Source organism: Desulfomonilia bacterium (genome assembly GCA_036567785.1).
Taxonomy (GTDB): domain Bacteria; phylum Desulfobacterota; class Desulfomonilia; order UBA1062; family UBA1062; genus DATCTV01.
This window is the reverse complement of sequence record DATCTV010000030.1, coordinates 57,672-140,794: the sequence shown is the minus strand read 5'-3', so window position 1 is coordinate 140,794 and position 83,123 is coordinate 57,672. Positions and strand designations below refer to the sequence as shown.

Sequence of the window (83,123 nt, the reverse complement as noted above, 5' to 3'; positions counted from 1 at the left end):
CGCATCCTTCATCATGGTGCACATCTACCTCGGCACAATAGGGAACCCGGGAACGGTACAGGCAATGATCACGGGCTGGGTAACCAAGGCCTGGGCCAACACCCACTGCCCCCGCTGGCTTGAGGAATACGAAAAGAAATCCGAAGTGAAATAGACTTTATAAATCAACAAATAACAAAAGGCCGCCAAATGGCGGCCTTTTGTTTTCTCTTTTTCATTATGTAATAATTCACATACTTTATCAACTAATTGAAATCTCATTAGAAATTATGATTCAATATTTCTCTTGATAAATTTTCCGGCTTATGTCTCCTGAAATATTTAACTCAAAAATACCTAATAACAAAGAGGGGGTTAAGGTATGCCAGGAAAGAAGGGTTGTAATAGGAATATCAAAGAGCAATACGAAAAGCTCATGGAACAGTGCAGTGCGCACATGGAGGAAATGGACGCAGCCCTCCCGCCTGCAAGATTTAACCTCACCGAAGAGCTGAAGGAACGAGGCGTATCCAGAAGAGATTTCATGAAATGGACCACCGCGATGACAGCAGCACTTATGCTGCCTCCCATGTTCAAGCCGATGGTGGCCAAAGCAGCTGAAAATATCAGCAGGCTTCCGGTTGTCTGGCTGCATTTTGCCGAATGCACGGGATGTTCTGAGGCCTTCCTGAGAACATCATACCCGAATGTCGACTCCATCCTGCTCGATACAATCGACCTGGTGTACCATGAGACACTGATGGCCGCCGCAGGTCATCAGGCTGAAAAATGTCTCGAAGATTGTGTTAATAATCTGAAGGGCCAGTATGTCTGTGTAGTCGAGGGGTCGATCCCCGTAGGCCACAACGGCGATTTCATGAGACTGGGGCCCAAGGGAAGAACTGGCAAAGAAATAGCAAAGGAAGTATGCGGAAATGCGCTTGCAACAATATGCATAGGAAGCTGTTCTTCATTCGGCGGAATTCCGGCTGCAGACCCGAACCCCACCGATGCAAAGGGCATAAGCTCGGTGATAAGCAAGACAACGGTCAATATTGCAGGCTGTCCGCCCAATCCGGTAAATTTTGTAGGGACACTGCTTCATCTTCTGCTGTTCAAGGGACTGCCTCCTTGCGACTCCCTGGGCAGACCTTTGTTCGGATACGGCAAGCGGATACATGACTTCTGTGAGAGAAGGCCTCACTATGATGCCGGCGAGTACGTACAGGAATGGGGTGACCAGGGTCAGTTAAATGGATGGTGCCTGTACAAAGTCGGATGCAAAGGCCCTTACACATATGCAAATTGCGCAAAGGCAAGATTCAATGACGGTATGAGCTGGCCGGTAATGGCAGGCCACGGCTGCATAGGCTGCACCGAACCCGCTTTCTGGGACAGAATGGCGCCATTTGAGAAGCCTCTGGCGGAAAAGCCAATCGGCCTGGGCGGTGTTGAGGCACCGGTTGACCTGATCGGTGCCGGTCTTCTTGGTGCAACGGTTGTCGGTGTTGCGGCACATGCAGGCATAACGCTGGCAAAGAATCACGGGCAGCCGAAAAATGCGGCTGAAGACAAAAAAGAAGAGCATTCTGCTCACTGACGGATAGCGGAAACCGGAGGATAAATCATGGCAAGAATAATTGTTGATCCGATTACCAGGATTGAAGGCCACCTTCGCATCGAATGCGAGGTTGAAAATAATGTTATCAAAGACGCATGGAGCAGCATCACGCTGTGGCGAGGCATCGAACAGATACTCAAAGGTCGTGACCCGAGAGATGCCGGACTCATTGTACAGAGATTCTGCGGAGTCTGTACATATGTCCATTACGAGGCAAGCATCAAGGCCTGCGAAGACGCATTCAAGATAAAACCGCCTAAAAACGCACGCATCATAAGGAACCTTATTCACGGTGCCCAGTATCTGACAGACCACATCATGCATTTCTATCACCTTCACGGGCTCGACTGGGTCGATATAACAAAATGCCTGTCTGCGGACCCCAAGAAAGCGGTCGAAATGGCTCGCGCCTACAGCGATGATCCATACAACTGTTCCGTAACGCACTATGAAGCGGTGCAGAAGAGACTCAAGAAATTTGTAGAATCCGGCAGGCTCGGGCCTTTTGCAAATGCATACTGGGGCAACGCATCCTATAAACTGCCGCCTGAGGCAAACCTCATTATCACATCACACTACCTTGACGCCCTTCAGGTTTCAAAGCTGGGAGCTCAGATGATGGCGATATTCGGCGGCAAAAACCCGCACCCGCAGACACTCGTGGTTGGCGGCGTAACATGCGGAGCAGACCTTGATGCAAACCGCATCGCTGCATACAGATACAGGCTTTATGAACTTAATAATTTTGTCAAGACCGCATACATCCCCGACCTGCTTCTTGCTGCAACATACTACAAGGACGAAGGCGCAGCCGGAATCGGCGCAGGCGTAAAGAATTATCTTGCTTACGGCGGGTTCCCGCTTGACGACGGCGAGAATGAACTTCTCTTCCCGAGGGGTCTGGTAAAGGCTGCCGACATATCCCATCCGATGGAGCTGGACGAGAGCAAGATTACAGAAGAAGTCACCCATTCCTGGTATAAGGGTGAAGGAGGACACCCCTATGTTGAAACAACCGAGCCCGATTATACCGGCTATAAGAACGGAAATCTTGACAATGAAGGCAAATACTCATGGTGCAAAGCGCCGCGTTTCGACAACGATCCATACGAAGTCGGTCCGCTTGCGAGAATGGTCGTCGCATACGCCCAGGGGCATAAGGAAATCAAACCGCTTATCGACAACACATTGAATACCGCAGGTATTCCTGTGGCCGCCCTCTTCTCGACCCTGGGCAGGACAGCTGCAAGGGGAATCGAGACCGTATATATCGGAGACAAGATCGACGGCTGGGTCAATGAACTTATTGCAAATCTTGCATCAGGCGATACAACGACCTGGACACGCTGCGATGTCCCGAAGGAAGGCGAAGGTCGCGGACTTACAGAACCTCCTCGAGGGGCTCTCGGCCACTGGATCAAGATCGAAGGCCACAAGATAGCAAACTACCAGGCTATCGTTCCTTCCACATGGAACTGTTCTCCCAGGGCGAAAGACAGCAAACGCGGACCGTACGAGGAATCACTCATCGGAACCAAACTGTCCAATATCGAGCAGCCGCTGGAAATACTGCGCACGATACATTCATTCGATCCATGCATGGCATGCGCCGTCCACCTGATCGACACCGATACGAACGAAGTTAGGGTAATCAAGGTAGCATAAGGGAGAAGACCATGGATACGAGAGTAGCGGTTAAAGAATGGTCGCTGTCTATGAGGGCCAACCACTGGCTGATGGCATTGTCCATCTTCATACTGATCCCGACAGGGTTCTATATTGCAGATCCGTTCTCGGTGGGCGCCGGCGAAACGATAGACAAGTTCCTCATGGGCCATGTGCGCTATGTGCATATCCTTTTCGGCATAATCCTGAGCTTTACGCTTATATGGCGCCTTTACATGATGTTCTTTTCGCGCTTTCATGCGGACTGGAAGGATTTTCTGGCCTGGACCGACTGGCCCAACTTCTGGAAGCAGATAAAGTTCTACGCCTTTATCTCCGAGGAAAAGCCCGGACACAAATACCTTTACGGGCCGCTTCAGTCTCTTGCGTACGGCGGGCTCATCGTCATGTGGCTGATAATAGTCATCACGGGACTCGCCCTTATGGGCAACAACTATTCTGTAAGCTTCACTTCAATATTCAAGCCGCTTGCGGGATGGATGGGAGGCCTGGCGACCGTGAGATATGTACATCACATATTCACATGGCTCTTTCTTCTTTTCATACCTGTACATATCTATATGGCGTTCTGGTATGATGCAGTCATCAAGGAAGGCACACTATCATCGATGGTAGGCGGAAGACTTTACAAGAAAGATGAGCATTGATTCTGAATAGAGCTTCTATAGACTGAAGATAAAGGAGGGATTGAATCCCTCCTTTATTTGTTATCAGGATAATATGGAAAACAGACGCATCACAATTCTGGGACTGGGAAACATCCTTCTGTCTGATGAGGGATTCGGGGTTCATTTCGTCAGATACATTGAGCAAAAATATATTTTTCCTGAAAATGTCGAACTGATAGACGGTGGTGTTATGGGATATGTCCTGCTCGACATATTCGACCGGAGCGACATAATGATAGTGATCGACTGCATTAAACTCGGCGATAAACCCGGTTCCATATTCAGATTCACGCATGAGGAATTTCTCACAAAGATACCACCCCCCACATCAGCTCATGAAGTTAAATTCTCAGATGTGCTCATAAAGGCTGAGATGATGGGCGATCTGCCCGAAATCGTCTTTCTCTGCATAATCCCTAAGGAGTTCAAGGACATGGAACTTGAGATGACAGATGAATTGAAGAACCGCCTGCCAGTGATGGAAGGTCTTCTTTTGAAGGAGCTTGAAAGGTTCGGCGTAAAACCGGAGACGAGACATGCATGAGATGTCTCTTGTTCAGTCGATAATAGAAATTATAAACGAATATGCGAAAAAGGAGAATTTCAAGAAGGTCGAGAGCATAAGTCTGTCGTTCGGCAAGGCATCGACCGTGGTGCCCGCAGCGCTTGAATTCGCCTTCGAGGTCCTCTCCGAAGGCACAGTCGCTCAGGGGGCCAGACTCGAGTTTGACATAAAACCCGTGGTCATATATTGCCTGAGCTGTGAAAAGGATTTCAAGATGGATTCCTATGAAGCGGCTTGTCCTCAATGCAAAGGCGGTGAAATCATGCTGACCGGCGGAACCGAAGAATTAAAACTTATAGAAATGGAAGTAGTGTAGGAGAAGCAATTATGTGTATCGCATTTCCCGGCAAGGTCATCTCAATTAATGAAGACAACTTCGCGACGATAGATATAGGAGGGACAAGGCGCGAGGTAAGCCTGGACCTTATGGACGAACCTGTAAACCTTGGCGACTACCTCATCTCGCACGCGGGTTACGCAATGCACAAGGTTGATGAGGCCTCGGCCAGGGAAAGTCTGGAAGTCCTTAAAGAGATAATGGAAAATGAAACATATTGACGAATACCGGGACCCGGCACTCGCGAGAGCGCTTATCGAAAAGATCAAAAAGCTGGCCTTTCGTACAAGCAGGACAATAACGATCATGGAAGTCTGCGGCAGCCATACCCAGGCTATCGGCAGGTATGGAATAAGAAAGCTCCTGCCGGAAAACGTCAGGCTGATTTCCGGTCCCGGATGTCCGGTATGCGTAACGGCTATTTCGGACGTAGACAGGGCGATCTGGTTTGCTTCACAGAAGAATGTCATATTCACGACATTCGGAGATATGATGAGAGTGCCCGGTACGGAAGGTGCAAGCCTGCAGAAACTCCGTGCCGAGGGTTCGGATATAAGAGTCGTCTCATCCACCCTTGATTGCCTGAACATTGCCAATGATAATTCCGGGAAAGAAGTCATTTTCATGGGAATAGGATTCGAGACGACTTCCCCTACCGTTGCATCAATGATTATCCGCGCAAAAGATAAAGGCATCAGAAATTTAAGCGTGATGTCTGTCCACAAGATAATACCGCCTGCCATGATGGCCCTGGCAAAAGATCCTGCACTTAATATAGACGGTTTCATGTGCCCGGGACATGTAAGCATGGTACTGGGCGCCGAGGCATACAGATTCATAGCAGAATCAGGTAGGCCCGCCGTAATAACAGGGTTTGAGCCCGTTGACATACTCGAAGGCGTGTTATTGATCCTTGAGCAGATCACTGAAAACAGGCCCGATGTGACCATTCAGTACAAGAGGGGCATAAACCCGGAAGGTAATCATAAAGCAAGGGAATTTATTGATGCCGTCTTTGAAACAGGTGATTCGGAATGGCGCGGACTTGGAATTATCAGTGCGAGCGGTCTTTTCATAAAGAATTCTCTGCGCTCATTTGATACATTAAGCCGCTTCGATATTCCCGCTATCAGGTCGCAGGAAATCAAAGGCTGCTCATGCGGTGACATACTCAAAGGCATAAAAACACCCGATGAATGCCCGCTTTTCGCAAAGACATGCACACCGGTCAATCCACTTGGGCCCTGCATGGTTTCAGCCGAGGGAACATGTTCGTCATACTACAAATATCATTAATGGAGGTCGTCCTATGAAAATATCCGTAGTCAGAAATGTCCTTGATGCAAACGAACGCATTGCACAGGAAAACAGGAAACTGTTCGACGAAAAAAGGATATTCGTTATAAACCTCATGAGCGGACCGGGAGCCGGCAAGACAAGCCTTGTAGAAAAAACCATCCTCGCCCTGAAAGACAGGTACCGTATAGCGGTAATAGAAGGAGACATCCAGGACACGCATGACGCCGACAGGGTGGCGGCGCTTGGCGTTCCCGCTGTCCAGATCAATACGGGAACGGCATGCCATCTCGACGGCAACATGATAAGGGATGCGTTTCCGGGTCTCGACATGGACAAAATAGACCTCCTCATCGTGGAGAATGTGGGCAATCTGGTTTGTCCGGCAGAGTTCAAGATGGGCGAGAATTTCAAGGCAATGCTTTTAAGCACGCCGGAAGGTGCGGACAAGCCTTCAAAGTATCCATTGATGTTTCAGGAATCAAAGGCACTTATAATCAATAAAATGGATCTGATGCCGTATGTCAGTTTCGACCTCGAAAGGGCCAGGAGGGATGCCCTCGGCCTGAACAATGGACTTAAAATCTTCGAAGTATCCTGCAAAACAGGCGATGGACTTCATACATGGTTTGAGTGGTTGAACGAACAGATTGAAACATTCAGGAAAAATGCATGAAATCAAAAGGGTGAGATTCAACTTTTCCGGCATTGTCCAGGGGGTCGGATTCAGGCCGTTTATTTACAGGATTGCCGTTCGCAGCGGTCTTGCCGGCTTTGTCCAGAACCGGACAGATGGTGTAATTGCCGAGGTTGAGGGTGTTCAGACTTCCATTGTATCTTTCAAGGAAGCGGTTCGGCATGAGCTGCCGCCCCTGGCGCATATCACCTTACTTGAAGAAAGGGAAGTAGCTCCTGTCGGCGAAAATGATTTCAGGATTATAGCAAGCGATCATTCAGGCGAAACAAATGTCCACATAACCCCTGATATAGCCACATGCGGGGCATGTCTGAACGAGCTCTTTGATCCTGTTGACAGACGGTTTAATTATCCTTTTATCAACTGCACCGATTGCGGGCCTAGACTGACAATCATAAAGGACATCCCGTATGACAGGGAAAACACTTCAATGGCATGTTTCGAACTCTGTCCCGAATGCCGGAAAGAATATGAGAATCCGGCCAACCGGAGATTCCATGCGGAACCTAATGCATGCCCTGTCTGCGGACCCCGGCTTAAACTGTTTGATTCTAACGGTATTGAAATAATGGCTGACCCTCTCAGCAGGACAGCTGAACTTTTGAAGGAAGGCTGGATTGCAGCCATAAAAGGTATCGGAGGATTTCATCTGTGTGTCGATGCGGAAAATGATAAGGCTGTAGAAAGGCTCAGGAGCCGCAAATACCGTGAGGAAAAGCCGCTTGCAATAATGGTGAAGGATATTGTTGCCGCTAAACTGTATGCCAAAATAAGCAGTGAGGAAGAAAACCTGCTTGTTTCTCATCAGAGACCGATAGTGCTGCTTGAAAAGAAACCATCCCTGCTCTCTTCAATGGTTGCGCCCGGCCTCTCAAACCTCGGCATCATGCTTCCCTATTCTCCGCTTCATCATCTTCTTTTTGCTGAAGGCTTCAATGCGCTTGTCATGACCAGTGCTAACCAGACAGATGAACCGATCTGTACGGGAAACAGGGAGGCCATTGAGCGTCTGAAAGGGATCGCCGATTACTTCCTGATCCACAACCGCGATATCCTCGTGCGCTGTGATGACTCGATCTCTTTCATAGCTGCAGGAACTCCACGCATTATGAGGCGTTCACGTGGTTATGCACCAACACCAGTCATGCTGAACAGTGACTATCCGGGCGTTCTGGCGATGGGACCTCATCTGAAGGCAACGGTATGCATTCTGAAAGGGAATGCCGCTTATCTGAGCCCTCATATCGGTGATATGGAAACACCTGTGGCAAGGGATTTTTATCATGAAAACCTTGAATTCATGCAGGAGATGACCGAATGCAGGCCTGACATAATCGCCTGCGATCTGCATCCCGGCTACTATTCCACCAGAATTGCCGAATCAATGGGCAAGCCTGCTTACAAAGTTCAGCATCATCATGCGCATATTGTAAGCTCAATGGCTGAAAACGGTCTTTCCGGTAAGGTAATAGGCATTGCATTTGACGGGACCGGATACGGGACAGATAAAACAGTTTGGGGTGGCGAATTCCTGATTGCGGACGAAAAAGATTTCATCCGCGCCGGCCATCTGAACCTGTTCACACTTCCTGGCGGGGAAAAGGCAATCCGTGAGCCTTGGCGCATTGCGGTCAGCCTTTTAAGAAACGCATTCGGAAAGAAATGGCGGTCATATGCGGATAAGCTGGGGCTGATCCAGGATGAGACCTCCACAATACAGATTGAGAAAGCCATGAACATAGGGCTCAACAATCCGGCCACATCAAGCATGGGAAGGCTTTTCGACGGCATTTCGGCACTTACAGGTTTAAAGCGCTTTGTAAGTTTCGAAGGTCAGGCTGCAATGGAACTGGAGTCGGTCTCATATAATGGTTCAACCTATCCATATGAATATGAACTTGATATTAAAGATGACATGATAATTCTTCAGACAAATCCGATGATCAGGCAGATCGTTTCAGATATAATACATGGTGCAGTTCCTGCAGATATCGGAGGTCGATTCCATTCGTCAATTATCATGGGAACTGCCGATGTTGCATGCAGACTGAGGGAAAAATACAATTTAAACAGGGTCGCATTGAGCGGCGGATGTTTCCAGAACAGACTTCTCCTTGAAGGCGCCATAAAATTCCTTGAGAAAAGCGGCTTCGATGTATATCATCACAGGCTTGTTCCGACAAACGATGGTGGAATATCGCTTGGTCAGGCAGTATCCGCCGCCGTCCGCCACCGGGACTTACCACAAGAAAAAATCTTTCGGGAAAGGAAAAAAGAATGAGACATGAAAAGATTCTCCTGGAACATGGAAGCGGAGGACTTCTCAGCAATGGACTAATCAACGATAAATTTCTCCCTTTGTTCAAAAATACATTTCTGGAAAGATTGGAGGATGGTGCAATTTTCGATGTCAGGGAAACCAAACTCTGCTTTTCCACCGATTCATATGTTGTCCAGCCCGTATTCTTTCCTGGCGGCAATATTGGTTCTCTGGCTGTCCACGGGACAGTGAACGACATCTCGATGTGCGGCGGGAAGCCGCTGTATCTGAGTACTGGGTTTATCATTGAAGAAGGGTTTTTGATGAAAGACCTCGAAACAATCATCGCCTCGATGGCGGGAGCAGCGGAAAAGTCCGGAGTTATTATCGTCACCGGGGATACAAAGGTTGTCCCCAAAGGAACTGCTGACGGAATATTCATAAACACATCCGGGATCGGAATGGTTACATATAAAAGCCCGATAGGGATAAAAAGCATAAGACCGGGCGACTGCGTAATCATAAACGGCACCATCGGCGATCATGGAACTGCAATCCTGAGTGTACGTGAAGGGATAGATATTGGAGAAGGAGTACTCTCGGATTCATCACCCCTTAACAGCATTGTCGAAGAGATACTTGAGGCCTGTCCTGATGTACATTGCATGCGTGATGCAACGCGGGGCGGGCTTGGAGCCATCCTTGCGGAGATTGCCCAGCAATCAGGATTTACCGTAACAATTGATGAATCATTGATACCTGTCAGGGAACAGGTGAGAGGCGCCTGTGAAATTCTCGGGCTGGATGCTCTCTACCTGGCCAATGAAGGCAAATTTGTCATATTTTGCCCTCAAACATCAGCAGGAGTTGTGCTTGATATTATGAGAGCAAATCCTCTCGGCACGCATGCCGCACTGATAGGAACTGTTAACGAATCATCAGGGAGGGGAAGACTCATCCTCAAAACAGCAATCGGAGGATCTCGTGAAATAGACCTCCCGACTGGAGAGCTTGTACCAAGAATATGTTGAACGCTTTGAAATCAATAATTATTTTATTGACAATACCTTTCCATAAATTATAAGGAACAAATTAATAATGTGAATTATTACTATTACAGGGGCAAATAATAATTTTATTTAATGGAGGGTTCTAACTATGAGGAAAATCTTAATCGTCATGGCGGTCTTTTTCTTTGTCTTTACAGGCAGTTCTTTCGGAGCACCTATAACCTTGACAAACGTAGCCACATTCAATTCAACAGGGATTGTAAGCTCTGGTGATGGAACGGCATCTCTTACCGGTTATGGCAGAGGTTCGGTAAACCTTCTGGACGGATCCGGTGACTATGTTAAATGGACACAGGCTTTCACATTTAATCCATCACCGGATAACAGCACTATTAATGGCAAACTCTCAATAAGACTGCGTGATGACAGCAACAGCTGGCTGGACGGACCGGAATTTGCCCTGGGCTGGACAAATAACGGCACATGGGCAATCGGGGAAGTTGATACCGGCACATATAATTACAATGTCAGTCTTCAGAACGGTGCTCTGACAGTTACACTTGCCTCTCTTGGCGGGGATTTTTACATAGACTCCTCAACACTTACAATCAATTACAGTTCTGCATCACCTGTACCTGAACCCGCATCATTGGTGCTGATAGGTCTGGGTATGCTTTCGGTAGGTTTCTTTGCCAGGAAAAGAAACAGATCACATAATTAGAAACATACTTAAGAATAAATAAAGGGAATGGTTTTCTCAAATGAAAACCGTTCCCTTTTTACTTTCAATTATCGTAAGTCTTCTCAACTGCATATATCAGAAAATCCAACTGTTCTATCATTACATGGTTTCCTGAGAACAGCCCGGGGTATGAATTGCCCTTCATATCAGGTGATAATGACGATCTGGTCAGGAACTTTTTTTAACAGGAAGTTTCGGTAATCCTTGAATCAATACATCAGAGCAGTCAGGATGTAGTCCGCAATCAGTATGCTCACAGAAGAGATAACCACGGAATAAGTTGTCGCCCGGCCTACTCCCTCGGCACCACCTGTTGTCGAATAACCCTTGTAGCTCCCGACAGTTGCAATGATCAGGCCGAAGAATGTCGCCTTGAACATTCCTGTAAATATGTCTTTGTAATGAACATATTCCGTTATACGGTACCAGAACATGCTCTCATTTATACCCAGAATTTTCACCCCGACAATCCATGACCCGACCATGCCCACAGCATCATAAACAAGTGTCAGCATGGGCATGACGAGGAGCGCTGCAATTATCCGCGGAATAACAATATACTGAAAAGGATTGACTCCCATTACGGTAAGGGCATCGATTTGCTCAGTGACTCTCATGGTGCCGATCTCGGCCGTCATTGCCGAGCCTGCCCTGGCCGTAACCATAAGCGCAGCAAGGACAGGACCAAGTTCTCTAGTGACACTGAGCGTAGCTGTAGACCCGACAAGCGCCTCGGCACCGAATTGCCTGAATCCGTAATGCATCTGAAGCGCTGTTACCATACCTGTAAAAATGCCCGTAAGCAGGATAACGGTAGTCGACTTCACTCCAATAAATTCCATCTGTTTGAAAAGCTGCTGAAAGAAAAAGGGCCTCCTGAAAAGCCATTTGATAATACTGGACAGGAAGATACCAATCTCGCCTACCTGTTCGACAAAAGATATTGCAATGCGGCCCAGATATTCAAGAAACTTCATCAAACCCTGCTCTTTACCCTGCTGATTGCATCAATCCAGCCGTCATACATCTTTGTCCGCGACTCTTCATTTATTCTCGGATAAAAAACCTTATCCGATTTTCTGAGATTTTTTATCTCTTCACTCGAAGGCCAGAAGCCTGTTGCCATCCCGGCAAGAAATGCTGCACCCATTCCGGTCGACTCGATATATGATGAACGGTCTATCGGACAGCCCAGCGTATCAGCCTGGAACTGCATGAGGAAATTATTTTTGCACGCACCTCCATCAACCCTGAGCTCAGTGAATTTCTCACCTGTCACGCACTCGAATGCACCTATAAGATCCTTGACCTGGAAGGCGATGCCTTCAAGCGCAGCCCTGATGATATGCGCCCGCGTAGTTCCCCTTGTTATACCCAGAATACCACCTCTCGCATACATGTCCCAGTATGGCGCTCCAAGGCCTGCAAAGGCGGGAACAAAGTATACACCGTCCGTGTCTTTCACGCTCTCGGCAATAGCCTGCGATTCCGCCGCAGATGACACAAGTCCCAGCCCGTCCCTCAGCCACTGCATTACCGCGCCTCCGATAAAGATGGACCCTTCCATTGCATAGCAGGGCTTTCCTTCACCGTCACAGGCAAGTGTCAGTATCAGCCCGCTTTCAGGTTCCACCTTTTTACTGCCGATATTCAAAAGCATGAAGCAGCCGGTGCCGTAAGTATTCTTAGCCTGGCCTTCAGAAAAACATCCCTGACCGAAAAGTGCCGCCTGCTGGTCGCCGGCTATTCCTGCAACCGGTATCGCGGCGCCTGTCACATTCGGATCGCTTTCACCGACAATCTCGGATGACGAAACAACCTTGGGAAGAAGCGATGAGGGAATATCCAGATGCTCAAGCAATTCATCATCCCACTTTTTTTCATGGATATTATACATTAGGGTTCGTGAAGCATTTGTATAATCCGTCACATGAACTCTTCCCCCGGTAAGTTTGGCAATAATCCAAGTATCTATGGTTCCGAATGCAAGTTCTCCTGCCTCAGCCCTGCTCCTTATTTCGGGATGTTCATCCAGAAGCCATTTCACCTTTGTCCCGGAAAAATATGCATCAAGTACAAGACCTGTCTTCTTCTGAAAAACCGGCTCAAGCCCTTTTCCCTTCATTTCATCGCAAATGCCCGCGCTTCTGCGGCACTGCCAGACGATGGCGTTATGTACGGGTTTCAGAGTTTTTCTATCCCAGATAACCGAGGTTTCTCTCTGATTCGTAATCCCAATCCCTAAAATATTCGCTGCCGTTATGTCTGCATCCTTAAATGCCTGGTTCATGACCTGAACCGTCGAATCCCATATTATCTCTGCATTGTGCTCTACCCATCCGGGCTTCGGGTAGATCTGGGGAAATTCGGTATAGGCGCTTGAAACTATCGTGCCTTTTTTGTCAACTATCATCACCCTTGTACCTGTTGTCCCCTGGTCAATAGCCATGATGAACTTACGCATTGATACCTCCTGAGCTGTTTTTCTTAAGCATTATAAAAGGTTTGATATCCTTAAACACTTCAGCAAGGGGAAGGCCGATGACATTCGTGAAAGATCCGTCAATTCTGTCCACAAAGGCCGCCCCTATTCCCTGAAGACCGTATGCTCCCGCCTTATCCATGGGTTCACCCGTAGAAACATACCATATAATATCATCTTCCCTCATATCGGCAAAGTGAACTGTTGAACTTACAACCCTGGTCACCTCATCATCTCCACTGGGAAATAGTATCGTGTAGGCTGTAAACACGGTGTGCCGCCTGCCGCTCAAACGCCTGAGGTACGAGCATGCATCATCGCTGTTTTTCGGCTTGCCTAGAATTTCACCATCTATAACAACTATGGTATCGGCTGCAATTATAAGAGAATCCTTGAACTCCTTTCTTACCGCCAGGGCCTTTTCCCTGCTGATGCGGGAACAGAAGGCTTCAGGCGGTTCTTCATCACGTACGTGCTCATGTATATCCGGGATAACGATATCGAATTCAATCCCCAGATATTTGAGCAACTCCTTCCTCCTGGGTGAAGCTGATGCAAGGATTATCCGCATGTCTGGTACCTTAAGGAAATAACAATCCCATGTCAACGAGCCTGACATATATTTATGGTATGAACTTTTTTCTCATGCTAAAACTTATTATCAGTCAGATCCACGGAGGTGGTTTAATGCAGGATAAAACATCCAGTATGAGAGATGATGCTCTGAAAATATTCAAGACTGCTGTTGCTGCGGTTGATCCCGAAAATGCAGTAAAATCTTTTCTGACCTTAAACAATAACATGCTGAGCGCAGGTGATAAAAAGTACGACCTGAATGATTATGTCAGAATTGTCGTTGTCGGTGCAGGGAAGGCATCTGCCCCAATGGCGAAGGCGGTTGAAGCCATTCTGGGAGAACGGATAAGCAAAGGAACAGTCGTAATTAAATACGGCCACGGAATGCAGCTTGATAAAATCGAACTTATAGAAGCCGGTCATCCTGTGCCTGATGAGAACGGAATAGCCGGGGCTCAGAAGATTGCGGGTCTTCTTCAAGACTGCAATGAAAATGACCTCGTCATCTCGCTTATATCAGGCGGAGGATCAGCCCTTCTGCCAATGCCCGTCCAGGGAATATCGCTCGCGGAGAAAAAAAAAGTAACCGATGAACTGCTCAAATGCGGCGCGGATATCCATGAGATAAATACTGTAAGAAAGCACCTTTCCTCCTCGAAAGGGGGTGGGCTTGCCAGAATCGCATATCCTGCAACCGTAATAAATCTCATGCTCTCCGATGTCATAGGTGACGACATGGATGTAATCGCATCAGGCCCTTTTGTACCTGACAGGTCTTCATTCAATGATGCAATGGGGATTATCAATAAATATGGGCTCCGGGACAGACTCCCCGTAAGTGTAATTGATATGCTCAAGGCCGGTTCTGAAGGCAGTATCCCGGAAACGCCCAAAGAATGTGATCCCATCTTTGATAAAATAACGAATATAATTGTCGGCAGCAATCTTATGGCCTGCACGGCAGCAAAGGAAGAGGCTTCATCGATGGGCTACCATACAATGCTCCTTTCTTCAGCCATTGACGGCGATACGACAGAAATTGCGCAGGCACATATCACCATAGCGCGCCAGATACTCTTTTCAGGCAATCCGGCAAGTCTTCCCGCATGCATAATCAGCGGCGGAGAAACTACGGTAAAAATAAAGGGAAGCGGCAAGGGAGGCCGAAACCAGGAATTCGCCCTCGTATCCGCAAAGGAAATTGCGGGTATGGATAAGAAAATCGTTGTGCTAAGCGGCGGAACAGACGGCTCGGACGGACCTACCGATGCGGCCGGAGGTATTGTCGATACAGGAACGGCTTCACGCGGAAAGGCAAAGGGGCTCAATATCGATAATTACCTTGCCTCCAATGATTCTTACAATTTTCTCAAAGAAACAGGCGACCTGCTTGTAACCGGACCGACCCGAACAAACGTAATGGATGTAAGAATTCTGCTTATCGACAATTAACTAAATTTATTTTCCCAGCATCAATTGCAGTATCTCAAGTGCTGCATACTTTGCATCCGGCCCGACTTCGAGACGAGGGCCCACGCATGAGGGGCAGCCGTTTTCACATGGGCATACGTTAATGAGAGTGCGGGCATGCGCAAGTATGTCCTCGTGCATCTCGAATAAGAGCTCTGAAAAGCCTATGCCCCCGGGGTATGCGTCAAAAATGAATATCGTGGGGTCGAAAAGACCTAACGGCGTTTCCGCACCCTGAGTTGCAGCGAGCCTGTCCCTGCCGCCTTTGATGTACCACTGGCCGGTCTTGTCACCTATGGCCCTGTCTATGTCACGTACATCGGACATGATCCAGATGGCCGCAATTTGATGCAGACAGTAGCTAAGCCCCATCAGGCCGTCAAGGATCTGCCCGCGCGTAATCTCCAGGGTGTCGAGCCCCTTCCAGGGAATGGTGAACCAGTAGCTGGTCGTATGCATATCGTTCTGCGGCAGGTTCACGTCACCAAAGCCGACGTTTTCACCGGTATAGAATTTTATTTTTTTGAAGCCGGCGACCTTCCTCACAACCTCGACCTCGCCGTGCCCCACTGTTATTACTCCGCTTTTTTTGTTTGAAAATTCATCCAGCACGCTGACATTCGTCCAGGTCATGGCATCCGTATAATAGTCGGAATCCACCTGATGGACATAGGCTTTGCGCCTCTCGACATCAAATTTATCCACATGATACTGCCTCGATTCCAGCATATAGATCGCGCCCTCATGAACCGAAGTAAATGCGCTGTCGAAATCCACCTCGGCAATGATCCTGCTTGAGCCGGTAACTGTTTCATCGACGATAACGACATTGTCCGGATTGACGGTACGCAGGCTGACATCATCCGCGGGATAACTGTCTGCTGAAAAATGCCATTGTTCGCCCGCCTTGTGGAGAACACCCTTTTCGGCAAGATAGTCGAGAATCTCCTTTATATTTTCGCCCCCGAAGCTTTCACCTTCCATAAACGGCAACTCGAACGCCGCACATTTTATATGATGGAGCAATATCAGGAGGTTGTCGGGATTTATCCGGCAGTGCTCGGGCGGGCTGCCGAAAAGGAAATCAGGATTTTCCATTATGAACTGATCGACAGGCATGCTTTTCCCCACAAGTACGGCTAGACATGAATCCTTCTTGCGGCCAGCCCGGCCAGCCTGCTGCCAGAGACTTGCAATCGAGCCGGGGTACCCTGTCATTATGCATGCCTCCAGATTTCCGATGTCAATACCAAGCTCAAGTGCATTCGTACTGACAACACCCATTACCTCTTTATCCCTGAGGCCTCTTTCGATCTCGCGCCTTGTCTCGGGCAGATAGCCGCCCCGATATCCTGAAATGAACCGGCTGTCATCCGGAAGCCTGCCGGGTGCAAATGCATCCTTCAGATATTTCGTCAGGACCTCGACATTGAGTCTTGATGTAGCAAAAATAATCGTCTGTATGCCGTTATCGACAAGGCTTTTTGCGATTTCACGCGCAGGCACCATGGCGCTTTGCCTGATGCCGAGTTCCCGGTTCACTACCGGTGGATTATAAAGGATAACAGTCCTTTCCCCCCGCGGCGCTCCGCTTTTGTCGATAAGTTCGGTCTCCCGGCCGAGTATGGCCTCGGAATGCTCCCTGGGGTTGGCCACGGTTGCCGAACAGCAGATAAAAACAGGATTGCTCCCGTAAAAATTGCATATCCGCTTTAGTCTTCTGAAGACGTTTGCAAGGTGGCTGCCGAATATCCCGCGGTAGATATGGAGTTCATCGACCACTATGTACTTAAGGTTGGCGAAAAGTTTCTGCCATTTTGTATGGTGCGGCAGAATGCCTGTATGCATCATATCAGGGTTTGTAATCACTATGTGGCCCTGTCTGCGTATAGCCTGCCGGGCGTCATCGGGCGTGTCACCGTCATAGGTGAACGTCTTGATGTTCATATCGAGCTCTGTAATCAGACTGTGAACTTCCTGCATCTGGTCCTGTGCAAGGGCCTTTGTCGGGAACATATAAAGGGCCCTGGTTTCGGGCATTTCAATAATGCTCTGGAGTACCGGGATGTTGTAGCACAGGGTCTTTCCGCTTGCCGTGGGAGTGACAAGGACGACATCTCTGCCCTTTCTTACCAGATCGACTGCATCCGCTTGATGGCTGTAGAGTTTTTTTATCCCCCGGGCCTCGAGAACATTTTTTATTCTTTTATCCACCCACTCAGGAAAAGTGGAGAAGCTGCCCGATGAAGCATCAAGCCTCTTTAAGGCGGTGACGTTTTCCATGAACCGCCTGTCGTTTTCAGCCCTTATTATCCATTCCTTCAAAGTTAGCTGCGCCATATCTTCCCCGCCGTCCGGTCTGACCAAAGCTGAATTAATCCACTCAGCCAAGCTTACAGCCCTCAAATAAAACTGTAAAGAATTTATGAGATATTACCTCCCGTACCCACAATTTCAATATTAACTGTTTAATAATTCATTCTCAGAACCGATAAGTATCCTATGCTCATACAGCAGGACCCGTATCTTTTTTTAAGGTTCGGCGTTGCGCTTCTCATAGGCATCCTCATAGGCATGCAGCGTGAATTCTCTTTCAGCAGGGGAGACGAAAGGGAACACACAGCCGGGATCAGGACTTTTGCTCTGATTTCTCTTTGCGGCTGCGCCTCGGCGTTCATATCGGACATTACCCGTTCCATCCTGCCGCTTGTCACCATGATAGGCATATTCGGGATCATCTTCGCAGTAACGCAATATGCTGACACCGTTAATGAAAGATCCGGTATTACTGGTGAAGTATCAGCGCTTATCGCACTTATCTGCGGCATCATGTGCAATTACGGCCAGATTGCCATAGCGGGTGCATTGGGGGTAATGACTACGCTCCTCTTATCCATGAAACCCGAGCTGCACGGCATTGTAAAACAAATGTCCAGGGAAGACCTTTTTGCAACGCTCAAGTTCGCGGTCATAACCGCAATCATCCTGCCGATACTTCCTAACAGGAGCTTCGGCCCGGAGCCTTTCAGCCAGATAAATCCTTTCAATATATGGCTTCTGGTCATTCTGATTTCAGGCATAAGCTTCGTTGGATACATACTCATAAAGGTCATAGGCCCGTCAAAGGGCATGGGCCTTACCGGTCTCCTGGGCGGACTGGCGTCATCTACGGCGCTTACTCTTTCATGCACCCAGCAGAGCCGGCAGGCTCAAACCCTGGCAAAGAACTTTGCCCTTGCAATAACAATTGCATGGACCGTCATGTTCGGCAGGATCATCGTAATAGTGGGAGTATTGAATATGCCCCTGGCCCGGAGGATCATCCTGCCGATGCTCATACCGGTCGCAGTGGGACTGATCTATTGCCTCTGGCTTTATAAAAAGGCCGGACATACGGACAATGCGGCCGAAGTCTCTTTTGCCAACCCGTTCGAGCTGTGGCCAGCAATAAGCTTTGCAATACTGGTTTCCATTATTCTGGTCATATCGAAATTCGCACAGATGAACTGGGGCAGCAGCGGTGTGCTCGTATCCAGCGTGTTGGCAGGCATTGCCGATGTTGACGCCATATCGATCACACTTGCAAAGATGAATTCAGGCCAGGGTGCACTGGATACAACAAATGCTGCAACCGGAATTATCCTGGCTGCAGCCACAAACACCGCGGTCAAGGGGCTGATGGTTATATTCATGGGCAGCGCAGGGCTTAGACGCTATATCCTGCCCGCCGCAATAACAATGACTGGCATAGCACTCACAACAATCCTGTTTATCTGATAATATTCCTGTTCACACTCCAGGATAATTTTCCCGGCTGTTGACATAACTCAGCGTTCGACCTACGCTATTTTAGGAATGAGCACGATAGACAGACTTAAAAGGCTTACAGGCGAAGGTCCGAAATCAAGGCCCGGAACTGATGCGAGTAAACCCGGCATTGAAGAGTTAAGGCGAAAGATCGACGCCATTATGGCAAGGGGCACCAGGATTCAACCAAGGCCGCAGACCCGCCCCTTGAAAGCTTCAATTCCGATTGAGACTGCCCTTTCAGGTGAAGTGGTAAAAAACGACTACGGCGAGTTCTTTTTTTCAAGAAACAGATTCAGGGCGGATTCGAGGCACGGCGGCAAACTTATCAGAGAATGCCTTAAAATCGACATGCATGCAGCCTCCATGCTTGCGCGCCATTCTGCAATTGCAGGTTGCAGCCCTCATGATGCGCTTTTTTTCGATACCGAGACAACAGGACTTGCAGGAGGTACCGGGACGCTCCCCTTTTTGATAGGTCTGGGATTTTTCGAGGGCAATGACTTCATTACATGCCAGCTCTTTGCCAGGGATTTTTCCGACGAAAAGGCCATGCTCGCATTTTTGAACGAAACAGCAGCCGAAAAGAAATTCCTGGTCTCGTTCAATGGCAGGGCCTTTGATATGAACCTGCTCTCGGCTCGCTTTATATTGAACCGTCTTGAAGACTCGATGAAGGCCATGCCGCACCTTGACCTTCTTAATCCATCGCGAAGGCTTTATTCGCACCGCACATCAAATTGCAGACTTGTCACACTTGAAGACGAGGTGCTAGGTTTCAGGAGAATAAGCGATGTCCCGGGTTCGGAAATACCTCAGCGTTATTTCGACTGGTTGAAAACCCGAAACCCATCGCTCATGGAAGATGTCTTCGAGCACAACCGTTTAGATATCGTATCAATGGCGACGCTGCTCAGCCATCTGACTGAAGTGGTATCAGGTGGCTGCATCGATAAAGCCCACCCCGGAGACATCCTGGCTGCGGCAAAACTTCATAATGATCAGGGAAACCATGAACTGATGCGTCATATGGTTGAATCGATAATCGGAATTGATGATCTCTCATATGCAATGGAAGCAAAGAAGATGCTCTCGCTCATCCATAAAAGATCCGGTCAATGGCATGAGGCTGTCCGTTTATGGGAGGATATTGTATCTTCAGACAGCGGGGATGTATTCGCACTGGCCGAACTAGCGAAATTCTGTGAACACAGGAGCCATGATATCGGACGCGCACTTGCTATCGTTGAACAGGTGTTAAGATATGACCTGATAACCGAAGATGAAAGGGGCTCTTTTGAACACCGCCGCAAACGGCTGGTTTCTAAAAATGCCTGCTCGGACAGGGATGTGTTATGCTCGAAGAATACCTGATCAAAGAGGCCAGGGATGTATTTGAAAAAAACCTCGTTAACTTCCGGGGTCTCACTTTTCACCAGCCCGCACTAGGCGCCTACCAGTCGTTTTTCGCGTGGGATTCCGGATGGCATGCAATTGCACTTTCAGTAATCGCACCTGAACTCGCCGTAAGAGAGCTGGAGGCGGTTTTCTCTTTCCAGATGGAAAGCGGACTTATCCCGCATGAGGTCAGGATCGAAGGCCTTGGAAAAAGTGAATCCATTTTCAGGAAGATGCTCATCAGATCAGTCTCAAGCCAGTTCGACAGCATGGGACGGAGCATGTTCATTGACCCGCCTTCATATCTCATTGCGGCGGAGATTGTTTATAACAGAACCGGGGATGAAAGAATACTGAAGTTGCTTCCTTCTATGCTGAAATGCCTTGAATACCTGATAAGGGAGAGAGACCTGCTGGGAGACAGCCTTGTGTGCATAATCCATCCCTGGGAATCGGGAACCGATGCGGCCCCCTATTTCGATAAAGCCTGCGGTGTTGATGTGAGAAGGCCGACATGGTTTCTGCGATATATGTACGCCTATCTGAAACAGCTAGAAGAAATAGTCCGGCTCGACTGGGATGGGAAAAAGGCCCTTGAAAAAGGGGCATTCGTTTTTCAGGATGCAGGCCTGAACGGTCTGGTTGCGGCAGGGGCATCGGCGGTTTCCAGGCTCTTCTCAATCGCAGGGAATGAAACGGATGCTCAAAAGTGCAAAGAAGTTGCTGATGCGGTGATTAATGCCTGTGAAAGTCTGCTGTGGGATGAAAGAAAGGGATTCTATTATCCAAGACGCCTCACGCCAAAACCAGTAAAAGTTTTCAGGTCATGCCTTAACGGCATCATGCCTCTGCTTTCCGGTTTGGTGCCAAGAGAGCGGGCAGAAAGGGTTATGAACGAATACATAAATTCAACCGGGCATTTCGCCTGTGATTACGGAGTACGGTTTAACTCTGCAAAAGAAGAGGACCTCAGATGGTTCAGAGATTCCATGCTCTGGCGTGGGCCCTGCATCTGGATAAGCATGAACTGGGCTGCGGCGGAAGCCGCGTCGATTTACGGGAGAAAGGACATCGCTTCATTGATAACCGCAAAGACTGCAAGGCTTATTACCGGAAATGGATTTCACGAATTCTATGATCCCGAAACAGGTAGAGGCAAAGGGGCTGACATGTTCACATGGCCGGCCCTTATCCTAGACATGATCGATCGCCACGGTATTTCATAGATGAAAAAGACTATACAGAAAAAATCCTGCATGTTGGACCTGCCATACTGCGGACATTTTGCAGGCTCCGAAGAAAGCGTGTTCATAGCCGTGCCTGAGAAGACGAAATATGAAATGGAGATAAATACCCTTAACGATCTGCTCAGGGCAAAGGGGCTTAAAAACTATATTATGCCCGAACTTTCGGATCAAAATAAAATATCGTTTTGTGAACGTGTATGCTCGAAGATCATCTCATCCCGTTTCTGTCTCGTATTTACTGAAAGGAATCTAGCACGATCTACGGATGTACACCTTTCGTACGGAATAATGCTCGCTTTTGATAAGATCGTTGTTCCTCTTGAAAAGGCCATTCATGATATAGAAAAGTTTGCGCCGCTGCCTGCAATATTATACTATCCTGATAATTTTCGCTCAATCGCACAGTCAATTATTGAAGAAGCATTATTTAAGACATCTTCGAAGGGACTGCTTGGAGTGCTCTACAGCGATGAAGAGCTGCAGCAGTATTTTCTGAGCTGCAATCTCAAACCGCTGCCCATTGAAAATCAGGTTACAAGGGAATTTTACAGGATAGCTTATCCCGCCGATTTTCTTATACTTGAAGGAACCGCCTTTGTGTTCTTCGGGGCCTTTGAATCACTGGGACATGAAGAAGCAGCAGCAAGAATACGTCTGCTTATAAAAGGTCTGATGAAAATGAAGTCACGCTTTGAAACTGTTTATAAAAACACGCTCCCGTTTGAAAGCATTGAATTCATATACAGGGTATTTTCAAACATAAGAATTGAGGTGCTTGTTTCCCGCAGTATTGATATTCCGAAATTATTATCCGAAACATCTGATGCTACAATCCCGGTCAAACTCATAAACAGAGATGCCATTAGAAAATAATAAAAAGGCGCCCGGTAAATGCCGGGCGCCTTGTATGCTCTGTTGCGTGCAGATAAGCTACTGAACTACAACATCAAGTTTAGCAACCAGACAGTTGTTGATTAGTTCCGTATCCGATATGCCGATTGCAATCGACTGACCAAAAAGGTCAATTGTCGGAATATCAAAGTTAACAAGCTTCTGAAGGAGCATGTCCAGAACCTTCACTGTAAGCTTGCCTCCGATTTCAGGCAACAATGCCGAATTAGTCAGGTTTGTATACAGGTAGTTGATCGTGAAGCTGCTGTTAGGAACATTAAGAAGAGCCTGAACATGCTTCCCGTCTTCGGAAAGCTTCAGCTGCAGGTCAAGGTCGACATCGACACACATCCTCGCCGCATAAGGATAAGGCAGCACCGTTCCCTTATAGTAAAGTTCAAAATACAGATCCTTGACTATGACCCTGCCGACCTGGGTAATGCCGTCAGGCAGAACTTCAGTTCCGGAGAAATCGAATATAGGCGGAGTAAGCAGCGTCGCTTTAGCAATAATAGTTTTACCTGAGACAAGCTTGCCAAGCAGATCCTTTACTGAGGACGTGAGGTCGAGATTCTTTAGCAGACCGAGCTGGATCAGGTCAAAGGACGCTTCATTCATCAGATCGTCCGAAATCGCCATTGCGATATTTTCATTGGATGTCATGGTTATAGCAGGCTGAGTATTGGGAAGAGTTGTGTAGAAAACCGTTAAATCCTGTACCAACGGTATTGTATCTTCTGCCAGTTTGGCAGACAGGCCAAGATCAATAACCATCTGATCGGCGGTAGGCGTTGTGAATATGGTGCTCATCATTGGCCAGCCACTTATGTTAAGTCCAAGAAGATCGAATGAAATGTCATTTACCCCGACAAGTTCCATTTCAATGGCCAGCTTTTTCAGTACCGTATTCTTGACAATATCAAGGATAAAGTTAATGAGTTCATCTTCCAGTTCTATCTTACCAAATTCTATGGTTGGATTACCAAGATCGATATTTGCACGGCTTAAATCAAGCTTTGCAACTATCTTGTTATTGGAATTTACCCCAAGTCCCAGCTTGACGTTGGATATGTTAACCAGGTTTGTATAAACCGTAAAGTGGATCCTTGTCTCAATACCAAGAGGATATGTCCTGTAGTGCCCCTGGACAAACAAGGCCTTCGCACTGCCGCCCCTTGGATTTACCCAGCTTTCAGGCGTAATCAGTATGCCGGCTGCAATCTGGTTGGTCGGCAGTATATCGGTTGATATGGAAATCTTGCCCAGATTTATATATCCCTTGTCCTGAGGTTCGCTGTAAGCCTGCGACAGCTGTATCCAGCCGTTCATCCCATCATCGAAAGGTATCCTTGCTGTCGGGATAATAGGCGACATTGATGCAAACGGGCTTTCAGGATTCAGTGATCCGTATATGGCATTATCCCATCCATAGATCAGATCATTCTTCCATGTGTTCATGAAGTTGCTTGCGAATTTTTCAACCTGATCAAGCAATGAATCCGTCAATACCAGCCTCATTGCGTTGTCTATCACCCCGACTGACCCCGGTTCTGAGGCCTGCCCGAGGGAATATGAAGCCCTTTCAATATTTGCAATACCTTTCTTGTCAATTACCGTAAATTCACATGTAGTAAATATTTCCGCCTGATTCATTTTAAGCTCATATGAAAAAAGACCGGTGGTTTTATTAAATGCAATCACCTTGCCCTGCGCCTTGAGGGTCTGTATCTCACTGTCTCCGGCTGTTACCCTTCCGGTGATTATGATGGCAGGCGTCCCTGCTTCAAACACCATGCCTTTTGCCGGACTTGTGATTTTTATTGTTGCCGGTTTGTAATCAGTGCCGACACACATGCCAAGAAAGCCTGATGACATGAAAAATAATGTCAAGCCAATCACCAAATACAATGCATGTCTTCTCCTCAACATCATTACCTCCTATAAATTATTAATAATTTTTTCAGGTTTGAACGTTGGTTTTCTTCGGACACAGAATTACCCTGCCTCATGATTACATTCACATCCCAATAAACATTAAACATCAATTAAAGCCTCCAACAAATAAATCGTAATTTAAACCAAATTGTTTTATAACTATTTTAAATATATATAATATATATTTTACTATACTTCAAACATAATATGATAATAATAATTGCAGCATATCAAAAAGCAATATTTTTAAAAAAATTATCCGGATCGGACATCAATAATGTAACAACATGATATCAGGTCATTTTTGCTGATTATTCACAGCGACAGGTACTATTGTCTATAAATGGCATAATTCTTCTGATAATTTGACGATTAAGATAAGATCGAGCTATTTGACTATGTCAGCTTTTAAAGATATTAAATTTTTATTTATCAGGAAAAAATATTATCCGGGGAATAAAAATGAGAAGCAGATTCAGAGTTATATCACCATATGCGGCAATTGCAGTAATAATTTCGGTTTTGATAATTCCATTTTCTTACTCTCAGGCAAGCAATACTGACAAGAGCACCTGTCCTTCAATAATAGAAAAGGGCGCAATAAACAGCTCCTCCGCCAACGATAAGGTCCTGTCTGCCGGTCACCAGCTGGAAGGGGTCATAAGCACATTAAGTCAGGGCGCATCAAAGTATGCGGGAGAATTTATTCCTTCAGAAACAATCCTTGGCATATCAATTCTCGAAATCATCATACGGATCATTATTTTTATATTAATTGTTATTGGGGAAAGAACCGTCAGTTTTACCCTCGGCAGACAGACAAAAAATATTTTTTCAAGCAGCAGATTCCATACAGCATCAAAGATTGCCCTTGCCGCAAGAAGACCCGTCAGTCTCTTTATTATTTTTTTCGGGGCTTACGGCTGTCTTCATCCGCTGCTTCAATATAACAAATCAATTTATCATATTGCAGGAGTGACGGCCGGAATAGTGACTGCTTTTATAATTTTCTGGTTTCTTTACAGGATGGTTGATGTCTTCGAATCCTACTTGCGGGCTGTGGCTGACAAAACAGAAAGCGAACTTGATGATATGCTGGTACCGTTTCTCGGCAAAATTTTTAAGATCCTGGTCGTAATATTCGGCACCATGACTGTTATACACTCTTCAACAGGAATGAATCTTGGACCGATGCTCGCCTCTCTCGGAATCGGAGGCATTGCAATAGCTCTTGCGGCAAAGGATTCTATCGCCAATTTCCTTGGATCTCTCACAATTCTTTTTGACAAGCCTTTTACCGTCGGAGACAGGATAATAATAGACGGACACACGGGTGTTGTTGAAAATGTAGGATTCAGGAGCACGCGAATCAGAACGGCAATCGGTTACCTGGTGTCCATACCCAATGAGAAGGTCGTCAACACCACACTGGTAAATGCCGGCAAAAGCCCTTTTTATAAATGGGATGCCAATGTCACTATGTCACCGGATACAACTCCTGAAAAAATCTCCCAGGCCATCGATTCAATAAGAGAACTGTTCTCAAACCATGAGGCCATGAAACCGGAAACACCGGCTTCAATCATATTCTCGGGCATCAAAGATAAAGGCCTCCTGATACAGATATCAGCCTACTACTATTCCCGGGACTCGAAAGCATTCAATGAATGGATATCCAGAATGTGGTCTGAAATACTAAAAAGGCTTAAGGAACTTGATATAAAGATCTGAAAGACAGCTTACATCACTGATGCCTCATGAACCCGAAATACCAGCCGATCATGGGCGGGCCCCATAAGAGATAAATCAACACCCCTATTGACAGGAAAGGTCCGAATGGAATGGCTGCCTTCATATTCTTTCGATTAATGAAAACCCAGGCAATGCCTATGACGGAACCAATCAAAGATGCAGCAAAAAGTGTAAACACCACACCCTGCCATCCCGTAAATACTCCTATCATGGCAAGCAGTTTCACATCTCCGCCACCCATACCCTGCTTTTTTGTCAGGAAATAATAGCCGTATATTATTATAAGCAGAATCCCTCCACCTATTGCCATACCGATAAGAGAATCCTTATAGCTTACGGGCAGCCAGTTTACGCAGATAAGCCCGACAACAATACCGCCCAGAGAAATCCTGTCCGGTATTATCTGAAAATCAAGGTCGATATAGGTGACAACAATCAGCGCGCATGCAAAGGCATAATAAATAAAAAACTGAGGAGTAAGTCCGTACTTGTGAAAAAAGACTATCGAAATAACACCGGTCAGCAACTCGACAACAGGGTATCTGACTGAGATCCTCTGCCCGCATTTCCTGCATTTCCCGAGCAGGATAATCCAGCTTAAAACTGGTATATTGTCGTACGCCCTTATGGGAGTATCACAGCCCGGACATTTGGAACCCGGCCATACTATCGAAAGGTTTCTAGGTATGCGGTAAATGCATACATTGAGGAAACTCCCGATAAAGAGCCCGAAAATCGCTGCTATTACATAATACGCAGCTTCGATATTCAAGGCATCAACCCTTCAATACGCTGAAAACGTTTTCTCATGAGCGTTTCAGTATCAACATCCTTCAGTTCCGATATATACCGTCGGATAGCCTTTCCAGTTTCATTTATTACAGATTCGGGATCGTTATGGGCTCCGCCCAGAGGTTCCATGACCATATAATCTATGAGTCCCTGAGCATACAGATCACGGCCCGTGCCTTTAAGTATTTCTGCCGCTTCTTCCTTTGTTGTCTCATCACCCCTCTTGATCGATGCAAACCCCTCAGGTGATATGGCACTGTAAAATGCGTTCTCCAGCATAATCATCCTGTCCCCGAATCCCAATGCCAGAGCACCTCCTGATCCCGCTTCCCCGATTATGCATGCGATAACGGGTGTCCTGACACTGGATATGGCATTTATGCATGTCGAGATGCTGTATGCCTGGCCTCTGTCTTCTGCTACAGGGTCCGGATAAGCACCCGGCGTATCTACGAAAGTGATTACCGGTCTTGAAAATTTTTCAGCAAGCTTCATAAGCCTTGCCGCCTTGTTGTTCCCTGATGGAGAAGCCATGCCGAAATGATGTTCAAGATAATTCTTATGTCCTGTTGTGTGTTTCTTGTGCCCGATTATGACAACCGGCTTTTTATCAAGGAATGCCAGCCCTCCGGTTATCGCAGGATCGTCGCCGAGGGCCCTGTCTCCATGAAGTTCCATGAAACTGTCGAATATGCCGGAAATGAATTCACAGACACCCGGTCTTGCAGGATGTCTTGCTATTTCAATGCATTCCCAGCGGGTAATCTCCGAATAAAGGTCTTTTCTCAGGTCATTGGCCAGCTTCCTGGCCTCTGCGCTTGACTTTTTCGCCTTATCGTCAACGTCTTTTTCCGCCCTTATCAAACTCGCTTCATATTCCTTAAGCGCTTTATCAAGGTCTGCGAATTTTCCGCTTTTCTTCACTGTATCTCCACTCTCGACGGCCCCAGTATGCTCTGAATCCTGTCAATAAAAGCCCTGATCGGTGCTACGGTATATTCCTTTCCTGCATCGATCATTACCACCGCCCCGTTTGACTTTATCTGAAAGCTGACCGGACAGCTGCCTTTGAAGTCAAGTATGCTGTTTTTGACAGCCTTGATATCCTGCTGTTTGTCCATATCGGACAGCTTCACAACTACACGGCTTGCAAAAACAGAATCCGCCTGATCAACAGGATAGACCTCTTCAGCTTTCAGGTCAACTTTGACGGATGTCCCTTCCTCGCTGTCATCTTCACTTCGGTCGACAGTTGCCTTTATTACGACAGGCCCTTCGCCTGTTATAGCCTGGTGAAACTCGGCATAGCATTTGGGGAAAAAGATCACAGGCACGGTACCGTGCAAATCCTCAAGCAGTCCCCTTGCCATCGGGTCGCCTTTTTTTGTCCTTGTTATATTAAGGTTCTGAATGATCCCTGCTATTATGGTCTTGCCTGTTACCTCGGAAAGCGTAAGTGTATTGGCTGTCGAATAACGTTCTATGATTTCCGAAAAAGAATTCAGAGGATGCCCGGATATATAAAATCCCAGGGCATCCTTTTCCTGCTTGAGTCTTTCGTTATCAGGCCAATCCGGTATATCCGGCAATTTCAGCTGCTCTTCAGTCTCATTTTCATCGATCAGATCGAAAAGTGAGCCCTGCATATCATCTTTTTGCCTGGCCATTCTTTGAGCATCTTCAATCAGTGCATCTAGGGATTCAAAAACAGCCCTTCTGTTTGCATGAAGACTGTCAAAGGCGCCTGATTTCAATAGCGATTCAAGCACCCTGCGGTTCACGCCTGAGAGACTGTTCCTCTTGATGAAGTCCCGGACATCCTTGAATGCCCCTTTCTGACGCTCTTCAATGATTATATCCACGGCTTTGTGACCGACACCCTTTACACCACCCAGACCGAAAAGGATGCCCTCTTCCGTTGTAACGAATTCCCATGCGCTTTTATTGATGTCCGGAGGAAGGATTTTCACACCTTTGCTCCGGCATTCGGCTATATGCTGCACGACTTTGTCAGTGTTGTTCAGGTCCAGCGTAAAGTTCGCCGCCATGAACTCCTTGAAGAAATGACATTTCAGATAAGCGGTCTGATAGGCTACCAGGGCATAGGCTGCGGCGTGTGATTTATTGAATCCGTAGTTGGCAAATTCTTCCATTCTGGAGAACATTTTTTTTGCTATGTCTTCAGGAACCCCGTTTTTCTTCGCCCCTTCAACGAAGTCGTGTTGCTGTTTTGCCATTTCCTCGGGCTTCTTCTTTCCCATCGCCCTCCTGAGCAGATCCGCTTTGCCCAGAGAATAGCCTGCCACCACCTGGGCTATCTGCATGACCTGTTCCTGATAGACCATGATCCCGTAAGTTTCCTTGAGTATCTGCTCGGTAAGCGGGTGGAGATATTCCACCTTTTCTTTCCCATGCTTTTTGCGGGCGTATTCGGGGATGAAATCCATAGGGCCTGGACGGTAAAGGGCCACCGCTGCGATAATATCTTCGAAGACCGTCGGCTTCAGTTGTGAAAGCATCTGTCTCATGCCTGAAGATTCAAGCTGGAACACGCTTGCAGTATCACCTTCACTTATGAGTCTGTAAGTCGCCTTGTCATCGAGAGGTATTTTTTCTATTTCCAGTTCGACTCCGCGGGAGTGCAGAATATCAAGGGTCTTGTGTATTACGGTAAGAGTCTTCAAGCCCAGCATATCGAACTTGACCAGTCCGACCCTTTCAAGGACTTTCATGTCATACTGGCTTATGGGCATTCCTTTTTTATCGATATAGACAGGAACATGGACCGTGATGGGAGAGCTGTCCGAGATTACGACGCCGCCTGCATGAACCGAGGCATGGCGTGACAGTCCTTCAAGCGCCCTGCCTACCTCTATCACCCTGGCCACCTGCGGGTCTTTTGAAATAAGCTCTTTGAGTTTAGGCTCCTCGTTAACAGCCTTTTCAAGTGTTATCTTGGGGTCATTCGGGACCAGTTTGGCAATTGCATCCGCTTCGGAGAAACTGATGCCCATCACCCTGGCAACATCTTTAATGACCGCCTTGGCCTTCAGGTTTCCGTATGTCGTTATCTGGGCCACATAATCCTTGCCGTATCTGTTCTTTACGTATTCTATAACTTCATCGCGCCTGTCCTGGCAAAAATCGACATCGATATCAGGCATGCTCTTGCGCTCGGGATTCAAAAAACGCTCGAAAAGAAGGTTCCACCGTATTGGATCAATGTCTGTTATTCCAAGGCCGTAGGCCACTAACGAGCCTGCTGCGCTCCCTCTGCCGGGACCTACCGGTATGCCTTTGGATTTTGCATAATTTATGTAATCGGCGACAATAAGAAAGTATCCAGAAAAACCCATGTCCCTTATAACACCAAGCTCCATTTCAAGTCTTGAACTGTAATTTTCCGGGATTTCACCCATTCTTCTTTTAAGGCCTTCCCTGGCCTGCTGTGTTACCATATCTTCCAGCGACCTGCCGGGTTCAGCCGGAAATACCGGAAAATAGTAAACGTTCTTAGGAATCTCCACATTGCAGCGTGATGCTATTTCGGATGTCATGCTGACGGCTTCGGGAATATACGAAAAGGCTTCGGCCATTTCTTCAGGGCTTTTGAGGTAGAAATGATCTGACCCCAGCTTCATGCGGTCGTTGTCCTGCATCGTAGCCTGTGTCTGTATGCACAACAGAACCTCATGTGCACTCGCATCGTTTCTGTTCAGATAGTGGCAGTCGTTAGTTGCTGCGACAGGCAGCGAATATCTTTTTGCCAGATCGATCACCATGGGATTTATCTGCGACTGGTCGGCAAGGCCATTCTCCTGGATCTCGAGATAAAATCTACCGTCAAAAGTCTTCGCATAGAACTCGAGAGCCTCAATAGCCCTGTCCCGGTTCCCCCTAAGAAGCCAGTAAGGTATCTCTCCTTTAAGACAGGCGGAAAGGGCAATAAGCCCGCCGTTCAGTTCGGAAAGGAGGTTTTTGTCGACCCTGGGTTTATAGTAAAATCCTTTTTCATGGGCCAGAGACACCAGTTTCATGAGGTTCGTATATCCCTGGTTGTTCATAGCCAGGAGCAAAAGGTGGTAGTTTGTCGGGAAACCCTTCAGTGCCTCCTTGACCTCCATTGAATCAGGTGCGACATAAACCTCACAGCCGATTATTGGTTTGAGACCTTCGGCGACAGCCTTGTCGTAAAACTCCACTGCCCCGTACATAACCCCGTGATCCGTTATGGCAACAGCCTTCTGGCCGAATTCCCTGGTCTTTCTGATAAGATCGCCCACCCTGATGGCGCCGTCAAGAAGGCTGTACTGCGTATGGCAGTGTAGATGAACGAAACTGTTTTCTGCTCCCATTATCCTGCCTGAATTTACTAAAACCGGTTGCTTTTCCGGCCTTTTTATGATTCCAGCTTGTAGTTTGGCGCTTCTTTCACGATTATGACATCATGAACATGAGATTCCTTCAGGCCTGCCGCCGTAATTTTGATCATCTTCGCGTTCGTCTGAAGCTCCGGCACGGTCCTGCAGCCCGTATAGCCCATTCCTGCACGGAGACCGCCTATAAGCTGATATACATTATCGGATATCTTTCCCCTGTACGACACACGGCCGACTATACCTTCGGGTACGAACTTCTCTGCATCGCATATGTCACCCTGCTGGTAGCGGTCTTTCGAGCCATGCTTCATAGCCTCCAGCGAACCCATGCCCCGGTATGATTTATAAGTACGGCCCTGATAGATAATCAGCTCGCCCGGCGCCTCTTCGGTGCCGGCGAACAGGGAGCCTATCATTATGGTCGAGGCACCGGCGGCAATGGCCTTTGTAAGATCCCCAGAAAATTTGATGCCTCCGTCGGCAACAACCGGAACACCGAATTCACCAGCCGCCTTCGAGCAGTTCATTATCGCGGTTATCTGCGGCATGCCTACGCCCGCCACAACCCTTGTAGTACAGATGGAACCGGGCCCGACCCCCACCTTTACACCGTCCGCACCGGCTTTGATGAGGTCAACGGTCGCCTCGGCAGTAACAATATTTCCTGCAAGAACCTGGGATTTGGGATAAATGGATTTTATCGCCTTTACCGTTTCCAGAACAGCCTGAGAATGGCCGTGAGCGGTATCGACCACTATTACGTCGACACCCGCCTTCATCAGCGCATGTACCCTGGGTTCATCGTTTGGAAATACCCCGACTGCAGCCCCGACCATGAGCCTTCCCCTGCTGTCTTTTGCCGCATCAGGGAACTGTTCTGCCTTTTCAATATCCTTGATGGTAATGAGACCTTTGAGCCTGTATTCATCATCAACCACGGGCAATTTTTCAATTTTATACTTATGTAGAAGCTTGCTTGCCTCTGCCAGTGTTATCTCACCTTTTATGGTGATAAGATTTTCTTTTGTCATCGCCTCGCTGACCGAGCGGTTCAGGTCGGTTTCGAATTTCAGGTCCCGGTTTGTCAGGATTCCCACTAGTTTGCCTTCGACGGTTATCGGTACACCTGAGATGTGGTAATGCTTCATGAGCTCTAGAGCTTCCCACAATTTTCTGTCAGGCGTCATCGTTATGGGATCGACTATCATACCGCTTTCTGATTTTTTCACCTTGTCGACTTCAACCGCCTGTGCTTCCGGTGACATGTTTTTATGAATTATTCCTATGCCCCCTTCCCTGGCCATCGCTATGGCCGTGTTTGCCTCAGTAACGGAATCCATTGCAGCGCTTACGAGAGGTATGTTAAGCCTAATCCCTCTTGTCAGCCAGGTGCTCGTATCCACGCTGGCAGGCGTTACGCTGGATCTTGCGGGAATCAGCAGAACGTCATCAAAAGTCAGTGCTTCTTCTATCATATAGTCCTCACTAATAATCCTGGATTATCGGTCATTTAATATTGAATTACTCTCTTTCCCCGGTTGCTGTCTAAGCCACTTTTTCCAGACACCGCCGGCTCATCACTGTCAGTTTTATTAATACATGCTGTAAGACAGCCTGATGTTTCTCCCTTTAACCATTTCGCCTATCGATGAAGAATTGCCAGGCATACTGCCGTCCAGCAGACGCCCCAAAGATTCGAACAGGCCTTTTTCCTCTTTCGGCCTTATTATCCTCGGTTTACCTGTAATCCCGGCCTTTGTTTTAGCCAGATCGATAGCGTCCTGAAGCCCCCCCATCCTGTCCACCAGCCTCAGATTCATGGCCTGCCTGCCTGTATAGATTCTTCCGTCCGCATAGGACCTGACCTTTTCTGCCGTAATCTTACGCGATTTTGAAACCGCTTCCACGAACTGGTCTTGAACGTCATTCACAACAGCCAGAAAATATTCCTTTTCCTCCGGCGACATCGGTCTGAAAGGAGAGCCGGCATCCTTCATTTTGCCGGATGTAACACTTCCCGCTTTTATTCCGAGCTTAGTCAGCCCCGAACTGATGTCTATAAACTCCATTATTACGCCAATTGAACCGGTCATTGTCCCCGGCATCGCAAAAATCGTATCGCATGCACAGGCGATATAATAGGCTCCCGATGCACCGAGTGCGGACATGGATGCGATCACCGGCTTTTTCCTTTTTAGTTTGAGTATCTCCTCATATACTTCCTGCGAAGGACCAACCACACCTCCCGGGCTGTTGATACGTACGATTACGGCCTTTACGGCATCATCCTCTTCAAACATCTTCAGCCTCTCAAGATACACCTCAGATCCCAGGATAGTTCCATCAACTTCAAGGATTCCTATTGCCGGTTTCATTTCGCGGGCATAACTGTAGCCTATCCAGCATGCAGCAACAGCTATAAACACCACTAGAATTGCTATCTTTGCTCTTTTTTTCATGGTTTGTATTTTTGACCTCTTATGCGCAGCCACCGCTGGTACAGGCCGTCATAACTTTGCATCTCTTCGTCGCTTCCTCATCTCGTCACTGCGGCATACGCTAAATGTATACCTCATTCCTCGATTTCGTCGCTCCTCGATCTGCTTTGTTCTTACGCCCTGCCCTTTAACCGTAAACATAAAATACATATGTTACCGGTTAAAAGCAGTGAACCTTTGCCAATGTATAGACAAGTTGTTTTATTTTGTCCAGAGGTTAAGAGTGTTGTTTTTCATATTTTATCTGTACTGTATTTTGAATTCGGTGATAGATCAAACGCCCATGGAATTTACCTTACCATGAAAATATGGAATGAAAATCCCTATTTTAATGATAGATGATTTTTATTTTTCAGGACCAGTGCATTACCAGCAAAAAAGATTTATGACTTTACGAGTGTTCTGATCCCTGCTTTGCACGTCTTCACGCACACCCCGCAACCCATGCATTTATCGATATCGGTAACAGGTTTTTTATCAGACAATGACGCGGCATCAAACATGCAGCGCTTAATGCATATCCCGCAGGCCGTGCATTTGTGAGGATCGGATATTTGAACGATATAGCCGGACGTTCTGACCATAGGGATACCATATTTCCTGAACAGAATTACCGGTATACAGCTCTGACCGTCACAGTTGCACAGCACATAGCCTTTCTTGCCCGTGGGCCTCGATGTGGTCATTATCTGGTGCACCAGCCCCAGGTCCTCGCACTGTCTTAATTTATCGATTATCTCCTTCCTGAGTTTGAAATCCTTGTGATAATTTTCGTCCGACAAATCCTCCATGCCTTCCACAAAAGTGAAGCCCATGCATGTATCTCGCGGTATATCGGGGTCGTCAGGTATGATATGCGCCTTACAGGTGCACGGGCTAAGGCTTGTGACACGTGCGCGTTTTACCAGATTGATAACATCGTCGCATGGCAATATTTTTGGTCTGCCTTCGAGCGAATCGAGTGAAGGTACGACAATCCCGGTAAAATATGTACAGAACCATATGAAAAGTCTTTTCAGATAAGGTCCTATAAAAGGCCTTTTTGTAGCTTCACCCCAGGCAAGGAAGAATTCAAGCGAACGCACTTCAAGGTACTGGCCGAAGTATCCTCCCAGCAGGGAATCAAATAAATAGAGTGCGCTCTTCAATGGATTTTTCACACCCTACCCCTCTTAATCTCCCTTTTCAGCTTCCTGAGCCAGTGGCCACATGAATTTATCAGCCACATGCGGTTGAGCCCTGCGAATTCAGGATGTTTTGCCGTGAAGTGTTCGACATGCGGGTCTTCGCATGTTTTGAGTCTGTCAAAATCTTCAATGACGGCATAAAGCTTCTCTTTTGAAAAATTCCTGTAAAGAACGGATGATTCGAACTTCCTTCTCTGCCTCAATTCCCATTCCAAAGCTACACAGGTGAAGAAAAGACAGATGAGGAAAAACACAAAGGTGTGAAATATGCTTACCTTTTTTTCTTCCGACAATTCTTTCATGGCTAATTGTAAAAAGAAGGGCGTTAAATGCGCCCTTCTTTCAATTTTTAAGAATTCATTTCGTATTCGCCGTTCAGAGAGAGTACATGCTCCTGCCAGACTTTATTGTACTGCTCCATATCAGGCACCGCCTTTATCAACATGATCTGTTTGCAGAACTCACGCTGAGCGTCGTTCGTGCTGTGGTTGCCGTAAATCTGCAGCCCGAAACCTGCAAAGTCCCGCACCATGAAATCGAATATCTGATTTATGATGTCTGAAGGCATATTGTCATATTTCGCCTGCTCGAGGATAAGCTGTCCGTACACGACTATCGAGAACATCTCTCCCAGGGGAAGAGTGAATGACGGATCCATCTCCTGCAGTTTGTCTGGATGGGCCTTTTCTAGCATCTCCTTGAATATGCTTATCTGCCTGATGAATGCCTCCACATTCGGCAGGTTTTCGAATGCCTTGAATACCGGTGCAAAGTCGTGGAACTTCACTTTCCCAAGGCCTTTAGCCGGCCCCTGATTGAATACGAACATATCGTCCCTTAATGCAAATTCCGGCTTCACTTCAGCATATTCCTGAGGACTGAAAAAGTAGTTTTCCATGAACTTGCGGATAAGCTGGACATTCACATGAACGGTCCCCTCAAGCTTGGAAGGCCCACGGATGTCTGTTGCGGCCATTGAAAAGAACATGTCCTTTTCAAAACCCTTGGCGGCGATTACATCCCATAAGAGATTCAGTACCTCTTCCGCCTGCAGTGTTACCTTCATCTTGCTTGTGGGATTGTAAAGAAGATATCGTCGATCGTTGTCAGCAGCATTCCTGAAATAGTCGGTTGCACGGCGCTGATACATTTTCATGCCGATGAGCCTCAGCCATGCGTCCATGAAGTTCTTTTTTACATGCGGCATGTCGGTCACCTTCATGCCGTACAGAATGCGGTTCGCGGCATGAGTTATGGCCTCATAAAAACAGTGTTCCACAACGCCGATTGAAGCCGGGCCGATATTGAATTTGCCTATGTTTACGGTATTCAGAGCGGCATCCCACGCCTCTGGTCCGCGCTCAAGTATATCATCTTCGGTTATCGGATAATCGTGAAGGGCGAAATTCGATACGTATTCCTGATGTGAGATAACGTTTTTCTTCAGCTCATACGCCTTGTTCTTGTAATTGGTAACAAAAAATACATAGTCGTCAGTCCCGTCTTTCACCTTGCCCATGGTGGAAACCATCTCGGCCTCGTTGCCGTTGCCGATATAGTATTTCTCGCCGTTTGCCAGCCATGTCCCATCTCCTTTGGGCGTCAGCGCAGCTTCAGTCGAATAGATATCGGCGCCGTGAGTCCTTTCGGAAAGGCCGAATGCAAAAATCGCTCCTTCCTTCAGAAGTTTTGCAGCTTTTTGTTTCGCCTTTTCATTTTTGCTCATCCATATGGGCCCCAGACCGAGAATGGTAACCTGGAAGCAATACCAGTATCCCAGACCGTAGAAGGCCAGGAGTTCACTGTATTCCCCGTTTCTGGCAGAATCCCATCTGCAGTCCAGATCGCCGCCGCTGTACTCACTCGGAGTAAGCAGCTTGGCGAATATCTGCTCTTTACCGATAAAGTCGACAAATTCACGGTACCAGATCTTCTTGTTGAAATCTTCGGTAAGCCTTGTCTTTCCCATTGTCTCAAAAAAATTAACGGTCTTTTCGACTAATTTTCGTGATCCTTCATCTTTCATCAGGCTGACAAATTTTTTCGGCTGAATAAGATAATTCATGGTCACCTCCGTTATTTATTTCAGGTTATGAGCTGTATCAAACTAGCATATTGATATGACCGAATCAATTAAAGTCCTTGAGCGCATGGATTCTGTTTATGGTTGACGGCTTATGAAAAAGGCACAAAACCGTTTTTGATGTTAATCACGGTTTTGTGCCAGTACCGTCTGTAATATAAAATAAATTTGAATCAGAACGTGATCTGTGCGGGTTCATTCTCTCCCAGATCTCTGAGCTTCTTTTTAGCATAAGGCGTAATTTCATGAAGAGGAAATGTCGAAACAACAGTTCTGAGCAGATCAACGGCCTTTTTCTTATCGTTTGTATTTGAAAGGATGATTTCCGCCGCCTGAATGTACGCCTTGGGGGCAGCATCATCTTTCGGATTTGAGTCTGCATACCTTTCAAGGAGCCTTGCGGCTTCGCCGGGCTTGTTCTGTGAAACAAGGGAACTGGCTATCTTCATGGCCACATCCTTACCGGGTGTAAAGTTCCTGTTTATATAGACACATTCAAGATATACATCGACAAGCTTATCAATTCTGTCATTGATATAAAGATGATTCAGATAAACCGGGGCATAGGATATAAGCTCGTCTTTCTGTTTCAGCATTTTTTGAAGATTGTATAAACGCTCTGCGATCTCTGAACTGTCATGCAAACTTTTGATATTATCACTTAGCAGTCCTGCAGCTTCCTCGATTCGACCCTCCTTGATGAGCTGATTCACATTGTTATAAAGTGCACGGACAGAAGGCTTAAGTCTGACGGCTTCTATCTGCTGGCTAAGTTTCCTGCTGAATGCAGTTTCGAATTCAAGCTTATCATGATGACGGTAAATCAAGTAGCCGATCATATGATAAATGACTAGTGTTAAATAATTTGACAGCATTACACTAAGAAAAACGAATCTGTTTTCCGGAACAAATTGAAATACATGCATGGACATGTATGATATTCCTCCGACAAGACAGACTACAAACAGGCACATAAATATATAAGGCATGCCTATTTTCAGAGGTATCCTTACAACAGGAACAAGGCTTAATGTCTTGATCAGGCTGTTATTTAAAACCAGAGAAATAATCAGTGCCGGAATCAGAAACCCCATCAACATGAAATAAACCGTTGCCTGAACAATTCCCGAATGCCTGTAAATGAAATAACCTATAAAACCCAGCGGATACAGAAGCAGAATCTGTTTGAACAGCATACCCAGCTCCCCGTATTCCGGCTCGGACTGGAGATCAGGCGGGATCATATTGCCGCGTAATGTTTCGTTGAGGGCTGAAATGGAATACTTAAGCCATATAGACCACAAGATCACAGCTGCGGCAATACCGTACGGGGAAAGCATGAAAGACATGAAGCTGAGTATTGACAGGAACAGCATTAAAATAAAAGGGGTTGGCTTGATCGGATATGCCAGAACCTGAGGCAGCCTTTTTATAATCGGTTCTATTCTCGGCAAACCAAATTTGTTTTCAAGTGGATAGCCGCAATTCTGACAAAAACGGAGATCTTTTGTCGATGAATACCCTCCGGCTTTCTTCCTGGATGAACATTCTTCACAATGCATTATCCTGCAGGCCGGACAAAACCACTTTGCTTCCTCTTTTGGATGATAAGTACAAGTAATCTTCATAATAATTCCCGGTTTATCATTCTGTGCTTTATTTCTCAATCTGCAAAATTCCTGATAATTCAAATAAATAAATCAAGCAATGATAATGCCAAGAGGCATATGTCATCTAACATTGCAGTATATTTAACTAAAGTTAAATAATTGATTAATAAATATTTCCTGATTGGGTAAATGACTGAGATGAAAATGGAATATAATTTCCTTTAATATTGTTTTGGAAATAGATTCAAAACACTGTAAAGCTTATTAACAGGTTCTCACATAAAAGGGAGGGAAAGTGGATAAAGCACGATCCGGAAATCCTTTCATGGAAGATATTTCAAAAGCAGGCCGACCTGCCGGTCTGACATTTATTCTGCTTATGATAATCTGTCTGTTTGTCTTCTGCCAGCAGACGCTTGATGCGCCGAATCTGACACAGATAGGCACAGGCTTCGGACTGGCCGGTCCTGCTATTGATGAAATTATCGGCGGAAAATCATTCATGTGGCAGATGGTTGTCATATCCGTCTCGCTTATTCTGTTCGGCTATCTTTCGGACATGACAAACAGGAAAATGCTTCTTGGCATATCCCTTCTTCTTGCGGGTGTTTCATATCTCTTTGCCTCCTTTGCCAGGACTCCGGAACAATTTATTATATTTCGTTCGCTTGGTGGCATAGGTATCGGCGGATTTGTGCCTGTAATGTTCTCGATAATAGGCGACATGTTCTCATCAAAGAGCAGGGCCGCCGCATCGGGAATATTTGTGGCAATAGTCAACATAGGCTACGGCAATGGTTTCATTCTGGGCGGGGCCATCGGAAGCGAAACCGCCTTCGGCTGGAGGGTTTCATTTCAGGTGCAGAGCATTATCCTTATACTGCTCAGCTGCCTTTTTGTTCTGGCGGGAAAACTCCCTGCCAGGGGTTTTGCCGATACCAGGGATGCAACGGGTTCAGACATCACAGAATATAAAGGCCGGATAAAATTCTCCGATTTAAAGACAATATTATCCATCCCCACGAATCTGATATTCATAATATCCTGCATAATCGCCACAATGCCGATGGGATATATCCAGCGGTTCATGGTCGACTACTATTCAACTGATGCAGGCCTCGGGACAGGCGCAGCAACACTGATACTGCTTATCGTTCTGTCGGGAAGCCTCATCGGAGACCTCATAGGAGGATTTTTCGGCGACATCCTGCATATTAAAAATCCCGGATATCCGGCGTATCTAAGCGCGTTCGCCCTGTTTGCAGGATGTATCCTGTTCCTGGTTTTCTTTGCATTTGACATGCGCGGCTCAACTGTCCTTTTTCTTGCAATCCCGATAGCCATCGGGTTTATCGCATCGTCATTTGTTGAAATCCCGACACCCGTCTCAAAAGCCATGATGCTCGACGTGAACCTGCCTGAAAACCGCGGGACAATCTCCGCCCTGATCCAGATAACAGCTCAGATCGGATTCGGACTTGGCGCTCTTATCGGGGTATTCGGTGATGACCTTGCAGTCATGCTCGGGCTAACTCCGACGAGACTTTTCAACTTCAGACTTGCCGTTCTCATTTTGATACCTGTGGGACTTTCCTGGATACTTGTCGCATATACGATAAAAAGAGATGAAAAAAAGGCGAAGGAGCTGATGCAGAAAAGGATTGAACAGGAGCTTGCAGATTGAAAAAAGGCAATATGCCGTTAACAGCTGGCAGCGGAATATTCGGCGAGTGGTTCGAAGACGAAACCGGTCTTCCTGCATACAGATACAAGATGCGCCATGATGATCCGCGTGCACTCTGGGACCCGGTCATTAAAAACAAATCAACCCTGCACTGGCATCAGATCGGTAACGATCGCATTACGGCAAACGCTTACAACCTTGGCATGGTAAAGGTCTTCTACGGTGAAACCGGGCAGCTATGGCTTAACGATTACAGCCCTCAAGAAAATGCACACTGCGGAGGGTTCGGCTGGCTGATATCTGAAGACAAGGTACTTATAGACAGGGATGACTGCATTCCTGAAGGCTCCGGATGGGAGAGAATATTCGGGTCCGGATATTTTCAGAAGACACTTGAATATTGTGGGCTTGCATTGGAAAGAAGGGTTTTCGCCCCGGCAGGCGATGAACCTTGCCTGATATCAGAAGTTAAGATTAAGAACAGGACAAATAAACTCAAAGACTTTCATCTCATAGAATACTGGGATATCAACATCACGAGAATAACAAAATTTATCCTCAACAGGTTTTTGAACAGGAAAACCCGGATACATCCGAGACTTAGCCTGAGTAGTGAAGGCAGGATCCTTTCAGCATGGCCTGACGGCAAAAAGGGCAAACTCCCTGACAAGCCATGTTATATAGACCCGGAATATCCGGGAATTTTCCTTGCAAGCCTTGACGATAAACCCTGCGAATGGATTACAAGACCTGATTTATTGTTCTGTGATTCCCTGCCTGTAAAAAACCCAGGCTTCCTCACTTCCGCCTCCCGCCTTAATCCATCCGGTTCGACACCAGTGGCTGATACCTGTCTTGCGGCCGTGATAAAAGCCGGAATAGAAGCAGGTGAAGAAAAGATTTTCAGATTCGCCTACGGTTATGCAAAAGCAAGAGAGCCGGAAGACATAGTGTCATCAGTCATCAGAAATGGCGCCCAACTGTGGCGGAATACCGCTTCATTCTGGAAAGAGCGCGCACCTTCATTCAAGACCGGAAAAGAGGAACTAAACCTGGGCCGCGAACTTGTCTGGAACAATTATTATTTCAATTCGTCTTCACAGTATGATGCCTATTATCAGAGGCATTATGTTCCGCAGGCCGGCAATTATCTTTATGACTCAGGCCTGAACGGGGCATCGCGAGATTTTTTTGAAAACATCATCACGCTCACTTATTACAGACCACAATCTGCAAGGGAAATGCTGGAATTCATGCTGAGAAGCCAGAAGACCGACGGCACCTTTTTTTACAGCATTGACGGGTTCGGCAAAAGAAACCGTCTATTCTACAGGCCTTCGGACCTCGGACTGTGGTTTTTATGGGCATTGAGCGAATATATTTTCGTAACCCGGGATTTCGGATTTCTTGAAGCGCCCCTCCCCTACTACCCTCTGAACAAGTACAGAACCGAGTCTGTGTGGGAGCATGCAAAAAAATCCTTTGCCCATCTCGTAACTAAAATCGGAACCGGCAGGAACGGCCATCTGAAAATAAGGCTGTCCGACTGGAACGACGAAATGACATGGCTTACAGCGGCCGACAGCGCTCTGGATATTGTCCTGACGATCCTGAAAGGAGAATCGGTCCTCAACACTGCAATGGCATGCTTTATATTGCCCATGTTTGAGGATCTTGCAGAATATGCAGGGGATAAAGAAACAGAAAAAGCCTGTGCCGGTATTTTGTCCCGAATGAAAACAGCGCTTAACAGTGCCTGGCAGAAAGATCATCTTATCCGTTCATATTCCGGCCTTGGCAAGCCGTTTGGAAAGGAAGAGACCTGGCTGGAGCCTATGGTCTGGACGCTGCTCGCCCGAGGGAGCCTTGAAGGTGGAAAAGAGGACACAGCAGTAAAAACAATAAAGGAAAAGCTTCTCACTCAAGCAGGAATCAAGATATCAGACACCGGCAGGGAATCGATGACAACGAGAAAGGGAGAGCAGGAATCAGGCGGGATGTGGCCTGCGATAAACGCCCCTGCCGCCATTGCCCTGTCCGGTTTTGACAAAGACCTTGCATGGGAAGTCTTCAAGAAAAACACCCTTTGCTCGCATGCGGAACTCTATCCGGATAAATGGTACGGTATATGGAGCGGACCGGACGCCTTCAACGGCCCCGATTCAGTCCGGCCGGGCGAAACCTGGTACCAGAAGAACCCGGTCTTTTCCCTCGGCGCCCAGTCATATCCCGTGCAGAATATCCATGCCCACGGCCAGATGATGTATGCGCTGGCAAAGCTTGCCGGATTGGCTGCAGGTATTGACGGCTGGACAATTTCACCAAGGATACCGCATGAAACTTATTCTTTTTCATGCAGCCTCTTCGGCATCGATGTATCGCCTGAAAAGATATCGGGCTATGTCTGTCTGCCTGTCAGCACCTCTTTGATACTGAATGTTGAATTGCCGGAAAACCTGACCGGAAAGAAGATTCTTGCAGATGGCAGACAGGTTCAATACAAAAATACAGGCAATATGCTTGAGTTATATTTGAATGCGCAAAAAGGAGAAAAGGTTGTCTGGAGTATCTTGACAAAATAGAACAGGCGGCCCGGAATTGCCGGAGCCGCCTGTTTTTCCATGACGTTCAATAACGATTTTATCAGCTTTTCTGCCAGCCTTTAAGCAGGTCGCCAAGATTTGTTGCAACCTTGTCAGGCGCCTTGCTTGTCTCCTGAAGAGACTTTCTGGTCTGGGCATCGTCAAGCGCCTTTATCGAAAGGCCTATCTTCTTGTTCTCAGGGCTGACCCTTAAAACGACAGCCTCAACTTCCTGCCCGACTTTCAGCACCTCGGCCAGTGATTCTATCTTGTCGCGGCTGACTTCTGAAATATGGATCATACCCTCGATTCCCTGGGCGATTTCAACAAACGCACCGAAATCGGTTATGCTTGTTATCTTGCCCTTGATTATGCTGCCGGCAGGATGATCGTTTGCTATCTGCGTCCACGGATCAGGTTCAAGCTGCTTGATACCCAGTGAGAATTTTTCCGAATCCTGGTCAATGGTCAGAACTTTAGCCTTTAAGACATCTCCCTTTTTAAACATGTCCTTCGGGCTCTTCACCTTCGGGTCCCATGATATGTCGCTGACATGTATAAGGCCGTCAATATCGATGTTCTCATCAATGCTCACAAATATGCCGAAATCGGTTACATTCTTAACCTTCGCATCGACTACGGCACCTTCAATGTAATTCTGGCTAAGAAGATCCCACGGATTAGGTGTCGTCTGCTTGAGACCCAGGGATATGCGCCTTTCCTTCTGGTCAACGCCCAGTATCTGGACCTCAACCTCTTCATCTTCCTTTAGCACTGAAGACGGGTGCCTTATCTTCTTCGACCAGAACATCTCAGAAATATGGACAAGCCCTTCAACGCCTTCCTCCAGTTCGACGAATGCACCATAGTTGGTCAGTGAAGTAACCTTGCCGCTTACCTTCTTTCCGATGGGATAGCGGTATTCGATACCCTCCCACGGGTCTGTTGAAAGCTGTTTTATTCCAAGAGATATCTTCTCGGTCTCAGGGTCGAAATCGATTATTTTCACATCAATAACCTGGCCTGAAGCAACCTTTTCCTTGGGGTCTTTCAGCTTTCCCCATGACATGTCGGTTATATGCAGAAGTCCGTCTATGCCGCCGATATCTACGAATGCGCCGTATGCAAGAATATTCTTGACCGTGCCTTTGACGACATCGCCCTTGTTTATTGTTTCCAGAAGAACCTTTTTCTTTGCAGCCCTCTCGCTCTCAAGAACATCCCGGTGGCTGACCACAACATTGTTCTTTTTGCGGTTGTATTTGATTACGGTAACATCAATTTTTGTTCCGATCAGTTTTTCAAGGTCCGCCTCTGTCGGCTGGGAAAGTGATGCATGGGAACTTGGAAGAAATGCCTGGACCCCGATGTCGACCATCAGGCCGCCTTTTATCCTGTTCAGCACCCTGCCTGAAATGGTCGTCTTGTCCTGATATGCCTTTATTATGTCGTCCCAGACCTTGAGTGATCTTGCTCTCTCCTTGCTCAGTCTGATATTTTTCCCCAGGCTCAATACCAGTACTTCAACCTCATCCCCGATGGATACGTTAATGTTGCCGTTTTCATCAAGAAATTCCTTTAAAGGAGCGCTCCCCTCCATTTTACGTCCGACATCTATCATTATGTTCTCGGCATCGATCTGAACAACCGTGCCGGTTATCACAGCCCCGATTGAAAGCGATTTGCCGAAAGTCTCGCCGTAGAGTGCTTCGTAATTGGTCTGATCCGTTTCCTGAGCCGCTTTTTCTTCCGTGATTTCGGTCACGTTTTCCTGATTTGCTTTGATCTCATCCATGTTTGACATCCTCCGTCCCTGTCCGATTAAGTTGGTGTCCTATACAATAGGGCCTTTTAAAAAACAAGCACTCTTTTAGCCGGATACGGTCAGATACTTCACCTGGAAACAGGGTCAGAAGTGCGATCGTTCCGGTGGTTCAGAGCCATATCAGGTATTAAAACTTATAGATCTCTCTTATGCGCTTCGGACAACAAATGAAATCTCGTTCCCGGCCTTGCCCGAAGTACTGGTTTATAGATATTTAAAATAATATTATAAGCAGTACACCTATCTTGACATGCGCAGCTTTATAAGAAAGATAGAAGGGCAGGAGGCCTAGGATGAACAAGGTCTGGAACAGAAAAGCGGCTCAACTCGAAGATGTCCGATATTATAAAAACGAAGCTATAATATTCGTGCATAAGAATCCCATAGCCAGCTTCATAATGAGCAACATCGCCGTATGGCCCTTTTTCAGCACGCTTATGGCGTTAAGAGATTATACGCGCTTTTCGAGGAAGAAGGTGCTTGATTTCGTTTCCGAAAACAATCTCGATGAAACGGAGTTCGAGAAGCCTGCAAGTGAATATTCCTCTTTCAGCGAGTTCTTTGACCGCAGGCTCAAACCGCAGGCAAGGCCTGTATGCCAGCAAAACGATACCATCGTCTCCCCTGCCGATGGAGCCCTTACAATATTCCCCAATATATCCGGCATCCCTGCATTTGCCATAAAGGGCCAGAAATTCACGCTTGCTTCCCTGTTAAGGGATGAACAGCTTGCCGGTGAATACAGCAACGGGTCGCTCGCCGTGATTTATCTTTCGCCTACCGATTATCACAGATATCATTTTCCCTGTGATTGCACGATGGAGAAAATCTGGACTCTGGGCGCTAAACTTTTTTCGGTGAATCCCATTGCAATGGAGCACGGCTACAGGCCCTTCGATGTCAATGTGAGAGACATCAGCATCCTGAGCAATGAAAAGACCGGGCAATTTCTGATGATCGAGGTAGGTGCGCTTTATGTAGGCCGCATGGTCCGCACCAGTCCCGGCCCGGGGAAAAAGGCCAGAGGTGAAGAAAAGGGCTATTTCGGCCTCGGCGGTTCGACAATAGTCCTGGTATTTAAAAAAGGCGCTGTTAAATTTGATGAAGACATCATCGAGATGTCTTCATATGACATCCCTTCCAGGGTGAGGATGGGAGAAAGGATCGCTGTAGTATAGAGTATAGAGGGACGTTCTTCGGTTATTTGGTTAAATATAAATATTCTGGCTACAATTACTGTTGTCCTTGCCGGTGCAATCCCGTTGATGCCATACAATACATAATGTTCTTCCATATTTGTGCAATACCAATATCAAAGCCCCAATTTAGAGATACTTCAATAGAATTTCCATTTTTTTCAATAGGAAGCTCTTTGATAATTATCTGTACAATTTTATTAATTTCCGTTTCAGGTTCAATAGGTTCTTTATTTAGAAAAACATTGACTTTAATACTTGGTTTTTCATTATTTCCATCATTACTATATATAATTGATTCAACAGATATTGAAGACAATATTACATTTTTATTGTTTGAAGATATTTCTTTTGAAATTACATTTATTTTATCAGTTGAAATATTATTATTAACATTGTTTTGTATAAAAAATGAATAAAAAACAATAATTATTATTAACAGTATGCTCATAATATAATGAATATTAGATATTGGCTTTTGACAATCCATCTTTGGGGCCGAATTCATATTCTCAACAACAAATGTTCTTGTCAATAAATCATGATAACTTTGTCTTGTATTTTTATTGAAAATATAAAGATATAAATTTGCAGCACAAATTCCTTCTCCTAAAATTGTAAAAACAATTTCTTTAAATGATATTGGTATAAATGTTGTGGATAGAAATGTCGAAGTTGCAACAGAAAACGGAATAAAAATAATGCAATATCTAGCTAGTCCCCCCTGAAGAAGCACTTAAGCCCATGATATAATTGGCATAAAGCTCATTTTAAAATGATATTATCTGCATAAAAATGGTAGTATGTGCATAGATTTCTTGCAGATTTTGATTTTCAGGAGGGCAGATGATACCGAGGAAAGATGAGCAGGTTCAGATGGGTTTGTTCAATGAGGATCTGTCTGAAATGCTCAACCCGAAACATCCGTTATATTTGCTGGGGGAAAGGATTCCATGGGAGGTTTTTGAAAAAGAGTTCAAGGATCTTTATGGCAAGACCGGAAGACCAGCAAAGCCGATAAGACTTATGACAGCCCTTTTGATACTGAAACAGATTTACAATTTATCTGACGAGACTGTAATTCAGGCGTGGGTTGAGAATCCTTATTATCAGCACTTCAGCGGCATGAGGACATTCCAGTGGAAGTTTCCTATAGACCCGACCGACCTGGTGTATTTCAGAAAGAGGATTGGAGAAAAGGGAGTAGAAAAAATACTTGAAGTATCAATCTGTATGCACGGTGAAAAGGCTAAAGAAAAGGAAGTTGTGATAGATTCTACGGTGCAGGAGAAGAACATAACCTTTCCGACAGACACGAATCTTTACCGTGGGATAATAGAAGGCTGCCTTCGGATAGCTAAAGAAGAAGGGTTAATCCTCAGACAGTCATACACAAGGACGACAAAGGCGCTTTTATTAGACCAGAGGTTCAGGAATCATCCGAAGAATTACAAGAAAGCAATCAAGGCCCAGAAGAGGCTGAAGACCATAGCCGGCAGATTAGTCAGAGAAATAGGAAGAAAGACATCTGATCATTCAGAAACACTTGAGCTTTACGTTAAAGTTTTATCTCAACAAAAAAGTGATAAGAACAAGATTTACAGTCTTCATGAACCGCAGGTTTATTGCATAGCAAAAGGCAAAGAGAACAAGAAATACGAGTTTGGGTCAAAGGCGTCGATAGCGGTAACAAAGAACAGCGGGATAATCATCGGAGCCCTTAACATAAGAGAGAACACACATGACAGTAAGACTCTTTTATCAACGCTGGCTCAGATTGAAGCGTTAACAAAGAACAAACCTCATTTTGCCATTTGCGACCGGGGATACCGTGGGGTATCGGAGATCAACGGCACGAAAATACTCATACCTTCAAGGTCAAAGAAAGACGCAACTTCATACGAAAAGAGAAAGGCCCGTCTTCGTTTCAGAAGAAGGGCTGCGATAGAACCCGTGATAGGACATCTCAAGTCAGATTACGGGTTGGCCCGCAATTATCTCAAGGGCCATATGGGAGACGGCGTCAATCTTATGCTTGCAGCGGCTGCTTTCAACTTTTCAAAGCTCATGAAAGAGCTTGGTTCTTTTTTGTTCTCAATTTTATGGCTCGTTTTTTTCTCAAAAAACCAAAACAGGCGCCTCATATGGGCGCCTGTCTGATTCGAAAATGGGTTTTTCAGGGACGACTAGCTATTGAAACCCATAAAGATATTGGTTTGCCATTATCTGATACCACAGATATTTTAAATATTTTTTTACCAATTGTTTGATCTTTAAAAATCGAACTATCTAAAATTCCGAAGTATAATAATTGAATAAAAAAACCTATAAGTACCGTAATCCATCCTAGCTGGATTAATATATCGAATAATAAATATCCTAAAAAGTACTCAATAACTCCCAATATAATAATATCCAAAATAAATGCTGCTGTTCTTTTCCAAAATCCAGCAAAATATATATCGGAGTAAAAAGACGTTTCATTTTTAGTAACATAATATTCTTCCATAAATTAATCCTTTAAATATTATTAAATATTAATACCTTAGGAGACGCTGATTGTATTATTAGTTTCCATCTTATCTGAGCCTCAACTTCTCTCCCATGACTATCTTTTCACCGTCCATGACAGAAAGAGAAACGCGCGGCTGGCTTATTCCCAATAGCCTGTCTATCTCGGTTTCATGAAACCCCAGCATCATTGGTTTCTTTCATACTAAATCTAATAATCCAATCAGCGTTCCCTATTACCCTATTAACGCGCGGCCTTGTCCAATGCTTTTTCAGTAGATTCGGCGGCTTTTTTAATGCCCTTCTCAGCACCCTTTGATGCCTTGTCCAACCCCTTCTGGGTGCTGTCGGCTGCTTTTTTTATACCCTTTCCTGTATATTCGACTGCGGTATTTATGCCCTTTTCCGTACTTTCTGCAGCCTTCTGCACGCCCTGTTCTATCTTTTTGCCGGTACTGTCGAGGACATCTGCGGTTTCTTTTGTCAGTTCATCGGCTTTTTTCTCGATGTCGGTGGAAAATGCGGCCATGGTAAAGGTAAAGAGCATCACAGTAAAGAAGACCGCAATACGGCAGATCATCGGTATACGGCGCATAATCAGACCCTTTCGTCAACCACGGAGCCTTCGCCCTTGAATCCGGCCGCCGGGACGATCTTTATGCCGACACGGATGCCCAGGTTTGTGTGGAACGTTTTCTCAAGCTTTTCCATGAATATTTTCTGTGTGCGCATCTCATCGAAAAAGAGCTTTTCGCCGACCTCGAGAAGTATGTCAGCCTTTTCGTACGGCCCTTCACGATAGATATGCAGCTGGCTCCGGTTATCGATGCCCAGTGAAAGAAGTATCTCCCTGATACGAACAGGAGCTATGCTTATGCCTTTGACTTTTACTGTATCATCCGTCCTGCCGTAGAAGCCCGCAAGCCTCATATGCGTCCTGCCGCATTTGCATTCATCGGGTTTTATCATAGTGATATCGCCGGTTCTATAACGTATAAGAGGAAACGCTTCCCTCATAAGGGTTGTTATGACAAGCTCGCCCTTTTCGCCGGCACCGAGTATTTTTCCTGTAACAGGGTCGATCACTTCAGCGATGAAAAAATCCTCATAGACATGCAGCCCGTCATGTGCGCTGCATTCACCGGCAATACCGGGACCCATTACGACGCTGGAACCGTAGCTGTCGAATACCTCAACTCCAAGGAACTGCTCTATCTTGGCCCTGACTGAAGGACTCAGACTGTCTGCACCAAGCACCGCACGGCGCAGACGCAGAGATTTCGGATTTATTCCGAGTTCGTCAAGCCTGTCCAGAAGTATAAGTGCATAGCCTGGCGTACAGGCGATCACAGATGTCAGGTAATCCCTCATGATGATCACCTGCTCGTTCGTATTCCCGATATCGGCCGGGATCACCGATGCCCCGATAAGCTCGGCTGCTGCATGAAAGCCGAATCCGCCCGTCATGAGGCCGTACCTGAACGATATCTGTATCACGTCGTCCCTCGTTATGCCCGTGCCCGTTAAAAACCTCGCCATGAGCCTCGCCCAGGCCTTGAGGTCCCCTGCCGTATATCCCGTGACAATAGGCCTTCTTGCCTGGCCGGATGACGCATGTATGCGCACGACTTCCCTCAGCGGGACGGCAAACATGTCATATGGATAACCCTTTTCTATGTCGGCCCTGGTCGTAAATGGCAGTTTTCTGATATCGTCAAGCGATTTTATCTCATCCGGAAGCATGCCCGCAGCATCCAGGGCCCTTCTGTAATGGGCTACATTAAGGTATGCCCGGTTCAGCGTTGACTGAAGCCGTTCCAGCTGAACCTGTCTCAGTTCAAACGCCTTCATCGTTTCGCAATCTGTTTCAAACATCATAAGACCTCCCCTCCGAGATAGGCTTCAAGCACCTTGGGGTGCTTCCTTATTTCATGAGGAACTCCTGTCGCCAGCAGACTTCCTTCAGCCATTACGATTATCCGTTCACAGATGTCCATTATGAGGTTCATGTCATGTTCGATTATGACAATGCTCAGATCAAGCTCATTTCTGAGTCTGGTTATCAGTGAAGAAAGCTCTTCTGTTTCCCTGGGGTTCATTCCTGCTGCAGGCTCATCAAGAAAAATGACATGAGGTCTTGAAACAAGGGCACGGGCGATTTCAACCCTTCTCTGATCACCGTATGACAGGTTGATCGCCTGTTCCCCGGCCCTGTCACTGATACCGAGTATTTCGAGGAGCCCGAAGGCCTCTTCCCGAAGTCTTTTTTCTTCTTTCACCTTCCAGGGCGCCATCACCATGCTTGCCCAGAAACCGGCGCTGAGCCGAAGGTGCCCTCCTACCATAACGTTTTCAAGGACGCTCATATCGCGGAATATTTCAAGGTTCTGAAAGGTCCTTGTCATACCAAGCTTTACACGCCTGTGCGGCTTAAGCCTTGTTATGTCCTTATCCATGAAATTAACACTGCCCGAATCCGGCGGAAACAAACCCGTCAGAACATTAAAGAGCGTCGTTTTGCCCGCACCGTTTGGGCCTATGACACCTAATATCTCACCCTTTATGACCTCCATGCTGACATGCCTCAATGCATGAATTCCCATGAAGCTTTTGCTGATGTTTTCCGCCTTCAGCATCATTCCCAGACCTCTTTGTACCCCTTGCCCAGATACGCACGCTGTATCTCGTTGCTTGCCCTCAGTTCTTCTGTCATTCCTTCCATGACGATGCGGCCGGTTTCGATTACATATCCCCTGTGCGCCACATTAAGGGCCATCGAGGCGTTCTGTTCTACAAGGAGTATACTCAATCCTTCTTCCGTGTTGAGCCTTTTTATCTGCGAATAAATCTGTGAAGTTACTATCGGCGCAAGTCCCATGGAAGGCTCGTCAAGCAGCAGCACCTTAGGTTTTGCCATAAGCGCCCTGGCTATTGCCAGCATCTGCTGCTCTCCGCCCGATAGCGTGCCGGACGCCTGGGAGCGCCTTTGCGCAAGTATTGGAAACAGCCTTTCCATGGATTCAATGTCTGTTGCGATTTTTTTCCTGTCCTTCCGGGAATAGGCGCCCAGGATCAGGTTGTCCTTTACCGACAGCCCCTTGAAAAGTCTTCTTCCTTCAGGGACATGGCCTATGCCCAGTTTGAGTATCCTGTCAGGAGTTTTCCCTGTAATTGTTTCTTCACCGAAAAGGACTTCACCGGATGAGGTCTTCAGAAGCCCTGAAACAGCTTTCAAAATGCTGCTCTTGCCCGCACCGTTCCCGCCTATCAATGCAACTATCTCGCCTTGCCGGAGATGGAGACTTACTCCTTTTACCGCATGGATGCGGCCATAATGGGCATGAATGTTCCTTAGCGTCAGCATCAGGACTTCCTCCCGAAGATATCGGTTATCTTGACCCTTCCCATTATCCCTTGAGGCCTGAAGACCATCAGAGCAACAAGAAGCGCTCCATAGAAGATATCCTGGTAATCTGCGAGCTTCCTTAATGCCTCCGGCAGAACGGTAAGCAGGAATGCCCCGATAAGCGAGCCGGCTATGCTGCCAAGACCCCCCAGAACCGCCATGGACAGTATCTGTATCGAGGTATGCATGCCGAAGGTGTGCGGGTTTATGTATGCGGTGTAGTGGGCGTATAGGCTCCCTGCAAGTCCGGCCCAGAATGCGCTGACAATAAAAGCCAGCGTTTTGTAGTAGTAGACGTTTATTCCCATGAACGAGGCTGTTGTGTCATTATCCCTGACCGCCGCCCATGCACGTCCTATGCGTGAGTTCTTGAGCATCCATGTGCTCGCTATCATGAGTGCGAGAATCCCTGATACAAGCCCCAGAAATCCTGGCTTTGAATAAAGAGGCTTACCAAGCAGCCTTACCGGCGGAATTCCGGTGAGGCCGTCCGGACCGCCTGTGATTTCCAGATTCAGAAAAACAAGACCCATGATTATGCCGAAACCCAGCGTCACGATTGCCAGATAGTCGTCCTTTACCCTGAGAGCGGGCATTGCCAGAGTCAATCCCAGAATTGAGGTAATGCCTCCTGACAGCAGGAATGCCGGTATGAAGCCAAGACCGTTAATCATCAGAAGGGAGCTCAAATAGGCACCGATTCCGAAAAAGGCCGCATGCCCTAAAGAAACAAGGCCTGCAAAACCGGCCAGTATATTGAGGCTCAGTGCAAGTATGGCGAATATGCCCGTCATTATAAGGATATGGAATATATATACACTCATCTGCCGGACCCCAGAATTCCCCTGGGCCTGATGACGAGGACCAGAACCAGAACGATAAATGCGAATGCGTCCTTGAAATTAGACGATATGTATGCGGCCCCGAGGTTCTCGGCTATACCCAGCACGAGGCCTCCGATTATGGCACCCGGAATCGAGCCCACTCCTCCAAGTATTGCCGCGGAAAATGCCTTTAATCCGGGCAGTGTTCCCATACCCGGTGAGGTGGAATTGTAATATATGGCCATCAGTATCCCTGCCACCCCGGACAGAGCCGATCCCAGGAGAAAAACTATAACATAAGCCCTGTTGACATTTATGCCTGAAAGCCTTGCAGCATCACTGTCCATGGCAACAGCCCTGACGGCCTTTCCATGTCTGGACATGTTCATGAAAAGCCATAGCAGGATCATCATAATTATTGACACGGCCATTATGACAAGCTGCAGCCATGTTATATAGGCACTGAAAAGATTGAATCCCTCGAACCCGAAATCTATCGGAAATGAGCGGTCTTCCGGTCCGAACATGAGCCTTGCCAGAGAGCTTAAAAAGATCGAAGCCCCGATTGCGCTTATTAGCGGGATAAGCGGATGCATTCCACGAAGCGGCCTGAAGGCAAAGCGCTCAAGCAAAAGGCCAACAATGCATGCAGATAATATTCCGGCAGGAATTGCCAGGGCCAGGCTGCCCGTTGCATTGAGGGTCAGTATCGCCCCGAACGCCCCGAACATGTAAATCTCACCCTGTGCGAAATTCACTATGCCCAGGATGCCGAAGATCATGGTGTAGCCAAGGGCGACAAGCGCATAGACGCTTCCCGCCACCAGGCCGTTTATTATCTGCTGAAAGAGCAACCTACTGGACCTTTACGTATTTTCCTTTCTTGACTTCAAAGAGATAGACACCCTGTTTATTTACATCCCCATCATTATCAAAGCTCAACCTGCCTGTCACGCCGTCGAAGTCCTTGACCGTGTCCAGATAGGAACGTATACCGTCCGCGCTGTAGCCTTTCTTTGCTATCGCATCCGCCACGAGCCTGGTCATGTCGTATGTGATTGCAGCAAACATGATATTGTTCGGTTCTTTCGGATCGGCTTTGACAATCTTATAATATTCGGCCTTGAATTTCTTATTTACCGGGGTGTTGTAATCCTCGTTGTACTCGCTGCAGTTGAGGTGCCCTTCAGCGGCCTTGCCTGCAAGCTCAATGTATTTGGGAGCCATGTCCCCGAATACGCCCATGGATGCTTGTTTAATGCCCATCTGACGCGCCTGTTTGATTGCAGGTGCGGTCTCCTGCAGGTAACCCGGAATGAATATCAGGTCGAATTTCTGTTCACGAATCTTTGTAAGCTGTGCGGAAAAGTCCCTGTCTCCGACCATGAAGCTTTCCGAGATCACAACCGGAATACCAAGTTCATTGAAATATTTAGTGAACTGCTCATTGCAGCCTTTGCCATAAGGCTCGTTACTGTACAGGATCGCAACCGCCGTGGTCTTCATCTTGTCTTTTGCGTATTTTGTCAATGCGGCAGCCTGCCTTTCCGAAGTCGTGCAGCCGCGGTAGATATACTGGCCAGCCTGCGAAATCTTGGGCGATGTGCCGTTCGGGGTTATGACAACGATCTTGTCCCGCTCGGCCACCGGGGCAACTGCAAGCACCTCGCCGCTCATCATGGGGCCTATTATTACCTGGCATTTGTCAACGGAAACAAGCTTCTGATATGCCGCAACCGCTGTCTGCGGGGAATCCTTGCTGTCTTCGTAAATGACCACCAGTTTTTTCCCGTTTATGCCGCCCTTGGCATTGATCTGATTGACAGCGATCTCAATGCCTCTTTTCGCCGGAAGCCCGTCGGATGCGCCCTGAGAAAGCCTGAGAATTGCCCCGACCTTGATATCTTCGGCATACAAAGATGTAGCACCTGCAAAAACCATAACCGTGACAAGAATTGCCGACCATAAAATATTTTTCATTTTTACCTCCTGAAAATGTCCATGCACTGGTTGTTTCTATTTGTAGTAACGCATAGAACTTATTAGATTTTGTATCCTTTGCACCATCTGTTCTGTCAAGGTTTTTCTTGGAATTGAGGTTTAAATTGAAAACAAGATGATATAAGTATATCCGAGGTGTCTGAAAACTGGAGGATATTAATGAGTAAACTTGATGAACTTAAAAGGCTTGTAGCAAAGGATGCGGTGAAGTTCGGCAAATTCATTCTGTCATCGGGCAAAGAATCGGATATCTATGTGGACTTGAGAAAAGTTACACTCAATCCCGAAGGCGCAACGCTTATAGGTGAGGTCGTTTCCGACATGATCAAAGATGTTGAAGCAGACGCAATCGGCGGTATGACCATGGGCGCTGACCCTATCGCCCTTGCGGCCGCCATGAAAGCCCTTGAAAAGGGCCGGAAAATAAACGCTATTGTTGTCAGGAAAGAACAGAAGGCGCACGGCACCATGAACTGGGTGGAGGGGCCCGCCAGCCCCGGGCAGAAGGTGATCGTTGTGGAAGATGTAATAACGACCGGAGGCAGCGCCATAAAGGCAATCGACAGGCTCCGCGAAAACGGTTTTATTGTCGATACTGTCATTGCCGTATTTGACAGAATGGAAGGCGGAAAAGAGGCGATAGAGGCAAAGGGCTGCAAAGTACTTACAGTGATTTCAAGGAAAGACCTGCAAAAGTGAACATTCTGGCAATAGAGACATCCTGCGACGAAACCGCGGCCGCTGTCGTTACAGACGGAGGTAAAATCCTTTCGAGTGTCGTCGCTTCCCAGATAAAGGACCATGCCGCTTTCGGCGGCGTCGTTCCTGAAATAGCCGCCCGCAGACATGTAGAGCTTATATCTCCGGTAGTGGAGACCGCAATAAAAGAATCAGGAATAACGCTTAAAGACCTGGGCGGTATAGCGGTCACCCGCGGCCCCGGTCTTGTTGGGGCCCTTCTCGTAGGGATTTCCTATGCAAAAGCTCTGGCATATGGGCTCGATATACCTGTTGCAGGTGTAAATCACCTTGACGGCCATCTGGCCGCGGTGCGCATTGACAGCGAGCTTACTTATCCTCACATGGGCATGGTAGTCTCGGGCGGACACACATCCATATACAAGGTCGATGAACCGGAGAAAATAACTCTCATAGGCCAGACAATGGATGATGCGGCGGGAGAGGCGTTCGATAAGGTGGCAAAGCTTTTGAACCTGGGCTACCCCGGCGGCGTGGTGATAGAGAAGATAGCCTCTGGCGTTACAGACCACGGTCTTGAACTGCCCAGACCCATGCTCAGGGAACCCGGTTATGATTTCAGTTTTTCAGGACTGAAAACAGCTGTTCTCAATCTGGTAGTCAACATGGAAATCTTTCCGGGTATGGATTTGAGTTTCTCAGGGCTTCCTTCTAAAAAGATACCCGCACCCGGAAAGGAAGACATGGTGCCGAAAATTGCCGCTGCCTTCCAGGAGGCGGCGGTCGACGTCCTAGTTTCGCGCCTGATGAAGGCTGCATTAGACCACAGGATGAACCTCGTCGTTATAAGCGGGGGCGTCGCCTGCAATACATCACTTAGAAATGAATTGAAAAAACGAACCGAAGCAGCAGGCATAAGGCTTGTGCTGCCCGAGAAGAAATACTGCACGGACAACGCCGCCATGATAGGCATCGCTTCCATTAAAATGTTTGAAAAATCAGAGTTGGGAGGGCTCGATATGAATGCCGTATCAAGGTGGAATGAACTGTAATGCCCAAGCGTTCACTGGGCCAGAATTTCCTTATAAATACGCATATTGTCGATAATATTATCCACTTTTCAGGCCTTAGGATAAATGAAACCGTACTTGAGATAGGTCCGGGTAAAGGCGCGCTCACAAAAAAGCTTGCTGAAACTGCAGGGCGAGTCGTGGCAATTGAAAAGGACAACGCCCTTGCGGAAGATCTTAAGCTGGGTTTCAAAAATCACCGGAATGTGGAAATAATCGGCGCGGACATACTTGAGAGCGACATGAAATCCATCGTCCCGAAAGGCGCTCTTATGATTGCAAATCTTCCCTACAACATCGCCACAGTTATAATCACAAGCCTTTTGAATTTCCCCTCACACTTCTCTTCAATTACAGTCATGGTCCAGAAAGAGGTCGGGGAGCGCATATGCGCCAGGCCGGGAACAAAACCGTATTCGGCATTGAGCGTGCTTATGGCGTCATGCTTTGATACGGTTACTGGCCCTGTCATCGGACCAGACAACTTTTTTCCCAGGCCAAAGGTTGATTCCATTCTTATAAGGCTGATTCCGAAGGATGATCCCATTACCCCCGAAACTCTTGCTCCACTGAAAAAGGTGGTTTTCCACACCTTCAATTCCAGACGCAAAATGCTGAGAAACTCTTTGTCAAACCTTCCGGGAATGACGCCTGAGACTCTTAACAATATTGAGAAAAAAACAGGAATCGATTTTTCCCGCCGTCCGCAGGATCTGGATCTTCTGGAATTTATTCAACTCACACGATTGTATGTAGAAACTGTTGTCAGATAACATCATAACTTTTCTACAAAATACCAGGGGTGTGAAATTTTTTGCCCGTTGCGTTTTCATCTTACCTGTGAGAGTCTAATAAGATTCAAATGTCATTAGCTGATAATAAACCAGTCATAGTTCAGAGCGACGGCAGTATCCTGCTTGAGGTGCAGAATGATGCATACGAAGATGCACGTGACGCCATTCTTCCTTTTGCAGAGTTGGTCAAGTCACCGGAGTATGTGCACACATACAGGATAACGCCGATAAGCCTCTGGAATGCCGCAGCCATCGGTGCAAAATGCGATGACATCATGAACGCGCTGAATCTTTATTCACGATATGAGATACCATCCGGCGTTGAAATGAGGATTAGGGACGCATTCTCTAGATGGGACGCCGTAAGGCTTGTTCCGGCAGAGGATGAACTCGAGGTTGAAGTCAGGGACGGTAATGTTCTGGAAAGGCTGCTCGCCAGCAAACAGGTACAGGAATGCATTATATCTGTATTACCCGGAAAAGGATTCAAGATACCGAAAGGGGTCCGCGGCCGTTTCAAACATATTATGATAAAGCTTGGCTTTCCGGTTAATGACCTCGTAGGATACGAACAGGGAGACCCCCTTGATATACCGCTCAAGAAAATTGCTTCGACCGGAGATGATTTCAGTTTGAGGCGCTACCAGATCGAGGCTGTGGACAACTTCTGGGCTGGAGGCAGCGCCAGGGGCGGCCAGGGAATAGTCGTACTTCCATGCGGAGCGGGCAAGACCGTCGTCGGTATGGGAGTGATGGAAAGGGCAAACACCTGCACCCTCATCCTGTGCACGAATGTTGCGGCAGTCCATCAGTGGATAAACGAAATACTGGACAAGACCGGACTCAGTCCTGATGATGTAGGTGAATATACAGCCCACAGGAAGGACATCAAACCGGTCACAGTCACCACATATCAGATCCTTACGCACCGCAGATCAAAAACTTCGCCGTTCGAGCATATGCATCTCATGATGGCAAGGAACTGGGGACTTATTATATATGATGAAGTTCATGTCCTGCCTGCACCCGTTTTCAGGGCTACGACCGAGATTCAGGCAAAAAGACGGCTCGGTCTGACAGCCACGCTAGTGCGCGAAGACGGCCTCGAGGAAGATACTTTCTCGCTAATCGGTCCCAAATGTTATGATGTGCCCTGGAAAGAGCTTGAATCAAAGGGCTTCATAGCGGAAGCGATATGTTACGAGATAAGACTCCCTATGCCGAGGGATGTCGAAAGGCGCTATATAACCGAAAGCGACAGGGTTCAGTTCAGAACGGCATCTGAAAATCCTTACAAGGAATACGTTGTAAAAGAATTGATAAAGAAACATTCGGACGAGCCGGTTCTTATAATCGGACAGTACCTTTCGCAGCTAAAAAGGCTGTCTTCCTTTTTAAAGGCCCCGCTCATAACAGGTGCCACGCCCAATGCCAGGAGGGACGAACTGTATCAGGAGTTCAGAAGAGGCAATGTGCCCGTGATGGTGGTTTCCAGGGTTGCCAACTTTGCAATCGATCTTCCTGACGCATCGGTTGCCATACAGGTTTCGGGTACATTCGGTTCGCGGCAGGAAGAAGCTCAAAGGCTTGGCAGGATATTAAGACCTAAAAAACGCATTTCCAGCTTTTACAGCCTTGTGACATCAAATACCGCCGAGGATGATTTTGCGCACAAGCGTCAGGTTTTCCTGGCTGAACAGGGCTACAAGTACCGAATAGAGGAATGGACGGAAGATGACATCAACACATGAACTCATAGCAGGAATACCAACACAAACTGCCGGTCAGATTTCCAGGAACATACTGGGGCATTCAAGCGATGCATCGGGCCTTGTGACTGACCTTAATGAACCGTCAAAGATAAATGCCATATATGAAGGACTGACAACACGGGAAAAAATGATGGTTGCCGATATCTGCATATCGGGCGGAGAAATGGACTGGATTGTTTTCTCCAGGATATACAAAGACGACATCAATAAGGCACGCGAGGTCCTTACAGGCCTCGGCAGAAAAGGCATGGTATTTCAGGGCGGCCTTACGGGCAGAGACCCCATAATACTTTTCCCTTCAATGGTCACCAGGGCGCGTGCAGATATCGAATGCAGTTCCCCCAGCGATCTCTCTTTCAGAGAAGACCGTGTACCTGAAACATGGAAGCATATACTGATGATCAATGCACTTAAAACGCTTGGACTTAAGTGCAGGGTCGGACTGGAGCCATTCAAGAAAGGATGGACTCAGCTTGAAGAGAAACTGGACTCGATAATGGACATCAGGCAGATTTACTGGGAACTTTCATCACTGGGATGCCTGAAAGAAACAAACGGCGAGATTACAGTCAGGGAAAGAATCTCCGAAGCCATAGCATCCGAAGGTGATCTCAGATATAAACTGTGGCGCTTTATCAATTCCTGCAGACCTTACGGAATCGACGGCGAAATATACACGGTTATTTCAGACAAGACCTTTTTAAAATCCATCATTGAGCGCATCATCATAATAAGCCTCGCCAGAATAACCCCTCCTATCGAGGAGATATTCGAAATATCAAAAAGGCTTTTAAACGAATGGATCGAAATCGGAATTTTCAGGGAAGACAGTTCCGGAAAATATATCAGGCTTGATGATCGGGTATACAAGGCATTTGACAGTAACGAGATAGGAAACGGCACATATGAATGGAAAGACGAGGTAATAATCCAGCCAAATATGGAGATCATAGTCCCAAAGGACTTCAACCTGTCAGATCACCTGAACATCGGTGAAATAGCCGAACTCGTAAGGGCTGATGTCGTAAGCATATATCGCATCACCAGACAATCGGTTTTAAGGGCAATCGGTTTCTCCTGGACAGCTGAAAAGATCGGGACGTTCCTCGACAGAATCTCAAAGCATACCATGCCCGATAACATTATTAAGACAATATCTGCATGGACCGGAACGATTTCCTGCGCCCGCATAATAAGAGGGACATTCCTTCTGTCATCCGACAAGGAAAAAATCCCTCACGGCCTCGAAGAATTGCAGCCCGGAATATTCAGGATTCCCGATAACTATGAAAGGGAGATGGAGGCGCTCCTTGAAAAGAGAGGGGTGCTTGTCGAACATGAGAAGATATCCGAAGATTCCGAACTCGCATGGGGAAGGCTCCTTCCGATTAAACCCGCCAGAAAGGCAAGATCATCCTTCACCAGAGGCGGATTATACCCGTACGGCATGGTCATCCCCCTACCCTACGGTAACAAGGGTATAGAAATGCTGGAGTCTGTAATCAACGAGGGCAGGGATATCATAATCTTTTATCCGAAACAGGGTTATGGAGAGGCAGTGGCGCACAGGATCAGTCCGATAAATATCTATATACGTTCCGGTTCAGGCTTCATGGAAGCTATAAATGAAGACAGCGGCGCGGCGGAGACCTTCGAAATCGCAAAAATCAGGGCTGTTCTGAAACAGGAGTGAGGCTAGGGTTTTCCGAATTTGGAGACCGTATCCTTCATTGCCTTGATCTGGCTTTTTGTGTCATCGTCAAGAGTCTTATCCATGAGCGCCATGTTCACATGGTGCATACATGCGCCTATGTTGCCTGCAGCGAGAAAGTACTTTGCAAAAGAAAAATGGGAAAGTCCTTCCTTGCCTTTTTTTTCATAGAGCACCCCGAGTGTGTATGCGGCTCGCGGACTCTGTGACGAGAAGGGCAGCAGTATCGCTATTGCTTCATCATACTGTCCCTTTTCAAGCATAATGTCCGCCAGCGCAGCAGCCGCAACGGGATTCCTCGAGTCAGACTTCAGATAAGGATATGCCTTTTCCTTTTCGTTAAGGTAATAATAGTCCACGCCTATCCATCCCCTTGCCTGAGGCAGATCATTATTCTGAAGATCAGCCAGAGACTCCTTGAACCTGCCGTTTCTTGCATTCGAAATCCCCAGAGCCAGATTGAGATACACTTCAGGCATGCCTGCTGAACGGATCTTGATTTCCTTTTCATTCATGAGACCGCCAATAACCGTTGAATATAGAAGCCAGTATCTGGAATCGGGACGAGGCGGTGACGGGTCCTCTCCAACTGCCGCGATCCTGTCCTGAGTATACGGGTGCGTCAGCATATACTGAGGAATATTTGATGCATCTGTATATGTTCTCAGCCTTATCAGAAACCGCGCCATTGCTGAGGGGTCCATGTTTGATTCCTTCATAAGGCGCCTGGCGAATTCATCCGCTTCTTTTTCCTGCATCCTGGTATACGCAAGGCTCATGTTCTGCGCGCCGCCCAATGACGACATGAGTATGGCGCTTCCGATAGCGGGATTGGCAACTGTAACGACGGCGCCAAGAATCATACCGATAACCGAGGCGGCCGTAATCTTTGTCTGATTGTCCATGGAATTCGGTATGTGCCTCAACTGGCAGTGACCCATTTCATGCGCCATTACAGCTGCAAGTTCGTCCATGTCTTTAACAAACAGGAGCGTTCCCGAATTGATATAGATATGACCGTCCGTGATGGCAAAGGCATTGATGGAAGGATCTTTGACGATCTGGACCTTGATGTTGTAGAGACGGTCTTTTATGTGATCCGACAGTTGATCAGCAAGGGACTGAACTATCCACGCAGCTTCCGAATCATGAAGGATATAGCCTTCCGCTTCGAGATATGCATCAACATCCTTTGATATCTCATGTTCCTTCTCATAGCCAACTGCAAAAACATCAGATGTCCATGCCAGGATTAAGGCAAACATGATCAGGACCTTTTTCATATAATGAACATACAGTCCGGTTAAATTATATGCAAGAAGCATATATATAAAAATACCCTTTCAGGTTTTGCCTCATATTGCCGATTGTAATTTTTATCATTCACAGGCCAAGTTTGGTCTTGACGGAGTGGCCGCCGGTATTATTAGAAGATGCAGTACAATTTTCAAAAGTGTTCGGTGAAAGACAGTAAAACGGAGGTGTGTATGAAATCGAAGGATAAGGATTATTTTCTTGCTCTATTCGAAGTTGCAAAGATGATCAACTCTTCTTTGGAGATGACCACCGTACTGGAAGAAATCGTAAAGGCTGTTGTAAAGACAATGAATGTAAAGGCATCATCAATCAGGCTTCTCGATTCAAAAAAGCGTGTCCTGATGATGGGCGCGGCGAATGGCCTTTCAAAAGGCTATATAAGGAAAGGTCCAGTGCTCATCAAAGAGAGCGGAATTGACCAGCAGGTTATGAAGGGAGACACCATCTGGATCAAGAATGCCTGTACAGATCCGAAATTCCAGTACGGCGAAGGCGCCAAGAATGAAGGGATCAAATCCGTTCTTGTGCTTCCGGTCAAATCGGGGAAAAACATTATCGGCGTTTTAAGGGTTTATACGGATAACATAAGGGAATTCGGCCTTGAAGAGCGCCGTTTTCTTGAAGCGGTGGCAAATCTCAGCGGAATCGCAATAGAAAACTGCAAATTCCACAACCTGCTGAAAACCGATTATGACCTTTTAATCGCCCACAAATACCGTATAGACGACAATTAAAGGAGGAACCAGTATGCTTCGTATAGGAATCAACGGATTTGGCCGAATCGGCCGCCAGGTGCTCAAGGCCATGATCGAGCGGTACAAGGAAACCCTTGAAGTTGTCGCCGTCAATGATCTTTCCCCCGCCGAAACCAATGCCCATCTCTTCAGATATGACTCCAACTACGGGAGATTTGCCGGAGATGTAAAAATCGGCAAGGACAGTCTGATTATAAATGGCCACAAAATCAGGAACTTCGCACTCAGGGACCCCTCACAAATCCCATGGGGCGATGTCGGAGCGGATGTCGTTATCGAGTCTACAGGTCTCTTCCTGAGCAAGGACAAGGCCATCGCACACATCAACGGCGGCGCCAAGAAGGTCATAATTTCGGCCCCTGCCAAGGACGAAGATATTACCATCGTCATGGGAGTGAACCACAAGGATTACAACCCCAGGAAACACGACATCATATCAAATGCCTCCTGTACGACCAACTGTCTTGCCCCTCCCGCACTCGTCGTTCACAAGGCCTTCGGAATAGAAAAGGCGCTCATGACCACTGTCCATGCATACACGAACGACCAGCGCATTCTCGATATGCCCCACAAGGACCTGAGGCGAGCCAGGGCTGCAGCACTGAGCATCATCCCGACTACGACAGGCGCTGCAAAGGCCGTAGCCCTCGTAATACCCGACCTCAAAGGCAAGTTCGACGGATACGCATTGCGCGTCCCTACCTCCACTGTGTCGGTGGTGGATTTCGTGGCGCAGTTGAGCCGCGACGTGACCACTGAAGAGCTTCATGATGTGCTGCGAAAGGCCGAAAAGACTTACCTCAAGGGCATCATGCATTGCGAGGACGAACCTCTTGTATCGATTGACTTCAAGGGTGATCCTCATTCATCTATCGTCGACATGCAGTTTACCCAGGTCAAGCACGGCAACATGGCAAAGGTTGTGGCCTGGTATGACAATGAATGGGGTTATTCCAACAGGGTCGCCGATCTTGCAAATTACATGGCCGGCAAAGGCATAAAATAAATCATATATATATGTGCAGCCCCTTGCTATAAGGGGCTGCCTTCGAATCCCTTCATGTTATTCCTTGACTAAAAACACACGTGTCATTTAAGATTCAGCCTTCCTTTTTCAAAATATTTAAGAGGTGTTTATGCCGTTAGATAGCAGACCGGGCAGGGTGCTGATAATAGGCCCCGGACCTGTAAGAATAGGCCATGGCAGCGAGCTTGATTTTGCTGCTGCAACTGCTGCATTAACATTAAAGAAATCCGGGTTCGATGTTATAGCCATTGATGCCAATCCTGCCGGATTATTGACTTATGCTGCGAGAACATATGTGGCCCCGATCAAGGCCGTCTCCATCATCGATATAATAAAGACGGAGAAACCCGGATACCTTCTGCCGGCGTTTGGAGGCGCGCCTGCGCTGTCTCTCGCCATAGAGCTTCACCAGAAAAACGCCCTTGACGGCATTCAAATAATGGGATCGGGCATTGAGGCAATAAAAACCTTCAGCGACAGGATGCTGCTCAAGGAAAAGCTTTCGCGCCTGGGCATCCTCATGCCAAGGTCCGCGCTTGCACTTAGCATCGATGAAGCGGAAAGGCAGGCTTCACTATTCGGATATCCCGTTGTAGTAAGGCCTTCATCAGCAGGCGCCGGCCGGACATCGCTCGTATACAATGTCGAAGATCTTCGGGTGGTTGCAGGAAGCATTACCGGTGCATCCTCACCCGTCATGATAGAAGAATCGCTGTTTGGCTGGGAGAAGCTTGAAACCGAGGTGCTGTGCGACAACAAAGGGCATGCCGTCACAGTCATTTTCAGGGAAAACCTTGATCAGATGGGTATTCACTCGGGTGATGCGGTCGCAGTGATTCCAATGCAGACAATCCCGGAAAAGATAAGGGAAAAGATGGATGAAATATCATCAGTTCTTGCATCCGAACTGGGTATAAAAGGGACCGCAAATATTCAGTTCGGTTATGAAGAACACACCGAAAGACTGCTCGTGCTGGAAATCAACCCTCGCTATTCACGTTCGAGTGCCTTCGCTGCAGCCGCAACAGGGATCAATCTGGCCCAGGCCGCGGCAAGGTGCGCAGCAGGTGTTTCATTAAAAGAGCAGAATCTTGATTCAATACCGTCCCCGGAAACAACAGCAGTAAGGATACCGGTTTTCCAGTTCGACAAGTTTGAGGGTGCTGATGGCAGGCTCAATACAAGGATGCAGTCAACGGGAGCTTCGATAGGCATCGGTTCTGATTTCACCGAGGCCTTCCTTAATGCCATGCGCTCCCAGGAACTCGGCCATGATGAATATGAGGGGCTTGAAACAGATGATCTCATCCAGCTTCTTTCTGAGCCTGCCGGCGGGAGACTGTCGATAATCCGTCAATTGCTCAATAAAGGCTTTGATGCCTCAATAATCGCGGAACTTACAAAAATAAAACCGTTCTTCATTGAAAAGATGAAATCCACGGCTTCCCAAAAAACACACGTAATTGAAAAATATGAACAATCAGACGACGGTCCGGTCATGATCATCTGCAGCGGCCCTTCAAGGATCGGCGAGGGACAGGAGCTTTCAGCCATGAGCTTCGAAGCGGCCAATGCTGTTAAATCGATGGGAATCGATGTGATAGCGGTGGACTCGAATCCTTACGGCATCGCATCGGTTCCGGGTACCGGTATTGATACGATAATCAGTCCACTTGATTTTGAAAGCATAGCCGGAATAAGCATTAAACGCTCACCCCGGGGTCTTATCTGGCAGACGGGAGGAATGTATGCCCAGGAGATTGCCGCAAAGCTTGATTCGGCAGGGATCAGGATTCTGGGAACACGGCCCGAAAAGGCCATCAAGGCTGAAAGCAGACAGGGGCTAGCCGAAATCGCAAAGATGATAAAGCTGCCGATTCCTCAGGCCATGCCGGCTAGGAACGCTGCTGAGCTGGTGTCTGCCGCAAATAAAACGGGTTTTCCCGTGATTATACTGCCTGAGACCGAAGCACCGGATGGCCGCTTAAATGTTATAATCAATGATATAAAGTCGCTGGAAAAACATATTCAGGATGCAGTATTTCCCGTATTTGTCGAGAAATTTCCTGAAGGTGGTTTCATGGCCCAGGTCGATGCCGTATGTGACGGGACGGATATATTGATTCCCGCTATAGTCGAACACGTCGAGCATGCAGGCATACATACCGGTGACGCAGCATGTGTGGTGCCTCCCATCAACATCTCGAAAGAGAACCTTGTTGAAATCCGTGAATATGTATCCGGCATTGCAAAATACCTGGGCGTGACGGGATTCATGAATGCGCAGTTTGCCGTTCACGAGAAAAATGTTTATTGCCTCGGAATATCCTTGAGGGCATCGAGGACGGTTCCGCTGATATCAAAAGTGACCGGTGTCCCGATGGTGGAATGCGCCATAAAGGCCATGTCCGGGATCAAGATTAAAGATATGGGAATAGTCGAGCCTGAACTCAATCATTACGGTGTAAGGGAAGCTGTATTCTCATTTGACGTATTTGCCGGTGTTGACCCTCTTCTGGGGCCTGAAATGCGTTCTACAGGTCAATCCCTTGGCATAGCGGACAATTTCGGTCTTGCTTTCTCACGGGCGCTCGAAGCATCCGGTTTCGGTCTTCCTGAAAAAGGAAAAGTGCTGATTACCGTTTCCAGAAATGACAGGTTGAAACTGCTTGATACTGCCCGTAAGCTCAAGGCTCTCGGATTTGAAATATGCGCGACTAAGGGTACTGCCGGATACCTGAATGAAAACGGCATTAATGCCGCCATCGTGCTCAAGGTCTACGAAGGAAGGCCCAATATAGTCGACGACATCAAGAACGGCGAGTACAGCCTTATCATAAACACGCCGAGCGGCAGGCTGTCCAGGCATGACGATTCTTATATCAGAAAGGCTGCAATCGCATACCGGGTTCCTTACGTTACAACAATTGCAGGCGCAATAGCAGCAGTAAAGGGTATAGAGGCTCAGGCGAACACATCGGAACCCTTAAAACCCATAAGAGGTTAACACGCTCCCGGTGAGAAGAGGGCATGATTTTTTAATTCTCACGGAAATGCTTACTGTTGCATAGCAGCCGTGGCATTTGATATAAATGTCTTCTCTTGATAAACAGTCCTTACTGGAGGTTTCATATGGAAAACCGACACAATGTCCCGGTAATAAAGGTCGCTATAAGGGGCGCAAACGGCAGGATGGGTCTTCAGGCTATCTATGCATCTGTAGAAAATAACGATAGTATCCTCAAAAGATCGGCTGAGGGCAGCCTCAAATCCGATGATGTCTGGATAGATATAGTGTTCGGTGCGTTCACCGCTGATATACCTACTGTTCAGCAGCTTCTGGCCGGAGTCCTCAGGAGCGAGAAAAGCAAGATACTTGAAGGCTACGACAAGAACGGGCATCCGGTATTCCGTACAAAGTCTGACGGCAAATTTGAATTGAGAACCCGCTATGTCGAACAGAAGCTGGATGAAGAACCTCAGAGAAGGCATATAATCCCGTTTTCCAGACAGGAAATCGTTGAAACCGAAGAGGGGCTGCCTGCAATAAGGATCCTGTCTTCAGACAGGAACACGGAGCTTTTGACGATAAGGCATGTCAATGTCCGTTTCGGAGAGCTTTCTGCCGAGGCTATAATGGACAGGGTTCTGGACTTGAGCAGCGATCTCGGCGCCAATGTACTGCTTTCATGCGTGGGCGATACGGCCAAGAAAGCAGACTCCATGAAAAAATGGCTTACCAAATGCCATGAGAAGGACTACGCCCTGGCCTTTGTCGAGTCCGCACCTGCAAAGGGATGGGAAAAAAGACTGTTTTCCAAGCAGTATACAATCAGCGTCTTGTGCACCAGAAATTACAGCCCCACAGGAACCCTGTTCAGGACAGGCCTCACACTGAAGCGGCCCCTGTTTGATTTCAAGAAATATGAATTCTCGAAGGCTTCCCGGAAATTCAGTTCGCTCTTCAAACGGATAACAGAAATAATTTCATCAAATGAAATGTTTTCACCTTATGTAAAATTCATGCCCTCTCAGCCCCAGACGATAAAAGAGGTCGAAGGAGAGACAGTCCTTGTGAATTTCCCTCCGGAATTCATGAATGTAAGCACACCCGACTATATTAAATTCTCTTTCTATGAGGATAATGAATACGGTTTCGTCTATGGCGCCATGCTTCCGAATGTCAAGGCTGCAGGTCTCGTTTACAGAGACAGGGAGTTCGTCAATGAAGTCAGGAAGAAAGGAGTAAAATTCGAAGCCATTACCAACATACCGGGAATCTTCGGGACAGACTGGTTTGTCAAGGCCCCTCAGGAAATTATTTCAAGGGGCGGGGCCATATCTACAAGTTCATGCACGACAAACGGTAATGTTGTCGCCGACTTCATTATCTTAATGGCGCTCATGTCATATCATGATCTGTTCCTTCCCGAAATAAACGGGTATTTCCTGAGCGACCACAGTGACGAAGAGCGGGAATACGAGATAAAGATAAACGTTCTTCTGGAGAAGTTTGAAAAGGAATACCTGCCTCTTCTGTGCAAATCGAGGGCTCGGTTGATACGCAGTGTTCTGGGATTTTATTATAACGACATCCAGTTTATGGATACCGATATGCAGCATGGCCTGACAAGGTCGGAATCACCCGACATTATTGAATTTTTAAGAGAGACCACATCGGGTTCACAGACAGAGGTGCCCAGGATCCTTTCCATGTCGGATAAAGAGGTATCCTATTTCAGGGGATTGAAATCAAAGATCAAGAAGGATATGGCCAGAGAGACTGACAGTGCTACTGTCGAAAAGTATGCAGGGGAGATCGAGAACCTGAATGCCACCCTCAAGACCATCGAACACAGCATCGATATCCTTGAAATCATGGAAAAGACCCGGGCCTGTTAGAAATAATCTTAATATACTCTCGGATAAAAGGGGGGATTATGAGTATTGAAGACGATGCCAAAAAGGTAATGGTACAGAGAAAGCATGAACTGCATGAAGAAACGCTTTCAAAGTGCATGGCGGATCTTCAGGAAGCGCTGACCAAACATGCCGATTACAAGTCGCTGGAAGACATTTTTGCTCATGTCAAAGCCACTTCAGCAACAGTCCTGTTCCTTCTGCAGGAAAGAAAGAGGGACAGGGACAAGAGAGGCGGCGACTTTACAAAACCCGTGAATCCGATCCCCACTTCAGGTCTTCCTGACAGATAAGACCGGCCTTCAGGCGCGTCTTACAGAAAACACGAAACACGGTGACCCGGAGATTTTTCTTCGAGTTCCGGTTTTTCATCCCTGCAGCGGCCGGTTGCATACGGGCATCTGGAAAAAAAATCACAGCCAGTCAAGTTCATTACAGATGTATCTTTTATGGCAGGCCTCTTCCCCCGGTTCCTGATGGAAGGCACTGCATCAAGCAGACATCGGGTATAGGGATGAAGCGGCCTTTCAAAGATATCCTCTGCTGAAGAAAATTCAACAATTCTGCCCATATACATTACGGCCACCCTGTCGGACAGATACCCCACAACGGAAAGATCATGAGAGATAAACAGGTAGGAAAGGCCCATACGCTCCTTCAGATCGGTCAGCAGATTGAGCACCTGCGCCTGTATTGACACGTCAAGAGAGCTTACCGGCTCATCGCAGATTACGAGCCTTGGATTTATTGCCAGCGCACGGGCTATGCATATCCTCTGGCGCTGGCCGCCTGAAAATTCATGGGGGTAGCGGTCCGCCATATGCCTGCCGAGACCTACCATCTCCATCAGCGAGAATGCCCTGTCCCTGATTTCTGATTTCGGGAACATCCTGTGAATGCGAATCGGTTCCTCTATGATCGAGAGAATTTTTTTGCGGGGATTGAGCGAACCGAAAGGGTCCTGGAATATTACCTGCATGCTCCTTCTGATTTCTTTGAGCTCCCGGGCATTTGCGCGCAGTGCATCCCTGCCGGAAAAAGTGATTTGCCCGCTGTCAGGTCTCTCAAGCAGCAGTATCAGCCTTGAAAGGGTGGACTTGCCGCATCCGCTCTCACCTACAAGACCCAGCGTTTCATCGGGATAAATATCGAGGTCAACCCCGTCAACCGCCTTTACCGTGCCCGAGGTCCTGAAAAGGCCGGAGCTTATCGTGTATGATTTTCTAATATCTTTTACGCTGAGCAAAGGCTTGTTCAAACATACCTCCAGCACCTGATCCTGCGGCCGCCTTCAAGTGTTGTTTCAGGCGGTTCGATACTGCATTTATCCATCCTCATGCCGCATCTGGGAATGAAGCTGCAACCCTCGGGCATATCGACAAGGCCGGGTACGGTTCCAGGGATTGCTGAAAGCCTTTTTTTTCTGGCAGAATCACCTGCAACAGGAACTGATTTCATCAGGCCAATCGTATACGGGTGAAGCGGATTATTGAATATCATGTCCACATCCCCGTACTCAACCACCCTCCCCGTGTACATGACAGCCACGTCCTGGCATATCTGGCCGACAATGCCCAGATCATGGGTGACGAACATCACGGATGTCCCGAGATCTTCCTTGAGCTTATCCATCAGGTCAAGCACCTGAGCCTGAGTGGTCACATCCAGCGCCGTAGTTGGTTCGTCGGCTATCAGCAGTTCCGGTTTGCATGCAAGCGCCATCGCTATCATGACGCGCTGACACATGCCGCCGCTCAATTGATGCGGATATTCTTTCATACGCTTGCCGGGTTCCGGGATGCCGACAAGACCGAGCATGTTTGCAGCGATTTTCAGGGCATCTTTTCTGTTCGATGCCAGATCCTTCTGGTGAAGGAGTATAACCTCGGCTATCTGAGAACCTATTGTGAAAACGGGATTGAGAGAAGCCATTGGCTCCTGGAAAATCATGGAAATACGGTCACCCCTGATGCCGCGCATCTCTTTTTCAGTAAGCTCAAGGAGGTTATCGCCTCTGAAAATGATTGATCCGCCGGTTATTCTTCCCGGATGCGGGACAAGCCTGAGGATGGAAAGCGAGAGCATCGTTTTACCGCATCCGCTTTCACCGACAATACCGATCGTGCTTCCTCTTCTAAGGTCAAGGCTGACCCCGTCAACCGCCTTTACGGTGCCCTCAGGCGTAAAAAAATGCGTATGCAGGTCTTTTATTGAAATCAGGATATCGGAATCATGAAATAGATTATCTGCCGCCATAGGATATGTCATGAATTGCGATTTTAAACAAAGTCCGCCATTATTGCCAGACATAAAGTTTTTGCTTTCATGAATAATATAACCATTCTTTATTGTCAGCCAGCGGTACGATCACCTTCAGTCATGTTTCTACTATGATATAAAACTGAAAGATCGAGCGTAAGGATTTGAAACGGAGCACAAACCGTTTCATTCAATTCCGGCCCAGGCTCACCGCCAGGAGATGTCCGGCTTTTTCCTTGAAGGTATCCTTACATAATCAAACCTTGGATAGCCTATCATCATGCTCCCGAAGCTCTGGCAGGACTCGGGAAGGCAGAGCGCCTTTTTCATCGGGGGAAAAGTCATCGCCGCAGCATTGAAATAGCCTGCCCAGCATGCGCCAAGCCCCATGCCATGTGCGGCAAGCTCGAGATAGGCAAGGGCGATCGTGCAGCTTGAAGGCGCCATAGGGTTTGCCGCCTCGTCATAGGCCACCACAACAACCGGGGCTTTGCGCAATATAACGTCTTTTCCAGCTTCCCACCTCTCGACCGCTCTGTCCATGTGCATTGAAACGGCAATCTCCCTCATACCCTCAAGCATAAAGCGCATCCAGTCTATAACTATGCCGGAAAACCTCTTAAGCTCGTCCCTGTTGTCGATGACGAGCCATTTGTTAAGCCTGGTGTTGTGGCCTGAAGGCGCATAAGCGGCAATATCCAGAAGTTTCTGAATGTCTTTACGCGCGACAGGTTTGTCCCTGTATGACCTTATTGACCGCCTGCTCATGAGAAACTGCCCGCACTGCTCGAACGATATCTTCAAGTCATCTTTTATTGCCTGGCACTTCTCCAGAGGCACATGGCGATGGGTAATGCTCGCTGTCGGACAGGATGCCACGCAGTGCCCGCATTTTATGCAGAGCTCATCCGCTCCAGCGATTGATTCAGGAAATTTTCCCTTTTTCATATCAATCAATCCGGCGGGACAAACAGCGGCGCAGATCCCGTCATTATTGCAGGTCTTTTCATCTATCTTTATAAGGTTCATCTATCCCTCCAGCACAGGTGCGATTTTATCGGCAGCCCTTGTCGCCATCGCCATTATCGTTTCCTGGGGGTTGACGCCAAGACTCGTCGGTATGCTGCTCCCGTCGACCACATACAGCCCGGGCACCCAGTGGCACTGGTGGTTTGCATCAAAGGCTGAAACACTGCTGTTAATCCCTATCCTGGCTGTACCCATTGCATGGAATGCGCTCAGCATAAGGTCTCTTGGTTTGAGGCCTCTTGTGTAAATGGAATTCAGGTCACAGGCCCTCTCGATTACAGGCCTGTTATACACAGGCAGGAAAATCTTCGACGCCCCGGCGGCAAAATACACATTACCGAGAATTACAATCGCATCGATAAGGCTCTTCGTATCCCTCCCGGACAGGTTGTAGTATGCCAGAGTGGAACCGAACGGGCCCTGCTTTACGAAACCCGTACTTGTATCCTTCACCATGCACCCGAATATGCCCACGTTATCATATGATTTTACCCATTCTAGGTATTCGTTTCCGATGCCGGGCATCAGGCTCGAAAAGACCATGAATGGCGGCGTTCCGCCTTCGAAACGCATCCCTTTCTCGTCGAACTGGTCAATCATGTAGCCCTGAGGGATGCTTTCGCCGTTTCTCATGTGCCTGTCCGGGAACATGGCTCCTACGAAGACGCACGGGTGTATGGATAGATTGCCTCCCACCCAGCGGCTTCCCCTGGCAAGACCGTTTTTCTGGATGATAACCGGGGAGACAAACGTGCCGGCGGACAATATTACGGCTTTCGCCCTGCATGTAAGCATGACCCTGCGTCCGTCTTTTCCCTTTCCGACCGCCCTTATGCCCGCTGCGCGCCCTCCCTCGATGATGATGTCTTCCGCACTGAATCCGGTAAAAAGCTGCGCCGCCGAGTTGAGCGCTCTCGGTATATAGGTAAGATTAGTCGACTGCTTTGCGTCCTTCGGACAGCCCTGCGTACACACGCCCTGCCCGTCGCAGTCGATGATGTTGTGCTTGAGAGGTCCGCAGCTGTAGCCGAGAGAAGCGCAGCCGTCCCTGATGACCTCCCCTATGGGTCCGATATATTTGGCCTCGCATTCCTGAACGCTTATCGTCTTCTCGACCCGCTCGAAATATGGCTCCAGCACTTGCGGCGTAAAATCCGAGAGGCCCATGCCAACCCATTCTTTCAGTACTCTTTCAGGCGTCCTGAAGCATGTGGCCGAATTTATAAGCGTGGTCCCGCCGACCGCGTTAGCCCTTTGTATGGGTATTACGGCATTACCTATCGTGCCGGTAATCCCTCTGCCCTTATAAAGCATGGGAACCATATCCAGAGGGTTTCCCGTAAAGACTTCCCTGCGGAAGAACTCTCCGGATTCGACGATGGCCACGGCAAAACCCTTTTCGGCAAGTTCCTTTGCGACGACCGCGCCACCCGCCCCTGTTCCGACCACAACCACGTCCGCTTCTATCGTCTCATCGGAATCGAAGCCTGTTGCCGGTGTTATCTGCCTCATCCACCTGGGTTCAGGTTCGGGGCACACCTTTTCTTTCCTGTACGGAACACCTAAAGATGCATGAACCTTCTCCGAGCAAACGTATCCGAACTTGAAGGGAAAGCTGGCACCGACACCGATCATTCTGGGCACAAAAAAACTGGAATCGATCAATCGTTTCAAGAATTCATGACGCTCCCGTAAGGAAAGGTTAAGGAATGTTTTTCCATAAAGCGGCAGAGAGGTCAGGTTGAACAGCGCCATAAAAGCGGAATATCCCAAAGCCGCTGTTTTATTCCTGTTCAGGATCTCATTAAAATTCTTCAGTATCTCTTCATTCTTAAGAAGCATCCCGGGGACATCATGATAAACCGCATCAATTACCGCAAGGGCGGTTTCATGATATTTCTTCTCGAGCACCGTTTTCATGAAAGATATTAAATCTGCCATCAATCGCCTCCTGAAAATATTTTCAAATTTGATCAAGCATTCAACATTTTCTTTGTACCGCATATACTATCATGCAATACATATTTATCCATATCAGAAAACACTGTGATGCCGCTTAAATTGCAGGAATAAAGGGCTCACTCATATTCCTCTTCATCTCTTATGCGCCTCTTCCTGATAATGAAGCGCACGTACACAGCCAGCGTAACAAGTGCTCCGAATGCGAACAGGATCGTGTAAAGATTAGCTACCAGCAATGAGATGACGGACGCCCAGCTTCGCTGAGACTCGCGCCATTCCTTTTCCAGCTTCCAGAGGGGCACCCCCAGACTCATGGCTACTGCATCACTAACATCGTTGCCATTTTTCATGGCATCAAGGATATCAAGGAGGCCTTTATTCCCATAGTTTGCAATAATGTACTCAACCACACTTTTGCTCTCTTCATAGGCCAGGGCCATAGAACGCCCGTCAAGGGGAAAATTGCGCGAAAGGGCAGGAAGCGGAATGAATCCCCCGCTCAATGCAGCCACTCCGAGTGCGGACTTTCTGCTGCCTGTAACGATCTCGGCCAGCCCGCCGCTTACCCACTGGGATACGCCTTCATCGAGCCATCTCGGAAGATTATCCGGGTGTATGTAACGGTGCAGCAGGAGATGGCACAATTCATGTTCGAGTGTGGCTGCGAGGGTAAAGGGTTCAGTGTTCATTCTCGATAAGTCAATGACGATGAGCATTTTTTCAGGAACGGCATATGCTGCGATCAGGGGACTGCCCGACATTTCAGTGAACATCCTGCGGTCGGACACCAGCAATACGGCCGGTTTGAAATCCACTTTCCAGACAAGCTTTGTTTCAAGCCCTGCCCTGACCGAGGGATAAAGCGCAATGACCTGCCTGGCGGCAGGATCATTCGGCCTGTCAGAATAAACAGATAAGGCATCTGCTTCGACCCTGTATAACTGTTGTGAATGAAGGGCTACAGAAAAGATGCACAGGAGGATTACCAGGCAGGTGGTCATTCTTAAAAAAATATAGATTTTGCTTTTCATTATGCGTATGTGAGAAATACTGCCAAGTACATGAATTTGACCTCTTAATACAAAATGATATTATGCCTTATCACTTATCAGCAGACAAACGCTTCCTGCACGGCATCATCCCGGAAGATTGCGCAATCAAACCCGGTCTTCCCGGTTATAGTTAACAGGGGGCCTTGAGATAATGCTTTATAAAAAATTACTCACTCTGTTTTCAGCCATCAGCTTGTTAAGTATCGAACTTCCAGAGAGGTAGACCGTGAAATCGCCCTGGCCTGAGAAAGAAATCCTTGTCATGCCCTGACCTTGTGAAACAAATCCGCTCACAGTATCTCCCTCTACAGACAGGGGCGCTACTCCTGTAAACAGATTGATGCTTGTCCCTGAAGGCGCTATGACATGGCCGTTGATGATCCCTTCGCCGAACGCCAGGGCAAGTATGATTTTCGATTCAGAACTCATTATTGAAGTATCATTGATCATAAGGCTCGATGCATCTTCCAGGAAAACCCCGTTCATGGTCCCGTCGCTTCCTGCCGAAATCCGGATAAGCCCCGCATCGCTGTTTACTGCAGGAAATTCAGGTTTGCCGCTTATCCCATCGATTGACCATGACTGAGCTTTTTTTGAAGCAGCCTGAATCCTTACAAGAGTAGTATTTCCAGGTTCTGCAATTGTGATGGCCTTGCCGTCAGTTACGTTAAGAGGTTTTATTTCAGGTTCATCCGTTCCAGTGGCAAATGGATACAGAACCGCAAGATAGCGTGCATTTTTAGCCCTGATATCGGCCCGGAGCACGGAGTGTTTCTTCTCCTGTCCCCAGTCAAAGCCGTGATAATCATCATAAGTGCTCAGATTAAGGCTGCCTTCAGGTGAAACGACCACGGCCCTGAGTGCGGCACTGCCGTTAACCCACAATCCGCCGTCTGAAGCCGAAGTGAATGTCCCGCCGGTGGAACCTCCGCCGTTTCCGTGCAGCAGCCAGTTATATGTATGCAGCAGTATCCCGTTGTTCTTGATATCATCCGAAACAACCAGATACCTTTTGTCAGGGAACAGAAGCGACCGGCTGTGCCTGATTCCCGAGAAATCTGTCCAGGCCGAACAGTAATCCATAAATGACGTCGTCATGAAATCCTTGAAGAATGCATCGACCCCGCCCGAGGTATACATACCGGGCTCGGGTGCTTTGCCGTCGACAAGAATGAGATTGTGATTTTTTGCATATCTTACGAGGTCATGATTTTCATAATTTATATATCCGCTGTCTATGGCAAGGCTTTTACCGAAAGCATAAAGTATGAAGCTGAGCCCGTCAGGGTGCTCATGTCCGTAACCGTTCGTCCGCGCCCTGCCGTTCTCGGCAAGGAACATTACGTATGTGTCGTCTGCGCCCCAGCCGCTTCTCATGACCGCATTGCCGGCCTCTTTCATCATCATGCTCGGCTGCCATGATGGCTCCCCAGGAGTGATGCTGTCGTCATAGATGCAGATCATATCGACACTCAGGTCTGCGCAGCTCTGTGAATTAATATATGCTGAGGAGGTCAGCCAGTCCCAGGTGAAAACACCGTCTCTGTAAACCTGGCCTATGATGGCATTATAGTACCCGCTTAAATTCGAATCATCAACAGGCGGCGTAAATCCGTCGGGCTGCCGCACCTTTATCATCCATTCGGAAAGGGCCCTGATTTTCCAGTCGGAAAAAAAGTCTTTGACTGCAACTGATTTTCCGTTCTGTCCCAGACCGCTCAGATAGCAGGGCCTGTCCGTAAAGGTCTCGGTCTGGCCGTTATTGAACAGATGATAGGCCCATGCAAACGGCAGCACATTGCTGGCCGAATACGTCCAGTAGTTTGGACCCTCGGCATAGCCGCCGTCGGCGGTGACAAGGCTGTCAAGATCAGTTTCCACTTCGTTCATGGCGTAATCTATCCAGACTTTCGCCATGGGGTGATTATTCAATACGATTGCTATCATTCCGAAAGCCGACGCCATTTTGGTATGATGATTGTTGCGGGCAAACTCATAAGCCCCGCAGATAAGTTCCGCCCAGTTGTTGAAAAATTTATCTGTAATGTTGCCCAGCCTGTCTTCTATTACGTTCCTGTCGGCCTGGTTGACGGCATCGGCGCCGAGCAGCATGTCAAGGGCCTGCGCATAGCACATGAGGGCTTCCGCAATATTTATGTCGCGATCAAAAAGTTCAAAGGTTAGGGTATCGAATTTCTGGGGAACGGTTTTAAGTATTTCTATCGCTTTTTGCCTGTATTCATCGTTTCCGCTAACAACAAAAACAAAGGCTGCGGATTTTGCAATGTTTGCGTTATCGAATTGAGTCGGGGGATCAAACTTCTCAGCCGGAGGCGCCGGAGTACGGTCAGCCTGAAACAGAACCCGGCTGTAAAGCTCATTATAGGGAAACCGGCCGAGTCTGGCCTTGATATCATCGAGCTGATCGGCCTTATAGATCGTTCTCGGGTAGGTTGTACGTTCGGGGTGCCAGGGGCCAACGGATTTTACCCGGCAGGAGACCATGAATGCCAGGGAAGCCATCAGAATAATCACGAAATATTTCCCAAGTTTATTTGACGTCATCTAACACCTCGCTCATAAATATTTTATTTCAATAATACAGTTTATCTCACACCCGCCCATGACGAGTCAATAATCTTGACATAAAACCCGATCCACCTGACAGATCCGGATGTGTCACCAGACATATCCGGGCCATCCAGCCATAGATGTCATCTGTATGGAAAGCCCGGTATTAAGATAATCAAGAGGCTTCTACTTTTTTCTCGTCCAGGTTCCGGCAACGACCGAGCAATCGTTATTCATAACATGGCGGTGTACGAACTGGATCTTGTCCTTGTTTATGATCTTCAAATCTATGGTTCCATCTTCATCCACCATATAGACACTCTTATTGTCAGCCGCGATTATACCCGCAATTTTTTCGACCCCCGAAGGCAATATGGCCTCGCCGTGAATTATACGGCCCTTCTGCTCGATTATCCTGGTTTCGCAGGATATACCCGGCTTATCCTGCCATGGTGTTTTATCTCCTTTCACCAGAACTACCTTATCGCTTTTCTCAACCCATGTTCCGACAAGGTTCGGAACAGGCGAATCGGCAAATGAGACTGTCGAACAGAATACCAGACCCGTCAGAACTGCCCAAAAAATTGGGTTTTTCATATGACCTCCGTCTCTATTTTTTCCTTCAAGCTTATCGACATGAAATAGATATAAACTTGATTATTTCTGAAAAAATCGTCCACCCATGCTTCAGATTTGATAAAAGATTAAGCTGGTAATTGCCAAAAGTTTTCATGACAAGAATTTCATTATTTGCCATCCTGAGCCTCACAATACTTTTATTGACGGCATGCGGAGACAGCAGCAACCCGGATAATGCCATTACGCCAATAGACTACTTACTGGCCGCACATTGACTGATGGCACCTGCCTCAACCGAATACCATGGAAAAGAAAGCCCCTGTCCCCGGCGGCACAAACCCTGTCACACGGCCGGGAGGCATTGCCATAAACCCGATCACTTGGACAACCGATAAAATTCCGGCAACAGCAGAACAGAATCGCGGCTCCATCGAGTTGAACCCGGCAACCGGCGGAACACCGGTGTTCGACGCATATGGAGAACTGTTGCGCGTCCCAGACCAGGCCGATGCCACCGCACACAGCGTGGTGATCTGCAGCAGTGTCAATCCGGCCGACTACCAATTCGGCTTTCCGCTGGAAGTCTTCCATACCTTTGATAACCCGTTTTTATCTCTTCAACATCAGACAGAAAGCCGCAGACAGGATCAACCAATAATTCATCGAAAACGGCGGTGGCTGACGACGGTTCTGCATTAACCTTAGAATACTGGAATAAATTGTTACGAGAGCTGTTTTATGATACATTAAAATCATGATCAGAAGCATATCGCCTGTATATTCAAAGAAAGTAACTGCTGAAAAAGATTCAAATGATTTTCTGTATTGGCAGTCAAGACCTATCGAAGAGCGGATTGCCGCACTTGAAGAAATAAGACAGGAATATATTCAATGGAGATACGGTGCTGAACAGAGATTTCAAAGAGTTTATACAATTATTAAAAAGTAACGGGGTCAAATATCTCGTTGTAGGCGGTTATGCGCTGGCAGTCCATGGACACCCCCGTTACACAAAAGATATCGACATATGGATCGCCCTGTCGCCTGAAAATGCAGCTTCTATCATCAAGGCACTCGATCAGTTCGGTTTCGGTTCTCTGGGGTTAACAGAAAACGATTTCCTCGCTGAAGGCCACACAATTCAATTGGGTAATCCGCCCAATAGAATCGATATACTTTGCTCAGTCTCCGGAGTTGAATTTAATGATTGTTATGACAAGCGGATTGAAACCGAAATAGATGGCATCACGGTAAACTTCATCGATATAGAAAGCCTTAAAATCAACAAAAAAGCCAGCGGCCGCCTTCAGGATCTGGCGGATATTGAAGCACTTGAATGAAGAACAAAAGGGACCTGACCTTGATTCTTGATGAATCGTATTTTTATATAGATTATAGAGATTATTAAGCTGCGGAGGCTATTATATGTCAATAGATGCAATTATTTTAGGAATATTCTCAGTAATAGCAATCTTATTGGCTCCACTAATCGCTATTCAAATCAATGAACTGATATCTAAAAGAAATGAGGGCAAGAAAAGAAGATTGGATTTATTCCGTGCTTTAATGGCAACAAGAGCAACAACATTATCGCCGCTTCACGTTGAGTCCTTAAACAGGATCGACGTAGAATTTTATGGTGATGATAAAAAATCAAAACAAGTCGTTGAGGCTTGGAAAATATATTACGATCATCTTTGTATACCCACAACCAGAAAAGAACCTTTAACCGCTGAAGAAGATAAAGCATGGACAAATAAAGGTAAAGATTTGTTAACTGAATTAATATATCAAATGTCTCAATGTGTTGGATACGAATTCGACAAATCCCATATTAAACGCGTTTGTTATTATCCTCAGGGCCATTCTGACATTGAAATGGAGCAGATGATTATAAGAAAGGGTATTGCAGACATTCTCCAGCTGAAAAAGCCAATACCGCCATTCTTTTCATTTGTAGCACCGACAGAAAAAGAGTCCATCGATAAACTTTTCAAGGAAAACAAAGACTAAAATAATATTTATACATTATCATCATATGGATAGGCTTAAATTTAAACAATAAAGAGCAAATCCTTCTGAAGGATACCAAGACTGTCATTTTAATTATTGATAAGATCACAGCGCGTCAGAACAAAGCAGACCGAGGAGCGACGAAGCGGAAATGCTAGGCGTACTTAGACGTACGCCGCAACGTTTCCGCAAGGAGCAACACAATTTCGCATCACGAAATTGGACGTTCCGCAGGAACGCCCATAGGGTGAGGGCCAACAGCCCGAATCAAAGGCATGCGAAGTTATCACGCGCTGTACTGCTGCTATCCTATTTCGGCTTCCGCCATTGTCAATACTTCGGTTCCTTCCTGATTCGTCACCTTGAGCGTCAATGTCGCCTTCCCGTTCGACACATCCGTTATCGTCGCCTCGGTCGTTATGACATCACCCAGATGCACCGGTTTTGCAAAACGGCACTTGTACTTTTTCAGCATGCCCGGATCGCCGGTGAAATTGGTTATGGCGTTAGCCGTAAATGCCAGCGTGCAGAGCCCGTGAAGTATCACTCCGCCCAGGCCCACCATCTGTCCGAACTCGGGATCGATATGAATGGGGTTGAAATCGCCTGACGCGCCTGCATAAAGGATTGTACGGTACCTGTCCACTTCCTCCTTCGCAGTGAAGGTGTCTCCAGCCTTGAGGTTCTTAATGTCAACAGCCATGACCTACCCCCTTTTCCTTATTGCAAACGTATAGGTTGCCTTGCAGACATCCGTACCGTTCTGGTTCTTTGCCAGCACCTCGAACGACACCACATCGAGCTTTTCCTTGTTCTCGACCTTTGAAATAGTACCCCAGGATGTTATCACGTCACCTGGCCTGACCACCTCGAAGAATTCGAAGGCCTGCTCTCCATGGACCAGCATGGCGAAATCGATCTTCAGCTCGGGGTCAAGAAAGAATGGCCCGCACAGAAGCCCCGAATAGACAACCGCGAAGGTGGGAGGAACTATAAGGCCGCCGTATTTCGTACCCTTCGCAAAATCCTCGTCGAGATAATGCGGGTCATTGCTCTTTATCGCGCGAGCATATTCCTTTGCCTTTTCCTTGCCCACTTCATAGGTCATGGGCCCGTATTTCCGGCCGACAAACTTTGCATCGAATGACATATCCTTCCCTCCCTAAAGTAATGATTAAGTATTCAGCAGACATGAGCCATGAGTAAGAAGAAAACCAGAACAGTTTTTTATTCTATCTCCTTACTCCTTACTCCTGTCTCCTATCTTTTATACCCCTCTGAACTTGTCCAGTTCGTTCTGCGCAATGACCGTACGGAGAACTTCCGACGTGCCTTCGCAGAATTCACAGAAACGCGCATCACGGTAGAGCCTTTCGATTTCAGAGCCCTTGACGTATCCGTGTCCTGAAAAGACCTGGGCCGCCCAGTTTGCAATCTTAGTGACCGCTTCACCTGAAAACACCTTGGCGCATGCAGCAAGTATCTCTGCCTCGTTCTCCTTATTGTTGAACGCCCAGGCAGCGCGCAATCCAAGCGCCCTTCCCAGGTCATTGAATGTGAACATGTCGGCCAGCTTGAAGCCCACTTCCTGATAGGCGCCGATCGGCTTTCCGAACGCCTTGCGGGATTTCGCCCAGGCTGTTGACTTTTCCATGCATGCCGTCCCGATGCCTACGCTAAGTGCGGCAACACCGATTCTCCCCATTTCAAGGATCTTCGTGACCTGGGCAATACCCTTTCCTGCATCTCCACCGAGAACACCGGCAGCGCTGCAATTCTCCAGAATAACGGGCGCAACCGGGCATCCGCATATGCCGAGCGTCTGAACCGCTTCTCCAACTTTCAGACCTGCTGCCCCTTTTTCGACTATAAACATTGAAGCCTGACCTGCATTCCTGTCAGTCCATGCAAGAATCAGGAATATGTCTGCAATTGGGGCATTTATAACAAGGTCCTTCGTGCCGTTGATCTTCCATTCACCGCCATCCATAAAGGCTTCAGCTGAAATCGAATTAAGGTCGCTCCCCGCACCGTTTTCGGTATATGCGACTGCGCCCGTGATTTCACCTTTGATAAGCGCATTCAGATATTTCGCTTTCTGCTCAGCCGTTCCGAAAAGCGCAATCGCCCCGGCACATCTGAAACCGGTAGTCCTCGCGCTCAGCCATGTAGCCGCGCATGCCTTGGCAATCTCTTCGCCGACCACAAAATGGCTGATAAGGTCAATACCGTCCTCACTTATTCCCGGAGCCAGCAATTCTGCGGCGGCAAGCTTTTTCAGGTTATTCTTCATCATATCCGCCGCTTCAGCCTTTGAGGCCGTATCAAGTTTCGCAGCATTCGGGGCTATTTCTTTTCCTGCAAAATCAAGCGCTTTAAGCTTGAGAAGAGCTTCACCTTCTTTAAGTTCATAATCTATCATTATCCACCCCCATTACATAAGCATGATGCGCGAAACTATCATGCGCATGATGTCCGAAGTCCCTCCGCCGATTGTCCCGAGCCTTGCATCGCGGTAATTGCGCTCGACCGGGTATTCATGCATGAAGCCGTAGCCGCCGTGCACCATTACAGCGTCCGTGGCCATCTCACAGCC

The 83,123-nt window shown here is 47.4% G+C and carries 73 protein-coding genes (1 of these 73 only partly in view); 36 read left to right on the top strand and 37 right to left on the bottom strand.

The features are described from left to right. Nucleotides 1–361 precede the first annotated feature (361 nt). The 11 genes from VIS94_07685 to VIS94_07635 all read left to right on the top strand — a co-directional run bounded on the left by VIS94_07685 (nucleotide 362) and on the right by VIS94_07635 (nucleotide 10,840). On the top strand, nucleotides 362–1,579 hold the full coding sequence (locus VIS94_07685) for a hydrogenase small subunit (protein ID HEY9160949.1): 1,218 nt from the start codon (nucleotides 362–364) through the stop codon (nucleotides 1,577–1,579). Between the two features lie 27 nt (nucleotides 1,580–1,606). Continuing rightward, on the top strand, nucleotides 1,607–3,265 hold the full coding sequence (locus VIS94_07680) for a nickel-dependent hydrogenase large subunit (GenBank protein ID HEY9160948.1): 1,659 nt from the start codon (nucleotides 1,607–1,609) through the stop codon (nucleotides 3,263–3,265). Between the two features lie 11 nt (nucleotides 3,266–3,276). Continuing rightward, nucleotides 3,277–3,933 (top strand): Ni/Fe-hydrogenase, b-type cytochrome subunit, encoded by a 657-nt coding sequence (gene cybH / locus VIS94_07675; protein ID HEY9160947.1) that lies wholly within the window; start codon nucleotides 3,277–3,279, stop codon nucleotides 3,931–3,933. 73 nt (nucleotides 3,934–4,006) lie between these two features. Then, nucleotides 4,007–4,498, top strand: coding sequence for a HyaD/HybD family hydrogenase maturation endopeptidase (locus tag VIS94_07670; GenBank protein HEY9160946.1), 492 nt, complete (start codon nucleotides 4,007–4,009; stop codon nucleotides 4,496–4,498). Then, complete coding sequence (gene hypA, locus VIS94_07665) at nucleotides 4,491–4,835, top strand: hydrogenase maturation nickel metallochaperone HypA (protein HEY9160945.1); 345 nt, start codon at nucleotides 4,491–4,493, stop codon at nucleotides 4,833–4,835. The genes VIS94_07670 and hypA overlap by 8 nt, the downstream gene beginning before the upstream one ends. An 11-nt stretch (nucleotides 4,836–4,846) precedes the next feature. Next, on the top strand, nucleotides 4,847–5,077 hold the full coding sequence (locus VIS94_07660) for a HypC/HybG/HupF family hydrogenase formation chaperone (GenBank protein ID HEY9160944.1): 231 nt from the start codon (nucleotides 4,847–4,849) through the stop codon (nucleotides 5,075–5,077). Next, on the top strand, nucleotides 5,064–6,152 hold the full coding sequence (gene hypD, locus VIS94_07655; GenBank protein ID HEY9160943.1) for a hydrogenase formation protein HypD: 1,089 nt from the start codon (nucleotides 5,064–5,066) through the stop codon (nucleotides 6,150–6,152). The genes VIS94_07660 and hypD overlap by 14 nt, the downstream gene beginning before the upstream one ends. Nucleotides 6,153–6,165: 13 nt before the next feature. After that, on the top strand, nucleotides 6,166–6,828 hold the full coding sequence (gene hypB, locus VIS94_07650) for a hydrogenase nickel incorporation protein HypB (protein ID HEY9160942.1): 663 nt from the start codon (nucleotides 6,166–6,168) through the stop codon (nucleotides 6,826–6,828). Continuing rightward, nucleotides 6,821–9,130 (top strand): carbamoyltransferase HypF, encoded by a 2,310-nt coding sequence (gene hypF, locus VIS94_07645; GenBank protein HEY9160941.1) that lies wholly within the window; start codon nucleotides 6,821–6,823, stop codon nucleotides 9,128–9,130. The genes hypB and hypF overlap by 8 nt, the downstream gene beginning before the upstream one ends. After that, entirely contained in the window at nucleotides 9,127–10,140 is a 1,014-nt protein-coding gene (gene hypE, locus VIS94_07640; protein ID HEY9160940.1) for a hydrogenase expression/formation protein HypE, read from the top strand. The genes hypF and hypE overlap by 4 nt, the downstream gene beginning before the upstream one ends. Before the next feature lie 127 nt (nucleotides 10,141–10,267). Next, complete coding sequence (locus VIS94_07635) at nucleotides 10,268–10,840, top strand: PEP-CTERM sorting domain-containing protein (GenBank protein ID HEY9160939.1); 573 nt, start codon at nucleotides 10,268–10,270, stop codon at nucleotides 10,838–10,840. A 230-nt stretch (nucleotides 10,841–11,070) separates the two neighbouring features. On the opposite strand, the gene VIS94_07630 is transcribed toward VIS94_07635, so the two are convergent. The 3 genes from VIS94_07630 to VIS94_07620 are packed head-to-tail and all read right to left on the bottom strand — an operon-like array spanning nucleotide 11,071 to nucleotide 13,914. After that, nucleotides 11,071–11,838, bottom strand: coding sequence for an ABC transporter permease (locus VIS94_07630; GenBank protein ID HEY9160938.1), 768 nt, complete (start codon nucleotides 11,836–11,838; stop codon nucleotides 11,071–11,073). Beyond that, nucleotides 11,838–13,325, bottom strand: coding sequence for a glycerol kinase GlpK (glpK, locus tag VIS94_07625; GenBank protein HEY9160937.1), 1,488 nt, complete (start codon nucleotides 13,323–13,325; stop codon nucleotides 11,838–11,840). The genes VIS94_07630 and glpK overlap by 1 nt, the downstream gene beginning before the upstream one ends. Beyond that, nucleotides 13,318–13,914, bottom strand: coding sequence for a Maf family protein (locus VIS94_07620; GenBank protein ID HEY9160936.1), 597 nt, complete (start codon nucleotides 13,912–13,914; stop codon nucleotides 13,318–13,320). Before VIS94_07620 ends, glpK begins: the two co-directional genes overlap by 8 nt. 116 nt (nucleotides 13,915–14,030) lie before the next feature. Between VIS94_07620 and VIS94_07615 the strand changes: the two genes are divergently transcribed. Beyond that, nucleotides 14,031–15,371 (top strand): glycerate kinase, encoded by a 1,341-nt coding sequence (locus VIS94_07615; protein ID HEY9160935.1) that lies wholly within the window; start codon nucleotides 14,031–14,033, stop codon nucleotides 15,369–15,371. 6 nt (nucleotides 15,372–15,377) lie between these two features. On the opposite strand, the gene VIS94_07610 is transcribed toward VIS94_07615, so the two are convergent. Further along, a complete protein-coding gene (locus VIS94_07610; protein ID HEY9160934.1) occupies nucleotides 15,378–17,729 on the bottom strand; it encodes a DEAD/DEAH box helicase in 2,352 nt (783 codons plus the stop codon). Between the two features lie 162 nt (nucleotides 17,730–17,891). Between VIS94_07610 and VIS94_07605 the strand changes: the two genes are divergently transcribed. From VIS94_07605 to VIS94_07590, 4 genes are all read left to right on the top strand, one after another. Then, complete coding sequence (locus VIS94_07605; protein HEY9160933.1) at nucleotides 17,892–19,166, top strand: MgtC/SapB family protein; 1,275 nt, start codon at nucleotides 17,892–17,894, stop codon at nucleotides 19,164–19,166. Between the two features lie 78 nt (nucleotides 19,167–19,244). After that, on the top strand, nucleotides 19,245–20,570 hold the full coding sequence (locus tag VIS94_07600) for a ribonuclease H-like domain-containing protein (GenBank protein HEY9160932.1): 1,326 nt from the start codon (nucleotides 19,245–19,247) through the stop codon (nucleotides 20,568–20,570). Then, a complete protein-coding gene (locus VIS94_07595) occupies nucleotides 20,552–21,820 on the top strand; it encodes a hypothetical protein (GenBank protein HEY9160931.1) in 1,269 nt (422 codons plus the stop codon). The genes VIS94_07600 and VIS94_07595 overlap by 19 nt, the downstream gene beginning before the upstream one ends. Beyond that, nucleotides 21,821–22,714 carry a hypothetical protein gene (locus VIS94_07590; protein HEY9160930.1) on the top strand — a complete coding sequence of 298 codons (894 nt, stop codon included), beginning with the start codon at nucleotides 21,821–21,823 and terminating at the stop codon, nucleotides 22,712–22,714. It abuts the gene before it with no gap. A gap of 57 nt (nucleotides 22,715–22,771) precedes the next feature. On the opposite strand, the gene VIS94_07585 is transcribed toward VIS94_07590, so the two are convergent. Continuing rightward, complete coding sequence (locus VIS94_07585) at nucleotides 22,772–24,661, bottom strand: hypothetical protein (protein HEY9160929.1); 1,890 nt, start codon at nucleotides 24,659–24,661, stop codon at nucleotides 22,772–22,774. 468 nt (nucleotides 24,662–25,129) lie between these two features. Between VIS94_07585 and VIS94_07580 the strand changes: the two genes are divergently transcribed. Then, nucleotides 25,130–26,398 (top strand): mechanosensitive ion channel family protein, encoded by a 1,269-nt coding sequence (locus VIS94_07580; GenBank protein ID HEY9160928.1) that lies wholly within the window; start codon nucleotides 25,130–25,132, stop codon nucleotides 26,396–26,398. Between the two features lie 13 nt (nucleotides 26,399–26,411). On the opposite strand, the gene VIS94_07575 is transcribed toward VIS94_07580, so the two are convergent. The 9 genes from VIS94_07575 to VIS94_07535 all read right to left on the bottom strand — a co-directional run bounded on the left by VIS94_07575 (nucleotide 26,412) and on the right by VIS94_07535 (nucleotide 38,602). Next, entirely contained in the window at nucleotides 26,412–27,191 is a 780-nt protein-coding gene (locus tag VIS94_07575; GenBank protein HEY9160927.1) for a prepilin peptidase, read from the bottom strand. Beyond that, on the bottom strand, nucleotides 27,188–28,135 hold the full coding sequence (locus tag VIS94_07570) for a carboxyl transferase domain-containing protein (GenBank protein HEY9160926.1): 948 nt from the start codon (nucleotides 28,133–28,135) through the stop codon (nucleotides 27,188–27,190). Before VIS94_07570 ends, VIS94_07575 begins: the two co-directional genes overlap by 4 nt. Next, nucleotides 28,132–31,566, bottom strand: coding sequence for a DNA polymerase III subunit alpha (gene dnaE / locus VIS94_07565; GenBank protein ID HEY9160925.1), 3,435 nt, complete (start codon nucleotides 31,564–31,566; stop codon nucleotides 28,132–28,134). Before dnaE ends, VIS94_07570 begins: the two co-directional genes overlap by 4 nt. Nucleotides 31,567–31,610: 44 nt before the next feature. Beyond that, nucleotides 31,611–33,065 (bottom strand): IMP dehydrogenase, encoded by a 1,455-nt coding sequence (gene guaB / locus VIS94_07560; GenBank protein HEY9160924.1) that lies wholly within the window; start codon nucleotides 33,063–33,065, stop codon nucleotides 31,611–31,613. A 117-nt stretch (nucleotides 33,066–33,182) separates the two neighbouring features. Next, entirely contained in the window at nucleotides 33,183–34,049 is an 867-nt protein-coding gene (gene sppA, locus VIS94_07555) for a signal peptide peptidase SppA (GenBank protein HEY9160923.1), read from the bottom strand. 422 nt (nucleotides 34,050–34,471) lie between these two features. Next, nucleotides 34,472–35,248 carry a 4Fe-4S dicluster domain-containing protein gene (locus tag VIS94_07550; GenBank protein ID HEY9160922.1) on the bottom strand — a complete coding sequence of 259 codons (777 nt, stop codon included), beginning with the start codon at nucleotides 35,246–35,248 and terminating at the stop codon, nucleotides 34,472–34,474. Further along, the gene (locus tag VIS94_07545) at nucleotides 35,245–35,577 is read right to left on the bottom strand and encodes a hypothetical protein (GenBank protein ID HEY9160921.1); all 333 of its coding nucleotides are present in this window, start codon (nucleotides 35,575–35,577) and stop codon (nucleotides 35,245–35,247) included. The genes VIS94_07550 and VIS94_07545 overlap by 4 nt, the downstream gene beginning before the upstream one ends. Nucleotides 35,578–35,624: 47 nt before the next feature. Further along, nucleotides 35,625–37,340: an acyl-CoA dehydrogenase family protein gene (locus tag VIS94_07540; protein ID HEY9160920.1), complete on the bottom strand. Its 1,716-nt coding sequence runs from the start codon at nucleotides 37,338–37,340 to the stop codon at nucleotides 35,625–35,627. A gap of 191 nt (nucleotides 37,341–37,531) precedes the next feature. Next, on the bottom strand, nucleotides 37,532–38,602 hold the full coding sequence (locus VIS94_07535; GenBank protein HEY9160919.1) for a tetratricopeptide repeat protein: 1,071 nt from the start codon (nucleotides 38,600–38,602) through the stop codon (nucleotides 37,532–37,534). A gap of 31 nt (nucleotides 38,603–38,633) precedes the next feature. Here VIS94_07535 and VIS94_07530 point away from each other — a divergent pair, with 31 nt between their 5' ends. The 3 genes from VIS94_07530 (at nucleotide 38,634) to VIS94_07520 (ending at nucleotide 43,234) form a co-directional block, all read left to right on the top strand. Continuing rightward, nucleotides 38,634–38,777 carry a hypothetical protein gene (locus VIS94_07530; GenBank protein ID HEY9160918.1) on the top strand — a complete coding sequence of 48 codons (144 nt, stop codon included), beginning with the start codon at nucleotides 38,634–38,636 and terminating at the stop codon, nucleotides 38,775–38,777. A gap of 486 nt (nucleotides 38,778–39,263) precedes the next feature. Then, complete coding sequence (locus VIS94_07525) at nucleotides 39,264–40,652, top strand: MFS transporter (GenBank protein HEY9160917.1); 1,389 nt, start codon at nucleotides 39,264–39,266, stop codon at nucleotides 40,650–40,652. Then, the gene (locus tag VIS94_07520) at nucleotides 40,649–43,234 is read left to right on the top strand and encodes a hypothetical protein (protein HEY9160916.1); all 2,586 of its coding nucleotides are present in this window, start codon (nucleotides 40,649–40,651) and stop codon (nucleotides 43,232–43,234) included. The genes VIS94_07525 and VIS94_07520 overlap by 4 nt, the downstream gene beginning before the upstream one ends. 61 nt (nucleotides 43,235–43,295) lie before the next feature. Here the strand turns inward: VIS94_07520 and VIS94_07515 are convergent, their stop codons facing one another. Beyond that, nucleotides 43,296–45,029, bottom strand: a complete 1,734-nt coding sequence (locus tag VIS94_07515) for a 30S ribosomal protein S1 (protein ID HEY9160915.1) — start codon at nucleotides 45,027–45,029, stop codon at nucleotides 43,296–43,298. 323 nt (nucleotides 45,030–45,352) lie between these two features. Between VIS94_07515 and asd the strand changes: the two genes are divergently transcribed. Then, nucleotides 45,353–46,237, top strand: coding sequence for an archaetidylserine decarboxylase (gene asd / locus VIS94_07510; protein HEY9160914.1), 885 nt, complete (start codon nucleotides 45,353–45,355; stop codon nucleotides 46,235–46,237). Nucleotides 46,238–46,292: 55 nt separating this feature from the next. Here the strand turns inward: asd and VIS94_07505 are convergent, their stop codons facing one another. Then, entirely contained in the window at nucleotides 46,293–46,991 is a 699-nt protein-coding gene (locus VIS94_07505) for a hypothetical protein (protein ID HEY9160913.1), read from the bottom strand. A gap of 140 nt (nucleotides 46,992–47,131) precedes the next feature. Here VIS94_07505 and VIS94_07500 point away from each other — a divergent pair, with 140 nt between their 5' ends. Next, entirely contained in the window at nucleotides 47,132–48,415 is a 1,284-nt protein-coding gene (locus VIS94_07500; GenBank protein HEY9160912.1) for an IS5 family transposase, read from the top strand. A gap of 16 nt (nucleotides 48,416–48,431) precedes the next feature. Here the strand turns inward: VIS94_07500 and VIS94_07495 are convergent, their stop codons facing one another. The 9 genes from VIS94_07495 to VIS94_07455 form a co-directional block, all read right to left on the bottom strand. Next, nucleotides 48,432–48,764, bottom strand: coding sequence for an RDD family protein (locus tag VIS94_07495; protein ID HEY9160911.1), 333 nt, complete (start codon nucleotides 48,762–48,764; stop codon nucleotides 48,432–48,434). A gap of 70 nt (nucleotides 48,765–48,834) precedes the next feature. Beyond that, a complete protein-coding gene (locus VIS94_07490) occupies nucleotides 48,835–48,957 on the bottom strand; it encodes a hypothetical protein (protein ID HEY9160910.1) in 123 nt (40 codons plus the stop codon). A gap of 53 nt (nucleotides 48,958–49,010) precedes the next feature. Beyond that, nucleotides 49,011–49,361, bottom strand: coding sequence for a hypothetical protein (locus tag VIS94_07485; protein ID HEY9160909.1), 351 nt, complete (start codon nucleotides 49,359–49,361; stop codon nucleotides 49,011–49,013). Nucleotides 49,362–49,363: 2 nt separating this feature from the next. Further along, nucleotides 49,364–50,644 (bottom strand): phenylacetate--CoA ligase, encoded by a 1,281-nt coding sequence (locus tag VIS94_07480; protein HEY9160908.1) that lies wholly within the window; start codon nucleotides 50,642–50,644, stop codon nucleotides 49,364–49,366. Continuing rightward, a complete protein-coding gene (locus tag VIS94_07475) occupies nucleotides 50,641–51,405 on the bottom strand; it encodes an ABC transporter ATP-binding protein (protein HEY9160907.1) in 765 nt (254 codons plus the stop codon). Before VIS94_07475 ends, VIS94_07480 begins: the two co-directional genes overlap by 4 nt. After that, the gene (locus VIS94_07470; protein ID HEY9160906.1) at nucleotides 51,402–52,130 is read right to left on the bottom strand and encodes an ABC transporter ATP-binding protein; all 729 of its coding nucleotides are present in this window, start codon (nucleotides 52,128–52,130) and stop codon (nucleotides 51,402–51,404) included. Before VIS94_07470 ends, VIS94_07475 begins: the two co-directional genes overlap by 4 nt. Continuing rightward, on the bottom strand, nucleotides 52,130–52,996 hold the full coding sequence (locus VIS94_07465; protein HEY9160905.1) for a branched-chain amino acid ABC transporter permease: 867 nt from the start codon (nucleotides 52,994–52,996) through the stop codon (nucleotides 52,130–52,132). Before VIS94_07465 ends, VIS94_07470 begins: the two co-directional genes overlap by 1 nt. Next, complete coding sequence (locus tag VIS94_07460; protein ID HEY9160904.1) at nucleotides 52,993–53,850, bottom strand: branched-chain amino acid ABC transporter permease; 858 nt, start codon at nucleotides 53,848–53,850, stop codon at nucleotides 52,993–52,995. The genes VIS94_07465 and VIS94_07460 overlap by 4 nt, the downstream gene beginning before the upstream one ends. A gap of 1 nt (nucleotide 53,851) precedes the next feature. Further along, complete coding sequence (locus VIS94_07455; protein ID HEY9160903.1) at nucleotides 53,852–54,976, bottom strand: ABC transporter substrate-binding protein; 1,125 nt, start codon at nucleotides 54,974–54,976, stop codon at nucleotides 53,852–53,854. Between the two features lie 180 nt (nucleotides 54,977–55,156). Here VIS94_07455 and pyrE point away from each other — a divergent pair, with 180 nt between their 5' ends. The 5 genes from pyrE (at nucleotide 55,157) to VIS94_07430 (ending at nucleotide 61,025) form a co-directional block, all read left to right on the top strand. Next, nucleotides 55,157–55,696 (top strand): orotate phosphoribosyltransferase, encoded by a 540-nt coding sequence (gene pyrE, locus VIS94_07450; GenBank protein HEY9160902.1) that lies wholly within the window; start codon nucleotides 55,157–55,159, stop codon nucleotides 55,694–55,696. Then, nucleotides 55,693–56,748 carry a tRNA (adenosine(37)-N6)-threonylcarbamoyltransferase complex transferase subunit TsaD gene (gene tsaD / locus VIS94_07445; protein HEY9160901.1) on the top strand — a complete coding sequence of 352 codons (1,056 nt, stop codon included), beginning with the start codon at nucleotides 55,693–55,695 and terminating at the stop codon, nucleotides 56,746–56,748. Before pyrE ends, tsaD begins: the two co-directional genes overlap by 4 nt. Beyond that, nucleotides 56,748–57,539, top strand: coding sequence for a 16S rRNA (adenine(1518)-N(6)/adenine(1519)-N(6))-dimethyltransferase RsmA (rsmA, locus tag VIS94_07440; protein HEY9160900.1), 792 nt, complete (start codon nucleotides 56,748–56,750; stop codon nucleotides 57,537–57,539). The genes tsaD and rsmA overlap by 1 nt, the downstream gene beginning before the upstream one ends. 89 nt (nucleotides 57,540–57,628) lie before the next feature. Next, nucleotides 57,629–59,311: a DNA repair helicase XPB gene (locus VIS94_07435; protein HEY9160899.1), complete on the top strand. Its 1,683-nt coding sequence runs from the start codon at nucleotides 57,629–57,631 to the stop codon at nucleotides 59,309–59,311. Next, nucleotides 59,295–61,025, top strand: coding sequence for a helicase-associated domain-containing protein (locus VIS94_07430; protein ID HEY9160898.1), 1,731 nt, complete (start codon nucleotides 59,295–59,297; stop codon nucleotides 61,023–61,025). Before VIS94_07435 ends, VIS94_07430 begins: the two co-directional genes overlap by 17 nt. Before the next feature lie 2 nt (nucleotides 61,026–61,027). On the opposite strand, the gene VIS94_07425 is transcribed toward VIS94_07430, so the two are convergent. Next, complete coding sequence (locus VIS94_07425) at nucleotides 61,028–62,326, bottom strand: M48 family metalloprotease (protein HEY9160897.1); 1,299 nt, start codon at nucleotides 62,324–62,326, stop codon at nucleotides 61,028–61,030. 204 nt (nucleotides 62,327–62,530) lie between these two features. On the opposite strand from VIS94_07425, the gene VIS94_07420 reads away from it, so the two are divergent. From VIS94_07420 to VIS94_07400, 5 genes are all read left to right on the top strand, one after another. Further along, nucleotides 62,531–63,094 carry a GAF domain-containing protein gene (locus VIS94_07420; protein HEY9160896.1) on the top strand — a complete coding sequence of 188 codons (564 nt, stop codon included), beginning with the start codon at nucleotides 62,531–62,533 and terminating at the stop codon, nucleotides 63,092–63,094. Nucleotides 63,095–63,107: 13 nt separating this feature from the next. Next, nucleotides 63,108–64,121: a type I glyceraldehyde-3-phosphate dehydrogenase gene (gene gap / locus VIS94_07415; GenBank protein ID HEY9160895.1), complete on the top strand. Its 1,014-nt coding sequence runs from the start codon at nucleotides 63,108–63,110 to the stop codon at nucleotides 64,119–64,121. Nucleotides 64,122–64,251: 130 nt separating this feature from the next. Continuing rightward, nucleotides 64,252–67,149, top strand: a complete 2,898-nt coding sequence (locus VIS94_07410) for an ATP-grasp domain-containing protein (GenBank protein HEY9160894.1) — start codon at nucleotides 64,252–64,254, stop codon at nucleotides 67,147–67,149. A 125-nt stretch (nucleotides 67,150–67,274) separates the two neighbouring features. Continuing rightward, complete coding sequence (locus tag VIS94_07405) at nucleotides 67,275–69,044, top strand: hypothetical protein (protein HEY9160893.1); 1,770 nt, start codon at nucleotides 67,275–67,277, stop codon at nucleotides 69,042–69,044. A gap of 38 nt (nucleotides 69,045–69,082) precedes the next feature. Further along, a complete protein-coding gene (locus VIS94_07400; GenBank protein ID HEY9160892.1) occupies nucleotides 69,083–69,355 on the top strand; it encodes a hypothetical protein in 273 nt (90 codons plus the stop codon). A 20-nt stretch (nucleotides 69,356–69,375) separates the two neighbouring features. Here the strand turns inward: VIS94_07400 and VIS94_07395 are convergent, their stop codons facing one another. The 7 genes from VIS94_07395 to VIS94_07365 all read right to left on the bottom strand — a co-directional run bounded on the left by VIS94_07395 (nucleotide 69,376) and on the right by VIS94_07365 (nucleotide 78,532). Then, nucleotides 69,376–70,320: an oligopeptide/dipeptide ABC transporter ATP-binding protein gene (locus VIS94_07395; GenBank protein ID HEY9160891.1), complete on the bottom strand. Its 945-nt coding sequence runs from the start codon at nucleotides 70,318–70,320 to the stop codon at nucleotides 69,376–69,378. Further along, nucleotides 70,317–71,318 carry an ABC transporter ATP-binding protein gene (locus tag VIS94_07390; protein HEY9160890.1) on the bottom strand — a complete coding sequence of 334 codons (1,002 nt, stop codon included), beginning with the start codon at nucleotides 71,316–71,318 and terminating at the stop codon, nucleotides 70,317–70,319. Before VIS94_07390 ends, VIS94_07395 begins: the two co-directional genes overlap by 4 nt. 210 nt (nucleotides 71,319–71,528) lie before the next feature. Continuing rightward, on the bottom strand, nucleotides 71,529–72,350 hold the full coding sequence (locus tag VIS94_07385) for a nitroreductase family protein (GenBank protein ID HEY9160889.1): 822 nt from the start codon (nucleotides 72,348–72,350) through the stop codon (nucleotides 71,529–71,531). Then, nucleotides 72,351–74,291, bottom strand: a complete 1,941-nt coding sequence (locus VIS94_07380) for a GMC family oxidoreductase (protein ID HEY9160888.1) — start codon at nucleotides 74,289–74,291, stop codon at nucleotides 72,351–72,353. Between the two features lie 137 nt (nucleotides 74,292–74,428). Then, entirely contained in the window at nucleotides 74,429–75,343 is a 915-nt protein-coding gene (locus VIS94_07375; GenBank protein HEY9160887.1) for a peptidase MA family metallohydrolase, read from the bottom strand. A gap of 177 nt (nucleotides 75,344–75,520) precedes the next feature. Further along, entirely contained in the window at nucleotides 75,521–77,929 is a 2,409-nt protein-coding gene (locus tag VIS94_07370) for a heparinase II/III family protein (protein HEY9160886.1), read from the bottom strand. Between the two features lie 192 nt (nucleotides 77,930–78,121). Continuing rightward, entirely contained in the window at nucleotides 78,122–78,532 is a 411-nt protein-coding gene (locus VIS94_07365; GenBank protein ID HEY9160885.1) for a hypothetical protein, read from the bottom strand. A 285-nt stretch (nucleotides 78,533–78,817) separates the two neighbouring features. Here VIS94_07365 and VIS94_07360 point away from each other — a divergent pair, with 285 nt between their 5' ends. The 4 genes from VIS94_07360 (at nucleotide 78,818) to VIS94_07345 (ending at nucleotide 80,527) form a co-directional block, all read left to right on the top strand. Next, nucleotides 78,818–79,213, top strand: coding sequence for a hypothetical protein (locus tag VIS94_07360; protein HEY9160884.1), 396 nt, complete (start codon nucleotides 78,818–78,820; stop codon nucleotides 79,211–79,213). 55 nt (nucleotides 79,214–79,268) lie between these two features. Beyond that, nucleotides 79,269–79,463 (top strand): hypothetical protein, encoded by a 195-nt coding sequence (locus VIS94_07355; protein HEY9160883.1) that lies wholly within the window; start codon nucleotides 79,269–79,271, stop codon nucleotides 79,461–79,463. Next, nucleotides 79,417–79,854, top strand: coding sequence for a DUF6036 family nucleotidyltransferase (locus tag VIS94_07350; protein ID HEY9160882.1), 438 nt, complete (start codon nucleotides 79,417–79,419; stop codon nucleotides 79,852–79,854). Before VIS94_07355 ends, VIS94_07350 begins: the two co-directional genes overlap by 47 nt. An 85-nt stretch (nucleotides 79,855–79,939) precedes the next feature. Then, a complete protein-coding gene (locus VIS94_07345) occupies nucleotides 79,940–80,527 on the top strand; it encodes a DUF6680 family protein (protein HEY9160881.1) in 588 nt (195 codons plus the stop codon). Nucleotides 80,528–80,831: 304 nt separating this feature from the next. Here the strand turns inward: VIS94_07345 and VIS94_07340 are convergent, their stop codons facing one another. The 4 genes from VIS94_07340 to VIS94_07325 form a co-directional block, all read right to left on the bottom strand. Beyond that, nucleotides 80,832–81,230: a MaoC/PaaZ C-terminal domain-containing protein gene (locus VIS94_07340; GenBank protein HEY9160880.1), complete on the bottom strand. Its 399-nt coding sequence runs from the start codon at nucleotides 81,228–81,230 to the stop codon at nucleotides 80,832–80,834. A gap of 3 nt (nucleotides 81,231–81,233) precedes the next feature. Then, on the bottom strand, nucleotides 81,234–81,677 hold the full coding sequence (locus tag VIS94_07335) for a MaoC family dehydratase N-terminal domain-containing protein (GenBank protein HEY9160879.1): 444 nt from the start codon (nucleotides 81,675–81,677) through the stop codon (nucleotides 81,234–81,236). Nucleotides 81,678–81,794: 117 nt separating this feature from the next. Further along, entirely contained in the window at nucleotides 81,795–82,949 is a 1,155-nt protein-coding gene (locus VIS94_07330; protein HEY9160878.1) for an acyl-CoA dehydrogenase family protein, read from the bottom strand. Nucleotides 82,950–82,961: 12 nt separating this feature from the next. Then, nucleotides 82,962–83,123 carry the 3' portion of an acyl-CoA dehydrogenase family protein gene (locus VIS94_07325; protein HEY9160877.1) on the bottom strand. It continues 987 nt past the right edge of the window, so 162 of the gene's 1,149 nt are visible here — the last part of the coding sequence; its start codon lies off the right edge, out of view; its stop codon occupies nucleotides 82,962–82,964.

Coding starts and splice junctions, on each gene's coding strand:
- VIS94_07495 (HEY9160911.1), bottom strand. CDS start 48,764: ATGGAAGAATATTATGTTACTAAAAATGAAACGTCTTTTTACTCCGAT.
- VIS94_07490 (HEY9160910.1), bottom strand. CDS start 48,957: ATGATGCTGGGGTTTCATGAAACCGAGATAGACAGGCTATTGGGAATA.
- VIS94_07420 (HEY9160896.1), top strand. CDS start 62,531: ATGAAATCGAAGGATAAGGATTATTTTCTTGCTCTATTCGAAGTTGCA.
- VIS94_07610 (HEY9160934.1), bottom strand. CDS start 17,729: ATGGCGCAGCTAACTTTGAAGGAATGGATAATAAGGGCTGAAAACGAC.
- VIS94_07380 (HEY9160888.1), bottom strand. CDS start 74,291: ATGGCAGATTTAATATCTTTCATGAAAACGGTGCTCGAGAAGAAATAT.
- VIS94_07465 (HEY9160905.1), bottom strand. CDS start 52,996: ATGAGTGTATATATATTCCATATCCTTATAATGACGGGCATATTCGCC.
- VIS94_07620 (HEY9160936.1), bottom strand. CDS start 13,914: ATGCGGATAATCCTTGCATCAGCTTCACCCAGGAGGAAGGAGTTGCTC.
- VIS94_07425 (HEY9160897.1), bottom strand. CDS start 62,326: ATGAAAAAGGTCCTGATCATGTTTGCCTTAATCCTGGCATGGACATCT.
- VIS94_07580 (HEY9160928.1), top strand. CDS start 25,130: ATGAGAAGCAGATTCAGAGTTATATCACCATATGCGGCAATTGCAGTA.
- VIS94_07635 (HEY9160939.1), top strand. CDS start 10,268: ATGAGGAAAATCTTAATCGTCATGGCGGTCTTTTTCTTTGTCTTTACA.
- VIS94_07590 (HEY9160930.1), top strand. CDS start 21,821: ATGAAAAAGACTATACAGAAAAAATCCTGCATGTTGGACCTGCCATAC.
- VIS94_07335 (HEY9160879.1), bottom strand. CDS start 81,677: ATGTCATTCGATGCAAAGTTTGTCGGCCGGAAATACGGGCCCATGACC.
- VIS94_07340 (HEY9160880.1), bottom strand. CDS start 81,230: ATGGCTGTTGACATTAAGAACCTCAAGGCTGGAGACACCTTCACTGCG.
- pyrE (HEY9160902.1), top strand. CDS start 55,157: ATGAGTAAACTTGATGAACTTAAAAGGCTTGTAGCAAAGGATGCGGTG.
- VIS94_07685 (HEY9160949.1), top strand. CDS start 362: ATGCCAGGAAAGAAGGGTTGTAATAGGAATATCAAAGAGCAATACGAA.
- sppA (HEY9160923.1), bottom strand. CDS start 34,049: ATGAAAAAAAGAGCAAAGATAGCAATTCTAGTGGTGTTTATAGCTGTT.
- VIS94_07455 (HEY9160903.1), bottom strand. CDS start 54,976: ATGAAAAATATTTTATGGTCGGCAATTCTTGTCACGGTTATGGTTTTT.
- VIS94_07400 (HEY9160892.1), top strand. CDS start 69,083: ATGAGTATTGAAGACGATGCCAAAAAGGTAATGGTACAGAGAAAGCAT.
- glpK (HEY9160937.1), bottom strand. CDS start 13,325: ATGCGTAAGTTCATCATGGCTATTGACCAGGGGACAACAGGTACAAGG.
- VIS94_07375 (HEY9160887.1), bottom strand. CDS start 75,343: ATGAAAAGCAAAATCTATATTTTTTTAAGAATGACCACCTGCCTGGTA.
- VIS94_07535 (HEY9160919.1), bottom strand. CDS start 38,602: ATGATCCCGCCTGATCTCCAGTCCGAGCCGGAATACGGGGAGCTGGGT.
- VIS94_07670 (HEY9160946.1), top strand. CDS start 4,007: ATGGAAAACAGACGCATCACAATTCTGGGACTGGGAAACATCCTTCTG.
- VIS94_07540 (HEY9160920.1), bottom strand. CDS start 37,340: ATGAATTATCTTATTCAGCCGAAAAAATTTGTCAGCCTGATGAAAGAT.
- VIS94_07430 (HEY9160898.1), top strand. CDS start 59,295: ATGACATCAACACATGAACTCATAGCAGGAATACCAACACAAACTGCC.
- asd (HEY9160914.1), top strand. CDS start 45,353: ATGAACAAGGTCTGGAACAGAAAAGCGGCTCAACTCGAAGATGTCCGA.
- VIS94_07410 (HEY9160894.1), top strand. CDS start 64,252: ATGCCGTTAGATAGCAGACCGGGCAGGGTGCTGATAATAGGCCCCGGA.
- VIS94_07615 (HEY9160935.1), top strand. CDS start 14,031: ATGCAGGATAAAACATCCAGTATGAGAGATGATGCTCTGAAAATATTC.
- hypD (HEY9160943.1), top strand. CDS start 5,064: ATGAAACATATTGACGAATACCGGGACCCGGCACTCGCGAGAGCGCTT.
- VIS94_07390 (HEY9160890.1), bottom strand. CDS start 71,318: ATGGCGGCAGATAATCTATTTCATGATTCCGATATCCTGATTTCAATA.
- VIS94_07480 (HEY9160908.1), bottom strand. CDS start 50,644: ATGATGTTTGAAACAGATTGCGAAACGATGAAGGCGTTTGAACTGAGA.
- VIS94_07660 (HEY9160944.1), top strand. CDS start 4,847: ATGTGTATCGCATTTCCCGGCAAGGTCATCTCAATTAATGAAGACAAC.
- VIS94_07370 (HEY9160886.1), bottom strand. CDS start 77,929: ATGACGTCAAATAAACTTGGGAAATATTTCGTGATTATTCTGATGGCT.
- VIS94_07485 (HEY9160909.1), bottom strand. CDS start 49,361: ATGCGCCGTATACCGATGATCTGCCGTATTGCGGTCTTCTTTACTGTG.
- hypA (HEY9160945.1), top strand. CDS start 4,491: ATGCATGAGATGTCTCTTGTTCAGTCGATAATAGAAATTATAAACGAA.
- VIS94_07530 (HEY9160918.1), top strand. CDS start 38,634: ATGGAATACTTAAGCCATATAGACCACAAGATCACAGCTGCGGCAATA.
- VIS94_07545 (HEY9160921.1), bottom strand. CDS start 35,577: ATGAAAGAATTGTCGGAAGAAAAAAAGGTAAGCATATTTCACACCTTT.
- VIS94_07385 (HEY9160889.1), bottom strand. CDS start 72,350: ATGAACCTTATAAAGATAGATGAAAAGACCTGCAATAATGACGGGATC.
- gap (HEY9160895.1), top strand. CDS start 63,108: ATGCTTCGTATAGGAATCAACGGATTTGGCCGAATCGGCCGCCAGGTG.
- hypE (HEY9160940.1), top strand. CDS start 9,127: ATGAGACATGAAAAGATTCTCCTGGAACATGGAAGCGGAGGACTTCTC.
- guaB (HEY9160924.1), bottom strand. CDS start 33,065: ATGATAGAAGAAGCACTGACTTTTGATGACGTTCTGCTGATTCCCGCA.
- VIS94_07680 (HEY9160948.1), top strand. CDS start 1,607: ATGGCAAGAATAATTGTTGATCCGATTACCAGGATTGAAGGCCACCTT.
- VIS94_07585 (HEY9160929.1), bottom strand. CDS start 24,661: ATGTTGAGGAGAAGACATGCATTGTATTTGGTGATTGGCTTGACATTA.
- VIS94_07470 (HEY9160906.1), bottom strand. CDS start 52,130: ATGCTGACGCTAAGGAACATTCATGCCCATTATGGCCGCATCCATGCG.
- VIS94_07365 (HEY9160885.1), bottom strand. CDS start 78,532: ATGAAAAACCCAATTTTTTGGGCAGTTCTGACGGGTCTGGTATTCTGT.
- hypF (HEY9160941.1), top strand. CDS start 6,821: ATGCATGAAATCAAAAGGGTGAGATTCAACTTTTCCGGCATTGTCCAG.
- VIS94_07475 (HEY9160907.1), bottom strand. CDS start 51,405: ATGATGCTGAAGGCGGAAAACATCAGCAAAAGCTTCATGGGAATTCAT.
- hypB (HEY9160942.1), top strand. CDS start 6,166: ATGAAAATATCCGTAGTCAGAAATGTCCTTGATGCAAACGAACGCATT.
- VIS94_07405 (HEY9160893.1), top strand. CDS start 67,275: ATGGAAAACCGACACAATGTCCCGGTAATAAAGGTCGCTATAAGGGGC.
- VIS94_07355 (HEY9160883.1), top strand. CDS start 79,269: ATGATCAGAAGCATATCGCCTGTATATTCAAAGAAAGTAACTGCTGAA.
- VIS94_07360 (HEY9160884.1), top strand. CDS start 78,818: ATGGAAAAGAAAGCCCCTGTCCCCGGCGGCACAAACCCTGTCACACGG.
- VIS94_07600 (HEY9160932.1), top strand. CDS start 19,245: ATGAGCACGATAGACAGACTTAAAAGGCTTACAGGCGAAGGTCCGAAA.
- VIS94_07345 (HEY9160881.1), top strand. CDS start 79,940: ATGTCAATAGATGCAATTATTTTAGGAATATTCTCAGTAATAGCAATC.
- dnaE (HEY9160925.1), bottom strand. CDS start 31,566: ATGGGAGCAGAAAACAGTTTCGTTCATCTACACTGCCATACGCAGTAC.
- VIS94_07330 (HEY9160878.1), bottom strand. CDS start 82,949: ATGATAGATTATGAACTTAAAGAAGGTGAAGCTCTTCTCAAGCTTAAA.
- VIS94_07515 (HEY9160915.1), bottom strand. CDS start 45,029: ATGGATGAGATCAAAGCAAATCAGGAAAACGTGACCGAAATCACGGAA.
- VIS94_07605 (HEY9160933.1), top strand. CDS start 17,892: ATGCTCATACAGCAGGACCCGTATCTTTTTTTAAGGTTCGGCGTTGCG.
- VIS94_07435 (HEY9160899.1), top strand. CDS start 57,629: ATGTCATTAGCTGATAATAAACCAGTCATAGTTCAGAGCGACGGCAGT.
- VIS94_07595 (HEY9160931.1), top strand. CDS start 20,552: ATGCTCGAAGAATACCTGATCAAAGAGGCCAGGGATGTATTTGAAAAA.
- VIS94_07630 (HEY9160938.1), bottom strand. CDS start 11,838: ATGAAGTTTCTTGAATATCTGGGCCGCATTGCAATATCTTTTGTCGAA.
- rsmA (HEY9160900.1), top strand. CDS start 56,748: ATGCCCAAGCGTTCACTGGGCCAGAATTTCCTTATAAATACGCATATT.
- VIS94_07500 (HEY9160912.1), top strand. CDS start 47,132: ATGGGTTTGTTCAATGAGGATCTGTCTGAAATGCTCAACCCGAAACAT.
- cybH (HEY9160947.1), top strand. CDS start 3,277: ATGGATACGAGAGTAGCGGTTAAAGAATGGTCGCTGTCTATGAGGGCC.